This is a genomic window from Streptomyces sp. NPDC053560, from assembly GCF_044544605.1.
In the GTDB taxonomy this organism is placed as follows: Bacteria; Actinomycetota; Actinomycetes; order Streptomycetales; family Streptomycetaceae; genus Streptomyces.
In genome coordinates this window covers 1-113,679 of record NZ_JBITXI010000003.1, presented here as the reverse complement: position 1 = coordinate 113,679, position 113,679 = coordinate 1, and the positions used below count along the sequence as shown (strand labels likewise).

Here is a 113,679-nt window from a genome sequence, read left to right as displayed (position 1 = left end):
GCCGATCGCCTTGCCGGGCCGGTCCTGCCTCTTTTTTGCGCGCCGGCGGCATGCTGGTGGGCCCGCACGGTGGTGGAGTCGGCACACACGATCGGCCGGTCGGCCTCGCCGGCAGCGTCGGAGTGCTGCTGGACGTGGGCCAGCAGACGATCCCAGGTGCCGTCGGCCGACCAGCGCCGGAATCGCTCGTAGGCCGTTTTCCACGGGCCGTAGCGTTCCGGCAGGTCCCGCCGGGCAGCCCCGGTGGACAGCTTCGACAAGCTCCCGTTCATCACCTGTCGGCGGTCCCGTACCGGCCGCCCCCTCCGCGCGAGCCGGCATCGGCTCGATCACCGCCCACGCCTGATCAGTCAGCTCATGACGACGCACCACAAACCGACCAACTACCAAACGACTTTGCGGACACGACCCAGGACCTCGGCCCGGAGCGACTACACACCGTTGCGAGAACGGAGGAGGTCCGGTCGGTCCGCGACGAGCTGGGCCGCCGCGCGCGTCCTACCGGGCATCGGCTTCTTCACCCACGGCAAGGTCATCACCACCGTTGGCTCGATCCGAGCCATGCGGACTCAACATCCGTTTTCCACAAACCTCCTGACGTACCGTAGGCTCTCTCGTCCCCCGAACGTTCCACGGGAGAACACCATGACGGGTCCCGACCAGGCACCGGCCACGGCCTCGGCCTCGGCCCCGGCCCCGGCCCCGGCCGTAGGCCGGCGGCCGTCCGGCTCGCCGCTCCGGTTCGCCGTGCTCGGCACCGGCTACTGGGCCCGGTCGTGTCATGGCACGGTGCTGGCCGAACGACCTGATGTGGACTTCGTCGGCTTCTGGGGGCGCGACGGCGCCAAGGCCGAGCACGCCGCGGCGGGCGTGGGCCGCGGCCGGGGCTTCACCGATCTGGACGCGCTGCTCGACGCCGTGGACGCGGTCGCGATCGCCCTGCCCCCCGATGTCCAGGCGTCCCTCGCGGTCCGGGCGGCGAGGGCCGGGAAACACCTATTGCTCGACAAGCCCCTCGCCCTGGACGTGCCGGCCGCCGACGACGTCGTCAGAGCCGTCGCGGAGTCGGGAGTCACCAGCCTCAGCTTCATGACCTTCCTGTTCCAGGAGGAGGTGACGGCTTGGCTGGCCCGTATGCAGACCCTCGCTGCCGCACATGGCCCCTGGGAAGGCGTATCCGTGCGCTGTGCCGGCAGCATCGACACGCCGGGGAGCCCGTACGCCGGGTCGGTCTGGCGCCGGGAGCGAGGAGGGCTGTGGGACTGGGGCCCGCATGCCCTCTCCCTGATCCTGTCGCTCTTGCCCCCTGTGGAACGAGTCGCTGCAGTACGAGGAATGCGCGATACGGTACATATGGGCAATGAACATACCGGTGGACCCGTCAGTTCAATGACCCTGACTGTCACCGCACCCGCGAAGGCCCAGGAGTCGGTCATCACCGTCTGGGGCCCGGCGGGCCGCGAGTCCCTGAAACTGCCGACCGGCACGTTGCGGGAAGCCTGCCACCGAGCGGTGGACCAGTTTCAGGAGGCAGTGGCCGGCCGCGACGGACGAGCTCATCCGCTCGACGCGGCCTACGCCCGCAACATCGTCGCCGTTCTCGATGCGGCAGAGCGTCAGCTCGCTCTGCCAGCTGAGCAACGGGCAACGGCACCCGCCCTGTAGTCCCTCATCAGCACTCCACAAGAAGGTCTCGTGAACCGGTCGCTCACGTGCCCCCTGCCACCGGCATGCGCTCAACGACACGTGCAGCTTGCGCGGCGATCACTGCTGCGCGGGTCGCCCACCTCGTCCGACCCCCTCATATCCACAGGTCGGAAACGCATTCAGACGAGCTGAGCGGCAGAAAGAAGGTGTCAATGACCGACGAGCAGGCGGCGGCCGGCGATTCGCACGAGACCCGGCACGAACCGACAGAGATCACCTACTCGGAGCAGTTCTACCCGGCGCGGCCCCGGTCCCTGCGGCCGCGCGCGCGGCTGCGGCAGCAGCAACAGCCGCAGCCTCCCGAACGCCGGCAGGACCCGGTCGGTACCAACCCCGAATACGTGGCCTGGCTGCGCCGGCACTCCATGCTGCAGGACGCCAGGGACCTGTCGGTACAGCTCACCGGCCAGGGCATCATGTGGCAGAACCCCTTCGCGCGGCCCAATCCCAAGGCGGCCGTCGATGCCGCCCCGGTGTGGTTCACGGCGTACCCCATCTCCTTCATCACCCGCCCCGGCGACAGCTTCCTGGGCACCCTGGCCGACCCCGAGCTGTGGCGTGCCTTCTCCGACCTCGGTGTGCGGGCCGTCCACACCGGGCCGGTGAAGCGCGCCGGCGGCATCTCGGGATGGGACGCCACGCCCACCGTCGACGGGCACTTCGACCGCATCAGCACCGCCATCGACGAGGCGTTCGGCACGGAGGACGACTTCCGGCGGATGTGCGAGGTGGCGGCCGAACAGGGCGGCACGGTCATCGACGACATCGTGCCGGGGCACACCGGCAAGGGCCCGGACTTCCGGCTGGCCGAGATGAATGTCGACGACTACCCGGGCATCTACCACATGGTCCAGATCGAGCCCGAGGACTGGTACCTGCTGCCCGAAGTGCCGCCGGAACGCGACTCGGTCAACCTCGACGTCGAGGCCGAGGAGGCGCTGGAGAAGGCGGGCTACATCATCGGCCGCCTCCAGCGGGTCATCTTCCACGACCCCGGTGTGAAGGACACCAACTGGAGCGCCACGCGCGCGGTCCTCGGGCCGGACGGCGTCAGCCGGCGCTGGGTCTACCTGCACTACTTCAAGGAGGGGCAGCCCTCCATCAACTGGCTCGACCCCACCTTCGCCGGCATAAGGCTCGTCATCGGGGACGCCCTGCATTCGCTCGGCGACCTCGGCTCCGGCGCACTCCGCCTGGACGCCAATGGCTTCCTGGGCGTGGAGAAGAGCGCCGAGGGCCTGCCGGCCTGGTCGGAAGGGCACCCGCTGTCGGAGGCCGCCAATCAGCTGATCGCCAGCATGGTGCGCAAGCTGGGCGGCTTCACCTTCCAGGAGCTGAACCTGACGATCGACGACATCAAGGTCACCTCCGAGGCCGGCGCGGACCTCTCGTACGACTTCGTCAACCGTCCCGCCTACCACCACGCCCTGGCCACCGGGGACACCGAGTTCCTGCGCCTGACGCTGAACCTCTCCCTGGACAAGGGTGTGGCGGCTGCCGGCCTGGTCCACGCACTGCAGAACCACGACGAACTCACCTACGAGCTGGTGCACTTCACCACGTCGAAGGATGAGCTTTTCGCCTATCACGGTGTTGAGGTGACAGGCGAACAGCTCGCCGAGCACGTGCGCGGCGAGCTGGTGCAGACACTGGTCGGGCCCGACGCTCCGTACAACGCGGTCTTCACCACCAATGGCATCGCCTCCACGACGGTCAGCGTCATCGCGGCTGCCCTCGGGTACACAACGCTCGACCGCTTCGCGCAGGAAGACGTGGAGAGCATCAAGCGCGCACACTTGCTGCTGGCGATGTTCAATGCCCTGCAACCCGGTGTCTTCGCGCTCTCCGGCTGGGACCTGTGCGGCCTGCTCACCCTGGACCGGGAGGCTGTCGGGCCCCTGCTCGCGACCGGCGACACCCGCTGGATCCACCGGGGCGCCTACGACCTGATGGGCTACCGGCCCGAAGCAACCACATCCGGTTCGGGCATGCCCAAGGCTCACAGCCTCTACGGCAGCCTCCCTGAGCAACTCGCCGACCCCGACTCCTTCGCCGCACGCCTCAAACACCTGCTGCGGGTGCGGGAGGAGACGGGCGTTGCCACCGCCGATCAGATCGAGATCCCGTCGGTGGTGAACCCCGCCCTGCTCATCATGGTGCACCGGCTGGACGACGCCGGGAGGATCCAGGCGACCGTACTCAACTTCGGGCCCGAACCGGCCTCCGGCTCCGTGGCCTCGGAGTACTTCGAGCCGGGCTGGACGGCCCATGACGCCCTGACGGGCAGGGACGTCAACGTGGTCAACGACCTGCGGTCGGTCGACGTCCAAGTCGGCGGTCACGACGGACTCTGTCTCGTCTTCCTGCCGCCGGTGCCATGAAGGCGTAACCGCGGTAACAGTGCCGGGGGGGGGGGGGGGCCGGGGGGGGGGGCGCCCCCCCCGGGGGGGGGGGGGGGGGCCGGGGGGGGGGGGCGGGGGGGGGGGGGGGGGGGGCGCGGGGGGGGGCCCCCGCGCGTGGGCGGCCGCCCCCCGCCCCGTTTACTCATCACCGCCCCCGGGCTCAATCCCACCCTACCCCGCCCAAACGGGGGGGGGGGCCCCCCCCCGGGGGGCCCCCCACCCCGGCTACTTGTAGGGGTGAAGCCGTACGCCACCTCTGCATCGGTGTCACGCCGGCAGGGCTGGACTGCTCAGGCCGCTGCGTGACACCTGTGTGGTGACCGAGAGAGACCCGCAGTGGATCTATTGTTGATCTCATGAGCCGTTGGAATGAGCTGACCGGGGAGACGTCCGGAAACGACTACGCCGCACGGTTCGCGGCGCTGGCCCGGAGCGGGAAGGACGTGCACGGTGAGGCGCGGTTCTGCGCGGCTCTCGTGCCTGCTGGAGCGCGGGTACTGGACGCCGGATGCGGTACCGGCCGGGTCATGATCCGACTGGCGGAGCTCGGCTACGACTGTGTCGGTGTGGATCTCGATGCGTCGATGCTCGCAGTAGCGCGGGAACAGGCGCCGGGCCTGCCCTGGTTCCAAGCCGACCTGGCCGAGTTCGAGCCGGATCGGCTCGGTATCGCAGCCGACTTCGACCTCGTCGTCGCGGCAGGCAACATCTTTCCGTTGCTCGCTCCCGGCACCGAGGCCACGGTGGTCAAGCGCCTGACCGCGACCCTGCGGCCGGGCGGTCTGATGATCGCCGGCTTCGGCCTGGACGCGGCCCACCTGCCCGTGCCGCCCAGCATCACGCTGTCGGAGTACGACGACTGCTGCGCCGCAGCCGGCCTGACCCTCGTTGACCGCTTCGCCACCTGGGACGCCGACCCGTACGAGGGCGGCGGTTACGCCGTCAGCGTCCACCGCCGGTGAGAGCCGTCAGCGTCCACCGCCGGTGAGAACTGTCCGGCGTGCGCGGCCCTGAGCGACTGCAAGGCGGCCGGTCTTCGCCGTCACGGGAATCGGGCTGGCCAACCTCTTCCCCATTGCCGTGGAGCGCGCCGGTGCCGTCGCCGGCCCCAGCGGCGTCGCCATCGCCTCCACCTTCGGCTACGGCGGCATGCTCCTCGGCCCTCCGGTGATCGGCTTCACAGCCGACTGGCTCTCCCTGCCAACTGCTCTCGCCAGCGTCGCCGCCCCGGCCGCCGTCGCCGCCGCAATCGGGTTCGCCACCAGACGCTCGGTCGGGTGACCGGCGGGAAGCGGGGCGGAGGCCGCTGAATGCCCCGCTTCGCCCTGCGCAGCGATGTATTCGGCATACGCGGCAGTGTCAGTACAAGGACGCGGCGAGGTGGCTCAAGCCGGGGGAGCGGGAGCGGTCGTGCTCCGGAATCGAGCCCGGTAGACGGTGGGGGAGACACCGAGGGCCTGCTGGAACACTCGGCGCATGGTTTCCGATGAACCGAAGCCCGCCTGCTGCGCGACCTCCTCCACCGAGGTGGTGCCGGAGGACAGCAGGGCCTGGGCGGCCTCCACGCGGACGTCGTCGACGTACTGCCCAAGTGTCATGCCCGTCTCCCGGCGGAAGAGGCGGGACAGATGCCGACTGCTGATGTCGAGCTCCGCGGCGAGCGCGTCGATGCCGCGTGGAAGCGAGGGATCCGCGGTGACCTCGTCCATCGCCCGGCGTACCAGCGGATGCTTCGGCTGCTGTGGCGTCATCCGGATACTGAACTGGGACTGGCCGCCCGGCCGGGCCATGAAGACCACCAACTGGCGCGCCGCCTCCCGTGCGACGTCCGCTCCGTAATCCTCCTCCACCAGGGCGAGGGCCAGGTCGATCCCCGCGGTGACACCGGCGGAGGTGACGACATGGCCGTCGCGTAGGAACACCGGGTCCGCCGCCACTCGTACGCGCGGAAAGGCGGCCGCCAGCTGCGGGACCAGCTCCCAGTGGGTGGTGGCGCGCCGTCCGTCCAGGAGCCCGGCCTGAGCCAGCAGAAGCGCGCCGGCACAGACCGACGCCACTCGCCGTGCCCGCGCGGCGAGGGTGCCGACCAGGGACATCAGTGCGTCGTCGCCGGCGGCGCGCTGCCAGTCTCTGCGTCCGGGCACCAGCACCGTGTGTACGTTGCGGGGAAGCTGCTCAGTACGCGTGGTCACACCGATCCGCAGCCCGCAGGAGGTGGGTACGTCGAGCCCGGCGGGGGAGACCACGTGCACGTCGTAGCGGGCGCCGTAGCGATTGGCGGTGGCGAGGACCTCCAGTGGTCCGCTGACATCGAGCAGCTGGACCTGGTCGAAGGCCACGATGACGACGACCCGGGCCGTGCCCGGTGCGACGGGCGCTACTCCGCCCACGGGGAGTCCAGGATGGTGCGTACGAAGTCGCCGCGCTGGAAGCCGGGTACGTAGTGCTGGAGCACATCGGCTTTGACGTTGCCGAAGGTCGTCTCGGGCTTGTGGCGGATGCCGTCGGTGAAAGCGCCGAGGACGCGCTTTTTGAAGTCGGGGCGAGGGTGCAGCGCCACGATCCTCTCGCGCTCCTTGGTGGGGATGTCCACGTAGCCGATGCCCAGGACGTCGTACTCCACACCGGCCGTCACCAGGGCGACCTCCGGCTCCATGAACTCGGGGATGCCGGGTGTGGTGTGCAGGGCGATGGCCGTCCACACCCGGCGCACGCTGTCCTCCGGTACGCCGTGTGCCTGCAGGAAGCGGCGTGCCTCGTCGGCACCGTCGACCTCGAAGCGGCGTCCGCTGGTGTGAAACCGCTCGTTCAGCCCCAGGTCGTGGAACATCGCGCCGATGTACAGCAGCTCGGGGTCGAAGCTGAGGTCGCGGTTGCGGCCCTGCAGGCTGCCGAAGAAGTACACCCGTCGTGAGTGGTGGTAGATCAGTTCGCTGGTGCTCTCGCGGACCAGTTCGGTCGCTTCCCGTGCCAGCTTGGTGTCCGGCACGCGCACCTCGGCGTTGTTGTTTGCGTCAGCGCTCGTCGTCATGACCACTCACCCGTATTCCTCATCGATCAGTTCGCCGGTGCCCGCGTCTGCTCGGGCCTGTCGGCCTTCCGACAGAGACAAGTCTTCTCGACACGGCGGTCCGGCCGCCATGTCCGCAGGGCCATATATCCCACAGATACGGACATGCAACCGCCGAGAGGGAGCATGGAGCATTGCGCCGGACGCGCGCTTCCGCTGCTGAATCGCTATTGGGTTGCGTCGGCGGAGCGCGAGGTGTCCAGCGCCGCTCCGGCTTGTCGGTCGACGAGGGCCGGGAAGGCGCTCAGGTCGCCGATGACTTCCTCAGCACGGTCCCGTTGCTGATAAATGCTGTAGTACCGAGCTCCGATGGCGTCGGGGTCGGCCTCGCCACAGCGGGGACCGTCGAGGAGACGCCGGTGGTCAGCAGCAAGGTGCCATGGTCTCGGACACGCATCTCCGGCAGTACACGCTGCACGGCGGCCACGGCCCCCAGTACGTGTAGCTCGAATTGTGCAGTGCCCGAGGCGCCCGAGGTCTGGGCGGCCTGGGTGATCGGCCGCCCGGTCGGGCCGGGGCTGAATTCCAGGACGCCGATCGGCCCCAGCTCCTTCTTCGCCGCAGTGAGACCGCACTTTGCGCTTCGGTGAGCTGCACCGAGCCGTCACCGGTATCTCGCAGCGGATGCTCACACTGACACTGCGGCAGCTCGAACGTGACGGTCTGCTGACCCCAATGGAAAACCGCCCGCCGAACCGGCACCACCCTGTACGACAGCGCGAAGGCGGTCGCCCGGCAGACGTTGCGGCGCCCGGACCGTAGACGGTGCGGGCGCCGTGAGCGACGGGGCGGAAGTCCCCCATCGCGGCGGATCGGGGACTTCGGTCATTTACGAGGCTGGCCGATGGGGATCGGAGCGTGCCCGTCACGCCCCGGGGCAGGTGTTGCGTCTACGCGGCCGGGGTGAGTTCGGCGCGGCCGAACAACAACGCGTAGCCGGAGGGGAGTTGGTGGAGGATGCGGGTTATGAGGTCAGGGCCGGCATGCGCTGCGACGGCCGCGAAGACGGAACCGGTGTCCCACCGGGTGGTGGCCAGGGAGGCGCCGGAGCGGGCGGCGAGGTCCTTGACGAAGGCCCATCCGGTCAGCGGCTGCGTGTCGGGGATCTGCGCGGTCAGAACGCGTGCGGCCTCCAGGGGCAGCCGGGCGGCCAGGTCGACGCGCTCGTCGCCGGTCAGCTGACGTCCCAGCCCCGCCAGAACCAGACGGACGGATTCCTCGGCCCTCTCGCGGGTGGGGTAGGCGCCTTCGTAGCGGACCTTCTCCAGCATCTGCTCGTACGCCGTCCCGTACGGCTGCTGGTGCTCAAGCGGTACGCGCACGTCGGTGATCACTGCGGTGCATGCCTTTCGTGGAGCCGGGTGGGATGGTGTCGGTGTGTGGCACCGAAGGTATGGGTCAGGTGGGCTGGGGGCGGCCGAAGAGCAGGTCGTAGCCGTCGGGGAGCTGGAGCAGGAGCTGCCCCAGCAGGTCGTCGCCGGCTGTGTCGGCGACGGTGGACAGTACGGCGCTGACGTCCCAGGTCGCGGTCTGCTCGGTGGCGCCCTCGATCCAGGCTGCGGTCGCCCGCACGAACCGCTCCGGCGACAGCGGTTCGGCGCTCTGGAGCGGGTTGAGGAGGATCAGGGCGAAGTCCTCCGGCAGGCGTGCCGCGAGCTGGGCGCGGACCTCGCCGACCAGGTGCGCGCCGAGCAGGGCGAGCACCACACGGGCCGCGCGCTCGGCTTCCTCGGCAGTGCCGTACTCACCGTGTTCCTTCACATGGGCGAGGAACGCCTCGCGTCGCAGAGTCATCTCGGCCATCACCCCTTGTTCTTCGGTCTGCCCACGGGGGTGCGGAGGGCGGGATGAGGGGGAGATCGGGTGCCCGTCCTCCGCACCCCTCCGGCCGGTGTCAGCCGGAGATCTCCTTGTGTCCGGATCCGACGCCGATGGAGATCTTGCGGGGCTTGGCGCGCTCGGCGATCGGGATGCGCAGGGTGAGCACGCCCGCGTCGTAGTCGGCCTTGATGTGCTCGGTGTCGAGGGTGTCGGCGAGCACGATCTGGCGGGAGAAGACGCCCAGTGGCCGCTCGGACAGCTCCATCTGCACGTCTTCGGCCTTCGCCACCGGCCGCCGCTCGGCCTTGACCGTGAGCATGTTCCGCTCGACGTCGATGTCGATTGCGTCCGCGGAGACGCCGGGAAGGTCGAAGGCCACCACGTACTCGTCGCCCTCGCGGTAGGCGTCCATCGGCATCGCCGACGGCTTCGACCAGGTGCCCGGGCCCATCAGCTGCTGCGCCAGCCGGTCCAGCTCACGGAAGGGGTCAGTGCGCATCAACATCGTGAAAACACCTCCAGCAGGGTCAGGCAGTTGCTGCCAATGCGCCTCACTGGCACTGTTGTAGCATGTCATCCAATGGATGACAAACATGATGTCGTCTACCTGATGACGACCCGAGGGAGGTGCCCGTGACCCCGGCCAACCAGCCGTCCTCACCCGACACCGACGCCCACAGCCCGGCGTCGTTCCTTGCCGCCGCGGCGGCCCTGAACGCCATCGACGACGCCCTGCGCGAAGCGCAGCACGAGCACCCCAATGCCCCCCACGCACCCGCGCCCGGCCCGGAACAGGCCCTGGCCTCCTTGTCGCTGCTGCGGCAGGTACGCGAGCGGCTCGCCGGATGGGAGACCGGCTTGATCGAAACAGCCCGCGACGCGGGCGCCAGCTGGGCCGACCTCGCCCACCCCCTCGGCGTCGCCAGCCGCCAGGCCGCCGAGCGCCGCTACCTGCGCGGCCGGCCCGGCCCGGCCGGGACCACCGGCGAGCAGCGTGTCCAGGCCACCCGTCAGGCCCGGGCCGCCGACCGCACCACCGCCGCTTGGGCCCGCCGCAACGCGGCCGACCTGCGACGCCTCGCCGGCCAGATCACCGCACTCACCGGCCTTCCCCCCGCCGCCCGCGGCCCGATCAGCGAGCTCCACACGGCCCTCGCCCACGACGACCCCGCCGACCTCATCGCCCCCCTGACCGCTGCCCGCCCGCACCTGGCAGCCGCCCACCCCGACCTCACCGCCCGGCTCGACACCCTCACACCTCCCTGACCCCGCCAGGCGCACCGCAACGGCAACCCGGTCATCGTCCACCACCGGGCAAACGAGGGGAGACCTGGAGACCGACGCGGCCGGTCTGCGGGCCCACCTGGCATGCTCCCTCACCAAGCAGTGCCTGGACGGGGGCGCAGTTGGTGGCCAAGGTGTCGAGGCACCGGTTCCTGCCAGGCTGCGGACCGGTCCTGGCTTTTCAGGCGGCTTGACCGCAGCCGGCCGCGGCCGGGTCCTGAGGTCACAGGCGACCTGTTCGAGTGCCGGGCTGACCCGCTGCGTCGGCCCTCCGGGCAACCGCGGTCAGCGACCCGCCCAGGATGATCTTCCAGACGCGGGTTGCCACTTGCAGGTTGAGCCGGATGTCCACATCCGCCAGGTCGCGGTCGCTGATCTCACGAATGCGCTGCAGCCGGTAACGCAGGGTGCTGCGGTGGACCGTCAGCGCGGCCGCCGCATCGTCGTAGTTGCCTCCGCAGTCGAAGTAGCGCGAAAGCGTTTCCACCAACTCCGTATCGTGCCTGGCGTCGTAGTCGATCAGCTGGCCGAGCCACTCGCGCACGAAACCCTCGAGCTCCCGGAGATCGTTTCCGGGCCCCAGGATCCGGTACAGCCCAAGGTCGTCGAAGAACGTCGTCCCGCTGCACTGGCGGGAGTTCTGCCGCACCTCCAAGGCCCGCAGTGCCTCCTGATAGCAGCGGGGAATGCCGTCCGGGGAGTCGCAGCGGGTGCTCACCCCGATCGCTCCGTCGGGCGTCCCCAGCTCGTGGGACAGCGCCGCGTGCACGGCGTAGTCGGGCCTTGCTTGGGTCAGCAGGACCACCCGGCCGCCGCGACGGGTGATCAGCGGACGGGCCACCGTGGTGGCCGTCGCTTGCTCGACGGCACGGGTGAAGGAGTAGTCCTCGGCGTTGCCCAGCCAGTGCACCACGACGACGTAGTGAGTACGTCGGAGGTCGTGGCCCACGGCATCGGCTCGGGCGTAGGCGCTCGTCTCGTCAGTACCTTCCAACAGGTCGTCGATCAGCTGGCGGCGCAGCCGCAGTTCGACCTCGGCGAGTTCGCGCAGATGCATGAGCTCGTGGGCGAGCGACTGCTGGGCGTGCTCCAAGGCGAACATGGTGTGCTCGTCGGCCGTCGCCTCGGGGTCCTTGAGGGCGAGTACGCCGAGGAGTTCGCCGCGCGGCCGGACCAGGGCGATCAGCCGGTCCTTGACCCGGACCGGGCCCGCCTCGCGCGTGACCTGCCGCAGTATCTCTTCCTGGTGGATCGAGGACCGCACCGGATAGGGGTCGGGCCGGTCGGGACCTGCCCAGGACCTCAGGTTGCCGAACCGGTCCTCGATGAGCGCCGACAGCCCGGTGAGCTCGTACAGCGCTTGGGTGATGGCGTCCTCGCCGCCGCCCCGGGCAGTGACACGGGCGAGGGCCTCGTGCACGGTGTTCTGCCGGTGCAGCTTGGCGCGCAGTGTGTCCAAATTCCCTAGCGCTGTGGTCCGTTCGGTGCGGAGTCGGCTCAGTTCGACGGCGTTGTCGTGCTGCTCGGGGCGGGAGGCCGCCAGTGACATGGCCGCCGATGTGAACCCCATGAGGGTCGAGAGCAGGAAGTGTCCCTGCTCATCGGGCTCGGAGTGGGAGGAGACCACGATGTAGCCCAGCAGACCGCCGGCCCCGCGCAGGCCGAACGCCCAGTTCCAGGACCGCGCTGGAAGGGATACCGGGCCGTCGGCCTTGTCCAACTCCTTCATCCGCGCATCGTCGGCGGTCGGCGCTCCCCTGTCGTGGCCGGGAACGCGAGAAAAATCGTCGCCCGTCGCGAGGTATCCGGCCTCGGCGCGATAGGGACCAAGGGCACTGATGTGCCGCATGGCCAGCCGCACGATCCCACTTTGCTCCGAGCAGGTGAACAGGGTGCGGGACAGTTCCAGCAGCCCGTACGGGTCCAGCGCCGCGAGCGGACGGGGGGCGTGCCGTCCGGTGCCCGCAGTGTTGCTCGGGTGGCGGGTCACTCTCTGGTCGGAGACGTCAGCGGACAGTTTCCGCGACGGACGGGAGGCCATAGATCACTCCGTTCTCCTCCGGCCATCGGAGGCGATCGAGCAAGCCGGGGGATCCACGCCTGGGTGAGCCCTGAGTACCCAGCCTAGGCGAGGTCATCCGATGTGTCCGAATTTGAACCTGTTCTCGTGGGCCGACCGACTGCGTGGATTTCTGACCTGCCGGGTGCAGGTGGAGCGCACTGCTCACTGCCAGCCTGGGGTTGTCAGGGGGCCTCGGCCGCACCGGTGTCCGTGGCAGGAAGGGCTGGCTCATGAACGAGAAGGTCCGCAGGACCATTGCCTCGTACACGACCTACCAGGAGGCGGAACGCGCTGTCGACCACCTTTCCGATCAGGGGTTTCCCGTCGAGAGGGTGGGCATTATCGGGCAGGACGTGCGCCTGGTCGAGCAGGTGACCGGCCGTATGGGTTATGCCGAGGCCGTGCTGCACGGCGCGGCGAGCGGCGCCCTGCCCGGCGCGCTGATCGGGTGGATCTTCGGGCTGCTGAACTGGCTGAACCCGGTCGTGTCGGGACTGCTCCTCGCCTTGTACGGGCTGGTTTTCGGAGCACTCGTCGGCGCTCTGCTCGGCCTGCTGGTGCACGCGGCCCAGCATGGCCGCCGGGACTTCGCCTCGGTGAGCTTCATGCAGCCCAGCCGGTACGACGTCGTGGCCGACGACGCGGTCGCCGAAGAAGCGGTGCAGCTTCTGGCCGAGCTGCCCGGCGGGACCGGCACCGGCACAAGCAGCGGGGCTGGGAAGAGCAGCCGCCCGCAGAGCGGCCCCGCCATCACCTGAGCGCGTGCGGAAGACCGGGCGCCACTCCGAGGACGAGCGGGGGCCGCCCGTCGCGAAAAGGAGTTCCTCATGGCCAAGGCAGTAGGCATCGACCTGGGCACCACGAACTCGGTGATCGCCGTGTGGGAGGGCGGCGAGCCGACGGTCGTACCCAACAACGAGGGCAACCGTACGACACCGTCTGTGGTGGCCTTCACCGACACGGGTGAGCGCCTGGTGGGCCAGCTGGCCCGCCGACAGTCCATTCTCAACCCCAAGGGCACCATCTACTCGGCCAAGCGGTTCATCGGCCGGCACTTCGACGAGATCTCCGAAGAGGCCAAGGCCGTCGCGTACGACGTGGTCGAGGGGGAGGGCGGGGAGGCCCGCTTCAAGGTGGGCGACAAGTTCTACGCGCCCGAGGAGATCAGCGCGCAGGTGCTGCGCAAGCTCGCCGACGACGCCTCCAAGCAGCTGGGAGAGCGGGTCACGGAGGCGGTCATCACGGTGCCCGCCTACTTCAACGACGCCCAGCGCACCGCCACCAAGGATGCCGGACGGATCGCGGGCCTGGAAGTGCTGCGGATCATCAACGAGCCGACCGCGGCCGCCCTCGCCTACGGCATGGACAAGAAGGAGCACGAGACGGTGCTCGTCTTCGATCTGGGCGGCGGCACCTTCGACGTCAGCATCCTCGACGTCGGCGACGGTGTGGTGGAGGTACGGTCCACGGCGGGCGACAGCCATCTGGGCGGCGACGACTTCGACCGCCGGCTGGTCGACCATCTCGCCGACGGCTTTCAGAAGGACAACGGCATCGACCTGCGCCAGGACCCACAGGCGCTGCAACGACTGTTCGAGGCGGCTGAGAAGGCCAAGACCGAGCTCAGCTCGGTGACCCAGACGCAGCTCAGCCTGCCGTTCATCACGGCCGACGCCTCCGGGCCCAAGCATCTGACCACGACGATCATGCGGTCCACGTTCGAGCAGATCACCGGCGACCTGGTGGAGCGCTGCCTCGGCCCGGTGCGGCAGGCCATGGACGACGCCAAGGTCAGCGACAACGACATCGACGAGGTCATCCTCGTCGGCGGCTCCACCCGCATCCCCGCCGTCCAGGCCCTGGTGCGAAGGCTGACCGGCGGCAAGGAACCCAACATGAGCGTCAACCCCGACGAGGTCGTGGCCATGGGCGCCGCGATCCAGGCCGGGGTCCTCAAGGGCGAGGTCAAGGATGTCCTGCTGCTCGATGTCACCCCGCTGTCGCTGGGCGTGGAGACACGCGGCGGCGTGATGACGAAGATCATCGAGCGGAACACCACCATCCCGGTGCGCCGCTCCGAGACCTTCTCCACCGCCGAGGACAACCAGCCCGCCGTCGACGTCGTCGTCCTGCAGGGCGAGCGGGAGAGGGCCGCGGACAACCGGGTCCTGGGACGCTTCCAGCTCACCGACATCCGCCCCGCGCCGCGCGGTGAGCCACAGATCGAAGTCATCTTCGACATAGACGCCAACGGCATCCTCAACGTCACCGCGCGGGACAAGGACACCGGCAAGGAGCAGGGCATCACGATCAGCGAGAGCTCGAACCTCGACCGCAGCGAGGTCGAGCGGATGGTCCAGGAGGCCGAACGCAACCAGGGCGAGGACCAGGCCCTGCGCGAGGCGGTCGACGCCCGCAACGAACTGGACGCCATCGCCTACCAGGTCGAGAAGCGCCTCGGCGAACTCGGCGACGCCGCGCCCGCACACGAGAAGGCCCGCGCCGAGATGCTGATGACCGAGGCCCGCGAGGCCGTCAAGAACGAGGCCGGGACGGACAAGGTCCGGCCGCTGACGTCCGAACTCCAGCAGATCTTCGCGGGACTCGCGGCTCACCGGGCGGAAGCGGGGTCGGGCGGTGCGGCGGGCACCGGCTCGCCGGAAGAATCCGGTCCCGGCGGAGCCGCGCCAGGCGGCGGCGAGGGTGACGACGATGTGATCGACGCCGACTTCGACAAGGGCTGAGGTGCGTGCCATGCCCACCCCACCGCAGGGCCGAGAGCCCGACCCGCCGCCGGAAGGCGCCGTACGGCCGCCGCGCGAGGAACTCACGCAGCCTGGATCGCCGACGGAGGAGGCCGAGCCGGGACCCGATGCAGCAACCGGCACCGCCGCACCTGACGACGGCTACGAGGCCGCGCTGCGAGAGGCCGAGGACCGCTGGCGCCGCGCCCTGGCCGACCTCGACAACCTGCGCAAACGCCACGCCAAGGAGCTGGAGCGGGAGGCCGCGGTCGAACGCGCCCGTACGGCTGCGGCCTTCCTGCCCGTCATCGACAACCTGGAACTTGCCCTGAGCCACGCGGCCGCCGACCCCGGTGCGATTGTCGAAGGTGTTCAGGCCGTGCATGACCAGGCCGTGAACGTCCTGGAGCGGCTGGGCTACTCGCGCCACGCGGAGAGGGGTGTGTCGTTCGACCCGGCCCGGCACGAAGTTGTCGGCGTGGTCCAGGATCCCGACGCCGAGCCGAACACCGTGGTCCAGGTGCTGCGACCCGGTTACGGCGAGGCCGAGCGGCAGCTGCGGCCTGCCGCCGTGACCGTCGCCAAGCGGGAGTGACCGGCCATGGCACGCGACTTCTACGAGGTGCTCGGCGTTCCGCGCACCGCCGACCGGGACGAGATCCAGCGGGCCTACCGCACCCTGGCCCGCAGGTACCACCCCGACGTCAACAAGGACCCCGAGGCGGAGGAGCGGTTCAAGGAGGTCAATGAGGCCTTCAGCGTCCTGTCCGATCCGGAGCAGCGAGCCAAGTACGACCGCTTCGGCGAGGACTTCCGGAAGATCCCGGACGACTGGGAGGAGCGCGTTGCCGCCGGCGCCGGGGCCGGCGGCGGGGCCGGCACCGGCTTCCGATGGAACACCGGCGGCGGCCCCCGGGTGCGGTACTCCACGGCAGGCTTCGACGGCGAGGAGGTCGACGTCGAGGACCTGTTCGGCTCGCTGTTCGGCGGCGCCGGGCGGATGCGCGTGCCCGGTGCCGACCAGGAGGCCGAACTGCCGCTCACCGTCGAGGAGGCCTATCGGGGCGGTCGCCGTACGGTCACCCTCGCCGGGCCGGCCGGGCAGCGGCGTTACCAGGTCGACGTGCCGCCCGGCACCACCGATGGGCAGCGCATCCGGCTGGCCGGAGAGGGCGGGCGGGGGAGCGGTGACGGCGCTCCCGCCGGGGACCTGTTCCTGAGAGTGCGGATCCAGCCGCACCGTGAGTTCCGCCTCGACGGCAGGGACGTCCACGTGAGGCTTCCGGTCACTCCGTGGGAGGCGGCGCTGGGTGCGACCGTGCCGGTGCCCACGCCGAGCGGTGCCACGGCGAAGGTGACCGTGCCCGCCGGGTCCTCCAGCGGACGGCGTCTGCGGCTGCGCGGTGAGGGCATGCCAAGCCCGAACGGCGCGAACGGAGACCTGTACGCGGAGTTGAGGATCATGGTGCCGCACCGGTTGAGCGACCGGGAGCGCGAGCTGCTGGAGGAACTTGCCGCCGTCTCCACGTTCGATCCCAGGAGGACCTGATGACCGACCGACCGGCCGAGGCCCGCCCGTCACACGCACGCACGACCGAGGTGGGCGTGCAGTACGCGATCGTGCCCGTCTCCAGGCTCTCCCTGGAGACCGTGGCCCGCCGCTCAGGTCTCCATCCCGACCTGATCCGTCGGTTCGTCGCCCTCGGGCTGGTGGACGCCGGCCATGACGCCTCCGGGCGGCTGGTGTTCGCCTCCACGGCCCCAGCCGCCCTGGCCCGTGTCCAGCGGCTGCGCACCGGGCTGTGCTTGAACTACGCATCCATCGGTCTGGTGCTCGACCTGCTCGATCGCATCAGCTTGCTCGAAGCCGCGCTGCGGCGTGCAGGCATGAGGAGTGATCTACCACCATGGACATGAACAAGCTGACCCAGAAGTCCCAGGAAGCCCTGCAGGAGGCCCAGAGCGCCGCCGGCAGCATGGGGCACACCGAGGTCGACGGCGAACATCTGCTGCTCGCCCTCCTCGACCAGGAGGAGGGCCTGATCCCGCGGCTGCTGCAGCAGGCGGGCGCCGAGCCCGAGGAGTTGCGCGCGGCCGTACGCGGGGACCTCTCCCGTCGGCCCAAGGTGACCGGCCCGGGCGCGGCGCCGGGCCAGGTCTTCGTCACCCAGCGCCTGGCGCGGCTGCTGGACTCGGCCGAGCGGGAGGCCAAACGCCTCAAGGACGAGTACGTGTCCGTGGAGCACCTGCTGCTGGCGCTGGCCGAGGAAGGCTCGGCGACCGCCGCCGGGCGGCTGCTGAAGGAGCACGCCGTGACCCGGGACTCCTTCCTCGGCGCGCTCACTCAGGTCCGCGGCAACCAGCGCGTCACCTCCGCCAACCCCGAAGTGGCGTACGAGGCTCTGGAGAAGTACGGCCGCGATCTCGTCGCCGAGGCCAAGGCCGGGCGGCTCGACCCGGTCATCGGCCGGGACGCCGAGATCCGCCGCGTCACCCAGATCCTCAGCCGCAAGTCCAAGAACAACCCCGTCCTCATCGGCGACCCCGGCGTCGGCAAGACCGCCATCGTCGAGGGTCTCGCCCAGCGCGTCGTCCGCGGCGACGTGCCCGAAGGACTCCGCGACAAAATCGTGTTCGCCCTCGACATGGGCTCGCTGGTCGCCGGCGCCAAGTACCGCGGCGAGTTCGAAGAACGCCTCAAGGCCGTGCTGTCCGAGGTCAAGGCCGCCGAAGGACGCATCCTGCTCTTCGTCGACGAGTTGCACACGGTCGTCGGCGCGGGCGCCGCCGAGGGCGCCATGGACGCGGGCAACATGCTCAAGCCCATGCTGGCGCGCGGCGAACTGCACATGATCGGCGCGACCACCCTGGACGAGTACCGGCAGCACATCGAGAAGGACGCCGCCCTCGAACGCCGCTTCCAGCAGGTCCTGGTCGACGAGCCGAGCGTGGAGGACACCATCTCCATCCTGCGCGGACTGCGTGAACGCCTGGAGGTCTTCCACGGTGTGAAGATCCAGGACACCTCGCTGGTCGCGGCGGCGACGCTCTCCCACCGCTACATCACCGACCGGTTCCTGCCCGACAAGGCCATCGACCTCGTCGACGAGGCCTGTGCCCGACTGCGTACCGAGATCGACTCCATGCCCGCCGAACTCGACGAGATCACCCGCCGGGTGACCCGCCTGGAGATCGAGGAAGCGGCCCTGTCCAAGGAGACCGACCCCGCCAGCAAAGCCCGCCTGGAGGAGCTGCGCAAGGAACTGGCCGACCTGCGCGGCGAGGCCGACGCCAAACGCGCCCAGTGGGAGGCCGAACGGCAGGCGATCCGCCGCGTGCAGGAGCTGCGCCAGGAGCTGGAGCAGGTCCGCCACGAGGCGGAGGAGGCCGAACGTGCCTACGATCTCAACCGCGCCGCCGAACTCCGCTACGGCCGCCTCCGGGACCTGGAGCGCCGACTCGCCGCGGAGGAGGAGCAACTGGCCTCCAAACAAGGGCAGAACCGGCTGCTGCGCGAGGTCGTCACCGAGGAGGAGATCGCCGAGATCGTCGCCGCCTGGACCGGCATCCCCGTCGCCCGCCTCCAGGAGGGCGAACGCGAGAAACTGCTGCGCCTCGACGAGATCCTGCGCGAGCGCGTCATCGGCCAGGACGAGGCCGTCAAGCTCGTCGCCGACGCCATCATCCGCGCCCGCTCCGGCATCCGCGACCCTCGCCGCCCCATCGGCTCGTTCATCTTCCTCGGCCCCACCGGCGTAGGGAAGACCGAACTGGCCAAGACCCTCGCCCGGGCCCTGTTCGACTCCGAGGAGAACATGGTCCGCCTCGACATGAGTGAGTACCAGGAGCGGCACACCGTCAGCCGGCTCATGGGAGCCCCGCCCGGATACGTCGGCTACGAGGAAGGCGGCCAGCTCACCGAGGCCGTACGCCGTAAGCCGTACTCGGTCGTGCTGTTCGACGAGATCGAGAAGGCGCACACCGATGTCTTCAACACCCTGCTGCAGATCCTCGACGACGGCCGCATCACCGATGCCCAGGGCCGCACCGTCGACTTCCGCAACACGGTGATCATCATGACGTCCAACATCGGCTCCGAGCACCTCCTCGACGGCGTCACCGCCGAGGGCGAGATCAAGCCCGACGCACGCGCCCTGGTGATGGGCGAGCTGCGCGGGCACTTCCGTCCGGAGTTCCTCAACCGCGTCGACGACATCGTGCTGTTCAAGCCGCTCGGTGAGCGGCAGATCGAGCGGATCGTGGAGCTTCAGTTCGACGAACTGCGGCGCCGCCTCGCCGAACGCCGCATCACCGTCGAACTCTCCGACGAGGCACGTGTGTTGATAGCCAGCCAGGGCTACGACCCTGTGTACGGGGCTCGGCCGCTGCGGCGTTACATCTCCCACGAGGTCGAAACACTCGTCGGGCGCGCCCTGCTGCGCGGTGACGTTCAGGACGGCGCGAAGGTCCGCGTCGACGCCCAGCACGGAGAACTGGTGGTCACCTACGACCAGCCCGAGGATGTGAGGGAGGCGAGCACGGCATGAGCGCGGTGCAAGCCACCAACGTCACCTGTCCGCACTGCGGGCGCACCAACCGGGTGCCCGTGGCCGCCGAGGGCCACCCCAGGTGCGGCAACTGCAAGCAGCCTCTGCCATGGATTACCGACGCGGGCGACGACGACTTCACCGAGGTCGTCGAGCAGGCCACCCTGCCCGTCGTCGTCGACCTGTGGGCCACCTGGTGCGGCCCCTGCCGCATGGTGAGTCCCGCCCTGGAGAAGGTCGCCGCCGATCTCGCGGGAAAGATCAAGCTGGTCAAGATCGATATCGACAAGCACCCGCGCCTGGCGCGGCGGTTCGAGGTCCAGGCGGTACCGACGCTCTTGGTCCTCGACAAAGGACAGACCATCGCCCGGCAGTCGGGTGCCGCACCTGCCCCCGCCCTGCGGCAGTGGGTGGAGCAGTCGATCGCCGGCGGCGAACCGGCCGGGAAAGGATGACGGCCATGACCGTACGAACCGACCCCCACCTCGCCCTCGTACGCCCTGTCACCCCGCGCACCCAGGGGTGCGAGGAGTGCCTGGCCACAGGTTCCCCCTGGGTCCACCTCAGGCTCTGTCTGACCTGCGGCCACGTCGGCTGCTGCGATTCCTCGCCGAACCGGCACGCCCGCCGGCACGCCGCCGCCGACGGCCATCCGATCGTGGCATCGCTGGAGCCCGGTGAGGACTGGCGGTGGTGCTTCGTCCACGAGGCGATCGTGTGATGCCCGGCGACGGGACGCGGCCGGGCGCAGCGCCCTTGCCGGACGAGGCGGAGGAGGCCGTCCCCCTCGAGACGCCCGACATCTACGGCGCCTATCCCCGCCTGTCGGACGACCAGATGGCCTACCTGGCGCAGCATGGCCGACGGCGCCCGGTCGAGGCAGGTGACGTGCTGATCCGGGAGGGGGATCGGTGCGAGACGTTCTACGTCGTCCTCAGTGGCTCGGTCGCCATCATCGAGGGCTACGACACGCCCGATGAACGCCTGCTGCGTGTGCACGGCCCTGGCCGCTTCATCGGCGAACTCGGCCTCCTGAACGGACAGGTGGCCTTTTACACCGCCCTGGTCAGGGACCCCGGTGAGGTTCTCGCCCTGTCCATGAACCAGCTGCGTGACCTGGTGACCCGGGACTCCACGCTCGGTGATGTGGTGCTGCGCGCCTGTCTGGGCCGCCGGGCTCTGCTCGTAGGGCAGGGCGCCGGTTTCCGCATCATCGGCTCGCGCTATTCGCCCGACACCCGGCGGCTGCGCGAGTTCGCCGCCCGCAACCGGCTGCCCTACCGTTGGATCGATCTGGAGACGGACGAGGAGGCCGAGGCACTGCTGCGGCGCTTCGCGGTCGGTCCGGAGCAGACACCGCTGGTGATCTGGCGGGACACGACCCTGCTGCGGAATCCGAGCAACGCCGAACTGGCCAGGTTCATCGGACTGCCGCCGCTGGAATCGGGCAACGGCCGCGGCGATCTCCTCATTGTCGGCTCCGGTCCGGCCGGTCTCGCCGCCGCCGTGAACGCGGCCTCGGAGGGTCTCGGCACGACCGTGGTCGAGGTGCTGGCCACCGGCGGCCAGGCCGGGACGTCATCCCGCATCGAGAATCTGCTCGGCTTCCCTTCCGGCATCTCCGGCGCCGAACTCACCGAGCGCGCCGTGCTCCAGGCGGAAAAATTCGGCGCCCGGATCAGCGTCCCTGCGGAGGCGGCCCGACTCGAACGCCGAGACGGCCACTATGCCGTTGGGTTCGCCGACGGCAGTGAGATCACCGCCCGTACCGTCGTCCTGGCCACCGGCGCACGCTACCGCCGCCTCCATGTGCCCGGCATCGAGCCGTTGGAGGGCATGAGCGTCCACTACTCGGCGACCCTCTACGAGGCCGAGCAGTGCCGTAGCGATCCGGTGGCCGTGGTCGGCGGCGGCAATTCCGCGGGCCAGGCCGTGCTCTTCCTGGCCGGGTACGCGCCGCAGGTGTATCTGCTCGTCCGGGGGCCGAGCCTTGAGGCGCACATGTCCCGCTACCTGATCGATCAGATCGAGCGCCACCCGCGGGTGCGCGTGCTGCTGCACACCGAGGTGACCGAGGCACTCGGCGACAAGACGCTGGAGGCGGTTACGGTGGTCGACCACCGCACGGGCGAGCACCGCCGGCTCGCGGTGCGTGCCCTGTTCGTCTTCACCGGCGCAGAACCTCACACCGATTGGCTGTCCGGCGCGCTCGCCCTCGACACGCGCGGCTACGTGCTCACCGGTGCGGAGGCGCAGGCCTGCTCCGTTCCCGAACTGTGGCAGAGCCAGGGCCGTGACTGTCTGACGCTGGAGACCAGCCTGCCGGGTGTCTTCGCGGCCGGCGACGTCCGCAGCGGCTCGGTGAAGCGCGTGGCCTCCGCGGTCGGCGAAGGCGCGATGAGCATCCACTTCGCGCACCGCTACCTGGGCCACACGGCCGCGCCCGGCGGCACCGACAGCTCCCCGCGCACCCGCCCGAAGGAGTCCGCTTGGCTCGCCTGACGCTTAGCGGGCGACGAGATGAGAGTAGGAGAAGGACGAGGAGGCGAGGGGAATGTCCACGCCCGTCCGGCGCCACCGCGGTGGCGCAATGCAGCACAGACCTTGGAAAGAAGCCCCCGCATGACCGACATCAACGTCGCGCTGCACGTACAGGTCGAGGCCCTGCCCGGCAAGGAGGAAGAGGTAGCCGCCTTCCTGCGCTCGGGCCTGGCCATCGTGCAGGAGGAGCCCGGCACCGTCGCCTGGTTCGCCGTGCGCCTGAGCCCGTCCACCTTCGCCATCTTCGACGCCTTCCCCCACGACGACGCACGACGGGCCCACCTCGCCGGCCGCCTGGGCAGCGCCCTGACGGAACGAGCCGGCGAACTGTTCGCCCACCCCCCTTCCGTCGAGCAACTCGACGTCCTCGCCCACAAACTCCCCTGAAGACCACGCGGACCGGTCCACGCCCGGCGCGTCGGACCGGTCCCGGGACCCGGGCGTGCAGCAAGTCAGCGCGGCGATCGACATCCCCTTTGCAGAAACGGCCGCGGGCCCGCACCAGGGGCCCTGCCACGTCAGCCCCAGGTTCTGGCATGCGGCGGCGTCAAGGGGAAAGCCGGCACCCGTGGTGGACGAACCGGCCACCAAGAGCGGCACCTGCGCCTCGTCGTCGACGAGTACGCGCAGGTCGGACAGGTGACGGGAGGGTCGGCACGCACAGGCCACACCGCACACGGGGGCACCATGTACCGCCCACCGTGCTGCACGGTCACCGCCCGTACGGCCAAAGGCCCGACGCGATCAGCGAAGACGCTCGCGCCGAACCTCAGAGACCTTCCGGCTCCTGTGCTCCCGACCCCACCGCACCGTCACCGGGTGAGGCAGGCGCAGGTGGTCGAGTGCCCGGCCGACCGTCTGGGTGACCACTTCGTCGAGCGAGGTGGGGCGGGTGTAAAAGGCGGGCACCGGCGGCATGATGGTCGCGCCCGCCTCCGTCGCCTGCGTCATCAGCCGCAGGTGCCCGGCATGCAGGGGAGTCTCGCGCAACAGCAGGACGAGCGGGCGGCGTTCCTTCAAGGTGACGTCGGCGGCGCGCACCAGCAGATTGTCGTCGTAGCCGTTGGCTATGCCGGACAGCGTCTTCACGCTGCACGGCGCCACCAGCATCCCGTCCACCGGGAACGAGCCGCTCGAAATCGCCGCGCCCAGGTCATGCTCGGCATGCAGGTGGTCGGCGCGCGCCCGCACGTCGGCCACGGTCAGGTCGGTCTCCTGGGTCAGCGTCGCCCTGGCCGCCTTGGTGAGGACCAGATGGGTCTCCACACCCAATTGGGAGAGCAGCTCCAAGGCGCGGACCGCATACATCGCTCCGGACGCTCCGGAGACCCCCACGATCACCCGTGGTGGGAAACCGTCCCCGTCCATGATCAGCCCTCCAGTTCGGCGAGGTAGGGGTGCAAGGAAGAGGACGTGGAGCGGATGCGGGCGAACTTCTCGCGGGCCCCGGCCGGTACGGTCGCGTCCATCCCGAGCTTCGCCGTCGTCCCGCCGTGTGCCGAGGGATCCAGGCTGCTGCCGGTGGTGCGCTCCACCACGAACAGGTCGCGGTCGGCCTGCATCCGGGTCGCGATCGCCCACTCGACCTGCTCGTCGTCGAACACGTCCACGTCGTCGTCGACGATCACCGCGAGCTTCACCGTCGTCACCGCCGCGAACGTCGCCATCGCGGCATGCCGCGCCGTGCCCCCGCCACGGGAGCGCAGGGAGATCACCGCGTGCATCCGGCACGACCCGCCCTCGGTGAGCCGCACGGCCGCCACGTCGATCCCCGCGGCCCGCAGCGCCCGCAACAGGCGCGCCTCGCGCGGCAGCCCGCCCAGCCAGAAGTGCTCCCGACCGCCGGAGAGAATCGTCTGCAGAAAAGCGCTCTCCCGTGACCAGCGCGAGGACAGCTCCAGCACCGGGGCGGGCCCGCCCGGACCGTAGGTGCGCGGGTACTCCCCGAACGGCCCTTCGTCCGCGCGCCGGCCCGCGCGGAAAGTGCCGACGAGTACCATCTCCGCGCGGGCGGGCACCGGTACCTCCAACCCCTCCACGTAGGTGACGTTCAGCCGCTCGGGATGCAGGGCGCTCGCGACCTCCAGGTCGTCGAGGTCGGCCGCCGCGGGCGACTGCGAGGCCAGCGTCAGCAGCGGATCGACGCCCACGCAGAGCGCGACGGGCAGGTCTTCCCCCGCCGCCTCGTGCTCGGCGAAGATCGACCGGAGCCTGCCCGGCAGCATGAGGGCGCGCGCCTCGCGGTCCCCGGTGACCTGTAGCCGGTTGATCGACAGGTTCGCCTTGCCGGTGCGCGGATCGCGCGCCACGATCAGCGCCGAGGTGAAGTACCGGCCTGCGTCGCGTTCGTGCTGCACCGGCAGCGGAAGGTCCCCGAGCAGGTCGCCCTGCGTATCGTGCCGGGCGGTCACCGGCGCTTCAGCCGACGCGATCACCGAATACGGGCGCGGGGTGCGTACGGCGTCGGCGAGCCGGTCGACCACCTCCTCCTCCGGGCAGCCCAGCGCCAGGGCGAAGTGCCCGCGTGAGGGCATCGTGTTGCCGACGAGCGGGTACCTCGCGCCGCGCACCGCGTCGAAGGCCACCGCGTAGCGGCCGTCGGCATGCTCCAGTACGGCGGCCACGTCCTGGTCCGCGTCGATCTCACTGCTCACCCTGCGCAGCTCGCCACGTTCCTCCAGCAGCGCCAGCCAGCCCCGCAGATCGGGCTGTTTCGGCCAGGTCGTGGCCATCACTCCTCCTCGGGCAGTGCGAAGTGGACGTGCTTGAGCTCGGTGAACTGTTCCAGTCCTTCGACACCGCGGGTCCGGCCGAGGCCGGAGGAACCGTAGCCGCCGCTGGGCATCTCCGGGTACGAGCGGTTGTAGCCGCCCACCCAGACCGTCCCCACCCGCAGCGACCGCGCGACGCGCCAGGCGCGTGAGCCTTCGCCGCTCCACACCGAGGCGGCGAGCCCGTACGAAGTGGCGTTCGCCGCTTCGATCGCGCCGTCCTCGTCGTCGAAGGGTTCGAGGGTGATCAGGGGGCCGAAGATGTCCTCCTGTACGAGAGGCGAGTCCACCGCGACGCCGGCCACCGCGGCGGGGGTCACGAAGTGTCCCGGCAGCCCGTCGGGGCTGATGCGCTCCCCTCCGGTCAGCAGGGTCGCGGTGGACCGTGCGAGATCCACATAACCGGTGAAGCGGTCGAGCGCGCCAGCGGAGATGAGCGGGCCCATGTCCGTTTCTTCGGCGGCGGGATCGCCGAGCCGGAGCGAGCGCAGGACGTCGACCACCCGGTCACGCGCGCGCTCGAAGACCGGGCGCTGTACCAGGAGCCGGGTGCACGCCATGCACATCTGCCCGCTGGTGATCACCGAGGCCCGGGCCGCGGTCTCGGCCGCCTTCTCGACGTCGGCGTCGGCGAACACCACCATGCTCGCCTTGCCGCCCAGTTCCAGCAGGGTGCGGGTCATGTCCGGGGCCGCCGCGCTGCGGATCGCGGCCCCGATCGCGGTGGAGCCGGTGAAGGCAACGGCCCGGACCAGCGGATGGGTGACCAGGGCGTCCCCGACGAGGCCGTCGCCCACCACGAGCTGCACGACGTCGTCGCCGATTCCTGCCGTGCGGCCCAGTTCCAGCGCCCGCCAGGTGACCAGCGTGGTCTGCGGGGCGGGCTTCACCAGTGCGGTCACGCCCGCGGCGAGCGCCGGGGCCAGGTCGCGGAACAGCAGCAGCAGCGGCCAGTTCCACGGCACGATGAACGCGGTCACGCCGACCGGTTCGCGCACCAGGTGGGCTTCGGACCCGTCGGGCAGCGTGCCGGCCCGACCACCGATCGAACGGGCGAGCCCGGCGTTGTAGCGGAGTGCTTCGACCGCCCCGGCCACTTCGAGGCGGGCCTCCCGGATCGGCTTGCCGCTCTCCGTCACCAGCGCCTGGACGAGCTCCTCGGTGTGCTCGCCGAGCACGTCCGCCCACCGCCACAGCAGCGCCTGGCGCCGGCGGGTGTCCACGGGCCAGTTCCCGCGCTGGGCCGCCGCGGCGGCCGCGGCGGCCTCGGCGAGCCGGTCGGGTGTGGTCGCGGGGGTCTCCTGCAGTGGCCGCAGGGTGGTCGGATCGGCCGGACGGGCGTCCTGCGGGACGCCCCAGGTGCGGCGTTCTGCCGTGGCCGTCATACGAACACTCCGCCGCCGTCGACGACCACCGTCTGCCCGCTGACGAAACCGCTGGCGGGGCTCGCCAGCCACAGCACCGCGCCGACCAGGTCGTCCGGTGTCATCTCGCGTGGCAGGCACCGGGTCTGCTGCATTCTGCCGAGGTAGTCGGGATCGTTGATGGCGCGGGAGGCGGCGTCGTCGACGAGCCCCGGCGAGACGGCGTTGACGCCGATGCCGTACTGCCCGAGCTCCCTGGCCGCGGCCCTGGTCAGTCCCTCCACGGCCGCCTTGGAGGCGACGTAGTGGGCGAAGCCGGCCGCGCCGGTGCGCGTGACCACCGAGGCGATGTTGACGATCCGTCCGCCACCGCGCTCCCGCAGGGCGGGGACGGCGGCCCGGATGACCTGCCAGGTGCCGCGTACGTTGACCCGCAGCACGGTGTCCCAGTCCTGTGCGGTCAACTCCGTAAGGGGGCGCTTGGGGCCGAGTGTCCGGTAGACGGCGGCGTTGTTCACCACCGCGTCCAGGCCCCCGAACCGGTCGGTCGCCTGCCCCACGACCGTGTTCACGTCGTTGTCGTCGGTGATGTCGCACGGCGTGAAGACCGCGGTGCCCGGCCCTTGTGCGGTGGCCTGCTCGGCGAGCCGCTTGCCGTCCTCGGCACACTGGGGCAGGTCCGCGGCGATCACGTTGGCCCCCGCCGCGGTGAGCGCGCGCGTGTAGGCGGTACCGATGTCGCCCGTCGCGCCGGTCAGCAGTACGACACGATCCTGCAGAGTCGCTGAAGTCATGGAGGTTCCTGATCCTTGAGTAAGTCGTGCCCGTCGCCCGGTCAGGGACGGTTCACACCTCTGGACACGAGAGCGAGGTCCGTCACGCGGCGGTGGCGAGCGCCTCATGCCAGTCGGCACCGCGGGCGAGCAGGCGGCGGCAGTCCAGGAGCCGCCGTGCGGAGTTGATCGCGAGAGCGCCTTCGAAGCGGTCGCCGTCGCGATACAGGGCGAGCAGGCTCTCCTGGTCCTCCCCTTCGTGCACGATGCGGACGTCGCCACTGCTGCGTCCGGTCATCTGGATGCGCGTCCCGTACTGGTCGGACCAGACGTAGGGCACGGGCGTGTACTTCACCGGGGAGCCGGGGTCGAGCAGGTTACGGGCCACGACCGCGGCCTGTTCCCTGGCATTGGTCCAGTGCTCCAGCCGGACATGCCGGCCGTAGCCGGGGTGGAACCAGCGGGCGACGTCGCCCGCGGCGTACACGTCCGGCGCCGAGGCCCGGCAGTACGCGTCGCACAGCACGCCGTCGTCCAGGCGGATTCCGGAATCGGCCAGCCAGCCGACGGCGGGTGTCGCGCCGATGCCCACCACGACCAGGTCGGCGCCGATGGTGCTGCCGTCTTCCAGCCGCACCCGCTCGACGGCGGTGTCCCCGTCAAAGCCGGCCACGGCGCGTCCGCACAGGACGCGGACGCCGTTGCGGACGTGCAGCCGCGTGCACGCCTCGCCCATCCGCTCGCCGAGTCCCCGGGACAGCGGTACCGGGGACGCCTCAACAAGGGTGACCGACAGATCGCGCCGGCGTGCCTCCGCGGCCACCTCGGCGCCCACGAAGCCGCCGCCGACGATCACCACGCGCGGCCGCTTCGCGAGCGCGTCACGGAGGGCGAGCGCATCCCCGAGCGTGCGCAGGGTGTGTATGCTCTCCAGCCCGCGCAGACCGGGCAGAGAGCGGGGCCTCGCACCCGTCGCGACGACCAGCGCGTCGTACGGCAGAGATGATCCCCCGGACAGCTCGACCGTCTTCGCCACGGGGTCGAGGGCGCGGGCCCGCTCGCCGAGGAGGAACTCCACCTCCAGAGCGGCCAGTGCCTCGTCACTGCGCAACGCGGTCCGCTCCGGCGCCCAGTCCCCGCTCAGCAGTTGCTTGGACAGCGGCGGGCGGTCGTAGGGCAGTGCCTGCTCGTCACCGATGAGGGTGAGGGAGCCGTCGTAGCCGTTTCGGCGCAGCGCTTCCGCGGTGCACAGGCCGGCCAGCGACGCACCGACGACCAGGACGCGCTTCACGACGCCGGGTCGACGTCGATGGCGGCGACCGGGCATGCGCCGGCGGCTTCGCGCGCCCGTGCCTCGCCGGGCTCGGCCTTGGATATCACCCGCGCGACCCCGTCCTCGCCCAGTTGGAACAGCTCCGGGGCGGCCAGTTCGCAGTCGCCGTACCCGCAGCACTTGTCGGTGTCCACCGTGATCTTCATGGCGTGGCTTCCCTTCGTCGGCGCGTCACCCATCGCTACGTCACCTGTCATCACGTCACCCACTCCTTTTGGCACCTGTCACCAGGTCACCGGGAGCCGTCGGACGCCAAGGTGCCGGCCGCCGCCTTCCAGTGGAGCGGTGCGCTCGACTTCGCCGTTGATCCGGAAGCCCGGGATCCTCTCGAGCAGCGTTTGGACCGCGATGCGGATCTCGGCCTTCGCCAGCGGCATCCCCGGGCAGCTGTGGATGCCGGCGCCAAAGGCGAGGTGCTTGTTGGGCTTGCGGTCGATGACCACCTCGTCCGGGTTCTCGAAGACCCTCGCGTCGCGGTTGGCCGAGGCGAACAGCAGGATCACGCGGTCGCCCGCGGACATCTGCTGTCCGGCCACGCACGCGTCTGCGGTCAGTTGCCGGGGGAACCAGTGCAGTGGGGTCTCGTAGCGCAGGATCTCGTCGATCGCCGTGGGAATGAGCTTCGGTTCGTCGATGAGCCGCTGCTGGGCCTGGGGGTGCTCGGCGAGGTGGAGCAGCACGTTGCTCAGCCCGAGTGCCGTCGAATCGTGCCCGGCGTAGGTCAGGATGAACATCATGTTGGCGAGCGTCCCGTCGTTCACGCCGAGCTCGTCGTTGATGGTCAGCAGCTGCGAGATGAAGTCGTTGCCCGGTTCCTTGCGGCGCTGCTCGAAGAGCCGGACCCAGTAGGCGCACACCCGGTCGATGACCTTCCGGCCCTGTTCGTCGGAGGCGTGCTCCAGGAAGTCCAGGGAGTACTCGCGGATCTCGTCCGCCTGTCGCGGGCCGAGGTCGTAGAGCTGCGTGATCACGTCGAGCGGCAGCGGCAGGGCCAGGCCCTCGACCAGCTCGGCCTCGCCGGAGCCGTGGAATGCCGCGATGAGCCGGTCCACCGTGGCCTGGATCTGCGGCTCCATCCGCCGGGCCGCGGCCGCGCTGGTGAGCGGGGCGATCAGCTTGCGGAACTTCTCGTGCTCCGGCGGGTCGTAGTCGATGGGTGGGAAACGATTGTCCGACACGGCGGGGACGTAGACGCCGCCGGTGGAGGAGTAGGTGCCGTGGTCCATGGCGGCCGCGCGCACGTCCTCGTAGCGGGAGAGCGTCCAGTAGCCGCCGTGCTTCTCACCGCGGGCGACGGGGCACTGCGCGCGCAGGCCCTCATACAGTTCATACGCGCGTTCGGGCGAGAGGTCGCGCGCGTGGGGGTCGTAGGCCGGGCCATGCGGGTCGGTCTGCTCTGTCATGGCGCACTCCTGTGGTCAGGCCTTCGCGGGCTCGGTCATCGGGTGCGGGAGCTGCTCGCTTTCCATGGCTCCGCGGGTCTCCGGGCTGATCGCGTTGGCGATGAGGAACGCGACCACGACAACGATCAGGCAGATCATGAGCCGGCCGGGCACATCGGCAAGGCCGGGGCTGGCCAGGTTCACGAAGGTCGGCATCAATCCGCCGATCATGAACCCGGTGTTCCAGCAGACGGCCGTGCCGCGCGAGCGCAGCGCCGTGGGGTAGCGCTCGTTGAGGAACACCAGAACCGGTGCGTACGCCGCGTTGGCGAAGAACGCCAGCGCCGTCGCGTACACCGTGATCAGCCCGGTCTTCGCCGGCTCGGTGCTGGTCAGGAGCCAGACGAGCAGCGGGAGGGCGATGAGGTTGAAGCCACCCATCAGCAGCATCGAGCGGCGGCGGCCGATGCGCTCGCTCAGTTCACCGGCGGCGATGGTCGCGACGACCACGCCGAGGCTGGAGACGAGCAGGATCACGCCCTGGGAGCTCTTGTGCACGCCGGTGATCTGGTCGAGCAAGGTCGGCAGGTATCCGGAGGTCAGGTAGTACTGCGATCCGGCGCCGGCGACGAGCAGGATGTTCAGGGCGAACAGCCCGCCCCGGCCGTCGCGCACGAGGTCGCTCATCCGCGGCTTGGGCTGCGGCGCCCCCTCCTTCTGCGCCTGCTGCTGAGCCTTCCACAGCGGTGATTCCTCGACGCCGCGCAGCACGAAGTAGGAGAGGATCGCGGCGGCCAGGCCGGCGAAGAACATGACGCGCCAGCCCCAGACGTCGAACTGCTCGCCGGGGAAGATCTGGCTGACGACGATGAACAACCCGCTTGCTATCGCGGCGCCGAGTCCCGCTCCGCCGCCGCCGATCAGGCCGGACATCAAACCGCGCCAACGCGGGCCGACGCTCTCGGTGCCCAGGGTGTGGGTCGCGGCGACCACGCCCCCGACGAAGATTCCCTGAAAAAACCGGAGGATGAGGAACACGACAGGCGCCCACACCCCGGCGGTGGCGTAGGTGGGCACCGCGCCCATGGCCGCGGTGCACAGGCCCACGCCGGCGAGGACGATCACCATCGTCTTCTTGCGGCCGTGGCGGTCGGCGATCCCGCCGAAGATCGCCGCCCCGGCGGGACGCAGCAGCACGCTGACGGCGAACGAGGCATACACGGCAGCCAGGCTCAGCGTCGGGCTGGAGGCGGGGAAGAGGAGCTCGCCGACGGTGCCGGCGACGAAGAGAAGGATGAACAGATCGAAGAGATCGAACGCCCAGCCGGCGACAGAGGCAAAGGCGGCGTAGAACGTGGCTCTGCGAGAAGGTCCCGTGATGCGGGGTGCGGACATTGCCCATCTCCTTGTGCGGCTCAGTACTGGTATTAAGGGGCGCCTTCGCGCGATGAGCGATGCGCAACTGCCTAGTCATGCGGTAGTCAGCGCCTATACGGGCAGCTGGCGCCTTGCCTTCAGGCTTCGTCACCGCTGTCGCGGTCACCCTCGAACGCAGCGACGAGAAGATCGAGGAACGCACTCGCGGCGGGGGTGAGAGGGCTGCCCTTGCGCCAGATCACACCCAGCTCCCGCCGGGCCACGGGATCATCGAGGGGTATCGCCGTGGCGTAGCCGGCGGAGGCGAGACGCGGCACCACGGACACCCCCACCCCGCTGCGCACCATTCCGCACAGGACGGAGAGCTGGCCGGTCTCGACGGTCACCCGGGGACTGAAGCCCGCCTGGAGGCAGACCATGTCCATCAGCTCGCGCAGCCCGTACCCGCGGTGCATGCCGACGTAGTCGTCCCCCGCCAGCTGGGCCAGGTCGAGGGCGGGCCGGTCTGCGAGGCGGTGCTCGGGGGGCAGCATCGCGACCATCGGCTCGCGTACCAGGATGCGCCCCGTGACACCGGGCCGTGCCAGGGGCGCGCGGCTTATCGCCAGGTCCAGCATCCCGGTGTGCACCATGCGTTCGAACTCGCCGGACACGTTGTGCTCGGTGAGCAGCACTTCGATGCGGGGGTGCGCGGCCCGGTATTCGGCCAGCAGGTCGGGGAGCAGCGTGGCGCCGACACTGGGCAGTACGCCGATCGTGACGCGGCCGCGGTCCAGGGAGCGTATCGCGGCCGCCTGCGTACGGGCCTGTTCGAGATGGAAAAGCGCGGGCTCGACGTGCTCCAGGAAGGCCTCACCGGCTGCCGTCAGTTCAACGCGTCGGCCGAGTCGGTGGAACAGCGCGACGCCCAGTTCCTTCTCCAGCTTGCGTACCTGGACCGACAGCGAGGGCTGGGCGAGGAAGAGCTCTTCGGCCGCGCGGGTGAAGCTGCCCGCTTTGGCGATGGTGAGTACGTAACGAAGCTGGTGCAACTCCATGTTCAGCGCCTGACGGTTATCGGTTGTGGTGGGCGGCCTCGACCGGCCGGGAGGCTTGAGGCCGTGCCGGCGCCGCCGTCGGTGCTGCCCCGGGCGCATGGATGTCGGCCGTGAGGCCACTGAGCGGGAGGCCGGTGCCGCCCCAGCGCCGCTGGATGACCTCCGCGACTATGGACACGGCCGTCTCCTCCGGTGTCCGGGCACCGAGGTCGAGGCCGATGGGAGAGGCGAGGCGGGCGATGTCGGCGTCGGTGACGCCCTGCGCCCGCAGTCGCGCGGTGCGGTCGCTGTGGGTGCGGCGGCTGCCCATGACGCCGATGTACGCCGCCGGGGTGCGCAGCGCGGCCGTCAGCACGGGGACGTCGAACTTGGGGTCGTGGGTGAGCACGCAGATGACGGTGCGTTCGTTGACGTCGGTGCGGGAGAGATGGTCGTGAGGCCAGGCGCACACCACCTCGTGCGCCTCCGGGAAACGTGCGGCCGTGGTGAACACGGGCCGTGCGTCGCACACGGTCACGCGGTACCCCAGACGTGCGGCCGTGCCGCTGAGCGCGGCGGCGAAGGCGTTCGCCCCGTAGATGAGCATGCTCGGTGGCGGAGCGAAGGACTGGATGAACACCGCGACCTGGTCCATACGGCGTTCCCCGTACGGGCCGTAGTGCTCGGTGGCGGTGATGCCTTGTGCCAGCAGCCCGCGTGCGTCGTCGCGCACCGCGGCGTCGAGCCGGTCCTCGCCCAGGGAGCCCAGCGTCCGGTCCTGCCAGACGGTCAGCTGGGCCCCCAGGGGAGCCCGTCCGCCGGTGACGGTGGCGACGGCGACCGGTTGCTCCCGCTCGATCGAGGTGAGCACCTGAGGGAGCGACGAAGCGGGAACAACCGGCCGGATCAGGATGTCGATGACGCCGCCGCAGGTCAGGCCGACGGAGAAGGCGTCCTCGTCACTGACGCCGTACCTCTCGCGTCGTGGCAACCCCGTCTGCAGCACCTCGGTGGCCGCCTCGTACACCGCGCCCTCGACGCAGCCGCCCGAGACGCTGCCCACCGCCTCTCCTGACGCGCTGACGGCCATGACCGCGCCCGGGTCGCGCGGGGCGCTGCCCCGGGCGCCGACCACCGTGGCCAGGGCGAAGGCGCTGCCCTCGGCCATCCATCCGCGGAGCTGCGGCATCACCTCACGCATGGCGGTTCATCCCCGGCGCTTTCCGACACGTACGAGCTGCTTGAGACGATCGAGCAGCGGCGCGAGGACCAGGCTCATGGCGCTGGGGGCCTTCACCGGGCCGGACGGCGCCTGGCCGGAGGCTGCCGCTTCGGCGACGGCGTCGGCGAACTGCTCGAACATGCGGCGGCTGACGTCACCGGCAAGGGCGCGGCCGAACTGAGCGATGCGGCCGGTGAGGTAGACCTTGGCGTCGGCGTGCATCGCGGTGCCGGTCTGCGTGGGCTCCGTGCGGAGCGTGATGTCCGCCTGGGTCTGCGCTCCGCCGGTGTCCTGTCCCTGGGCGAGCACCCGCAGCAGGCCGGCGGCGCGGTCATGCTCGACGATGTGCGCGAGGCCGTGGAACGCCAGCTTGATCGGTCCCACCGACACCCGGGCGCGGCCCGCGTAGCGGTTGTCGCCGAGGTCGTCGGTGAGCTCGGCACCGGGCAGGCAGCGGGCCAGCAGGTGGATGTCGTCCAGGACGCGCCAGATCTTCTCCTCGGACACCTCGATCCCGGTCGTGATCTCGACCGCGATGGTGGGGTCACCGCTGGGCAGCACGATGTCCTTGGTCAGGGACGCGGCCGTGCCGGCGTTGTCCTCCTGGCCCTCGGAGGCGTTGCCGCCCTGCCCGGAGCGGCCGACGAGCGCCCGGCGCCCGCAGTTGCCCGGGGCGGGAATTCCCTCGGGGTGCGCACGGTGGGCCTCTCCCACCGCGGTGAGGATGTTCCGGTATCCGGTGCACCGGCAGATGACGCCCGAAAGCTCCTCCGGCAGCTCCTCCTCCGTGACCTCCGGCTTGTTCGCCAGCAGGTCGTAGGAGCTCATCAGGAAGCCCGGGGTACAGAATCCGCACTGCAACGCGTGGTTGCGTCCGAACGCCTCCTGCAGTGGATGCAGGTCGTCGGGCCGCCCCAGTCCTTCGACGGTGACGATGTCCGCCCCGTCGAGCTGTACGGCGAACAGCAGGCAGGCCCGGGCCGCCTCGCCGTTGACCAGCACGGTGCACATGCCGCAGACGCCGTGCTCGCAGCCCACATGCGTGCCGGTGAGACCCAGATGGTCGCGCAGCGCGTCGGAGAGGGTGACCCGCGCGGGCAGCTGGAGAACGGTAGGTGTCCCGTTGACGGTCATGCGCACTTCGATCGTGTCGTCCGCCCCCGCTTTCACCGGCCGGGGCGGGGCGGGGGGCGCCGCCTCGGTACGTGCTGCTGCTTCGTTGATGGTCATGCGCTTACCTCGCCGGAGTTCTTACGGGCCCGCTCGTATGCCTTGCACAGTTCCCTGGCGGCCAGGGTGCGGAGCAGTCGGCGCCGGTAGTCCCTGGACGCGTGGGCGTCACCGTCGGTGTCGACCATCTCCTCGACGACGGCGGAGAGCTGCTTCCCGAGCTGGTCCGCCGGCGCGTCGCCCATGCCCGTGACCGCCGCGGTGAGCTGCTCGGAGACGTCGCGGGTGACCGCCTTGTCGGACACGCCGAACGCGGTCATCGTCGCCTCCGGGCGGCCACCGCGCAGGCGCACCCGCGTGGCGACGCCCGCAAGGGCGAAGTCGCCGTGCCGGCGTGCGATCTCGGCGAATCCGAAGCCCTCGTCCGCGACGGCGACCGGCAGCCGCACAGCGGTGAGGATCTCCTCGGGGCCCAGCGCGGTGGTCATCGCCCCGCCGTAGAACTCCCGGGCGAGAACCTGCCGGGGGCCGTTGGGCCCGGTCAGTGTCAATTCGGCGTCGAGACAGCAGGCCACGGCCGGGAGCTCGGCCGCCGGGTCGGCGTGGGCGAGGCTGCCGCAGACGGTGCCCCGGCTGCGCAGCTCCCGGTGCCCTACCCAGGGCAGGGCCAGGCGCAGCAGCGGGACGCTTTTGCTGAGCGGGTCCCGCTCGACGCGGCGCTGCCGTACGGTGGCGCCGATGTGCAGGTGCTGCTCGGAGCGGGTCAGCTCGTCGAGTTCCTCAATGGAGTTGATGTCGACCAGGGTGTCGGGGCGGGCGAGTCGCATGGCCAGCACAGGGGCCAGCGACTGCCCACCCGCGATGACCTTGCCGCCCCCGCTGGTTTCCGCCAGTTCGGCGATCGCGTCGGCCAGACTCGACGGACGAACGTAGGCGAACGGTGCGGCTTTCATGGTTCAGCTCACCGGCCCTGGAACTTCGGGGCGCGCTTTTCGAGGAACGCGGTGACGCCCTCGGCGAAGTCGTGGCTGGAGCGCAGCATGGAGTACGCCTTGCGTTCCAGCTCGATGCCGGAGTACAGCGGCGCGTCGACGCCCTTGTCGAGGACTTCCTTGGCGGTGCGGGCGGCCAGTGGCGAGAAGCCGAGCAGTGCGCTGACGATCCGCTCGACCTCGGCATCGAGCGCCGCACGGTCCTGGACGACGTTCGCGACCAGGCCCCAGTCGCCGGCCTGCTGGGCGTTGATGCGGGACGCTGTCATGACGTGGTACTTGGCGCGGGAGAGGCCGATGAGCCGGGCGAGGCGCTGGGTGCCGCCGGATCCGGGGATCATTCCCAGCCGCATCTCCGGCAGCGCGAACTCGCTGCGCTCGGTGGCGATGCGGATGTCGGTGGAGAGGGCGAGTTCGAGGCCGACGCCGAAGCAGTAGCCGTCGACGGCCGTGATGACCGGCTTGGGGCTGCGGGCCGGCGCGGTGATGTTCTGGCCGAGGTCGGTGAAGTCGACCGGCTCCACCTCCATGAAGCCGGGGATGTCACCGCCCGAGGAGAAGTGCTCGCCGGCGGCCTGGATGACCACCACCTGGATGTCCTTGTCGGCGTCGATCTCGGCGAAGCGGTCGGCCATCACCTGGCGGGTCTCCATGGTGATGATGTTGAACTTGCCGTGGTCGAGGGTCAGGTAGGCGACGCGTCCCTCATGGCCGCGGTCCAGCCTGATTTCGCCTCCGGTGAGTGCCATGGTCACAGGGTCCTTTCGCTGTCGCTGCCGTTGAGCAGCTCGTTGAGCACGTTGCCGTGCAGCGGGAGGGTGGTGATGTCCACGCCGGCCGGGGCGAGGGCGTCGGCGACCGCATTGGCGATCGCGACGGGCAGGCTCATGCTGCTGCCTTCACCGCAGCCCTTCGCGCCGAGGCGCGTGAGCGGCGAGGGAGTCTCCAGGTGGTCGCTGTTGAGCTCGTACTGCGTCTCCGCAGTGGTGGGACAGAGGTAGTCCATGAACGTCGCGGTGGGCTGCCCGGCGTCGGTGTAGCGCATTTCCTCGAACATCGCGCCGCCGATGGCGTGCGCGAGCGCGCCGTGAACCTGGCCTTCGAGCAGCTGATGGTTGAGGATCGTGCCCGGGTCGTGGACCGTCACCACCTGGTCGAGCTCGAGCTGCCGGGTCGCGGCGTCGATGCGCACGCCGACCAGTTCGGCGACGAACCCGTAGCACAGGCTGGAGTTGATCTGGTCGGTCCTGCTGGCTGCCTTCGACTGCGGGGGAGTGAAGGCGGCCTCCTCGTACAGGCGCGCGGGAGTGCCCTCGGGCAGCGCACCGGGGTCCCAGTGGACCAGTCCGGCCGCGTGCCGGAAGGGGACCGCCCGCTCGGGTTCGGCACGGAGCCGGACCTGGCCCTGGCCGAGTTCGACGTCGGCAGGGTCGGCACCGAGCAGAGTGGCGCCGGCGACCTTGATCGTCTCGGCCAGCTTCTCACTGGCCTCGACCAGAGCACTGGTCAGCAGCGGCGCGAACCGGGAGGAGTAGCTTCCGGAGGTCACCGTCCACGGTGTGGTGGCGGTGTCCATCTCGACCACCGGCCGCACCTGTTCCCGCGGCAGTCCGAGCTGTTCGGCGACGACGTCCTGGGCGACGGTGGCATGGCCTTGCCCCTGCGGCACAGTGCCCAGCAGCACCGACACGATGCCGTTGAGGTCGACGCTGATGCGCACGTGCTCGGTGGAGCCGGACTTGCCGCGCCCCGCCTTTCGTTGCTCGGCCGGGGTGGCCAGGCCCACGTAGCCGATGTTGGTGGCCGACGGGTCGACGATCGTGGCGATGCCGATGCCGAAGTACTCGCCGCGCTCGCGCGCCTCCCGCTGCTTTTCCCGCAGCGCCTGGTAGTCGGCGTTCTTCAGCAGCATGTCCATCACGCGCTGGTAATCGCCGGAGTCGTAGATGCCGCCGGTGGGGGTGGCGTACGGGAAGTCCTCGCGCTGTACGAAGTTGCGCTGTCGCAGCTCGGCCGGGTCGAGCCCGCATACTCCGGCGATCTTGTCCATGAGCCGTTCCAGGCCGAAGTAGAGCTGCTGGCCGCCGAATCCGCGGTTGAGGCCGGTCGGTGTCTTGTTGGTGACCACGGCGCGGGAGCGGATCTGCACGGCGTCGATCTTGTATGCGCCGGTGATGTTGCCGAAGCAGCGATACAGCGTGCTGGGCTCCGGCGGGCGCAGATAGGCGCCGACGTTGTCCACCAGGTCCGCGCGCAGCCCCTGCACCGAGCCCTCGGCGGAGACCGCGGCCTCGAACCACATGACGCGGTCGGAACCGGCGGAGCTGGCGAGCAAGTGCTCGATACGGTCCTCGGTCCAGCGCACTGGCCGGCCGGCGTACTTGCTGGCCAGCGCCATCAGCGCCACGTAGGGGTAGATGCCGGCCTTGATCCCGAAGCTGCCGCCGTTGTCGGCCGGGATCATCAGCCGAACCCGCGAGGCGGGCACGCCGAGTGCCCCCGCCAGTACCGGCACCATGGAGAACGGACCGTGGAAGTTCGCCCAGGCCTGGACGGCGGGCCCGTCGACCTCGTCCTGCCACTCGGCGATGACCGAGTAGCACTCCATCGGGGTCGAGGAGTACCGCGGGAAGCTGTACTTGCCCTTCACGATGTGGTCGGCGGCGGCGAAGACGGCGTCCACGTCACCGAAGGCGAAGGTCCGGTCGGTCGCTACATTGCTGTCGGCTCCGTCGTGCAGCCGCGGGGCCTCGGGCAGGAGGGTCTTCTCGACGTCGACCACCGGCGGCAACGGTTCGTAATCGATCTCGACGAGCTCGGCGGCATCCTCCGCGAGATACCGGTCTGCGGCCACCACGACCGCCACCGGCTCACCGACGAACCGGACCTTGTCGGTGCCCGTCGGGTAATACGGCATGGGCGTCTTGAGCGAGAGCGGGAAGGGCTTCAGCGCGGCGAGGACCTCCTCGGGTCCGATCACGGCGGCGACACCGGGGTGCCGTCGCGCCCGCTCAAGATCGACACCGCGGATGCGGGCGTGCGGATGCGGGCTGCGCACCACCGCGGCGGTGAGCGTGCCGGGCAGGGGGTCGATGTCGTCGAGGAAGCGGCCACGGCCCGTGAGCAGCGCAGGGTCCTCGATCCGTGCGGTCGGCCGGGCCGGCCGTTCGAAGGTCGTTGTCATGTGCGTCACCTGTCTGCCGCTGCGGCGCTGTCGGCCAGCGCGTGGTAGTCACCGGAATCCAGCCCACGGCGGAGGATCTTGCCCGCTCCCGACTTGGGGAGCTCGGCCACGGCGATGAGTCGTTTGGGGCGCTTGAGGGAGGGCAGTCCGGAGCGCTCGCGTACGTAGGAGTCAAGTACCGCCAACGCCTGGTGGGGGGCCATGTCTTCGACGGGAACGAAGAACGCGGTGGCGGCCTGTCCCCACCGGTCGTCGGACAGCCCGACCACGACGACCTCACTGACTGCCGGACAGCGGATCAGCCTGTCCTCGATCTCGTCCGGATAGATGTTCTCGCCACCGGAATTGATCATGTCGTCGACGCGACCGGCGACCCACAGGTCCCCGTCCTCGTCGGCGGTGGCGAGGTCTCCGGGGAAGTACCAGCCGTCGCGGATCGACTTGGCGTCTGCGTCGGGGCGGTGCCAGTAGCCGGCGAATGCCTCCGGACTCTGCAGGGAGATGGCGATCTGCCCCTGCTCGCCGGGGCCGACCAGCGCGTCGGGGCCGGCGTCCGGGACCGGTTCGACCAGGCGGACCCGGGAGAAGACACCGGCCCGGCCCGCGCACCCGGGCTTGGCGATGACGTCGGGCCCCACGGTGAAGGTGTAGATCTCGGTGCTGCCGAAGTGGTTGACGAAGGACTTCGGCTGAAGTGTCTCCGTCAGTTGCTCCACCAGCGCCGGGGTCATCGACGAGCCTGCGTAGGCCAGTTTGCGCACGGACGTGGCTTCCGCGAGGCGGCCGGTGCGCACCAGCGACCAGTAGATCGTCGGTACGAGGTAGAGGCAGCTGATGTGCTCTTCGGTGATGAGCGCGAGTGTCTCGTCCGCGTCGAAGCGCACCTGCGGAGTCCATGTGCCCGCACCGACGAGGGTGGCGATGAGCGTGCGCAGCCCCATGGTGTGGAACAGCGGCATCACGCCGAGCGTCACGTCGAAGGGTGACTGTCCGCTCTGCAGTAGATGGGCGACCGCGGCGTGGTGCTCGGCTCGGTGCGTCCGCGGCACGCCCTTGGGTCTGCCGGTGGTGCCCGAGGTGTAGAGCATGACGCTGGTGTCCTGCTCGGACACCCGGACGTCGAGCGGGCCGTCCGGCAGACCGGCCGCGAGGCGCTCGATCGTCGCATCGGCCGGGTCACCGGAGAGGATCCACGGCAGGGAGTCCATGCCGCTCAGTGCCTCTTCGGCGACGGCGGCGGTCGACGCGTCGCTGATCACCAGCGCGGGCTCGGCATCGGAGAGGCAGTACTGGAGCTCGGAGGCGCTGAAGCGGAAGGACAGCGGCACCGAGACGGCACCCAGCTTCTGGATGGCCAGGTGCAGGCTGGCCAGCGGCTCGCCACCGGCCATCGAGAGCACCACCCGCCCGCCGGGGCGGACGCCGAGCTCGGCCAGGGCCCGCGCCAGCCGGTTGGTGTGGGCGTCCCATTCCCGGTACGTCATCGGGGCCCTGCCGCCGACCGCCCGGCGCTGCGGGTAGCGCTCGGCCGTCCAGCGCATGACCGTGCCCAGATCCATGGTCTTCCCTCTCCCCCGAGGCGCGATTGAGCGATGCACGCAACCGCACGCCCGGACCGTTCTATTCGAACCGTATGTTTCAGACCGTGCGGCTTGAACCTACGGTACGCTTCAGACCATGTCAACGGTCCGGCTCTCAACAACCTCGTTCGTAGTCCTGGGGATGATCGCGACGCGTGGCCCTTCCACGTCGTACGACCTCAAGCGCGCGATCGGCCGGTCCGTGGGCTACTTCTGGAACTTCCCGCACGCGCAGCTGTATTCAGAGCCCAAGCGGCTCCAGAAGGCCGGTCTCCTTGAGCTGCACCAGGAGGACACCGGGCGGCGGCGCAAGACGTACACCATCACCGCAGAGGGCCAGGCCGCGCTGGGCGAGTGGCTGGCCGAGCCGGTCAAGGAGCACTTCGAACTCCGTGACATCGCGGAGATCAAGCTGTTCTTCAGCGAACTGGCGGAACCGCAGGACGTGGCACGGCTCGCCCAGGACCAGATCGAGCAGCACGAAACCCGGATCGCCGAGTACGAAGAGATGCAACACCGCTACGGCCACATCGAAGAGGTCGCCAGCCGCATGATCACCCTGGAACTCGGGCTCGGTATCGAATACGCCGCCCTGGAGTTCTGGCGCAAGGTCCGGGCACGCGCAGAAAGCGGCGACTTCCCGAAGTCCGGCCCGATGCAGCAGTGAGTTTCCAGGTCCGCCAACGCGGCAAACCGCATACCAGGGGAGCCGCGAGGCGGGCGCTCGTCACGTGCTCGGCCCCCCGGGGAGGCCGTGGGGACGGTGGCAGCGGAGCTGCTCGCCGAGGAGGCCACCGAAGCGGCTCGGAAGGACGCGGGACCTGGACGTACCGCCTGCACCTGCCGGCGGGGGCCAGCGTGTCACCCGGCGTCGACGTTGCCTCGCAGGCATCCTGGTGGCACTTGGGATCGGATGCGGCGAAGGCGAAGGGCCCAGCGTGCGGGTGTCGTTTGAGGGCGTGACGGCCGTGGCCCTCCTGGCGTAACCGGATACGCCGACGGAGATCGCGCAGCGCATGGCCCAGGTGCTCCCGGCAGAGGGTGAGGCTCTGCAACGCCTCGACGGTCGTAACTGTGGGTATCGGGGTACTCGTCTGCTACGCGGGTCTGATCGTCATCAACTTGGTGCGGGCGCTGTTCATCCTCAATGGCCGAGTGTTCGCCTCCATGACACGAGCCCCGCTGCACGCCACGGAATACTGGACGTTGTCTGGTTCGTGGCTTCGGTCGCCACCGTGGGTGGAGCGCTGGGATCAGGCTTGGAGAGCGACGAGGCGATCCGGGCAGCGGCCTACTCCAAGCGGGAACAAGAACGTCGCCACATGCTCGAAAACGACCATGCCTAGGTCCCGTGGAGAGTGGTCGAGGGCGTCACGCCATAGCGTTGACGGTAGTCGGCGGCGAACCTGCTTCGGTGTGTGAAGCCCCAGCGGTAGGCGACATCGGTGACGGTCACCTGACCGGGTTCGTTACGACGCAGCTCCTCGTGAGCACGGGCCATCCTAGTCCGGCGCAGGTAGGCCATGGGCGGCATGCCCACGTGCCGGCGGAACCCCTGTTGCAGTCGCCGTATGCTGACCTCGGCGATCTCGGCAAGCAGCGTCACGGTGAACGGATGCTCCGGGTGCGCTTCCATGGCGTCGATGGCGCGCTTGACCGGGGCAGGACGGCAAGGTGGAGCCGGCCGCGCCAGTTCTTCGCGATAAGGGTGATCAGTCGCCAGCAGCAGTCCGATCACCACCGCCTCGTGCAGGCGGTCGGCGACCAGCTCCTGATGGATGAGCCCCTGCGACGTCTGCGCATCTTCCGCGGCCATCCGGACCAGCTGTGCCCAGCTGCGCCCGGGACCGTAAGAGACATCCATGGCGGGTGCAAGCCGAAGGGGTAACCGGATCGGGGCGTCGAGCAGCCGCTCCAACTGCATTTCCAGTTCGGAGCGTTCGACCTTGACCGCGAGAAGTCGGCAATCACCGCTCCACCGGTCCAGCACCGTATCGTGGCCGGGCTGGAAGACCGCGGCCCGGTGCACTGTGGCCAGTAGTGGATCGAGGCGTCCCTGATGCCACGTCATGGACCCGGTGAGCGGCACGTCGATGTGGTAGGCCCCCAGCTCACCGAAGCGCATGCACAGATCTGCCCCGAATTGCAGAGTGCCGAGCGTCACACGGTGGAGCCTGCTGATCGCGAAGTGCCCGGTGAGAACGGCTGATGGCTGGAGCAGGTCGACGACGTTGGAGTAGAAGTTCCGCCCGATGACCTGCCGGGCCTCGTCCAGGTCGTCGGTGCAAAGCCGGACCGGCTGGCCGAATTCGGCTCGGGGGGCCGGAACCTGATACATATCCTCCGTCGCTCCTTTTACGGGACAGCGCTCGTTCGCTCATGCCCGGGGGGCCGGGGGCGGTGCTTCTCTTCCTTCAGAACCAGGCCCGGTGCCAGTGCGTTACGGCTTGGTCGGCCCTGGTGGCGCAGGAGGAGGGTCTCGGCGGTGGTCCGACGATGCTCCTCTTTGACCACCAAGTGTGCGAGCCGGACGATTGCCGCGTCCTCCATGTCCGGCCGTCCTCCGGCAGCGGGCCCGGCCCGGCGACGACGCGGCGGTCCGGGCGGCACCAACGAAGCCACGCGGCCCCCAGCCCAGCAGGCACAAGATCATCTGACATCCGTGGCAGTCTGCCGCTCCACCACCCCGACAGTCGAGCCCCGCAGCGAACTCATACCGCACCGATTCAGTTGGTTGCGTTTACAGGACCACTGTAAGTGTTGACCGGACCATGTCCTCAGGCAACAGGGCTTAGGTTTCTGCCTGGGCCGCTGCCCCTGCGCAGGGCTGCCGACGGGATGCCGCTCGGTGAGTCTGCGGACGGCGGTCCGGGTGCCCAGACCCCGCACCCGGACCGCTGCGCGCTCAGCCGGTCGCAGGCAAAGCAGGTTTGAACCGCACGGCTCGCAGTCCGGTCGGAGACGGGCCCCGCTTGCGTCCCCGACAGCCAAAGGCCCCACCGCCGTGCCGCAGGCCCATCTCTTGGTGGTGAAGAAGACAACGGGCGCCACCTCCGCCGGCTCATCGTTCCGCGATCCCGCGGACGACCTCGCCGACGTTGTTCTACACACCGATCAAGCCGCATGTCCCAATGAGCGGTTCCGACCGTCACGGGTTCCGGGCGGCCAAGCCGTTCGCGCCATCGACCGGCTACAAGCTCACTGCCATACCCAGGGTCCTCGGGCCCACCGATCCTACGAATGACCGGTGCGAGCCGACACGTTGGAGCATCACCGCGCCGATCGCATGCGCGGTGGCTGGAATCGTACTGACGGGTCGTACCGTCCGGTCGTCACGCTGGACGTGGAGACGCCCACCTTTCAGGTGCGCGTCGGACTCGTGCTGGCCGTGCTGCTGTTCACGGATGCCGCCGAGGCCAGAGGGTACGAACGACTGGGCACATCGGTGGGCGAGGGCCGATTGCTGGGCCTGGCCCTGCCGGGTTCCATTGCCCTCACGGCTCTCTTCGGTGCCTTGCTCTTTCCCGGCACGAACCGGTGGCTCCTGACTGTGGCCGCTCTCGTCGTGACACCCATGGACCTTGCCCCGGTCCTCTCCCGGCTGGACCAAAAGTGCACAGCCCGCCGGTCATCAGGAAGCCGACCGGCGGAGCGGAATGGTCACGTGGGCTGGATCTGCAACGTTGCGGCACCTGGAATGCCGGGCTGTGTATCGGTCCCGGCACCGCGGCCGACGGCACGGGCTAACGGGAGCGGAGGGGCAGATGGTTGCACGCCAGGCGTATGCCGACGCTCGACGGCTACTGTGTGGGAAAACTGCTTTTTCTGCTGGTCGGTCGCAGCCGCGTCCGTGCGTATCACTTCCGCCACAGCGTGCGGCGTCGGGCCCGGTTTTCTTCCCAGTAGACGTGTGCGGATCCGAAGACGGCTATCAGGGTGGCGATGACCGCACCCGCGAAGATGCCGACCGTCATGATGACATTCAGGTACTGCACGTTCCGTGCAAGGACCGCCAGCACGACCCAGACGAGGCCGGCTCCGAGCCATATGCGCCAGATGAGCTTGAGTGTGTCGCTACCAGCTTGTTTGGTGTCGCGGTAGCGGTCGTTGCTGGGCATCTTCCCCCCTCATGTCAGGCGGGAGGCACTTGGCCAACTGTGTCCGCAGCGCCAGGCTACTCCGCCTTCTGGGCTGAATCCGTGTTCGTGGAGGAGCAATCCGACGCCGATGGTGATCCCGGGCCCGTTCCATCTCTTTCCACCTCTGAGGTTCGCCTTCGGGTGGAGGTCAGCCGGTCGGGACCAGAACGACCGGGCAGTGGGCGTGGTGGAGGGCCGCGTGGGTGACCGGGCCCAGTTGCAGGCCGAAGGGGCGGGGTCGGCGGTGGGCCGCCAGGATGACGACATCGGCATCCCGACTGCTCTCGACGAGCGCCTGTGCCGGGCTCTGGCAGACGGTCAGTGCGGATGCCCGCACGTCGGGATACTCCTGTGCCAGCCTGGCGATGGCATATTGGGGCACCGCTTCTGCGGCCTTGCGCAGCCCTGCGACATCGTCCCAGCTCAGTTGCGAGGGCCGGGTCCGGTCGGCGTGCGGGGCCGGGAACTGCCAGGCGTGCAGGACCCGCAGTTCGGCTTCGCGGCGGGCTGCTTCGTCGAAGGCGAAACGCAGGGCTTTCACGTTCGGGTCCGCGTCCGTGTCCGATGCCAGGCCGAGGACGGCTGTGCCGTGGATGCGGTCCACGCCACCGCGCACCACCATCAGCGGGCTGGTGCAGTGAGCCGCGACGCGCAGGCTGACCGACCCGAGCAGCAGTCCAGCGAATCCGCCGTGCCCACGGGTACCGACGACGGTCAGTGAGGCGGTGCGGCCGCAGCGCAGGAGTGCGTCGGCGGCGGATTCCGTCGTCAGCGAGGGGATCATAAGGGTGTTCGGCGCCCGGGACCGGGCTCGTTCCACGGCGCCGTCCATCATCCGGCGGGCGCTGCTGTAGAGCAGCTTGCCCTCGTCGTCCTGGACCCCGTAGTCGGGCAGTGGGCGCTTGGGCCAGGGCCAGCCGGCCAGGATCTCCAGGGCCGCGTCACGGCGCCGGGCCTCATCGGCCGCGCAGTCCAGAGCCCGCTCGGCGTGGGCCGAGCCGTCGAATCCGATGACTACCCGGCCGTGTGGTGCTTGCGGCGGATGGGACATAGGGAACCTCCTCGGATCGGGTCTACGCGTCACGGGTCGCCCGGTCGCCCGGTCGCCCGGTCGCCCGGCCTGCCTGCGCCGCGCCGAAGCGGAATCATGCGCGCGGGACGAGTTCCGCCAGGCTGCGGGTCACATGGGCCGCTCCGTGCCTGTACAGCTCGACGGCGTTGTTCGTGTGTCCCTCCCGGTCCACTCCGAGGGTGAGCGTGAAGCCGCCGCTGCGGGCCGCGGTGATCCATGCGGGCGCCGCGACGACGACGGCGCTGTGCTCGGGCGCCGTCCGCAGTTGCCGGGCGGCTTCGATCAGCAGGGCCGGGTCAGGGGCGGCCGGCACTTGGAGCGCCGCGCGGTCGCGGCCGTCGACGATGGCGTCGAACCTGCTGGTCAGGCCTGCTCCCTCCAGCAGCCGGCGGCCGTGCCGGGAGGCCGAGACCGCGGCGACGGGGAGGGCACGGGCGTGCATCGCGGCCACGAGGTCGAGGCTGTCAGGCCATACGGGTACGCCGTGCCGGCGCACCTGCTCGTCGAAGTATCGGTCCTCGTCGGCCACCAGCGCCCGCAGCACGCCGGGAGAATCGGGATGCCCGGGGTCGTAGATGCCTCGGGAGGTGAGGAAGGCCTGAAGGCCGTCGAGCCGTGCCCGGCCCTGGAAGAAGCGGCGGAAGTCGGTCTCCGGATCGAACGGCCGGACGGAGAGGCGGTGTACGTGTCCGTTGTCTCGGAGGAAGGCGTCCAGGGTGCGTTTCCAGGCTCCGGCGTGCAGTCGTGCGGTGTCGGTCACGAGTCCGTCGATGCCGAGGAGCAGGGCCCGGCACTGAAGCAGCCGGGAGCGGGCGGGGGCGGGGGAGACGCGGGAGGGGGAGACGTGGGTGTCGGCGTACGTGCTGCGCTCTCGCTGGTATGTGCTCATCGATCACACCTCCTGAGCGCTGTCGTCGGAGCGAGCGCTTTCGTCGGAGCCGGGTACCCCGCGAGCGGTGGCGTCGCGGTGCCGGACGATCTCCGCCTCCACGGCGTCCGTCAGGGGTTCGACGGTGTCGGCCACTGCCTGGGTGAGGCCGGTGCCGATGGAGTGGTCCGCGCCTTCGACGGCCAGGACGAGAAGGCGTCCGGGCAGCCTGCCCAACGCCTCGGAGAGTTGCAGAGCTTCACCCAGTCCCAGGCCGTGGGAGCTGGTGGGCGGTGGGGGCAGGTGCGAGGTCGTGAGGCTGATGCGGTGCACGCGGCCCGGATGGCCGGGTTCGGCATGGGCGGCGTCAATGACCACGGCCAGCTCCATGCCGTCCCAGAGGGCGATGAGCCGGCCCGGGTCCCCTTCGCATTCCGCGAGCCGGACCGACGGCGGCAGTGGGCGGCCGAGCGCTCGTTCGCGCAGGCGCTGGACCACGGCGGGGCCGATGCCGTCGTCGTGCCGGAAGGCGTTGCCGACACCGATCACTGTGATGCGGAATGGCTGGACCATGGCGGGCCTCCGGTTGTCAGTGGGAGCGCTGCCCGGAGTGTTCGTCCGGATCAGATCCGTCGCAGCCACTCCTCGGTGATGCCGTGCAGGGCTTGTTCGCTCGGCCGGAGACGGGAGTCGTCCTCCTGGTAGCCGAGATGGTCGATGACCTCGACGACGCCGTCGATGCGGGAGGTGAGGCGGAGGGCGAGAGGGATCTCACTGCGGCGTTGGAGGGTGCCCGTGAGGGTGACCGTTCCGCCGTGCACACTGACGTCGATGGTGCGGGGCTCAAGCCACAGGGTGCGGACCAGGACCTCGTCGACGACCTCTTTGCGGATGTCGTCGTCGGAGCGCAGGAACACGCCCAGGAGGTCGCCACGGGTGACGATGCCCATCAGCCGGCCCTCGGCGTCGATGACGGGCAGCCGGTTGCAGTGGTGCCGGGCCATGACCCGGGCGGCTTCGACGAGGGACTGACGTGGGCCGACGGTGATGGCGGGCTTGGTCATCAGATCGGCGACCGTGGTCGCGCGGCTCTTGGCCCGCACAGCACGTGCACCGTCGAGCGTCAGGTGGGGGAACCGGCGCGGCCGTTCGTCGTCCTGGACGGTCTGCCGGGCCATCAGGTCGGTCTCGGACACTACCCCCAGCACCTTGCCGTCACCGTCGACGACGGGGGCGCCACTGATGCGGTGCTGGGCGAGCAGGCGCGCGATGTCTTTGAACACCATGGCTGGCTCGGCAGTGACGACGTCACGGTTCATGACGTCGCTGACGGATCGGTGATGCATTGTTCCGCTCCTTCCTGCTGTTGCGTGAGCGGTGGCAGGTGATGCCGGGGCCCTGGTCAGCGGGCCCGTAGGCGGCGCAGGTACGGGGCCTCGGCCGTGCGGGGTGCCAGCCGGATGCGCACGTCCAGGGCGGTCACGGCCCCGGGGCGGGCGAGTACCGGATTGACGTCCGCCTCGGCGAGTTGCGGCAGGTCGCAGGCCATGCGGGAGAGGCGGTGCAGGAGCTGTTCGAGGCCTTCGAGGTCGACCGGGCCGTCACCGTGCTGTCCGAAGAGCAGTGGAGAGCAGCGGGGGGCGGTGATCAGGGCGTGCACGTCCTGGTCGGTGAGCGGTGCCAGCCTGGCGGCGTGATCAGCGAGAACTTCGGTTGCTGTGCCGCCGAGGCCGAAGAGGATGAGTGGTCCGAAGACGTCGTCGTGCGTCACTCCGGCGACGAGTTCGACGCCTCGCTCGGCCATGGGCTGTACCACCGCCCCCGTCATCAGTTCGCCGAACCTGTCGGTGAAGTCCCGGTAGGCCGCGCGCACCGCCGCCGGGCTCCTCAGGTCCAGGCGTACGGCACCGACCACGCTCTTGTGCACGATGCCGGGCCAGTGGGCCTTGAGGGCGGTCGGCAGGCCCAGGCGTTCGGCGGCCGCCGCGGCGGCGTCCGGACTGTTTGCCCAGGCCCAGGGCTGCTGGGGTATCCCGTACGCATCCAGCAAGGCACCACACAGCCGGGGATCGGCCCAGCCGCCCTCGGGCGTGTGCTGGAGGAAGTCGTCCACGAGGAGGGCGGCGGTCGGAGCGTCGATGCGGTCGAGGGCGGGTATCGAGCCCAGTGGTTCCGCGCGCCATCGGGCGTATTCCACCGCATGGCCCAGCGCCCGGGCCGCGGCGGCCGGCTCGGCGTAGGCGGGAACGGACCGACCTTCCGACGCCGGCAGCAGACGTACCGGCTCCGCCTGGTCCAGGAGAGCGGCGAGGAGCGGCCGGCTCCGGCTGCCCGCCGGGTGGATGAGTGCCTCGACCGGATTGTCACCGCTGGCCGCGGCGAGTGCGGTGGGCACCAGTACGGCCAGTACGGCGTCGACCGCACCATGTTGGGCCAGCCGGTCCAGGCACTGGGCGAACGCGATCGAGGTGACGGCGGGTGTGGTGTCCACCGGGTTGGCCACGCGCGCTCCCGCGGGCAGCGTGGCAGCGAGTTCTGCTGCGAGGGTGGCGGGCAGTTCGGGAACGGTCAAGCCGGCTTCGGCGCAGGCGTCGGCGGCCAGGACCGCGGCGCCGCCCGCGTTGCTGACGATCGCGACACGGGGGCCGGCCGGGAGTGGCTGGGTGTGCAGGAGGGCTGAGGTCTCCACGAGTTCGCCCAGTCCTGTGGTGGGGATGATGCCGGCCTGGCGGAACAGGGCACGGCGGGTCATGGTCGGGGTGGCCAGTGCGGCGGTGTGGGAGGCGGCGGCGCGCCGGCCGGCCTCGGAGCGGCCCGCGTCGACGGTGAGGACCGGCATGCGCCGGGCCAGTCGGCGTGCGGTACGGGAGAAGGCGCGCGGGTTGCCGAAGGACTCCAGGTGCAGCACCGCGAGGTCGGTCCGGCCGTCACACTCCCACCACTGCAGCAGGTCGTTGCCGCTGACGTCGTACTTGTCGCCGAGCGAGACGAAGCTGGAGACGCCGATGCCCAGCCGGGAGAGCGCGCCGAGCAGTGCGATGCCCACCCCGCCGGACTGGACGGCGACCCCGGCCGTGCCGGGACGCGGTGCGGCGGCGGCGAACGTCGCGTCCAGCCGCACCGCCGGGTCGGTGTTGGCCAGACCCAGACAGTTGGGGCCGACCAGCCGCATACCATGCCGCCGGCAGGCCGCCAGCAATTCGGTCGCTTCCCTGTTTCGCAGTCCGGCACCGACGACCACCAGCGCTCGCACCCCGCGCGCACCGCACTGTTCCGCCACGTCCGGCAGCGTATGAGCGGGTACCGCGAGCACCGCCAGCTCGGGCGTTTCCGGCAGCATGGCGACGGTCGGGAAGGCCGGCACGCCGGCGATGGATGCGGCATGCGGATTAACCGCGTACAGCACGCCGTTGAAACCGTTGCGGCGAAGGTTGGTGAGAACGGCGCGGCCCACCGAGGTTTCCTTGCGGCCGGCCCCGATGACGGCGACCGACCTCGGCCGCAGCAGGGGGCGCAGGCTGGCCACATCGGCGGTACGCCCTCGGGCGTCGACCGCCATGAGGTACTGCTCGTCCTCCTGCAGTTCGATGGTGCTGTACACCTCGCCCTGCTCGAAGCGCCGGGTCGTGCGCAGCCCCAGATCCGCGACGACCTTGAGCATCAGGTGGTTGTCGGCCAGGGACTCCGCCGTGAACGCGGTGACACCTGCGGCGCGAGCGGTGTGCGCCAGGTGCTCCAGGAGAAGGGTGCCGACGCCGTGCCCGTGCCAGTCGTCGGCTACCGTCAGGCCGATCTCAGCGAGCTGTGGCCGGTCGGGGGAGTCGATGCGGTGGTACTCGGCGACGCCGATGACCTTGTCACCGACGAGAGCGAGCAGTGCCTGATCGGTGGGGCTGCTGAGTGTGCAGACGCGCTCGGCGGCGTGCTCCGCGCTGCGCCTGCTCGCGGCGAAGAAGCGTCGGCGCAGATTGTCCGCTGACATGCGCCGGTACATCTCCAGAACGCGCTCGCGGTCGTCCGGGCGGACGGCCCTGATGGTCGCGGTAGTACCGTCCGTCAGAAGCGCGTGCACCGCATCCGGTCCCTCGGCATGCGTGGCCATTGCTGCCCCTTCGCCGAAACGGGCTGAATTCCTGAGGCCATCGTCCGGCCGGGGCCGGCCCGGGGTTGAGGGGCCGGGCGGGACCGCTACGGGGCTGAACGGCCCTCCTCCGGCCGGGCCGTCGGCCCCGGGCCGGACAAGGCGGTGTCGCGGCTCAGCCGCATGCGCGCATCATCACCGGCGGGCAGGGGCTCACCCAATTCGCCCGCCACGGCATCCCCCATCGCCCGCAGCACGTCGAGGGTGCGCTGCGCCTCTTGTTCGTCGACGGTGGTGATGGCGAAACCGACATGCACGATGACGTACGCACCGACGGACGCACCGGGGGTGTATTCCAGACACACCTCACGGCGCACACCTCCGAAGTCCACCGTCGCCATCCGCAGCCCGGCATCGTCGTGGACCGACAGGATGCGGCCGGGTATGCCCAGGCACATGGCTGCTCACGTTCCCCTCTGGAGGAGCCGGGCGGCGGCGATGGCTGCCTGCCCGTAACTGATTCCGCCGTCCCCGGGCGGTACGGCGCTGCCGACGTAGACCTCCACGTCCAGTGCCTGTAGCAGCCGGCGTACGTCGGTGACCAGGCGGCGGTTGGCGAAGCAGCCGCCCCCCAGGCACACCGTCCGCGGCGCGCCCGCGCCGATCGCCTTCTCGACGAGGGCAGCGGTCACCTCGGCGATCGTGGTGTGAAAGGCGGCGGCGAGCCGGGCGGGGCCCCGTGACTCCGAAGACGGGAACAGCGCCGCCAGGGTCGGGGCCGGATCGTAGACCCACAGACCGTCCACGCGCACCAGCCGCCAGGGCAGCGCGGGTGCGCGCAGCCGGCCTGCCGCGCTTTCCAGGGCGACTGCTGCCTGTCCCTCGTACGACACCTCGCCGCACACACCGAGGAGCGCCGCGGCAGCGTCGAAGAGACGGCCCGCGCTGGAGGCCCTGGGGGAGTTGATGCCGCGGCGCACCATGGTGCGCAGTGCGGTGTGTGCACGGGCATCGAACCGGTCGGTGAAGGACGCAGTCGCCTCCGGCGGGGGCATGGGTGCACCGAGAGGCTCGGCGCCGTAGAGGTAGCCCAGGGCCATGCGGTCGGGGTGGCGTACCGCCGCCTCCCCGCCGGGCAGCGGAGCGGTGGCGAAGCGGCCGATCCGGCGGAAGCGCGTGTAGTCGGCGAGCAGCACTTCGCCGCCCCACAAGGTGCCGTCGTCGCCGAGGCCGAGCCCGTCGTAGGCCACGCCGAGGAAGGGGCCGCGCAGGCGGTGCTCTGCCGCGCAGGCGGCGATGTGCGCATGGTGGTGCTGTACGGCGATACGGTCCTGCGCCGGGAATCGCAGCGCCCACTGCGTGGACAGGTACCGCGGGTGGAGGTCGTGGGCCACCGACTGCGGAGTGATGCCGGTGAGCCGACCGAGATGCGTATAGGCACCCTCGAACGCTTCCAAGGTATCGGTGTCGTGCAGATCTCCCGTGTGTGGTCCGAGCACGGCCTGCCGGCCGTCCGCCAGGGTGAAGGTGTGCTTGGACTGGGCCCCCACGGCGACCAGGGGAGTCGTTGCGGGCCGCGGCAGGGGGAGCGGAGCCGGTGCCAGGCCGCGGGCCCGGCGCAGCGTCATGCGGGTGCCGCCCACCACTTGGACGACCGAGTCGTCGTACCGCGAGCGGATGCCGCGGTCGTGGGTCAGGAAGCCGTCAGCGATCCCGGCCAGCCGCTCACGGGCGTCGACATCGTCGATCGCGAGGGGTTCTCCGGAGACATTGCCGCTGGTGACGACGAGCGGACGGGCCAGGTCGCGCAGGAGGAGGTGATGCAGGCCGCTGGTGGGCAGGAAGATGCCGATGTACCCGGTGCCCGGATGGACCGCCGCGGACGGTACGGAACTGCCGGTGCGGGCGGGGAGCAGCACCACCGGCCGGTCCGGTGAGGTCAGTTCCCGGGCGGCGGTCCTGCTGACATGGGCAAGCCGCCGAGCTGCGTCCGGGTCGGGGACCATGACCGCGAGCGGCTTGTGCGGGCGGTGTTTGCGCCGGCGCAGTTCATCGACCGTATCGGGCCGGGTCGCGTCGCACACTAGCTGGTAACCGCCGAGGCCTTTCAGCGCGAGGATGCCGCCTACCGCCACCAGCCCCTCAGCGGCTTGGAGAGCGGACTCGTCCCGCAGTGAATCGCAGATGAGCCGGGGACCGCAGCGCGGGCAGGCGAGGGGCTCGGCATGGTGACGCCGGTCCGACGGATCGTCGTACTCCCTCGTGCACGCCGCGCAGAGGCCGAAGCCGCCCATGGTCGTATGAGTCCGGTCGTACGGCAGCGCCTCGATGACGGTGGCACGCGGGCCGCAGTCCGTGCAGTTGATGAAGGGATGGCGCAGGCGCCGGTTGCCGGGGTCGAAGAGTTCCCCGATACAGGCGTCGCAGGTCGCGGTGTCCGGTGGAATCTCGCGGATGCCGCTCTGTGGTGGCCCGGCAGCACTGGGGCCGATGGTGAAGCCCTCGCCGGGCGGCGTGTCGTCCGGCGCACGGTCGATCTCGACGCTGCCGACCGCTGCCGACGGAGGAGCCTGCGTACGTAGCGCTGTGACGAGCCGGGACAAGGACAGCGGTGGCCCGGCAGCGACGATCACCACGTGTCCGTTGACGTTGCGTACCGTGCCGTCCAGTCCCAGACGGGTCGCGGTGCGGTGGACGAAGGGGCGGAAACCCACTCCTTGCACCCTTCCGCGCACGACGATCCGCACCTCGTGCCGATCTGGCGCATCGCGGGCCGGCGCAGTGGCCCGGACCGGGAAACCGTCCCCGCCGTTCGTCGTCCGGGTTCTCGGCTCTGGCTCATCCATGGTGCAGACATCCCTCCGCTGCGGCTGTCGTCAGCTTGAAGCCCGGCCGACGTGACGCGCCCGGGGCCGAAAGGCCCTGAACCAGTGCCGGACCGGCCCCTGTCCGGGGCCGGTCGGCAGACGTGATGCTGTCCGCAGATTCCGCAGATTCCGAGACGGGCCGCCTGTGCCGCGGTGACGAGAAGGGCAGCATCATGGAACATCCGCTCGTCGTGGGAGTCGATGGTTCGAACGCCAGCCTGGATGCGGTGGACTGGGGAGCGGACGCGGCCGCGCGGTACGGGATTCCCCTGCGCATCGTGTACGCCTCGCGCTGGGAAAGGTACGAGGGGCACCTCCCTGACTGGTCGACCGAGCGCCCCTCCGAGCGCGTCATGGAAGAGACGATTGTCGGCGTCGCGGCCGAACGGGCCTCTCGCCGCGTGCCGGAACTGGACGTCACCACCTATCTCGCTCCGGACGAACCGGTGGAGGCTCTGCTGGCCGAAGGGCAACGTGCCAAAGCAGTGGTGGTCGGGCATCGTGGCCGCGGACGGCTGACATCGTTGCTGCTCGGTTCGGTGGGGCTGGGCGTGGCGGCTCGCGCTCACTGCCCCGTGATCGTGGTGCGCGGTCGTACGGGAAACATCCGCGGCGAGGCATGCAAAGTGGCCTTGGGTGTCAGTGAGCGCGCGGCGGGCACCACGGCAGCGACGTTCGCCCTCGAAGAGGCCGCCCTCCGCCACTGCACCGTCGAAGCCGTCCACGCGTGGCGCTGCGCCGGCACCGAAGTACCCGAACAATGTGGCGCACACGGCGAATACCGAGCCGAACACGAGCGCCGCGCAGCGGAGTTGATGGACGGAGTGCTGAACAAGCCGGTTGCCGCGTTCCCGCAGGTGACCGTGGAGTACCGGACGGTCGAGGGAGCTCCGGGCACCGTGCTGGTGGCGGCGTCGCACGCCGCCGACCTGCTCGTGGTCGGCGCGCACCGACGGCAGGGACATGCCGGGCTGCAGCTCGGCCTGGTCAACCACACGGTGCTGCACCACGCACAGTGTCCGGTCGCCGTCGTCCCGGAACCCTGAGCGTCCACGGATTGCTTCATCAAGCGCTGAACCGGCAGGTACCGGGGGAGGAGGAACTGCCGCCGTTGCTCTCTGGCCACGGGATACTCGGCGAGCTGATCCACCACCCGAAGCCGTTGCGGCTGACGGATCTCACCGCTCATCCCAGCAGCTACGGATTCCCTGAGCACCACCCGCCGATGCGGACGTTTCTCGGCGTGCGGATACGGGTCGTGATGAGGTCTTCGGCAATCTCTACCTCACGGAGAAGCGCGGCGAGGCGCAGTTCGACGCCGAGGATCAGGCCATGCTCTCGATGTTGGCGGCCGCCGCGGGCGTGGCCATGGACAATGCGCGGCCGTACCACGAGAGTCGGCGGCGGGAGCAGTGGCTCGAAGCGCTGGGCGGGATCACCAGCACCCTGCTGTCCGGCGCGGGGACCGGTGAGGTGCTCGGCCTGATCGCACGGTGCAGTGGCGAACTGGCCGACGCCGACTCGGTGGCAGTCTTGCTTCCGGACCCTGCCACGGGTGAGCTGATCGCAGCAGTCGCACAAGGGGAGGGCGCGGAGCAGCTCGTGGGGTCGGCGGTGCCGCGTGACGGTCGCTCGCCGGCCTGGCTGCCCGGACCGGTGAATCCGAGGTCACTACCGACCTCTCCACTGATCCACGGGGGGTACGCGGCGCAGCCCACACGTTGGCCGCCGGCCCGGCCGTCGCCGTTCCGCCGCGGAGCGACGCCCCGACCCGCGGTTCCCTCAGGCTCTGCCGCGTACAGGACCGGCAGCCGCTCTCGGCCAGCGACGTACGGCTGATCTCCGGGTTCGCCGAGCAAGCAGCTCTCGCCTTGGAGCTGGACCGTGGACGCCGGGAGTCGGAATTGCGCATGGAGGGGCCGGTCGACACCGACGTGCCGTCGGCGACAGCGGAACATCTGCTCGCCGTACTCACCGAGGCGCTGAGCAACATCGCCCCGCATGCCCACGCCCGGCGCGTGGACGTGACCTTGACCGTTGCGGACGAGACCGTCCTCAGTGTCACGGACGACGGGGCGGGCCTTGGCTCCGGAGCGTCGGGCCGGGGAGGCCTCGCCGACATCCGGTCCCGGGCCGAACAGCTCGGCGGCACACTGCATTTGAGACGCCGGACCAGGGCGGTACTCGCCCGGTTCGGCGTGTTCCGTTGTCAGGGTAGGTCACGGCGCATCCGGGCCGGATGATGCCGATGCGTTCGAGGACCGGCGCCGCCCCGCCCGTATGCCCCGAAGCCGGTGGCCCTGCCGCCCTCCTCCGGCGGCTCTCCCCGCTCCCGTACCCTCTCGGCGATGACCGCGGCCTGTATCCGCCTGCCCACCTTCAGCTTGTTGAGGATGGCGGAGATCCGGTTCTTCACGGTCTTCTCGGCGAGGTAGAGACGTTCGGCGATCTGCCGGTTGGTGAGGCCCTCGCCGATCAGATCGAGAATCTCCCGTTCGCGCGGGGAAAGCTGGGAGAGTTCCGGCGGGTCGGTGGTGCCACGGCCGGCAGGGCTGCGGACACGCGCCAGCACGCGGGCGGTTGCACCGGGATCCAGCATCGACTTGCCTGCCGCGAGGGTACGTATGGCTGTCACCAGGTCCGATCCTCGGATCTGCTTGAGCACGTAGCCCGCGGCTCCGGCCATGATGGCGTCGAAGAGCGCTTCGTCGTCATCGAACGACGTCAGCATCAGACAGGCGAGCTCAGGGAGGGCGGCGCGCAGCTCGCGGCAGACGCTGATGCCTTCCTGATCCGCATCCTCCGCCATGGAGCCCAGCCGGACATCGAGTACCGCAACATCGGGCCGCAGGGCAGGGGCCCGGGCGAGTGCCTCACGGGCGTCGGCCGCTTCGCCGACGACGGTCAGGTCCGGCTCCGAGCTGAGCAGGTCCTGTAATCCGCGGCGGACGAGTTCGTGGTCATCCAGCAGGAAGACCCGGATGGAAGGGGCGTCGGGCGACGCCGGACTGGCGTTCATACTGCCGGGTTCCGTCCTTCTCCTCAGCAAGACGTGGTCTGGCCGCATCGACCAGCGGCTCGGTGTCCGTCCGGGGACCCGCATGCGCCGGGTCAGCTGCCCCGCAGAGCCCTGAGGCGGCGCTGGTACTCCTCCTCGTCGATCTCGCCCCGTGCGAGACGCTCTGCCAGGACCTGTTGCGGTGTCTGATGGGCCGGCGGTATGCCCGGGTCACGGTGGCTGCGAACGAGGGAGCGGACGAGAAACGCCATCCCGACGAGCAGCAGGCTCCAGAAGATCAGCTGCGCGATTGCCATCGCGATGAATCCCCATCCGGTCATGCCGGTGCCGTATCCGTACATCACGTCACTCACCTCCTGGGGAGTCGACCCAAGCGTGCGCCGACGGGGGAAGGGGAGCCATGGGCCGGTCAGCCCTGCCCGCTGCCGGTCGGCCCTGCCGGATCGCGACCGTCAGCAGATGCGGGGCAGCTGTTCCCCCAGCGGCATGTCGATGACGCGGCGAGCGCCGACCAGCGTGCGCAGCACGACACGGCCGGGATGGTCCGGGACGACCGCACCGATCCGGGTGGCCTCGCGGCCTTCGGGCAGTGCTCGCAGTGCGGCCAGTGCCGGGTCTGCCGCGCACGCAGCGACGTACGCCACGAAGCAGCCTTCATTGGCCACTTGCAGGGGATCGAGCCCGAGCAGGTCGCAGGCGGCCGCGACCGGCGCGGGTACCGGCAGGCGGGCCTCGTCGATCTCTGTTCCGACCCGGGAGTCGCGCGCGATCTCGTTGAGTGCGGCGGCCAGTCCTCCGCGAGTGGGGTCGCGCAGTGCGTGCACGTGTCCGGCGAGCGGGGCGAGGGCTCGTACCAGGCGGTGCAGCGGACGGGAGTCGGAGGCGATGTCTGTCTCGAAGCCCAGGCCCTCTCGGGTGGAGAGCACGGCGGTGCCGTGCAGGCCGATGGGGCCGGAGAGCAGGATCGCGTCGCCGGGCCGGGCGCCGGCGGCGGTGGGGCGCATGAAGGGGAGACGGCGGCCGATTCCCGTAGTGGTGAGAAACATCCGGTCCACGGCGCCCCGCTCGACGACCTTGGTGTCTCCGGTGACGACGGGTACGTCCGCGCCGCTCGCCGCCTTGCCGACGGACTCCAGCACCGTGCGGAGATCGCTGAGGGGAAGCCCCTCCTCCAGGACCAGGGACAGGGTCAGGGACACCGGCATGCCGCCCCGCATGGCCAGGTCGTTCACGGTCCCGTGGACGGCCAGGGAGCCGATGTCACCGCCGGGGAAGAACAACGGGCTGACCACGAAGCTGTCGGTGCTGACGACGAGTTCGGGGTGGCCGGGGAGGAGAGCGGCGTCCTCCAGCGGGCCGTCCGGCGCGCCGAGCGCGGGCAGTACGACGGAGCCGAGCAGCTCGGCGCTGAGGCGTCCACCGGCACCGTGGCCGAGCAGCACCCGATCGTCCTCATGGCGCGGCGCAGGGCAGTCGAGGTTCATGACGCGCTCCTCGGAGTAGGTGCTCGTCCGGCGGCGTGGAAAGCGGCGCAGGTGCCCTCGGCGGAGACCATGGGGGCCCCGAGCGGCGTGCGCGGGGTGCAGCGCGTTCCGTACGCCGCGCAGTCCGTGGGCAGCCGGGCACCGGTGAGGACGGCGCCGGCGATGCAGTCGGGATGTTCGGTGGCGTGCAGGCGGCCCACGTCGAAGCGGCGGGCCGCGTCGAACTCCGCGTACTCCTCGGTGAGTTCCAGGCCGCTGCGGGGCAGTGGCCCGATGCCGCGCCAGTTGCGGTCGGTGATGCGGAAGACCTGGCTGATGACCGAGCGTGCGTCCGGGTTTCCCTGGCGGCGTACGGCCCGCGCGTACTGGTTCTCCACCTCCGCCAGCCCGGATTCGAGCTGCCGGACCGCCGTGAGGATGCCCTCCAGCAGATCCAGCGGCTCGAATCCGGTGACGATGATCGGTACGCGGTAGCGGACGCAGATCGGCTCGTACTCCCGCCATCCCATCACCGCGCAGACGTGTCCGGCGGCGAGGAACGCCTGCACTTCACAGTCGGGATCCTCCAGCAGCGTGGTCATCGCCGGTGGCACCAGCACGTGGCTGACCAGGACGGAGAAGTTGCGCAGCCCGAGCCGTGCCGCCTGGAGTACGGCCATGGCGTTGGCCGGTGCGGTGGTCTCGAAGCCGACGGCGAGGAAGACCACCTCACGGTCCGGATGCGCGGAGGCCAGGCGTACCGCTTCCATGGGGGAGTAGACGACGCGGACGTCCGCACCCCGTGCGCGCAAGGACAGCAGGTCGGTGCGGCTGCCGGGCACGCGCAGCATGTCACCGAAGCTGGTGAACGTGACACCTGGCCGGGCGGCGATGGCCATCGCCCGGTCCAGGGTCTCCAGCGGCGTTACGCAGACCGGGCAGCCGGGCCCGTGAATCATGTGAATCCCGGCCGGCAGCAGTTCGTCGATGCCTTGGCGGACGAGTGTGTGGGTCTGACCGCCGCACACTTCCATGATCCGCCAAGGCCGGGTGGCGACCGCCGACAGCTCGTCCAGCAGCCGGCGGGCGAGGCCGGGGTCGCGGTATTCGTCGAGGTACTTCACCGACTGCCTCCCACCGGGCCGCGGGTGTCAGGACGGTGAGTGGTGGCGGGTACCGGTCAGCTGCATGTCGGCGTCGACCACGCCTTCGATGCTGCGGATGAGCCGGGCTGCTACGGGTACCAGGGAGCAGTCCCTGATCTCACCGCGGACGGTGACTACGCCCTCGCGCACGTCGACGGTGACCTCTTGGCCGTGGGTGAGGAACAGCGGGCCGATGATCTCCCGGTGGACCTCCTCGGCGATGTCCGCGTCCTCCCGGAGGAAGACCTTCAGCAGGTCGCTGCGGCTGACCACGCCTTCCAGACGCCCTTCGGAGTCGATGACCGGCAGCCGCTTGACCTTGTAGACGGCCATGGTGCGGGCGGCCTGCGCGATCGTTGCGTCGGGGTGCACGGTGATGGCCGGTGCGGTCATGAGCTCACCGGCCGTCATACCGCCGGACTTGACCAGGGCCTCCAGCTCCCGGGCCTGTTCGATCCGGGAGGGGGTGTGGTCGCGGAACTGCTCCTTGGGCAGCAGGTCGGCTTCGGAGACCACGCCGATGACCCGGCTCTCGCCCTCCAGGACGGGCATCGCACTGATCTTCCACTGCTCCATCGTCTTGACGATCTCCTTGAACGGCGCGTCACGGCCCACCGCAATGACGGTGCGGGTCATCACGTCGTCGACGGTGTGCGGAGACTGCGGTACGGGAGGGGTGCCGGGCATGACGTACTCCTCAGGAACGGTCGACGGTCAGGTCGAGGAAGTGGGCCGAGCAGGAGATGCACGGGTCGTGGTTGCGAATGCCCCGCTCGCACAGGGCGGTGAGTTCGGCGTCGGCCACCGGACCGTCCTCGTGGTCGAGCCGGTGCTGGACGAGGCGCCGCAGGTCCTCCTCGATGGCCCCCTGGTTCTGCGCGGTGGGCGGGATCAGAAGGGCGTCGGTCACGGTGCCGTCCGCATCCAGGGCGTAACGGTGGTAGAGCAGGCCGCGCGGGGCCTCGGTCGCGCCATGGCCGGTGTCAGCACGGGGGGACACCTCCATGTGCGGGCGCGGCGGTGGCCGGTACGCATCGATGATGCGCAGCGCCTCGTCGATCGCGTACAGGGCCTCCACCGCCCGCACGACGATGCTGCGGAACGGGTTCCGGCACACCGTGCCGCGCAGAGGGTCGCCGAGCCCGGCCTCGCGCGCTGCCTGTCGGGCGACGGGGGAGAGCCACCGCCCGCTGAGGGCGTAGCGGGCGAGCGATCCGGTGAGGTAGCGCTCGCCGTCGAGCGTCGCCTGCAAGGCGGTGGAGTACGGCACCTGCTGCTCGGTGACCTCCTCGGTGAAGGCGTGCACCGGAAACTGCCGGAGGGGGAGCGGCCGGTCGGTGTCCCCGGACAGGCCGTGCGTGTGCGGTGCGGCCATGACCGCCGGAACACCGGATTCGATGGCGTAGCGTCCCGGTTCGATCAGAGCGAGCAACGCGTGGTCGGCGGCCGCGTCGGGGAAGTCGAAGCCGGCCACCCAGCGGACCGTCTCCCAGGCGTCGTCCCGGGCCCGGGCGAGCTGCTCGCGCAACGGGCGCAGTTCGCCGCGCGTCGGGACGCGGTGGAAGCCGCCGAGCCGCACGTTGACCGGGTGGATGGCGCGCCCGCCGAGCAGTTCGAGTATCGCGTTGCCCGCCTGCTTGATACGCAGGCCACGCTCCACGTCGGTGCGTAGGGTGCGCGCCATGTCGACGGCGCTCGCGTACCCCAGGAAGTCCGGTGCGTGGAGGAGGTGGATGTGCAGGATCTGGCTCTCGATCCACTCGCCGCAGTACAGTAGCCGCCGCAGCGCGGCCAACTGCCCGGTCACCACCACACCGCAGGCGTCTTCGATGGCACGACAAGCACTGAGTTGGTAGGCCACCGGGCAGATGCCGCAGACCCGCGACGTGATGTCGGGCGGTTCGCTGTACGCGCGACCGCGCAGGAAGGCCTCGAAGAATCGCGGCGGTTCGTAGATCTGCAACTCCGTCCGGGTCACCCGGCCGTCATGCAGCCGCAGATGCAGCGCACCCTCACCCTCCACCCGGCTGAGCGCCCCGACCCGCAGCACCCGAGAGCCCCGGTGCGTCATGACGACTGCTCCTCTTCCGATCGGACCTCAAGCTCGGCGAAGGCGGTGGCGTTGTATGTGCGCAGCGCCCGATGGATGGTCGGCTCGTCCAAGCCGTCCCGCCGCAGCAACGGAATCAGCGCGGGCAGGTTCGGGGCGGCCGAGGGGCCGAAACAGCCGTAGCATCCACGGCCGTATGCGGGGCAGATCGCCCCGCAGCCGGCGTGAGTGACAGGGCCCAGGCAGGGCGTGCCGTGGGCCACGGTGACGCACACGGTCCCACGGCGCTTGCAGGCGAAGCAGACGCTGTGGTCAGGGACGTCCGGCTTCCGGCCCAGCAGGAACGCGGTGATGACCTCCATCAGCTGACCCCGGTCGATGGGACAGCCCCGTAGCTCGAAGTCGACGGGTACGTGCGCGGACACGGGAGTGGAGGTGGCGAGTGTGGCGATGTATTCGGGGCGGGCATACACGGTCGCCCGGTATTCGGCGACGTCCGCGAAGTTCCGCAGGGCCTGGATGCCACCGGCGGTCGCGCAGGCGCCGATGGTCACCAGATGATGCGCCGCAGCCCTGATCTCGTGAACGCGCCGCTCGTCCTCGGCCGTCGTGACCGAGCCCTCCACGAGTGCCAGGTCGTACGGCCCGGAGGCCACGGCGCTGGACGCCTCCAGGAAGTGCCGGATCTCGATGCGTCCGGCCAGTTCCAGTAGCTCGTCCTCGCAGTCCAGCAGGGTGAGCTGACAGCCGTCGCAGGAGGCCAGCTTGAAGACGGCGAGGGTGGGGCGGGTCGCATCTGCTGCTGCGGGCACGGTGCTCACCTCACAGTTCCGGAACGGTCAGCAGTGGCTCGGCGCGGTGCCAGCCGATGACCGGACCGTCCCGGCACAGCAGCACGGGGCCGAGCTGGCAGTGCCCGCACTCGGCCGACCCGCAGCGCATGTTGCGTTCGAGCGAGACACGGATGCGCTGCGCCGCAACGCCTCGCGCGACCAGCTGGCGAGCCGTCGCCCGGATCATCGGCTCGGGCCCGCAGACGTATGCGACCGTCTCGCCCGGCCGGAAGACGGCCCGGTCCAGCAGCCGGGTGACCACACCCACCGAGCCCCGCCAGCCCGGCACCGGACGGTCCACCGTGACCGCCACGTCCGCCGCCGCGCTCCACACTTTCGTTTGCAGCTCATACAGCAGGTCTGCGGGAGTCCGGGCCCCGATCAGGACACTCAACCGGCCGAAGTGCTGCCGCGCACCCAATACGTCGAGGATGACGGGCCTGAGAGGGGCGAGGCCGATGCCTCCCGCGATGACCAGCACGTCCCTCCCCGCAGCCATGGTGAGGTCCCAGCCGGTGCCGAAGGGACCGCGCACGCCCACCGTGTCCCCGGGCGCCGACGAGTACAGGGCATCGGAAACAGCACCGACCGTGCGTACCGTGTGGACGAGCGCATCTTCACCCACCGGCAGCCCCGCAACGGACACCGGTATCTCCCCGATGCCGAAGGCGCAGAGCATGGCGAACTGCCCCGGCACGAAAGGAGGCAGCGGCTTTCCGACCGGCGCCAGCTTGAGCGTCGCGGTGTCCGAGGTCTCCGGGCAGCGCCGGACGACCCGGTACGGCACCGGAACGGCCGGTGCACCGGCGAGGCGAGCGGTGTCCGCTTGCGGGGCGAGGGGCATCACACACCGCTCCCGCAGGGCCCGTACAGATCCATCAGACGCGTACGCGCACACTGCAGCCGGTGCCCGATCACCTCGGCACAGGCCAGCGCCAGATCACGTCCCAGTACCGGGTCCTCATGACACAGCCCGCGTACCGCCTCCGCGTCGAACTCCCAGGCCCGTACGAGACTGAGTGCCACCGCACCAAGATGCCAGCTGCGGGGCGGAAAGAGCCACGCCCAGCCGAGCAGGTCCCCCTGCCCCAAGGTCTCGATGACCGCCGGCCGTCGGCCCGGTACATGCAGGTCGAGCTGGACCGCGCCGCTGCGCAGGATCCAGAACCGCTCGGCCGGCCGGCCCTCCTCGAAGATCCGCGTACCCGCAGGGAAGGACACTTCGCGCCCCAACGCCATCAACTTCCGGCCTTGCTCCGCCGAGAGCGCCGCGAACCGCCCTGTCATGGGTTTCATCGCTGCCCGCCGCCTTCCTGCCGCGCGCGCCTGTCAGGCGCGGCCGCCTCCGCGCTGCCCGTGGTCTTCGGCTGTCCGGCCTCCTCGGCCAGCGCCGTGGCCTCCTCGGTGATGTCGATGCCGACCGGGCACCACACGATGCAACGCCCGCAGCCCACACATCCCGACTCACCGAACTGGTCGTGCCACGTGCCGAGCTTGTGCGTGAGCCATTGCCGATATCGGCTGCGCCCGCTCGCCCGGACCGGCCCACCGTGCAACCGGCTGAAGTCCAGGTCGAAACAGGAGTCCCAGCGCTGCCACCGCTCGGCGTGATCGCCCGTCAGATCCGTGACGTCCTCAGTGGTGGTGCAGAAGCACGTGGGACACACCATGGTGCAGTTACCGCAGGTCAGGCACCGGCTTGCCACGTCGTCCCAGCGCTCGGCCGCCAGCGAACCGGCCATCAGCGCATGCAGATCGACCGGCGGCATGGACCGGCCCATACGCTCCGCCGCGTCCGCCACCACACGTCGCGCGGCAGACTCCATCACCGGGGCCGCGGGCTCCACAGGCAGCCGGGTCAGGATCTCCGCCCCTGTGCCGCTGCCTGCCCGTACGAGGAAACGGTGCCCGCCCTCGTCCAGCAGCTCGGTCATCGCGAGGTCGTAGCCGCGGTCCTTCGCATCCACCGCGGGACCGCTGCCCATGGACGTGCAGAAGCAGGTGGCTCCCGGCTCGGTGCACTCCACGGCGATGACGAACGCCCGTTCCAGGCGGCGCCGGTAGGCGGTGTCGGCGCCCGGCCCGCCCCCGAGCACCCGCCCCTGAACGGCGATCGCCCGCAGATCGCAGGGGCGTACCCCGAGAAAGGCGTAGGCAGGAACGGCGTCGGACTCCTGATCGTCCTCTCCCCGTACGGTCCACTCACCGCCCGGGCTCCGGTCGGCGGTCCAGCGACGCACCCGCTGCGGATGCAGATACGCCTTCCAGGACTGCGGCCCCGCGCTGTGCGCGAACACCATCGCGTCCTCGCGGCGCACCAGCCGGTACCGTCCGGCCTCCAGCTCGACACCCCAGCCATGGGGCAACTGTGCCGCGTCATCGATCTCGGCAAGCACGATCGCACCGTCCCGGACCGTCGGCCCGATAACCTGCCGGCCGTCCCGCCCAAGTTCCCTGACCAGGGCAGGCAGCCCGTCGTCGCGCAGTACCCAGGCATCCCGCCGTACGTCGTTCACCGAGACCTCCCGCACGTGCTCCGGCCGTCACGCTCAGCGTCGTACGCAGACCGGCCCGCCGACATGGGCCGAAGAGCCCCCGTCGAGGACCGGACAGCCCACCGGCCGTGCCCGCCGACCGTGACCGTCCGGTCAGGGGAGGTGACGGACCGGACGACCGCTGTGGTGCAGGTGCCCGTTCGGCCCTTTGACGCTGCGGTCCGCTCGCGCAAGAGTGCGAGGACGCGGGGTGCGACCGGCAGGCGGGCGGCTCGTGGTCCGGCGTGCAGTCAGCCCTGTGGCGCCTGCTTTCCGCCACTGTGCTGTCGGTTCGTGCTCGGTGCGGTACCAGCCGTACGCGGAGGGTGAGAATGCGGTGAGCAGGCAGATCGTGGCGGGCGTGGACGGTTCATCGCCGAGTCTGCGCGCGGTGGCGGCCGCGGCGTACGAGGCCCGGTTGCACGGCCGGTGCCTGCGCGTGGTGCACGCGTATCAGTGGCCGGCTGCTCATGTGCCGCGTGCTCCGGAACGGCTGGGGCTGCCCGAGGGCGGGTTGCGCGACGTGGTCGACCGCATGCTGACAGATGCGATGGCGCACGCGCGAACGGTGGCGCCGGAGGTGCAGGTCGGGTCCGCGGTCGTCACCGGTGATCCCTTGACGGTGCTGGAACACGAGTCGGGCACCGCGGCGCTGGTGGTGGTCGGCCACCGGGGTCTCGGTGGCCTCGCCGGGCCGCTGCTGGGTTCGGTGGGGATGCATCTGGCTTCCCACAGCAGGTGTCCGGTCATGGTCGTCCGGGGCAGGCGGGAGCGCATGGGCGGTGTCCTGCTGGGCGTGGACGGGTCTCCGGGCAGCGCTGCCGCCGTGCGATTCGCCTTCGCCGAAGCGTCACTGCGAGAGGTACCGCTCGTAGCCGTTCATACCTGGAACACGTGGACGTCACGCGTCTACGACGGGCCCGCGGATCCACCCGGCGTGACGTACGACGTCGACCGGCTCCGTGATGAGGAGGAACGACTGCTGACCGAGGCATTGGCCGGGTGGACGGAGACGTACCCGGACGTCGTGGTGGAACGGCGCGTGATGGAGACACACACGCGCCACGCTCTGATCGAAGCGAGCAGTGAGGCGCAACTGGTAGTGGTCGGCGCCCGGGGCCTCGGCGGGCTCAGCGGGCTGCTGCTCGGGTCGGTCGGCAGGGCACTTCTGTGCCACGCGCGCTGCCCGGTGGTGGTCGTGCGAGGCGCCGGGGCGCCGAGCTGAGACCGGCGGCTGCCCGCGGTCATTCCTCCCGGGGCAGGTGCCCGGCTCCCACCCCCTCGATGTCCATCGCCGCATCATGGATCAGCAAGCGGCCCATGGCCGCCAGCGCACGCCCCACCGCCAGTTCGTCGCCTATCTCGGGCACCGGAACATCGTGCGGGTTCCGGTGCGCATGACCTCGCGTTTCGAGGACGTTGTCGCCGGTGTCCAGCACGAGCCAGGCGGTGGTCTTCGGGCCATTCTCGTAGAGGTACAGGCGCAGCTTCCACTCCTTGACGGCCAGCTGCCTGCCGTCGGCGGTTGCGGACATGGTGTCGTCCTCCCTCTCCCGCGTACGGTGACCCGGGCCGTGAGCACCGGCCGGCACCACCGCTCCGGTCTCCACGATGGCGCCCCTGGCAGCGTGGTACATCGGGCCGAACGGCCTCGGCGGAGGGGACAAGTACCCGACTATCCTGGCTCCAGAGCGAGCGGGTTCGCGCGTGCCGGGCCCGTCGTCCCTGAGGGGAGACGTACGATGCCCGTGTTACCGCTGGACAAGAAGACCGTGACGGCTCTCGTCCGTGATGCGACCGCCGCTCCGTCCATGCACAACGCTCAACCGTGGCGTTTCCGATACCTCACCGAACGCCACACCATGCAGCTGTTCGCAGATCTCGAACGGTCCATGCCCGGCAGCGACTCCGTGCACCGGGGGCTGCATCTCGGCTGCGGGGCAGCGCTGTTCAACCTGCGGGTCGCCGCCGAGCACGCCGGCCTGGAACCGCATGTGCATCTGCTGCCCGATGCAGCGGAGCCGCGGCTGCTGGCCGAGGTACGCCTGACCGAGCGCGCACCCACCGACACGGCCGTCGTCGCTCTGTACCCCGCACTTCGCAGGCGGCACACGAGTCGTTATCCGTTCGCGGACAAGGGCCTCCCCGAGGCGGTGCGAGCAGCTCTGAGCGAGGCTGCCCGGCTGGAGGACGCGCGGCTGGACTTTCCCACCCCCTGGCACGCGCAGTCACTGCTGGAACTCGTGAGTGACGCCGAGGGACGTGACACCTTGGACCCCCGAAACGCCGAGGATCTGCATCGCTGGACCCGCATCGGAGTTGCCGAGGCCGACACCGCCTCGGATGGCGTCCCGGAATACGCCTTCGGGCCGCGCAAGTGGTACGGCGCCGCCCCGGTACGTGACTTCGCCGGCCGCCGACCGGTCGCCGGCCGTGCCACAGTGACGTTCGAAAACACGCCCCATCTCGCCCTGCTCAGTACCGCACAGGACGGCCCCGAGGACTGGCTCCGCGCAGGACAGGCCCTGGAACGCGTCCTTCTGCTCGCCACTGCGCACGACCTGGCCACCTCCCTCACCTCCCATGCTCTGGAGTGGCCCGACCTGCGGTGGCTGGCCCGCGATCCCCGGTCGGCGACCGGGTTCGTACAGATGGTCCTGCGCCTCGGCTACGGCCCTCAGGGAACCGCCACGCCTCGCCGCCCGGTGCGGGAGGTACTCGTCATCCGGTGACGTGCGGCAAGGCGGGCCGGGACAGGGAGCGCCGTCGTCGACCGGATCGGACATCACCCCACGAGCGCGGCCACGACCCACGGCCTCACGCCCGTTGCCGCGCCGTGTACCGGCCGTCACGTTCGCCTGCGCCCCCACCGCGGACCGACCTCGGCCCATTCGCGTTCCCACTGCTGGGCGCGGTGGTGGTACAGCCGTAGGTGAATTCCGTACACGACGCTCCATACGAGGCTGCACCAACCGATCGCCGCCACGGTTCCCGCCAGTGCCGCTTCGATGACACTCATGACCGGGCCGGGAGGCCGTGCGGTGAGCCGGCCGCGCTCGTCGACCCAGACAGTGATCTTCGTGCCGGCCGGACGGCCCGGCTCGACCCGCGTCGAGCCCGTATGGGAGGAGCCGTTCCGGTCCTGCCAGCGGACCGTGACGCTCACCTTGGTGTCACCGGTCCGGTACGCGGTGCCGGAGGACCGGGCGGGTGCGTCATCGACCAGTACGGCGGCGGTCGGGGTGCGGCCCTGGCGCTGCTCGCGAAGGTTCTCGCCGGCTGCCTGCCCCGTCATGATCGCGGCAGTGAGGCCGCCGGCCAGGAGGAGCAGGATGGCCACGAGGATGATCCTCGCCTCAAGGACATCGGAAGGCCGCTTGAGCGGATTGCTCCGCCAACGCCACAGTAGTTTCGTGCGCCTCATGGTTCGGCCTCCCTGGGAACGCGAGCCGGCGCGCTCGCTAAGGCTGGTGTGCCGCTTCCGCCGTCAGCCAGGCGACGGCGCGGCTGATGTCCGAACGCGACACGATCCCGACGAGGCTGCCGGTCGTGGGCGAAACGACCAGGGCGCGGTGCCCCGCACCGCTCTCCAGAAGCGGTATGAGCTTCACGACCGGAGTGTCGGGAAGGGCGGTGGCGACATCGGCCAACGGGCTCATGATGTCCCCGAGCGTGGTGGTGGCGCGGCGGACCGCCGGAGTGTGGTCGATCTGTGTGACGGAGACCAGGCCGACCGGAGTCCCGTCCATGCCTGCCGAGGACATGACGGGAAAGGCCGTATGACGGTAATAGCCGGTTGGCAGGTGCGCGAGGAAGTCCTCGACAGTGGCCGTGGCGGGGACGGTGGCGGGGTGCGGTGTCATCACCTGCCGCACCGGGACGCCGGACAGTGTGCTGCGGAGCTGTGCCTGCTGGCCTTCCGCGGTCGCCGTCACGATCATGAACCATCCGATGAGCGCCAGCCAGAGCCCCGAGAGGTCACCGCGGAGCAGAACCGATGCGAATCCGAGCAGCACCAGGAGCCAGCCGACGAAGCGTCCGGCTGCGGTGGCGCCGAGAGCGGCCTTCAACCGGTCGCCGCTGCGCCACCACAGGAACGCCCGCAGCAGCCGGCCACCGTCCAGCGGGGCAGCGGGGAGAGAGTTGAAGACCGCCAACAGGATGTTGACGGCGGCGAGCCAGCCGACGGCCTCGGTGAGGAGCTGTGGGGCGGGCAGGCGGTCCAGCCACAGGAACAGGCCGACGAACAGGGCGCCCAGTACGGCACTGGTCAGCGGCCCCACCCCGGCGATGCGCAACTCGGCGCGTGGGGAGGCGGCTTCGTCGCGCAGACGCGCCACTCCGCCGAGCATCCACAAGGTGATGTCTTCGACCCTCACGTGATGGCGACGCGCCACGACGGCGTGGGCCACTTCGTGTGTCAGCAGCGAAGCGAGAAAGACCATGGCGGTTCCGAGGGCCACGCCCCAGTAGGCCGCGGCCGAGTAGCCGGGGTGGCTGCCGGGAAGGCGCCCTTGGGCGAGGGCGAGCGTCACCAGAGCCAGGATGACCAGGACACTCCAGTGGACGCCGACCCGTACGCCGGCTATCCGGCCCAGGGCGAGTGTTCCCTTCACGGACCCTCCTTCAGATGCTCAGCGGCCTGACGCGCTGGGGCGGAGTCGTCTAGGTGGCAGGGGCTTCATGTTCGGCGCCGCCGCAGGTACGGCAGGTCGCACGGCGGGCGGAACGCTTCCCCCAGGAAGGGCCGGTGCCCACGTCGTGATGCACTTCCTCGGTGGTGAGAACCATGTGCTCGGCACAGACTCCCGTGCCGCAATGACAGCAGATCGCGACCGCTGGGACGCTCTTCCGCTCTTGTGTGCAGTCGAAGCAGTTCATGAAGAGGACCTCGATGCTCGCACTCTCACTTCGTCCTATGGCCAGTGTGCAGCGCGGAGGCGCACGTTACGTGGGGCCGGATGGCCTCATGCGCGCGGCAACCGGCTCTGGCCATGGGGGAGATCCGTATCCGGAGAAGGCAACAGGTGGGTGTCTGCCTCACTTGACCTCATTCGACGTCTATACGCCGCCCGCTGACGCGCAGCGGTTTGATCGACACCCAGAGGGGACGGTCTCCGCCTGCCCACGGCAACGAGGGAGCCCGCGCGGCCAGTTCCTCGCCGGCCTGTCCCGTAACGAGCCGCGCGGGCCCGACCATCAGTACGCTCCAGCCCCGGCTCATGGCCTCGTCGATGTGATCCACCTGGAACGCCGCCAGCTTCCCGGCCGCTGACGCTGTGACGGTACCTGGCGCCGCGCGGTAGACAATGGCGTCGTCGACCAGCGCATAGTTCACGGGCAATACCTGGGGCCCTTCGTCGGTCGACAGAGCCAGGCGCCCCACTCCGTGCGAAGACACCAGGCGCAGGCATTCCTCGCGCCCGAGTTCGCGAAGCCGGGGATGCCGCGCCGCGTGACCCGCCCCCGGCGCCCGCTCCGTACCGGCGCCTCGTAACGTATCGGGCGTGGCCTCCAGGGCAGCAGCAAGGCTCAGTACGGTGGCGGAGGACGGGTCGGCCGGATGCTGTTCCAGGTAGGCGAGGTAGTTGTGGGCCATCCCCGCCCGCTCGGCCAGTTCGGCCCGGCTCAGGCCCAGGCGCCGCCGTTCGTGCGCCACGCGGCGTCCGAAGTCACTCCCGGGAGGTGACGGACCGGGATCCGCGCCAGGAGCAACAGGAGGAGAGGATTCGGGCCTTTCCTCCGGCGGCTGCAGAGGCACTATGCGGGCGTCGGGGCCCGGGAAGACGAGTGTTACCTGGCCGGTGTCCGACCAGCGCACGTCGTAGGGAGGGGAACCGTCCGCATGATGCAGTCCGACGATCTCTCCGTCCCGCCGCCGGTGTCCGGTGATGAGGCTCTCCACCACCAGTTCGTCACCGAGTTGGGCTCGCATGTGTGCCAATCTCCTCCCCGGCTGTTCCCTTACCGCGTCCTCGTCAGGACAACGAGGGCACCAGCACGACCTTCAGTGCGTCCGTTTCACCCGCCCGCGCGAAGGTGTCGTACGCCTCCGCCATCTGTCCGAGGGAGAAGGTGTGCGTGACCATGGGCGCGGTCGGCAGCCGCCCTTCGTCGAGCATGCGCAGCAGTGCGGGCGTGGTGCGGGTGTCGACCAGTCCCGTCGTCAGCGTGATGTTCCTCCTCCACAGGTCCTCCAGGTGCAGTGTCGCCGACTTGCCGTGCACGCCGACGTTGGCCACATGACCGCCCGGACGCACCATGCGCACGCACATCTCGAAGCTCTCGGGCACGCCGGCCGCCTCGATGACGACATCCGATCCCAGGCCGTCGGTGACGTCGCTGACGAGTTGCTCGGGTCCTTCGTCCGCCAGTACTTCCGCGTCTGCGCCGAACGCGTGGGCTGCTGCCAGCCGTGCCGGGGAGAGATCCACGGCGACGACGCGCGCTGGTGAAAACAGCCGGGCAGTGGCAACGGCGGCCAGTCCGACAGGCCCGGCGCCGACCACCACCACGGTGTCCCCCGGCCGTACGGCGCCGTTCAGCACTCCCACCTCGTATGCGGTGGGGAAGAGGTCAGCCAGCAGCACGGCGTCCTGGTCGCGCACGGTGCTCGGCAGCAGATGAACGGAGAGGTCCGCGAAGGGCACGCGCACGTACTCGGCCTGGGTGCCGTGGACGGTGTGCCCCAGGATCCAGCCGCCCCCTCCGCGGCACTGGCCGTAGGTGCCCACCCGGCAGTAGCTGCACCGGCCACACGCCGAAATGCACGACACCAGCACCCGGTCCCCGGCCCGCACGCCGTGTACCTCGCTGCCGGCCTCGACCACCTCGCCGACGGCCTCGTGGCCGAGAACCGTTCCCGGCCGCACTTCCGGTACGCCTCCTTTGAGGATGTGGAGGTCGGTACCGCAGATGGTGGCGGCCGAGACCCGGACAATCACATCGGCGGCGTCCTGAATCACGGGCTCCTTCACGTCCTCCCAGGACGACTGGTCCGGTGCGTGAAAGACGTACGCCTTCATGAGGGCCCCTTCACTCTTTTCACCCTGTGCACTGCGCTCCGGTACGAACCTCGGCGCCGGAACCGGCCGTGACTCCAGCTTTCGCGCGTACTGACATCCGCACCAGGGCCGAACGGGCCCGGCCGTCGCCGACCGGCAGCGGTCGGTCCGGGGAAAAGGGCCCTCGTGCAGGACCGGGTGGCCCTGCACGCAGATGCCGGGATGCGAGAAGGTGTCGGGTGCGGCCGGAGAACCCCTGTGGGGTCCGGGTCGGAGAAAGGACGACATGGAGAGAGACCGTCCCGTGGTGGTGGGGGTCGACGGTTCGGCATGGAGCCTGCAGGCCGTCCGCTGGGCCGCCGACGCGGCCGTGCGGTACGGGGTGCAGTTGCGCACCGTGCATGCCTTGCGGGAGGCGCAGCGGCACGCCGGGTTCGCTCCTGCTCGTCCCGCGATCGGACAGCCCCCGGGGAGCCTTGTCGTCGTCGCAAGCGAGTATGCCTCCCGGCGCACCCCGGGGCTGAGGGTCACGACACACCTGCTTCCGCGTGACCCCAAGGTGGCCCTTTGTGCTGAGAGCCGGAAGGCGAGCATGGTGGTCGTCGGGCACCGCGGCCGCGGACGGTTGACATCGTTCCTGCTCGGTTCGGTGGGGCTGGACCTGGCCGCCCGTGCGCGTTGCCCGGTGGTCGTCGTACGGGGGCGCCGGGCGAACATCGAGGGAAGCAACCGCCGAGTGTGTCTGGGAATCGGCAAGCGGCCGTCCGGCTTTGGAGCGGCAGCGTTCGCCTGCGAGGAGGCAGCGTTCCGCGGTGGTCAAGTCGAAGCCGTGCACGCTTGGCTGTGCACCAGTGTGGAAGGACGCGAGCGGCACGGGCTGCTGTGCGAGTGCCGGGCAGCTCATGAACGGCGGGCGAAGAAGCTCTTTGACGAGGTGCTGAACGAACGGCTCAGGACGCACGCGCGGTTGGAGATCCACCACCGGACGGTGGAGGGGGCACCGGGAACCGTCCTGACAGCCGCGTCGATGACCGCCGACCTGCTGGTGGTGGGCGCCCGTCGCCCGAAGAAGGGCTTCGGCCCCCACCTCGGCTCGGTGGGGCACGCGGTACTGCACCACGCGCTGTGCCCAGTCGTGGTCGTTCCCGAAGGCTGGTCACGGTGAGCGGGCGGGCGGCACACCGAGCGGCTGGAGACTGCCGATGCCGGGCCCGGGGCTCATACATTGAATTCCGTGGGCCGAAGGCAGCAGGGAGGCGGTCGACGTGAACGGTGCGGAGGAGTTCAGGGCCGGGCGTGAGCGCGCCCGCGCGGAGCTTGCTTCTCGCCTTCATGGCATGCGAGCCGTGGTGTTCGACACGGATGGTGTACTCGTCGATTCGGCCCGGTTGCACGCCGCCGCCTGGAAGGAGGCCTTCGACGCGTGTCTGCGTGCCCACCCGCCCGATGACCCGGCACAGCGCCGCCCCTTTGATGCGCGGGAGGACTACCGGCGGTACGTGGACGGCAAGTCACGGCTGGACGGGGCGCTCGCCTTTCTCGACTCCCGCGGCCTGTGGCTGCCTGAAGGCGAGGCGGGCGAGGAGCCCGGTATGGAGTCTGTGCGTGCCGTGGCGGCGGAGAAGGAGCGGCGTTTCATCGCGAGGCTGCGGGCCTCGGGGGCGAGGACCTGGCCGGGCACCGCGCGACTGCTGCGTGCTTTGCATTCGGCGGGCATTCCCTGTGCTGCGGTGTCGGCCTCCCGGCACGCCCGGGAGCTGCTGACGGAGGCCGGCCTGATGTCGCTGTTCCGCACGGTGGTGGACGGGCAGGACGCCGCCCGGCTCGGCCTGCGGGGCAAGCCCGATCCGGCGCTGTTCCTCGAAGCGGTCCGGCGGCTGGAGGTCGCCGCCGCCGCGGCGGCCGTGGTGGAGGACGCGCTGGCCGGTGTGGCGGCCGGACGGCGCGGCGGCTTCGGACTGGTGGTGGGCGTGGACCGGACGGCGACGGCGGAGAGCGCCCGCGACCTGCGCGAGCACGGGGCCGATGTCGTGGTCGGTGACCTGGCCGAGCTGCTGGCCGCGGCTCCTGGAAGCCCGGAGGGCTGAGGCGATGGCGGGCTGGACGTGGGAGTACGAAGGATACGACCCACAGGAGGAGCGGCTGCGCGAAGCGCTGTGCACGCTCGGCAACGGTTACTTCGCCACGCGGGGCGCCGCCCCCGAAACTTCCGCCGGACCGGTCCACTACCCGGGAACGTACGCCGCGGGCTGCTACAACCGGCTGCTGTCGGACGTGGCCGGCCGGCAGGTGGAGAACGAGGACCTGGTCAACCTGCCGAACTGGCTGCCCCTGCGCTTCCGTGTCCGCGGCGACGCGCACGCCCTACCGTGGTTCACGCCGGACGACGGCTCCCTGTTGGCGCACCGGCAGGTCCTTGACCTGCGTGGCGGCACTCTTACCAGGCATCTGAGAGTACGTGTCGACGGCGGGCCCGGGAGGGAGCTGCGCGTGGTCCAGAAGCGCCTGGTCCACATGGGGGATCCTCATGTCGCCGCGCTGCGCACGGAGTTCACCGCGATCGGCTGGTCCGGTGCGCTGGAGATCGAATCCGCGCTCGACGGGGATGTGACCAACGCCGGTGTGAACCGTTACCGCGATCTCGCCGGAAGCCATCTCACCCGCCTGCACACCGGCATGATCGACCCCAGTACCTGCTGGCTGCGCTGTCGCACCGTGACCTCGGACGTGCGCATCGCCCTGGCCGCCCGGACCCGGGTGACGGTCGGCGGGCCCGCAGCATCACACCCGCTGCGGGAGCCCAGCCGCGCAGGTCAGTGGCTGACGGTGGACGTGACCGACGGTATGCCGCTGGTGGTGGAGAAGACCGTGGCTCTGTACACCTCCCGTGACCCGGCCATCAGCGACCCCTCGCTGGCCGCGCTCGACAATGTGCAGCGAGCCGCGGACTTCCCCGGCCTGCTGGCGACGCACCACGCCGCCTGGCAGCGGCTGTGGCGGCGGGCCGAGCTGCAGGTGCCGGGCCAGGCCGGTGACATCCTGCGGCTGCACACCTTCCATCTGCTGCAGACACTGTCGCCGCACACCGCGGAGCTGGACGTCGGTGTGCCGGCCCGGGGGCTGCACGGCGAGGCGTACCGGGGACACGTCTTCTGGGACGAGCTGTTCGTCCTGCCCTACCTCAACCTCCACTTTCCCGAGGTCTCCCGTGCCCTGCTGGACTACCGCTACCGGCGGCTGCCGCAGGCCTGCCGGGCAGCGGTTGCGGCCGGGCGGGCCGGTGCGATGTACCCCTGGCAGAGCGGCAGCGACGGCCGGGAGGAAACACAGGTGCTGCATCTCAATCCGCGCTCCGGCCGCTGGCTCCCGGACCACTCCCGGCTCCAGCACCATGTGGGGTCGGCCGTGGCGTACAACGTCTGGCGGTACTGCGAGGCCGCCGGTGACACGGCGTACCTGCACACCAGGGGAGCGGAGATGGTGTTGCAGGTCGCCCGCTTCTGGTCGAGTGCCGCTACGTACGACCCGGCGCTGGACCGTTACCGCATCCGGGGTGTGGTCGGTCCTGATGAGTACCACGACGGGTATCCGGGCGCGGCCTACCCGGGTCTGAACGACAACGCGTACACGAATGTCACCGCGGCGTGGGTGCTTGCCCGTGGGGTCGAACTGACCCAGCTCCTCCCGACTCCCCGACGACGGGAGCTGCTGGAGCAACTGGAAATCGACGCCGGCGAACTCGACCGCTGGCGGGAGATTTCCCGCCGGCTCCATGTGCCCTTCCACGCCGATGTGGTGAGTCAGTTCGAGGGGTACGGCGACCTGGCCGAAATCGACTGGGCGGCGTATCGCGCGCGCTACGGCGACATCCGGCGGCTGGACCGCATCCTGGAGGACGAGAACGACACACCCAACCGCTACCAGATCTCCAAGCAGGCGGACGTCCTGATGCTGGGGTACCTGTTCTCCCCTGCGGAGCTGACGGCGCTCTTCCAGCAACTCGGTCACATCATGAACGAAGACCTGTGGCGGTCCACCGTCGACTACTACCTCCGGCGGACCGCCCACGGCTCGACACTGAGCAGCCTCGTGCACGGCTGGGTCCTGACCCGGGCCGGACGGCAGGACGCCTGGGAGCACTGCCTGGAGACGCTGAAGGGCGACGTGGCCGACACGCAGGGCGGCACCACCGCCGAAGGCATCCACCTTGGCGCGATGGCCGGCACGCTGGATCTCGTGCAGCGGGGACTGACCGGCCTGGAGACGCGTGAGGACGCCCTGCGGTTCGACCCCGCCCCGCTCCCGGAACTCTCGGACTTCGGTTACCGGCTGCGGTACCGGGGCCACTGGGACATCGGGGTGAGAGTGGGCGGCGGAAGGCTGCTCGTCACCGTACCGGTCTCGGAGCAACGCCCGGTACCTGTCGTATGCGCGGGACAATCGATGAAGGTGTCGCCGGGGGAGACGCGGGAGTGCGTCCTGGATGTGCCGTCCGGTGATTGCTCCGCACCGTAGTGAGGTGGTATCGCTGATCCGGTGCCGACGTACGCTCCTCAACGCTTGTGCTTGGACCTCCTGCGTATCCAGCCTGGTGGCGTGTCCGGGGACGCGAGCCGTCGCTGCGGTGAGCGGCCCCGGTCGTGCAACGAGCGGCCATTGGCGCTGCCGCGCCGATTCCGACCGACCCACCTGCTGCATTCGACGCGGCATCACCCACTGTCGGTGCTGCATGGGCGGTTGATCCTCCGGTAACGGCGCAACCTCAACGCCGGCGGCGGGAGTGAGGGACTGCCAGGAGGAGTTGAAGACAGCGTGCCGCGTTCCTTGGCACCCCACACGCGTATCCGAACCGTAAATCCGATACTGGGGCCGTAGGCCTCCACCGCGCATTCACGTAGGAGGCCGACGCAGGCTCCTCTCTGCACATACCGCTTGCCTTCTCCGATCCAAGCTTGACTCGGGACATCACCCGGGTCGGCTACCTCCCCCCCGAGAATCTGACGGCAGGCTCTCAGCCGCGGGCCGGTCGGCCCCGGCCGTGACCGACCGGCCCGCTGTCGCTGTGCGCCGACGGACGGAAGATGGAGAGGGAGACGTACACAGCACACAGCGACGCGTGATCGATGCCCTTCTCGTTGCGGAGGCGATGGCCGTGCCGGATTGCATAGTTGCCGGACTGGACGGCTCGAGGGAAAGCCTGGCTGCCGCGGACTGGGCGGCGAGGGAGGCCCGGCGGCGCGGTTTGCCTCTGCGCCTGGTCCACGCCTGGGAAGGGCTCACGGCCGCCGGCTCCGACCCGGACCTCCCGGAGCTCGCCGTCCCTCGACGCTGGGCCCACCAAATCCTGTGCGAAGCCGCCGATGCGGTGGCCCAGCGCTACCCGGAGGTGTGTGTCACCTGCGAGCAGGTCGGCAGCGTTCCCGCTGAGGCGATGCGCGAGGCGGCCGAGCACGCGGAGGTGCTGGTACTCGGCTCCCGAGGGCTGGGAGGTGTGGCCGGCGTCCTGGTCGGTTCGGTGGCGCTGGCGACCGTTGCGCGTGCCAGGCGACCCGTGGTGCTGGTGCGAGCAGGCGAGGAGGCCGAGGACGAGCGGCTGCCGGCGAGCGGCGGGCAGCAGATCAAGGACACTCCGTACCGAGAGGTACTGCTCGCGCTCGACCCGAACTCCGCGTGCGACGCACCGCTCTCGTTCGCCTTCGATGCCGCGGTACGGCGCCGGGCACCGCTGCGCGTACTGCACGTCTGGAACCCGCCGGTGGGGTACGGCGACCTGCCGGCCACCGCCTACGCGCTCGGTATCGACCCCGAGTTGGAGACACGGGCACGACGGGCGGTGGCGGCAGTACTGCATCCATGGCGGGACAAACTCCCGGAACAGCCGGTGATCGAGACGGTGACGATGGGGCGGGCCGCGAGCAGCGTCCCGGTGGCCGCGCGCCGTGCCGGTCTGGTGGTGGTCGGCCGCCGCATCCGGCACGCGGTCGTCGGCGCGCACATCGGGTCTGTCACCCACGCGGTCATCCACCGTGTGCACTGCCCGGTCGCGGTCGTGCCGCACGAATGAGCAATGCCGCAGAGCGCGCCGTGGCTCGGGCACACCATAACCGCTCGCGGCTCTTCCGCCGGTAGCGGCCCACTCGCTCCCGCTCGCCGTGCGCGGTTGTCCGGAGCCCGGCCGACGGCCGGAATCCCGTCCCCGCCGTCCGTCGGCCGGGCGGCCCCGGTTTCGCCATGGCCGGGGCCATCCCCGTGGCCGTTGCCTCACGCCCACTCGCTGTCCGCTGTCGCGGGCCGCGCGGCAACCAGCGTGCGACGGAACGGCCGATGGGACTGTGGGCCGTCCGGACCACATTTTCGGGACGTACGGCCCTGCCCCCTGTCGTGAAGCCACGGGACACTCGCGGGTACGGGCGAACCCTGGCCGCCAAGGGCGCCTCCTCACTGGAACACCGCCCGTACCTCGTCCTCGGTGGCGCTGTGCGACACGATGAGGACCTCGTCACCGGTGGTCAGTTCGAGGTCCGGTGACGGAGCGGTGGGTCGGCCGTCCCGGATAATCGCGGCGATGACGGTGCCGGCGGGCACCGGGAGGTCGGCGAGGGTGCGTCCGACGGCGCGGGACCGGGCGGAGATGCTGGTCTCTATGACGTTGACCCCGGCCCGGCTGAGGCGCAGGAGCGGGATCGTGTCGATCGCGCTGGTGGCCTCCTCGATGAGGGAGACGAGCGGAGCCGCGGCCGGGACAGCGGTGTCCACTCCCCATTGTTGGTCGAAGAGCCAGGTGTTCTCGGTGTCGTTGACGCGTGCGACGACCCGGTCGACGGCGAACTGCCGTTTGGCGAGGAGGCTGATGACGAGGTTGTCCTCGTCCCCTCCGGTGGTGGCGATCACGAGGTCGGCCGTCAGCGCGCCGGCCCGCTCCAGTACGGCCGGTTCGCAGGCGTCGCCGGCTTCCACCCGGGCGGGAAGCATGTCGCGCAGTTCGGCCGCGCGGTCGTCGTCGCGCTCGATGAGGGTGACATCGTTGTGGCCGGAGCCGAGGACCTGGGCGATCTGGGTGCCGAGCCGGCCGGCTCCGGCGATGAGGACCTTCATGTGCCGAGCTCCTTGTCCAGGAAGCCGCGCAGCCGATTCAGGGCCTCGGCGGCGACCACGAAGGTAACCAGGTCATCGGCGTCCGCCCGGGTGGTGCGGGTGGGAATGAACGACCGTCCGCCGCGCGTCACCTCGGCCACACGTATCTCTCCGTCGACTTCCAGTTCGCCGAGTGGACGGCCGGTGAGGTACTCCGGGAGCTGCGAGCGGAGCAGCAGAGTCTCGCCGTTGCCGAAGCCGACTTCGGGGGCCAGATGGCGGTGGAGGAGCATTTGGTGGAGCTGGTGTACGGTCCAGCGGACGCTGGCGATGGTGGTGATGCCGAGGCCGCGGTAGATGTCAGCACGGCGGGGGTCGTAGATGCGGGCCAGGACGATCGGTACGCGGTAGACCTCCTTGGCGGTCCGGGCGCTGACGATGTTGGTGTTGTCCCCGGAGGTGACGGCCACGAAGGCATCGGCGCGGCCGGTGCCCGCCGCGTCCAGGAGGGTACGGCTGTACGCGTTTCCGTGGAGGACCCGGCCGGTGAAGCCCGGCGGCAGCAGCCGCACCGTCTTGGGATCGCGGTCGATGATCCGTACGTCGTGTCCTTCGTGGACGAGGCGGACGGCGAGTGCGGAGCCGACGCGCCCGCAGCCCGCCACGATGACCCTCACCGGAGCACGCCCTCGTGCGCAGGGTATGCGGGCGACCTGTGGCGCAGCCACGCCTTGCGTGCCTCTTCGGCGAGCAGGAGCAGCAGCCCGAAGGCGAAGAGGACCGCCCAGTCCACGAGCGACAGGGGAGCGGTGTTGAAGACGGCCCGCAGGGGCGGGGCGTAGCTGATGGCGGCCATCAGCCCGAGGCCGAAGCAACCCGCCGCGAGAAGACGGGGGTTGCTGAGCAGCCCCGCTCGGAACACGCTCTGGCGGTCGGTGCGTATGGCGAAGGCGTTGAAGAACTGGCCGACCACGATCGACGCCTGTGTCATGGTGATCGCCTCCTGGTAGGCAGGGGTGTCCGCGGTGAATTCCGCGTACGGAATCCCCGAGGCGTGGATGTGCCAGAAGAACACCGTGCACGCACCGAGGGACTGGACGGCACCGAGGAAGAGGAAGCGCCGCACGAGAGCGGCGGAGAAGAGCCGTTCGCGCCGGGATCGTGGTGGCTGTGTCATGGTGTCGGGCTCGGGCGGCTCGGCACCGAGCGCCAAGGCGGGCAGCACATCGGAACCCAGATCGATCGCGAGGACCTGGAGAGCGGTGAGCGGGACGAGCGGGAAGCCGGCGAAGGTCGCGGCGAGTATGGGGGTGAGTTCGGCGATGTTGTGGCTGAAGAGGTAGGCGAGGAACTTCCGGATGTTGCGGTAGACCGACCTGCCCAGTTCGACGGCTGCGGTGATGGCGGCGAAGGAGTCGTCGAGCAGCACCATCGCGGCGGCTTCGCGGGCCACGTCGGTGCCACCGGCGCCCATGGCCACACCGATGTCCGCGTGCTTCAGCGCGGGGGCGTCGTTGGCACCGTCCCCGGTGACCGCGACGACTTCCCCGCCTGCTTGCAGTGCCGCGACGACACGCATCTTGTGTTCGGGGCTGGCGCGGCAGAGCAGCAGTTCCGAGGAGTCGACGAGGAGCGTGCCGAGCGCCGCGGTGTCCATGCGGTCCAAGGACGGTCCCGTCAGCACCACTGGCTCCGGGTCGCTCACGATGCCGACGCGACGGGCGATCGCCTCTGCCGTCAGTGGGTGGTCACCGGTCACCATGATGATGCGGATACCGGCGCTCCGGCAGGTGCGTACCGCGTGGGAGACCTCTTCGCGGGGCGGGTCGAGCATGCCGATCAGCCCGAGGAAGGTCAGTTTCGATTCGGCCTCCTCCTGGGTGCGCGGCATCGTGGCCGTCCGGCACCGGGCAGCGGCCAGGACCCGCAATCCCTGGGCGGCCAGGGCATCGGCGGCCGTGGTGACGGCCTGTCCCAACTGGCTGGTCAACGGCTGGTCGCCGCCCTTCCAGTCGATGTGGGTGCAGTGGCGCAGCAGCTCCTGCGGTGCGCCTTTGGCGTGCACGAGGTATCCGCCGTCGATGTCCTGGTGGACGGTGCTCATCAGCTTGCGCACCGGGTCGAAGGGGAACTCCGTGAGCCGCGGGGTGCTCGCCGCGGACGTGGCCATGTCGATCTCCGCCTTCGCCGCGGCCACGAGGATGGCGCCTTCCGTGGTGTCCCCGAGCACACGTGGACCGTCGTCGTCCGAGGCCGGCAGCAGCCGGGCGTTGGAGCACAGGGCGGCCACGCGCAGCAGTTCCCGAACCGGTTCCGGTTCGTCCACCGACCCGACAGGCGCGTACCCCACCCCGGTGACCGGATGCACCGACCCGTTCGCCCAGAGCCGGGTCACCGTCATCTCCGCCTGCGTCAGAGTTCCGGTCTTGTCCGTACAGATCACGGTCGTGGACCCGAGAGCCTCCACGGCGAGCAGCTGCTTGATGAGGACCTGGCGGCGCGCCATGCGCCGTACGCCGATGGCCAGGGAGACCGAGAGCGTCGCGGGCAGGCCCTCGGGCACCATGGCGACCATCACCCCGAGGGCGAAGACGAACGTGGGCACCAGAGGCGCTCCGGTCTGCCAGCGGACGAGGAGCAGGGCGGCACCGATGGTCAGGGCGAGCCCCGCCACCCGCCGGGCCATCGCGGCCACCTCGCGCTGCAGCGGAGTCCTCTGCTGCGGGACCTCGTCCGCGAGCCGGAAGATCCTGCCGAACTCGGTGGCTGCTCCGGTGGCATAGACCAGGGCCTTGCCGGATCCGGCGAGCACGGTGGTACCCATGAAGACGCCGTTCCGTGCCCGCAGCGCCGTGTCCTCATGGGTCGCGTCGGCCACTCGGCCGACGGCGGTGCTCTCACCGGTCAGCGGGGCGTTGTCCACCAGGACGCCGTGCGCCTCGACCAGCCGGCAGTCCGCCGACACCGCGTCCCCCGCTTCGAGCACGACGAGGTCACCGGGCACCAGGCTGCCGGTCGGCACGTCCTGGCGTTGCCCGTCCCGCAGTACCCGGCAGGTGTGCGGCACCATGGCCTGTAACGCCTGCGCGGTACGTTCGGCGGAGTACTCCTGTACGAAGCCGATCACCGCGTTGAGCACCACCACGCCGAGGATCGCGGCGGCGAGCTGTAGGTTCCCGGCTTCGCGCGGCTCCTGCACCGCGTAGGCCAGGAAGGTCAGGCCCGACGCGACGAGCAGTACCAGTGCGAACAGATCGGTGAACTGGGCCAGGAAGCGTCGCCAGATGCGCCGTCTACGGGGACGGGGAAGCTCGTTGCTGCCGAACTTTAGCTGTCTCTCCTGCACTTGTGACGAGGACAGTCCGCGGGGTGAAGCGCCGAGCGCGGAGAAGACTTCCTGCGGGTGCAGAGTCTGGACCGGTGTCGGCACCGCCGTCTCCGTACCGCCGCCCGGCTCATGCCCACCGTGCGGTGGCGCCTCCTGCCCGGCGCCCCTCACCGACCTTCTCCGGGCGTCCGCGCGGCAGCGGCGGACCAGCGCCGTCGTACCGCGTCCTCGTGCTCCCCCTGTTCCAAAGCCAGTTCGGTACGGGCCAGTGCTGCCTCCAGCCGGGGAATCCAGTGGCGTCGCAGGGCCCGGACACGCTGCCGGGTGGCGCGTACCTCGGCGCCGACGGTCTCGGCCGCGGCCCGTGCGACAGCGTGCTCGGCGGCGGCGCGCACAGCTGTCGCGTAGGCGGCCCGCGCGTGGATGAGCGCGGTGTTGCCGGGAACGGAGGAGCTGTCCTGGAGCGGAGGCACCACGCATACGGCGGAAGCGGGGTGGCGTACTCCCATGGTCGAGGTCCAGGTGATCCGGAGCTCGGCGGGGGCTTCCGGGACGGCTGCCGAGAGCGCCTCCTGTCCGCCGAGGAGGAGCCCGCGCAGCAGCCAGGTCTCGGCCTGCCCGATCCGCTGCCGCCACACTTCTCCGGTCTCCTGCTCAACGCGCAGCAGTTCCTCGTGCCGGGCCCGCAGGATGCTCAGCTTCCGGTCGAGGAGGCCGGCACCGCGCACGGCGACGTCCAGGCTGTGGCGCAGCCTCAGCCTGCCCGCGCGCCCAGGAGGTGTCCTCAGCGCGGCCATCGGTCACTCCTCCCGGGGCACACCATGTGTGTCCATCAACGCCTCCGGCAGCATTGCCAGCTGACTCCGCGACAGCGTCCGCAGCACCTCCCAGGCCCGGTCGAACGTAGCGTCCAGCGTGCGTGCCTCGTCCTGGCGCTGATGGACGAAGCGCCGCAGGAACGCCTCGTCGAAGGCGAGGTGGCGCCGGTCGGCCGGACTGAGTGCGGCGTGCCCCACCAGATCGGCGAGCTCGCGGACCTGGCGCGCCCGGGCCAGGGCGGCGAGCAGCTGCGCCGCGACGTCGAGATGGTCCTCGCGGGTACGGCCCGGTCCCGCGCCCCTGCGCATCAGCCGGGAGAGCGACGACAGAGCGTCCACCGGCGGATACACCCCCCGGGAGTGCGTCTCGTGGGAGAGCACGACCTGTCCCTCCGTGATGTAGCCGGTCAGGTCCGGCACGGGGTGGGTGATGTCGCCGGCCGGCATGGTCAGCAGCGGCAGCACGGTCACGGAGCCGGGCAGTCCCTCGATCCGCCCGCAGCGCTCGTACAACGAGGCCAGATCGCTGTAGAGATAGCCGGGGTAGGCGCGGCGGGCGGGAATCTCTCCGCGCGCCGCGGACACTTCGCGCAGCGCCTCGGCATAGCTCGTCATGTCGGTCATCACCACGAGGACATGCCGCCCACCGGAGAAGGCGAGGTGCTCGGCGACGGTCAGTGCGATCCGGGGCGTGAGAATGCGTTCGATCACCGGGTCGTCGGCGGCGTTGAGCAGCAGTACCAGTTCGCCACTGGCGGCGCGTTCCTCCAGCGCGTCGCGTACGAAGTCGGTGTCGGCGTGGGTGAGGCCCATGGCGGCGAAGACGACGCAGAAGGGTTCGCCGCCGGCAGTGGACTGGGCGGCGATCTGGGCCGCCAGCTCCAGGTGCGGCAGTCCGGCGACGGAGAAGACCGGCAGTTTCTGGCCGCGGACGAGCGTCGTGAGCGCGTCGACGGCACTCACTCCTGTCAGCACGGGGTCGGCGGGCGGCTCGCGGCGCAGCGGATTGATCGGGTCGCCCGTGACTGCTGAGGTGGTGGCGCCGAACACCGGAGGGCCTCCGTCCAGCGGTTCTCCGCGGCCGTTGCAGGTCCGTCCCAGCCAGCCGTCTCCCACGGGTATGCGCAGGGGGGCACCGGTGAAGGCGGCCCTGACGTCCTCAAGTGCCATGCCGGAAGTGCCCTCCAGCACCTGTACGACGGCGGTGCCGCGGTCCACGTCGAGGACGACTCCGTGGCGTTGCCCGCCGGTGCCGGTCCTGAGGACCACGTACTCGTCCCATCCCACCCCTTGGACGCTGTCGAGCACGACGAGCGGGCCGCGCAGCTCCCTGACCGCGCTGTACTCGACGCGGGGCCAGCCGGTCACGACGTCTCCCGGAGCCGGGCCAGCATCTCGTCGCGCAGCCGCGCCACCGTCGGGACGTCCTGCGGCCCGGCGGCTTCGCGGGCACGGAGCAGCGGTCCGAAATCGATGTCCTCCACGGTGGCCGCGGGCACCCCGTTCGCCACCAGTTCCCGGCAGCGGCCGACGACGGCCAGCACGGCGTCCGCCAGCGCCGCGGCCTTGCCGGTGCTGCAGTGGGCGTCGTGCGCGGACAGGGCGCTCTGCTGCAGGACGCCTTCACGTACCAGCCGCCCGCCGAGCACGCTGATCCGCTCCTGGCCGGGCAGGGCGGTGATGCCGACCAGGTCGACGAGATCGGCGAGCCGGTCGGCCTCGGCCAGCAGTCCGGTGATTGCGGCGGTACGAGCGGTCCACGCGGCAGCGTCCTCCGCCGTCTGCCGCGCACCGAGCGCACCGGCATCACGGGAGAAGGACCCGGCCCAGGACACAGCGGGATAGTGACGTGCGTAGGCGAGTTCGCGGTCCAGCGTCCACAGGCAGCGCACGAAGCGCTGGGTGTGGGCCGTCACCGGCTCGGTCATGTCGCCTCCGGGCGGCGAGACCGCGCCGATCATCGTGATCGACCCATGCCGCCCGCCGAGCGTGGTGACGGCTCCCGCGCGTTCGTAGAACGCGGCGATCGCCGAGGCGAGGCCCGCCGGATAGCCTTCCTCGGCGGGCAGCGCGCCGGTGCGGGACGCGAACTCCCGGAGCGCTTCGGCCCAGCGTGAGGTGGAGTCGGCGATCAGGACCACGTCCAGACCCATGTCGCGGAAGTACTCCGCGACCGTGGCGCCGGTGTGGATGCCGGCTTCCCGGGCCATCATCGGCATGTTGGAGGTGTTGGCGACGGTCACCGTGCGCCGGCTGAGCGGTTCGCCGGTACGCGGGTCGGTGAGCGAGGCGAACTCCTCCAGCACGTCCGCCATTTCGTTGCCGCGCTCGCCGCAGCCGACGTAGACGATGACGTCGGCGTCGCACCACTTCGCCAGCTGCTGCAGCAGGACCGTCTTGCCGGTGCCGAAACCACCGGGAACGGCCACCGTGCTGCCGAGCCCGACGGGGAAGAGCAGGTCGATCACCCGCTGTCCGGTGTGCAACGGTGCGTCGAGGACGAGGCGCTCACGCACCGGACGCGGAGTGCGGACCGGCCAGCTCGCAGCCATCCGTACTTCGGTGCCCGCCACCACGGCGAGGGAATCGTCCTCGCGGTACCGGCCCGCAGGGGCGATGCGTTCCACCCGGCCGCTGACGCCCGGAGGTACCAGGACGCGCAGCGGCACCGGTCCCGTGTCCTCCAGCTCACCGAGGCTTTCCCCTTGGCCGACCTGCGCTCCGGCCTGGATCCCCGGTACGAACCGCCAGGTGGCCGCCGTCCGCCCGAGTGGCCCTCCCCCCTCGACCGGTCCGGGGAGGAGCCGTGCCCCCGCGCCGGACAGTGGACGCAGCAACCCGTCGAAGATCCCTCCGAGGAGTCCCGGGCCCAGTCGAGCGGAGAGCGGGCGCCCTAGCGGCCGTACCACCTGTCCGGGGGACAAGCCCCCGGTGTACTCGTACGCCTGAGCGGTGAAGCTGCCGCTGCCGATGGCCACCACCTCACCGGGGAGCTGCCCGTCCCCGAGCGCGACCAGGTCGTTCATGGCGATGCCGCCCCCGTACTCGGCCTCGACCAGAGGGCCCGACACGCGCAGCAGCCGGCCGGCGGCTCGTCCGTCGTCCGTCACGGCGTCCATAGGCTCTCCACCTCCGCGCTGTTCCGCTCCACGAGGTGCCGGGCCAGGGCATCGAGCGTACAGTCGACGCGGCGTCCGCTCGCCTCTCCGATCACACCACCGCCGGGGTCCTCCGTGATGCGGATGCCCAGACCCAGCACACTGCGGGCATGTACTCCCAACCGCCACTGGACCATCGGGTGCTCGCGACGGTGCCGGAGTTCCCGTACGCCGCTGACCACTTGGCGGCACAGTTCCTCCCACGCCTCCCGGCGAGCGGCGAGTACGGCGCAGCGAAGGGAGCGGCGGGTGCGCAGCCGCTCGGCCGACCGTACGGCCGCCGCATCCGCCTCGCCCTGCCGGCGGGCCTCCTCAAGAAGCGCGGCCGCCTCGTCCCTCGCGTCGGCGAGCAGCCTCCCCGCCTCCCGGCCCGCTTCCGCCAGCACCGCTTCGGCGTCCGCGCGCGCCGCGCGGAGAAGCTCGGCCCGCACGGGTGCCAGCGCGTCCTCGGCCTGCTCCGGTGTGGGCTGCCTCATGACGGCATCACCACGCGGAACGGGACCTCTGCGACGGGCAGCAGGCCATCCAGAGCAGCGGCGGCTGCCGGTGTGAGCAGCACCAATTCCACTTCCCCGGGCAGACTCCGCCAAGCCGCGTGCACCGCGTCCGCGGTCTCCGCGGTGAGAACTCGGACACCCGCCAGAGCCATTCCTTGGACGCGTGTCTCCTCACCGATGGCAGCGATACGGGACACGGTCACGCCTTCCCTAGGAGGATGACGGCCACCACCAAGCCGTAGATGGCGATGCCTTCGGCCAGGCCGACGATGACCATGGCCCGGCCGAAGAGATCGGGCCGCTCACTCATCACGGCCAAGGCCGCCGCCCCGGTGTAGGCAACGGCGATGGCGGCACCGATCGACGCACCCGCCACCGCGATGGCGGCCCCGATCAGCGCGGCCGCACCGGAACCGCCCTGCTGGGCGGCTGCGGCCACCGGGCCCGAAGACGCATGAGCGGGTGTGCCGTCGCCGGTCAACGCCACGAGGAACAGCGCCAGGGCGCCCACGAGAAGCGCGGCATCCGCACCGAGCAGCACGCGCACGCCGACTCGGCAGTGCCTGCGGGAGAGCCGGCGGGCAGCGGCCCACACCACCAGCAGTACAGGGAGGGCGAGGAGCCATGTGGTCACGTTGTCACCTCCGAACGGTGAGCGCGGACGTGCTCCCGGAAGGCGGGTTGTCGTACTCCCGGGTGGGGATGTGCCACGGTTCGAAGGGCCGTCCCTGCACGTCGAAGACACGGGAGAAGAGCTCGTAGAACGTCAGACGCAGCGCTTGGACACCGGCCACCAGCCCTTCCAGTGCGAAGGCGAGGGCGTTGCCGACGGTGAAGAGGACGACCGCGGCGGCCGTGGCGAGGACGCCGCGGCCGCCCAGGGCCGTCGTGCCCTGCCAGACGACGGCGCCGAGCGCGGCGTGGGTGAGTCCGAAGGCGGCAATACGCGTGAAGGAGACGGTGTTCGAAAATATTCGCACGACGATATCGAAGAGCTGCACAGCCGTCTGGACGACGCCGCCGGTGCCTCCGTCCGTAGCGGTGAAGAGTCCGGTGCCGGCCAGCAGAAGTCCGGTGAGCCCCGCAGCGGCACCGACCGCAACAAGGACAACGCTGCCGAGCATCACTCCCGCGGCGCACAGCAGCAGCCCTAGGTACGAAGCAGCCCCCGCGATGCCGGAGACCGCGTAGAGCGCGCGTCCCGGGCCGCTCTCCCGCCAGCGGTTCACCGTTCCCACGCCGTAGGCCACCGTCAGCAGCAGAGCCCCGAAGGCGACCGCGGAGGCGAGCAGCGTCATCGCGTCCTCCAAGGGGGACAACCAGAGGACCGGCAGCACCCCCGTGGGCCCAAAAAATTCGCCGTACGCCACACCGGCCAGCGTGCTCGCGAGCCCGGCACCGGCCACGAACGGCCACAGGGAGCGCAGTGGTGCCACCCTCCGCGGCCGGCCGAGGCGCAGCAACAGCGCCGCGAGCAGCAACAGCGTGCCGTGCCCGGCATCGCCGAACATGAGGCCGAACATGACGACGTAGGCGATCCCCGTGGGGACGGCGGGGTCCACGTCGTCGTAGGGGACCGTCCCGTAGGTGCGGACCAGGGGCGCGAAGGACCGGTGTACCGCACCGCCCGCGCGGAGCAGTGTCGGTGCCTCCACGTCCGTCGGCCTGCGCAACGGCACCACGGCACCGCCCACGCCCGCCAGGCACGCGGACAGTCCGGGAACGTCCGCCGCCGGACACCAGCCGACCAGCGCCACGACTGGACCGCGTTCGACCATCTCCGCACGGCGCTCCTCCAGCTCGGCCTCGCCCGCCAACAGGTCGAAGCGGCCGGCGTGCTCCAGCACATCGAGGTCGAGCGCGGTCGCGGTAAGAGCCGGACCGGCGGTGTCGGAGCGGAGCCGGCGTAACCGGCGCCCGGCGGGGCCGAGGACACCGTGGCCGGTGCCCTCCGGCCGGTCGGGTTCGACACAACCGGCGTCGGCCAGGCGCACGAGGACGCCACGCACCTGGGAACGGGGCGCCACTACGGCCACCCGCCACATGCGGGCCGGCGCCGGAAACTCAGCCCATGAGCGCATCGAAAACCTCTCGCCCCGCGCCCCCTCGCGCAGCTGACTCCAGGGCGGCCCGGATCCGCCACGCGTCGACGGACAGCACCAGCGCGGCCCCCACCACCGGCCCGATGTCCAACCCGGCACCGTGCAGCAACTCCGCACCGTGCTGCTCGGCACGCACCTGTCGGCCTGCCTCGGCCCGCCACAGGTCGGCCACCTCCTCGACGCCGTCCACGGCCCATCGCGCCGTGGCGGGGAGGTGGGAGCGGAACTCTCGGTACGAAGCCGCGTGTACGGAATGGTGGCCGAGCACACGTGCCGCGTGCCGCACCGCCGTGCCCTCCAGGGGGCGGCCGGCGACGAACACCTCACGGGCCACCAGCAGCGCCGCTTCGCCCGCCGCTTCCCGTACGGCCTGGGGGAGGTTCGCCGCCGTACGTGCGGCCAGCGAGAGCCGCATTTCCAGGCCGATGGCCGCGGGGGTGTCGGCTCCCGGGTCGCCCCACACGGTGGTCGCCAGCACGGCCCGCAGGGCAGTGGGGGAGGAGGCCCGTGACAGCCGGGGCCAGGCGGTCGCGAGCGCGCCGAGCCGGTAAGGCCGTTCCGGTGGTGCCCCGGCGAGCTCCCTGAGGTGTTGCTCCGCGTTGGCGATCTCGTACTGCGCGCACAACAGCCGCAGCGCGCTCGCGCCGGCCCGGGGCTGCCAACCCGCCAGGACGCGCAACTGCCACAACGAGGCGGCAGAGACACCACGTTGCGCCTCCGCCAACGTGCTGCCGACCTCGACACCACGCCGGTACGGTGTGTCGCCGAGTTCCCGCAGGGCGTCACCCAGCGATGGTGCGGAGGCCAGCTCTTGGGCGCCGGTGAGCCCCACCCGGCCCGCCGCCATGACACGTGCTCGTGTCGCTCCCGCTGCCCACCCGGCGCCCACGTCCGCACCTACCCGGTTCCGTCACGGCGCTGGGACGTGTGATCTCCGAACGAGGCGAGTTCGTCCGCTGCCTGGGCCACGATGCGCGCCACGAGAGCGGGTGTCCGTTCCTGTGCGCGCTGCCGCAGCTCCTCCACCGCGAGCTTCCCCTCGGCCTCGCACCGGGCGATCTCGGCAGCGGTCTCCGCGTTCATTCGCTCGGCGGTGTGCGCACGTACGGCATGAGCTTCCTCCCGTGCGCGCGACACGATCTCCGCTGCCCGGTGCGCAGCGTCCGCGCGGCGGCGTGCGGCCTCCCGGGAAGCCTGCTCACGTAAGCTCGCCGCTTCCGTCTCGACCCGCTGCATGAGGGCGAGTGACGGTTCGGCTTCGGCGGCGATCCGGTCGGAGCGGTCGGCCGGGACGCCTACGACACCGGCTGCGCCCGGGGCCCCGGCAGGGCGGAAGCGGGCCAGGAAGTCGCGGAAGCCTGCCATGGCCGTCACTCCTCACGCGGTGCGGCACCCCTCCCGGTCAAGTTAGGAGCGGTGCCTTGACGGAGATAGGGCCGAAAAGGCCACACCTGGGAGCCGGTTGGGCGCAATGGTGTCGGTCACTTGTCAGAAGCGAGGGAGAAGTAGCTCTCCTCTTCCTGGAGGAAGTGCAGGCAGAGGACGGTGTGCAGACCGTAGAGAGAAGCACGGAGGTCGTCGAGCTGCCCGGGCCGGAGCGAGCCGGTTTCCTCGGCCAGCCGCAGATGGGTGGCGATACGGCGCGCGAGGCGATCGATCTCGGTGTGGGCTCTGCTCATTGCTGTGGTGGCCTCGGGCCCGCCGAGGGCCGGGGCGAGCGCAGGGTAGAGCTGGTGTTCCTCGGCGTATTCGTGTGGCAGCAGGCGCTCGCTCATCAGGCGGTGGGCCACCCGGACAGCGCCCAGCGCATCAGGCGAGGCGCCGCGGCCCAGCTGGTCCGCGGCGTCCCGTACGGTGTCCAGGACGCCGCGCAGGGCATCGTGCTCGGCGGCGAAACGCTGGATGAGCTGCTCGGTGGTGGGATCGATGAGCGGCCGGGCGGCCGAATCCGGGCGCAGCGCGCGCAGGGCGTTCAGGATGACGGCCACGTCGATGCCTTCCTGGAGGAGGGCGCCGGCCGTGGGGGGAATGAGGCCGAACGCGGCCACGGCCATGGCCGTCACGGACATCGCCATGCCGCCGAGTGCGCTCTGCACGGCGATTCGCCGCGACCGCACGGCGATCATGACGGCATCCGCCAGCCGGTCCACCCGGTCGGTCGTCAGCACGACGTCGGCTGCCTCGCACGAGGCACCGGACCCGCGGGCGCCCATGGCCACACCGATGTCGGCGGCGGCCAGTGCCGGAGCGTCGTTCACGCCGTCCCCCACCATGACCGTGACCGCCCGGTCGCACTCGGCACGGACCGTGGCGACCTTGTCCGCGGGCGTCTGCTCCGCGCGCACGTCGTCCAGACCGAGAACGGCCGCCACCTCCCCGGCGGACTCGGCCCGGTCACCGGTGAGCATCACCAGTCGCTCGATGCCTGCCGCGCGCAGCCTCCGCAGCGTCCGGGCGGCGTCGTGGCGCAGCGGATCGCGGAGCAGGACGGCGCCGGCGAGGGCACCGTCGAGGGTCAGCCAGGAGAGAGTGGCGCCATCGAGGGCCGCGCGGTCGGCCACGGTAGCGGCCCACGCGGGCAGCGGGACGGTGTCGGGAAGGCGTCCCACCGAGGCCGGTCGGCCGTCGACGAGGCCGGTGGCCCCGACTCCCGGCTCCTCCGTCACCGCCTCGGGTACGGACAGCTTCAGCCCGCGGTGCTCGGCCTGTTCAGTCAACGCGCGGGCCAGTACATGAGAGGAGAAGCGGTCCAAGGACGCGGCCAGCCGGAGGACCTCGACCGCCTGTCCTCCCGGTGCGGCCGCCACCTCGACGACCCGCGGGCGCCCCGCCGTCAGCGTCCCGGTCTTGTCCAGCAGTACCGTCCTCGCCAGCCCGAGGTTCTCCAGGCCGGCGCCCTCGCGCACGATGACGCCACGGCGGGCCGCTTGCGACAGCCCGGAGACGACCGCTACCGGTGCCGCCAGCAGCAGGGGGCACGGCGTGGCGACCACCAGGACCGCAACGGCCCGCACCATCGAGCCACTGACCAGCCAGGCCGCTCCGGCCACACCGACGGACAACGGCAGGAACCAGGCCGCGTAGCGGTCGGCGAGCCGGACCACAGGGGCGGACTCGGCCCCTGCTTCCCTGGCCAGCCGGACGATGCCCGCGTACGTACTGTCCTGTTCGGTCGCCGTGGCCCGCATGTCGAACGCGCCGCCGGCGTTCACCACACCGCTCCGGACGGGATCGCCCGGAGGCCGCTCCACCTGGCGGGATTCCCCGGTGAGCACTGCTTCGTCCAGGACTGCCGTACCGTTCACGACCCGGCCGTCCACCGGGACCGCGTCACCGGGGCCGACGACCAGCAGATCTCCCACGGCGACCTCGGCCACCGGGATGGAGCGGACGTCGGATCCCGTCCGGCGGCGAGCCGAGCGCGGGGCCCGTTCCAGCAACGACCGGAGATCACGTGCGGCCCGTCGTGCCGCGGCCCTGTCCAGCCACCGGCCCGTGGCAAGCATCAACGCGATCAGCGCCCCGGCCAGGTACTCGCGCACGGCAAGCGTGCCCACCAGCGCCAGTACGGCGATGAGGTCCACCCCCGCGCGGCCTTGCCGAAGGGCCTTCAGCATCCACACCGACGCCGGAACCACGGCGACCACCGCGGCCAGTGCCCAGCACAGCTGAGCTGTGGCCGGTGCACCCAGTAACTGCGCCAGGCCGCCGGCGGCCAGGGTCAGCACGGTGGCGACGAAGAGAACTGGTTCGGACCCGTGCCGCGTCACGTCGGCCCCCTCGCAGCAGATGGTCCCGGAAGCCGGAACCCGGCGGCGCTCCCGGAACACGGAACACCGGGGAGCACCCACTTCTCGTGGGTCCTGATTGCCTGGTGCGCGGTTTCCCTCCGCTTCACCCGCCCGGCGACCTCCCCGGTGCCCACTTCCACCCCACCACGGAAGCCACTCCGCCGTAAGGGGCCTGATGGCCCTGTGCCCGCCGGTCGGCCCCGTTCCCGTATGCGCAGGTGAGAGTGGGCATCCGGAGCCGGGCCGACCGGGACCGTTCGGCTCCCTGAAGAGGCCGCCCGGCCCATGGTGCTCGGGGCCGCGGTCTGGCTGACTGGGCCTCGGGGATTCTGAGTAGGGAGGATGCAATGACGCTCGAATGGCGACCGCAGGTGCTGCCTGACGTGTTCGACTGGGCCGAGTCGAGCCTCGCCGGATTCCCGATGTGGCGGGGACTGGCCGGAACGCACGGCATCCGGATCGAGGAAGAACTCACCGACGACGCGTACCGTCTCCGGGCAGAGCTCCCGGGGCTGGACCCCGGCAAGAACGTGGAAATCCACATCGCGCAAGGGGTGCTGAGTCTGCGTGCCGAGCGTAGTGAAGAGACCGAGCACGGGCACCACAGCGAGTTCCGCTACGGCTCGTTCGCGCGGTCCGTACGGCTGCCCGCCGGTGCACGTGAGGACGAGGCGAAGGCCGAGTACAAGAACGGCATCCTCACCGTGACGGTCCCGCTCAGCGGCGCCAAGAAGCCGGCGGGCAGGACCGTGCCGGTCGAGGCCGTCACCTCGTGAGGCACTCCGGTGCACGGGCAGGAGGCCCGCCGATGCACCGCCCGTGCACCGGGCTCGTACTCAGTAGGCCAGTACTCAGCAGGCCACCCGCCGGACCGGCGTCGCACCGTGCGCACACGACGGACGCCAGGAGGACGACATGGGCGGACATGAGGAACGGGAACACGGCGCCGCTTCGGCGGAAGCCCGTCGGGCTCTGCCGAAGAGTCCCCCGCATCCGGTACATACCCGTCGGCAGGACCTCATGGTGCGGTACCTGTCGGCGCTCGCCAGCGACTCGTCACGGCGCTCAGCCGCGACAGAGGTCCCGGGTCCACCGGTTCGCGCGTCCGGCGAGGCCCCGCTTCCCGGCAGGACCGCGGAGACCGCAGCAGACCTACGGGTCCGGGACATCATGAGTCCCTGCACCACCGGCGTCACTTGCGGGACACCGTTCCTGAACATCGCGCGCACCCTCGCGGCAGCCGCGCTCGGGGCCGTCCCGGTCCTCGACGATGCCGGACGTGTCATCGGGGTGGTCTCCGAGTCCGACTTGCTCGCCCACGCGGCATCCCTGGCCGCGCCCCGCGGACCGGGCATGTTCGGCCGGTTGTTCCGCCACCGGGACCAACGGCGTCTCGCGGAGACCGCGGCAACTTTGATGACCGCACCCGCGGTCGAGGTCCACGTCACCACACCGCTGATCGAAGCCGCCCGCGCGGCCGCGCGGTCCCGAGTCAGGCAGCTGTTCGTCACGGACCACAAGGGGCGGCTGGCGGGCGTGGTGAGCCGTGGCGACCTGTTGCGCGCTTTGGTCCGGGACGACGCCGACGTCCTGGTGCGGATCAGGGAGTGTCTTGAGGCGAGGTTCTGCCCCGGCCACCCGGATGCGGTCCATGTGGAAGTGGTGAACGGCACGGTCACACTGACCGGGAAGCTGGACGTGGCGTTGATACCGCAACTGACCGGGGCGGTGTCCGCGATGGACGGAGTCACCGAGGTGGTAGACCATCTCCGGTCGGCCTGATCCCACGAGTCGGTGCACCGAGCCGGCCGGTGTACCGGATCGCCTGCACAACGAGCGACGTCCGGAAGCGCTGCCCAGCCTCCTTCACTCCTTACGTGTGACTTCCTCATGCTCACGTGTGAGGAACCACGGCGACAGGACAGTTCGCGTGGTGCAGTGCGGCATGGGCGACCGGCCCCAGCTTCCAGGCCAGTGGCGATCGCTGCATCCTGCGCCCGACGACCAGCAACCGCGCGCGAGAAGCGGCGCTCAGCAGAACATGCCCTGCCGTCCCCGTGGCGACCTGGGCTGTCGCCGCCACAGCGGGGAACTTCTCCTGCCAGGGAGCCAACAGGACGGCCAGCAGCCTGCGTTCATGGCCGACCAGGCGCTCGTGCTCGTGTGTCCGCACGCCGGCGTTGTCGTCCTGCCGGCCCGGTACCACCCTGTAGCGCACATGTTCTGGAAGAGTGCACACTCGGACGGCACGTACGGGAGCACCACTGGCCTCTGCGGCCGTGAAGGCGAACTCCAGGAGGGAGCCGGTGGCACCGTCGTCGGCGCAGGTGCCGATGCCCACGACAATCTCGGACGGCCCCGTCCCGGCTCCGGACGCTCGGTCATGGCCGGCACGCACCATAACCACCGGACACTCGGCAGTGCCCAGCACATGCAGGCCGGTGGAGCCGAGCAGGGCCCCGGCGAGGGCACCGCGTCCGTGCGAGCCGATGACTACCAGGGAGGCACTCTTGGCATGGCCCACCAGCGCCTTTCCCGCGAGTTCGGCCGTCAATTCGAGCGACATCGAGAGAGCCGGGAACTGCTCGGACAGTTCGGTCCGCGCAGCCTCCAGAACCTCGCGTCCGTAGCGCCGTTTGTTACCGGCTTCTTGAGCGATCGGCACATTGAGCGGCTGGGAGAGCCATGAGTGGAGGAGCAGCAACGGCCGGCCGCGGTGCAGCGCTTCACGCGCTGCCCAGCGAGCGGCGGCGAAGCTCTGCGGTGAACCGTCCAGTCCGACAACGATACGGCCGGTCATGGCACACCTCCGGGAGACACCGGGGTGAACGGCGGACGGCGTTCACCCTTCTGTTTTCACTGTGCCGATGACGTGCGAGGGAGCACAGGGCCGGGTGGTCCCGGGCCGAGGCCGCACGGCCCCTCGGCGCCGCGGCACGGGCCCATCGAGCCTGGCAGCGTGGACAGGAGGGCAGTGTCATGGCCGGAACCGAGCCGATCAAAGCTCCGGTGGAGGAAACGGGGCCGTACGCCGTGAACGATGTGCATCATCGCGAGAGCGGCGAGGTCGCGGCACTGCTCGGCGTCGATCCGGAACTCGGTCTCAGCGCTGCGGAAGCCCACCGCAGGCTGGCGGCACACGGACCGAACGAGCTGGCCGAGCGGGCCCGCCGCCCGGAGTGGCGGAAGCTGCTGGACCAGTTCCGCAACTGGCTCATCGGCATCCTGTTCGGCGCGGCGGTGCTGGCCGGAGTGATCGGCGAGGTCAAGGACGCCGCGGTGATCGCGTCGGTGCTGTTGATCAATGCGTTCATCGGCTACTGGCAGGAGCACCGCGCCGAGCAGAGCCTGGACGCGCTGCGGCGCATGCTGACCTCCACCGCCAGGGTCCGCCGCGACGGGGCCGAACGCAGGGTCCCCGCCGCCTCACTGGTGCCCGGTGACATTGTGCTGCTCGAAGCCGGCGACCGCGTGCCCGCTGATGGCCGAGTGTCGGTCGCACGGTCGGCCGAGGCCGGCGAAGCGGCCCTGACGGGCGAATCCCAACCGGTCGTCAAGACGGAGCAGCCGGTGGCAGGGGTCACTGCCCCACTGGCCGAACGCACCAGTGCACTGTTCATGAACACCGTGCTGACGCGCGGCCGTGCCGAGATGATCGTCACCGGCACCGGCATGCACACCGAGATAGGTGCGATCGCTGAAGCGTTGCGCACCGGGGCGGAGCCGCGTAGCCCGCTGGAGGACCAGCTGGACAGCCTGGGGCGGAGGCTGGCCCTGGTGAGCGGCGCTGCCGTAGCCCTCTATGCGGTCGTCGCCCTCGTACGCGGCGCGGCACTGCCGGACATCGCGCTGCGTGCCGTCGCGCTGGCCGTCGCAGCGATCCCCGAGGGGCTGCCCGCCGTCTTGGCGCTGACCCTGGCACTGGGGGTCTACCGGATGGCGCGGCGCGGCGCGATCGTGAAGAAGCTTGCCGCGGTGGAGGCACTGGGCTCGGCAACGGTGGTGTGCAGCGACAAGACGGGCACCCTGACGCTCAACCGGATGACCGCCCGCTGCCTGTGGTTCGCGGGACGCCTCCACCAGGTGCCGGGGGAGGGGAGCCGGACCGACCATGCGGCGTGGGGTGGGACGGATGAGCGAGTACCGGGCCTGCTGCACGAAGCGGTCCGCCCCTTCGTCCTGTGCAACGACGCCCGTCTGACCGACGACGGCATCGTCGGGGACCCGACCGAAGGCGCCCTGCTGGTGCTGGCGGCCCGGCTCGGACTCGACACCGATCGGCTCCGGGCGCAGGCGCCCCGTACCGGTGAGGTGCCGTTCGATCCAGCCGCGAAGTACATGGCCACGTACCATCAGGAGGACGGCGGCCGGACGCGCGTGCACATCAAAGGCGCGATGGACGTGCTGCTCCCACGGTGTGACACCGTCCTGGCCGAGGCGGGGCCGGCACCGTTGGACAGTGGGCGGCGAACCGAGATCGAGTCGGTATTGTCGGAACTCGGCAGTACCGGCCTGCGGGTCATGGGAGCGGCCACAGCGGTGGTGCGGAGTCCTCCGGCCGATGTGCTCGGGAGCGGGGCGCTGACCTTGGTGTCGTTCGCCGGCATCACCGACCCGCCGCGGCCGCAGGCACGGGGCGCCGTGGACCTGTGTCGGTCCGCCGGTGTGGCCGTCAAAATGATCACGGGGGACCACGCCGGCACCGCGAACGCCATCGCCCGGGAAGTGGGTATCCGGGGTGACGTCGTGACCGGCGCGGAACTGGACCGGCTGTCCGCGGAAGAACTCGCCGCCCGCGTCGACCGTATCGGTGTCTTCGCCCGCGTCGCCCCCGACCACAAGGTCTCGATCGTCCAGGCGCTGTCGGCCGCGGGTCACATCGTCGCCATGACCGGGGACGGAGTGAACGACGCCGCGGCCCTGCGCGCCGCGCACATCGGCGTGGCGATGGGGCGCAGTGGTACCGATGTGGCCAAGGAAGCGGCCGACATGGTGCTGGCCGACGACGACTTCTCCACCATCGTGCGGGCCGTGCGCGAAGGGCGCGCGATCTACGACAACATCGTGAAGTTCGTCCGCTTCCAGCTGTCCACGAATGTCGGCGCCATCCTGACCTTGATGGCCGCTTCGGCGATCGGGCTGCCCGCTCCGCTGACCGCCGTCCAGCTCCTGTGGATCAACATCATCATGGACGGTCCGCCCGCTATGGCCCTGGGCGTCGATCCCGCAGGCAGCGATGTGATGCGCCGTGCTCCCCGGCCGCCGGATGAGCGGATACTGGACTTTGGCAGGCTCACCGCGATCGTGCGGGCCGGTGTGGTGATGTCCGTGGGCACCATCGTGGTGCTGGCCGCGGCTCTCCGGTACATCCCGGAGGAGGCCGCCCTGACCATGGCGTTCACCACCTTCGTGCTGTACCAGGTCGCCAACGTCTTCAACGCGAGGTCGGAACGTACCTCCGTCTTCGGGCGCCACCAACTGCGGAACCGGACCTTGTGGCTGTGCCTGGCGGCGGTCGTCGTCATCCAGGTGGCCGCCGTGGAAGCGCCGTGGTTGCGGACCGTCTTCGACACCGTCCCGCTGACCGCCGGACAGTGGGCTCTCTGCGCGGCCGCCGCGAGCGCGGTGCTCCTGGTGGAAGAGGTGGTGCGGACAGGCGGCGCGTGGCTCACGAAACGACGGGGCTCAGCGAGCCCGGTGTGAGGCCTCCGGGACCTTCCCCGTACCTCGCCCGGCCGTCAGGCAGCACGGTAAGGGAAGGCCGGTTCGCGTGCCACGTCCACCACCTCCCGGAGGTCGTCCAGCCCTTGCGCTGTCAGTCCTCCCTGCGTCGCGAGCCAGAAGAGGTCCTCGAAGGTGACGACGCCCACCAGCCGGCCCTCGTACACGACGGGGACCCGGCGTATGCCGTGGCGTCGCATGGCGTGGTGGACGGTCGTGATGTCGTCGGCAGGGGTGACACTGACGGGATCCCTGGTCATCACCGATTCGATGCGTTCCTGAGCCGAGAGTCCCGGCGCCAGGACCCGGAGCACCAGATCCCGGTCGGTCACCACGCCCAGGAGCCGGTTGTCGTCGTCCACGACGAACACGGCGCCGACCGACGCGTACTGCATCTGCCTCGCCACGTCCTGGACCGAGGCCATCACCGGAACGGCGACGGCCGGTGAGGACATCGCGTACCGGATCTCCATGGCTCCTCCTCCTGCCTGGCCGGCGGTGGCGGTGAGGCGGTTGCCGACGTGGTGACCGCCGGCCATGAGCCACCACGCCGACCCACCCTCAGCATTTCTCCGCCGAGCCGTCGCCGACAGGTGCCGGATGCCCCGGCCGGGGGACCGGCCGGCCCGGCCGGAGGCCCCGTTCGACGGGACTCCCACGCAGTGCGGCGGACGGCGGTCATCGAGCCGTCGTCCGCCGCATGTCGCCTGACCGGGTCGTCCGCGTCACCTCGCCGCAGCGATCACCTCGACGAAGTGACCCACCTGGGCCTCGCTGACATGGCGGGCGAGGTCGGCTTCGCTGATGACGCCGACCGGCCGGTCGTTCTCCACAACGGGCAGCCTGCGGATGAGGTTGTCCTCCATGGTCTGGAGCACGTGCCGCACGTCGGCGTCGGGTGCGACAGAGACCGGGCTGCCCTGTGCGAGCTCACCGGCCGTCATGCTCTGCGGGTCATGTCCCTGCGCCAGACACTTGACCACGATGTCCCGGTCCGTGATGATGCCGCGCATCCGCTGGTCGGCATCACAGACCAGCATCGAGCCGATGTCGTGCCGCGTCATCCGCTTGGCCACGTTCACCAGTGTTTCCTGCTCACCGACGCACTCGGCACCCTGGTGCATGATGTCCCGTGCCGTGGTCATGGCACCCTCCTCCTGCTCTGCCGACAGGCGGGCCGGGTGTGCCCGCCCGTAGTGCCGTGAGCACAGCCTCGCACCGCCCGAGGGGAAGCGGACAGTGCCGAACGGCCCTACGGGCACGCACCACCCGTACCAGGACGGCCGTATGGACCGCGGCAGGGGACGACCGGCCCCTACGCGACCCCGAAGAGACCCGCCATGCTTGTGCCGAGGTAACGAGTAATCCCGTACGAGCGACCGGGACTGCGGAAGCGAGAACGCGCATGGCGGGGCAGACGATCCCCAAGGCCACCCGGCCTCGGGTCAGGCCGAACCTCACCGACTACGACGCCACCTGCGCGCACTTCAGCTGGCGTACGGTACGTGAGCAGTTGGCGGGGCTGCCCGACGGCGGCCTCAACATGGCCTACGAGGCGGTGGACCGGCATGTCACCGAGGGCTGGGGCAAGCACACAGCCCTCCGCTGTGTGCGCCGGGACGGAACGACGCACACCACCAGCTACGCCGAACTCGCTCTCGCCAGCAACCGGTTCGCGGCAGCCCTGCGCTCGCTGGGCGTAACCCGTGGCGACCGGGTCTTCACGCTGCTCGGCCGCTGCCCGGAGCTGTTCACCACCGTCCTCGGTACGCTCAAGTGCGCCGCTGTGCTCTGTCCACTGTTCTCCGCGTTCGGCCCGGACCCGGTACAGCAGCGCATGCGCCTCGGCAACGCCCGTGTACTCGTCACGACCGAGCAGCTGTACCTGCGCAAGGTTGCTCCGGCCCGTGCGTCACTTCCCGAGCTGGAACACGTACTGATCGTCGGCCCACGAGAGCACGAACTGCCCGGGACCCGCCGCTTCGACGAGGTAGTCGCGGCGGCACCGGAGAACTTCACCGTGCCGCACACCGCACCGGACGACATGGCGCTGCTGCACTTCACCAGCGGCACCACCGGCACACCCAAAGGTGCGATACACGTCCACGAAGCGGTGGTGGCCCACCACGTCACGGCGGCCTACGCACTCGACCTGCACCGCGACGACGTGTTCTGGTGCACCGCCGACCCCGGCTGGGTCACCGGCATGTCGTACGGCGTCATCGCCCCGCTCACCCACGGCGTGACCGTCGTCGTGGACGAGGGCGATTTTGACGCACGCCGCTGGTATCGGATCCTCGCCGACGAACGCGTCACCGTCTGGTACACCGCACCCACCGCGCTGCGCATGCTGATGCGCGCCACACCGCGCGAGGGCCCGTACGACCTGCCCCGTTCCTACGACCTCTCCGCCCTCCGCTTCATCGCCTCCGTCGGTGAACCGCTCAACCCCGAGGCTGTGCGGTGGGGGAGCGATGTACTGGGTCTGCCGGTGCACGACAACTGGTGGCAGACCGAGACCGGTTGCATCGTCATCGCCAACCTCATCGGCGGCGACATCAGGCCGGGATCGATGGGCCGGCCGTTGCCCGGCATGCACGCCACCGTCCTGGCGCGTGGTCCCGACGGGCGCGCTCTGCGCCGCGCGGGGCACGTCCGGGAGGTGGATCGGCCCGACGTGGCCGGTGAACTCGCCCTTCGGCCCGGCTGGCCGTCGATGTTCCGGGGCTACTTGCACGATGAGGGGCGGTACGCCGGGAGCTTCGCGGACGGCTGGTACCTCACTGGCGATGTGGTCCGCCGGGACGCCGACGGCTACTACTGGTTCGTCGGACGGGCCGATGACGTCATCAAGTCCGCCGGGCACCTCATCAGCCCGTTCGAGGTGGAGAGTGCGTTGCTGGAGCATCCGGCGGTCGCCGAGGCGGGTGTGATCGGACGTCCCGACGACACCGCGGGCGCGGTCGTGAAGGCATTTGTGTCGCTTCGGGCGGGACGGGAACCGGGGAAGGAGCTGGAGCGCGAGCTGATCGCCTTCACCCGGCGCAAGCTCGGCCCCGCGGTGGCACCCCGCGAGATCGCGTTCGACCAGAACCTGCCGAAGACCCGCAGTGGAAAGGTCGTACGGCGGGTACTGCGGGCCCGTGAACTCGGCCTGCCAGAAGGTGACGTGTCCACACTGGAAGGGCCGCCATGAGTACCGCGCGCAAGAAGAGCCCGAAAGACGAGGCCACGCACCGTGGCGTCGGGAGTTCCCGGCCGGAGCGGCCCCGGCCTCGGGCCGGCGCCAGGGACGACGGAGGGGACGCGGACAAACACCGGCACGAGCTGCTTGCCGCGATGCTGCTGATCCGCCGCTTCGAAGAGCGTTGCGTCGAGCTCTACAGCGCCTCTGCGATCCGCGGCTTCGTCCACCTCTACATCGGCGAGGAAGCCGTCGCCGTCGGTGTGATGCAGGCGCTGGAACCGGCGGACGCCGTGGTGTCCACATACCGTGAGCACGGACACGCCCTGGCGCGCGGAGTTCCAGCCGAGGCCGTGCTGGCGGAGATGTATGGCAAGGTCAGTGGCTGTAGCCGGGGCCGCGGCGGCTCCATGCACCTCTTCGACGCCGAACGCCGCTTCTATGGAGGCAACGCCATCGTCGGCGGCGGGCTTCCGGTGGCCGCGGGGCTCTCGCTCGCCGAGAAGATGCGCGACACCACGAACGTCGTCTGCTGCTTCTTCGGTGACGGCGCCTTCGCCGAGGGGGAGTTTCACGAGACCGCCAATCTCGCGGCGCTGTGGAACTTGCCACTGCTGCTCGCCTGCGAGAACAACCTCTACGCCATGGGCACACCGCTGACGGCCGAACACGCACAGATCGACCTGGCGATGCGCGCGTCCTCGTACGGCATGCCGGCCTGGGCCGTGGACGGCATGGACGTACTGGCCGTCGAGCAGGCCGCCCGCCGTGCGGTGGACGGCATCCGGGCGGGACACGGCCCGCACTTCCTGGAGCTGCGCACGTACCGCTTCCGCGCCCACTCCATGTACGACCCCGACCGCTACCGCGACAAGGCAGAGATCGAACGGTGGCGCGCCCGCGACCCCCTCACCGTGCTCGGCACGCTGATGCGGACGCAGGGCGAACTGGACGATGAGGCGTACGCGGAAATGGAGCGGGGCGCTGCCGAAGCAGTCGGGCGGGCGGAGGCGTTCGCCGAGGAAGCCCTGCTCGAACCGGCGGCCGATCTCCAGCGGTTCGTCCATTCCGAGAGCCAGGTGGCACGTCATGGGGACGACAACGGGTACCAACAGCACGCGGAGCACGGGGACGACCTACCGGGAGGCGTTGCGCGACGCGATTCGTGAGGCGCTGACGGCCGACGACCGTGTCTTCCTCATGGGCGAGGACGTCGGCAAGTACGGCGGTGCCTTCGGTGTCAGCCTGGGGCTCCTGGAGGAATTCGGTCCCGAGCGGATCCGCGACACACCACTCTCGGAGGCGGCCTTCGTCGGGGCCGGCATCGGGGCGGCCATCGCCGGCCTCCGGCCGGTCGTCGAGGTGATGACGGTCAACTTCAGCCTTCTCGCACTCGACCAGATCCTCAACAACGCCGCCACCCTGCTCCACATGTCCGGCGGCCAGGTGTCGGTACCGATCGTCCTCCGCATGACCACGGGCGCCGGACGACAGCTCGCCGCCCAGCACTCCCACAGCCTGGAGGGCTGGTACGCGCACATACCCGGCATCCGCGTACTGGCACCCGCCACGCCGGCGGATGCACGGGACATGCTCGCGCCCGCCCTCGCCGACCCGGACCCGGTAGTCATCTTCGAACACGGCTCCCTCTACAACACCAGCAGTGACCTGTCCGCGACCCACGACCGTCGAGCGGACATCTCCTCGGCGGCCGTACGACGACAGGGCAACGACGTCAGCCTCATCACCTACGGCGGATCGCTGCCGAAGGCACTGGCCGCCGCGGACCGGCTGGCGGCGGACCGGGTGTCCGCCGAGGTCATCGATCTCAGGTCGTTGCGCCCACTGGACGACGCCACGATCATGGCGTCCGTCCACCACACCAACCACGTCGTCGTCATCGACGAGGGGTGGCGGACCGGAAGCCTGGCCGCCGAGATCTCCGCCCGCATCTGCGAGCAGGCCTTCTACGAGCTCGATGCCCCGGTCGAGCGGGTCTGCAGTGCCGAAGTGCCGATTCCCTACGCGCGCCACATGGAGGAAGCGGCCCTGCCGAGCACAGGCAGCATCGTGCGGGCGGCACTGAGGACGGTGGGCCGCAATGGGTGAGTTCCGCATGCCCGCGCTGGGTGCCGACATGGAACAGGGCACCCTGACCGAATGGCTCGTGCACCCGGGGGACCACGTCAGCAAGGGCGACCCGGTGGCCGTGATCGAAACCGCGAAGTCCGACATCGAGGTGGAATGCTTCGAGAGCGGCGTGGTCACCGCACTCCTCGCCGATCCGGGAACGGTGCTGCCGGTCGGTGCGCCCCTCGCCCGGATCACCAGCGAGGTGGAAGCCGGGGCGGTTCGGTCAGTGGCCGACGAGCGTGCGGCCTCCCGGTCCGGCGAGTCCACTGCCTCGCCCGAGCCTCCTGTTGCGGCGGACACGGTGAAGCCCGTCATACCGCCCGGCGACACGGTGACGTCCCCTCTCGTACGCCACCTCGCCCAGGACAAGCACGTCGACCTCGCCACAGTCCGCGGCACCGGCCGTGGCGGACGCGTCACCCGCCACGACGTGGAACGGGCCGCGGCGCCCCCGGTACGGATCCGTGCCACCCCCATGGCCCGCCGTCTCGCCTCCGAGGCGGGTATCGACCTGGCCGCCGTGACCGGTACGGGAGACGCGGGCGCGGTACGCGTCGACGACGTACGAGGCTGGGCCGCTGCCCACCCGGCACCGGACGGGCGGAGAGTGGCCGCCGGCCACGTGCCGAAGGCGGTCACCGCAGCGCCGCACCGGGCGACGAGTGGACCTGCGACCGGCGGACCCGGAGGACGGGGCCAGCGCCGGGAAGCGATGCGCTCGGCCATCGCCGCCCTCATGGCCCGCTCACAACGCGAGATCCCGCACTACTACCTCTCCCGGACCGTCGACCTCACCCGCGCCATGACCTGGATGAACGCGTACAACCGTGACCGGCCCGTCTCCCAGCGGCTGCTTCCCGCATGCCTGCTGCTCAAGGCCGCGGCACGGGCCGCACGCGAAGTGCCCGAGACGAACGGACACTGGACGGACGGCCGCTTCCACCCCGCCGGAACGGTGCGTCTCGGTGTCGCGATCGCCCTGCGCGGTGGCGGTCTGGTCGCCCCCGTTCTCCGTGACGCGGACGAGGACACACTCCCGCAGCTCATGGCCCGCCTGAAGGACCTTGCGAATCGAGTCCGCGCAGGGCGCCTCAAGAGCTCCGAAATGGGCGAACCCACCATCACGGTGACCAGCATCGGTGACCGCGGAGCGGACACGGTCTACGGCGTGATCTATCCACCGCAGGTGGCCCTCGTCGGATTCGGCACGGTCCAGGAGCGGCCGTGCGCGGTGGACGGACTCCTGGGAATCCGGCCGACGGTCGTCGCCACGCTCGCGGGGGACCATCGGGCGAGCGACGGGGCCACCGGAGCCCGCTACCTCGCGGCGGTCGAGCGGCTGCTCCAGCAACCGGAGGAACTATGAAACCACTGACGCACGAGGAAGCCCTCACGATCATGCGACAGGAGATCTTCCGCATCGCACCCGATGCCGATATGGATTCCCTGCCCACGGACGCACGGTTCCGAGAGGTCCTCGAACTGGATTCGCTCGATTTCCTCAACCTCGTCGAAGTACTCACCGAACGCACCGGTGTCCGCATCGACGAAGAAGACTACGAATCCTTGCTGACGCTCTCCGGCAGCGCCGATTTCCTGGTCGCCCGGACCGCCGGCCATGCGGCCGCTCAGTAGGCCGCTGTACCCGCCACCGTCCGGCGGTTCAGCGGATGCCGATGTCAACCTCAGGAGGCAGACGCGGCGAGTTGTGCACCGTGCACCGCTTCACCTTCACCACCGCACTCAGTTCCTCCCGTCGTGCTGAGCTCAAGCCCGCAGGCGTGATGACGAGGATCTCCATGCGGGCGACGCGCGGCGGGCGGTCTTCGGCCATCTCGAATCTTGTGTCGACAAGAAGCGCCTCGCGCGACAGACGGTGACGCTGCAGGAAGCGGCCGGCGTAGTACGCGACGCACGCCGCAAGATATGCGACGAACAACTCCACCGGAGTGGGCCCGAAATCCTCCCCGCCGGTCTCGGACGGCTGATCGACGGCGGCCGTGTGACCTCGCACCGCGCCGGTGCAGAACTCCCCACCGGCATACGAGACACTGATCCGCCCCGGTTGGTTCACGCGGCCGTATCGCCGCGGGAGCAGGCCATGAGCAAGCCATCGACCGCCAGCAGGATGACGGATGAGCCGCACCGGCGGCTCGGGGTGCCGGATGCCGTGATGATCGGCCTCTGGTCGATGATCGGCGCGGGCATCTTTGCCGCCCTCGCCCCGGCCGCAGGAGCGGCGCCTCGCTCGCTGTCCTCTACTCGGCGACCGCCTGCCATTCGATCATGCCGCGCGCGGTCTCGTTCCCGGAGGAATCCTTACGGCCAACGTCACTGTGGTTCCTGTGGCGCTGGCGGAGATCGAGAACAGGTCGGTGAGGCGAGTGACAAGCCCGGTGCTACATCCCCACCGACCTTTTTCGCACTCGTCCTCCTGAGAGGCGCCGTCCTCTGCATCACATGCAAGACCTGACGCATCGATCTGACACTCCAGGAAACCATGGCTCTGCCGCAGGAGTAACGTGCCACCGCTGTCGTGTTCGATGACGCTGGTGACAACAGCGTCCACGGCTACGAGATATTCTCCTCGCACCACTTCCGTCACCCCTGCTTCTGTGGCGAGATGCTCGATGAGCGACCGCAGGCGAGACAGGTCACCGAGGGCAAAGGACGTTGTCAGCAGAAGGCGGCCAGGGGCATCACCGGAGGCAGCCGACGTCATTCAGCGCTCACCTCTCTCAGAACCAGGTGCGACAGGTTCTCGGCGCCGACACAGCGGAGAAGATGCGCCTGCTCGGGCCGGCAGAGAATGCGGACAGGTCCGGAGGAGGATGCGCTGCGTGTCAGCTGTACCAAGTCCTCGGCGCACGCCGCGCTGAGGAACACCAGCCGCGACATGTCGACGCTCACCTGCCGTGCCCGGGTGCTGCTGGCCAATGTCTCGCGCAGAGCGGCGTGGAACTGCTCTCGCGTGGCCATATCCGCCTCGCCCACCAGCCGCAGCCCATGAGGGGATGCCTCGGCGTACAAGGCGCCCGTACGCGAGAGAAGGCTGGTTGGGTGTGCGTGATGCATGGCCTCAAGAACGTCGGGGGCGAACCACCGCACGTCATAGGCGCAGATTTCCGTGTACGGGCGATCGGCGAAGAGGTGGTCGGCGTGGGTTTCGCGGTGCATCATCACGGCGACGTCCGCGTTCAGGTCGGGCACCCAGTGCATGTCGATGTACGTGCGCAGACCGCGGTACCCCTCGGCGAGTGCCTGATCGGTCTCCTCCTCGATGCGTTGCCACTGGCGCGCCGCGGTGAACTGCTCATGGGGGTGGATGAGTGCCCGCATGCTACTGACGGCCAGTTGCCCACATCTGCGTGCGTCGGCCACCAAGGGGCCTGGGACGTCGATGCGCGCCCACACTTCCCTTTCCGCCAACTGGGGACGGGCGAAGATCACGACCTTTTCCTGCCGAGCCAGTCCCGTCCATGCGAAAGTAGTGACGATGTCACGGGCCGCGTGATCGCAGCCATAGCTGACGAAAGCGTGGTCGCCAGCTCTGAGCTGTTGCACCGGCAGCATGCCTGGATGCCCACCATCAGACATCATCGCCTGCCTATCTGCTGAGCGTGCCTCGATCCGTGCGATGCACGTTAACCGAAGCTGCGAGGCAAGCACCTGGCTCTCCCGTGAGTTACAGGATGAGAACCCGACGTATCCAATAGGGGCGCATGCATGCACTGATCTGCCCACTTGCTGTCCGGCCTCTTTCCCTTGCCTGAAGCGGCGCGAGGAGGTAGCAGCCAGGCTCGGCCGCCGGCACTGCGGCGGTGCGCATCCCCGTGCCGCCGCGCTACGAGAGCATCGCAACTGGGCCAGAGCCGACAGCCGCCACAGGGTACGCAGCAGCTGACAGCCCGCCTGTCGTGCCTTCACGGTGCCTGTACAACCGAGGCCCACGACCCCGGAGGGGCGTGTCCCGCTCGTGGAGTGGCTTCCGTGGGTCGCTGAGCAACGCTTCGGTGTCTCCCGGGGCACCGGTCGGGAGACACCGAGGAAGGCGCGTTGCTACCACGCTCGGATGCAGCGGCTCCATGATGCTCCGCCGAGGGTGCCTGTCCATCCGGCGGGCAGGCGCAGGCGTAGTTCGCCGTTGTGTCGTCGTAGCACGTCACGGGTGGCGATCAGTAACGCAATGCCGACGAGACTGACCACCGCTGACCACCGCTGACCACCTGGTCTCCTGGGCGAAGTTCGCCCCGCGGACCATACAGTCCGGCGGGAAGAACACGGCAGGGCCCACCGGCAAGGACAACCCGTGGATCAAGGGCGCGGTGGGCGAGGCCGCGCTGTCTGCCCCCGGTCCGCCGCCCGCTGTCCAAACGCAGGCCGACGAACGCACCAGCATGCTCTCGGCCTGGGGGATTTTCCGTTCAGGCACTCGGGCGGGCAATAATCCGTACTGGCTCGGATGGCCCTGAGCTTCGGATTCAACCAACCACCAGAAGTCCCTCCTGAACGAGGATGCCGACGCGGACGCTGGTGGTTGGTGCGGCCGCGCGGGGCGTTGCCGAGTGAGTGGCCGTGGGGATGGCCGTTGGGCGGATGGAGAACCTCAGCAGCGTCTGAAACGACCTCCGCGCGGCCGCGGGAGCCAGGATCGCGCGCCTCGAAGCCTTGGGGAATCCCTCATACGAGGTAGACGATCCCGCGGTTCGTGTGCAGGTCGCGCTTTTCGCGGATCGGCCGAAAATGCCGCGCCTGATATCGGGCAGGCGGGGCTTTGCAGGAGTCTGCACTATGTTTCGCCAGGCCCCTACGCGCCGTGCACCGGGGCAGCGTAGCCCAGTCTGCTGGCCCGGCCCCAGCCGCTCGACGGCGACGTCCCGCACATGGCGCATGCCGCTCTCTTGGTGTCCGCCTGCCCTGCCCCGGGGGAATCAGCACGAGCGTGGCCGGGGAAAGCGGGGTGAGAGCTGACGTGTCCCCTGGCTCGCCCCCAATGCCGTCGGGCTTCGTCGTGAGCCGCACGGCGTGCTCTCCCCGAGAATGGAGGTCTACCTTCGTCGACCGTGCGTCCTGCGCCTGTTCCGGGGCTTAGGAGGCGGCGTGACCGAGTGGGGAATCTGCGGGGCACGGACCAGACTGCGGCGAACCCGGGAGAGGGGCTTCTCGGGGGCTGTGTCTGGGGAAGCGAATAGCTAGGAAGGCGGCGGGTCGCGGGAAGTGGTGTCGTCCGGCGGCTGCGAGTGGGAGGCTTGAGGGGCCGGTACCGGCAGGACATCTCTGCCTCTTCTCCTGAAGGCGGAACATGTCTCCCACCGGGCGGCCGCCGCCCAAAGAGCGACGGCCGCGGGCGCGAGGCGTAGGCGCCCCGCCGTTACCTCGCGCGGTACGTCCCGCGCGGTACGGGTGGATGCACCCTGTCTCGAACAACCGCGAGGACGGTGGCTGGAGCTGTATCGGACGGCGATGCGGCTCCAGCGTCCTTGAATGGTGGTTCGGCTCGGGGGCAGGGAGCCTTCAAGCGCGGCGCACGCGCCGGCGCTGTCACGGCCTGCTGGCCGTCTATTGCGATTTAAGAGTAGAACGCCTGCCGGGTGCGCGGAACCCTCTCTGGCCGGGACGTCCTCTTGCCCCTCGGCTTACCGGCCTTTCCTCGCACATGCCTGTTCCCGATCCATTTCTCCGGCTGACCAAGGCCGATCGCTTCGGGCGCAAGCCGCTGCTGCTGATGCTCGGGATTGACTTCGCCGTGCTGAGCGTGCCGCTGTTGGGCTGAGGAGAGCGCCTACAAGCGGCTGGTCGACATTCTCGGGGTGGCCCGCCGCTCCGGCGGCGTCCCCTGGGATGCCGTACGTGATGACACCGAGCCCTTTGGCCGGCGGCCCATCGGAGACCAGCACGGGCCTATTGGCGGGTCGTCAATGACGGCTGGACGGTGAAGCATTGAGCTACCTGGCCGCAGCGCACGCCTCTGAGAGGGAGGAACGCCACTTTCCGCTTCGTGACGTACACCCGTGCATCCAACCAAACCGACCTGGAACGAGAGGGCAGATGTGGGCGTCGAACTCTCCTGAAGGTGGGAACGGCCGGGGAGGGGCGGGCGATGTCGGGTCGCCCGCCCCCGCGCTGTAGGGCCGCTCGGCTCAGACCGTCACGGCTTGCGGTTCGGGAGTAGCCAGTACTGCCCCACCGGCGTCCATAGCCCGCGGCATGCGCGCTGCTGGCCGCCGTCGGCTTTGTCCGAGGGCACGACTCCCGTCCGGGATCCGACAGTCCGACTGCCTCGTAAGCCGACCAGGGTGGCCGTGGCAGGCTCTCCGTGCGGGCGATTATTGCCCGCCGAAGAGGGCCCGCTCGAAGGCCGACATCTTCACGTCGGCGATGGTCACCGGCGTACCTCCTGCGTGTACGTCGGGTGCTGGTTGTCTTACAGGTGCAGCGGGGCATTCTGCGTTCCCGAGGCTGCCCGTACGGCGGCGGTTAGGAGCGGCGCGTTCCCGTTCCTGACGGCCAGAGCTTTGTCGGGGCCCCACCGGCCCCAGCCGGGGATGTCCAAGCCTTCGAGCTGTGGGCGTGAGCCCTGACCGCACCGGGCCCGAGCCCGGACCGGAGTTCACCGCGGGGCGCCTCCCTTATCGACACCGTTCGCCGGTGGTGGCCGGGTGATGCGCCGGCGGCGAAGGCGGGAGGCGTTGGTGACCACCGACAGTGAGGAGAGTGCCATCGCGGCGGCGGCGAGGATCGGGCTGAGGTGAATCCCCCACAGCGGGTAGAGGGCACCGGCGGCGACGGGTACGCCGATGGCGTTGTAGGCGAGCGCGAAGAACAGGTTCTGGCGGATGTTGCGCATGGTGGCGCGCGACAGCCGGACGGCGGTGACCACGCCGGTCAGGGAGCCGGAGATGAGGGTGATGTCGGCGGCTTCGATGGCGACGTCGGTTCCGGTGCCGATGGCGAGGCCGACATCGGCGGCGGCCAGTGCCGGGGCGTCGTTGATGCCGTCGCCGACCATGCCCACCGTGCGGCCTTCGCGCTGCAGGCGGCGGATCTCGTCCGCCTTGTGCTGTGGCAGCACCTCGGCCAGCACGCGTTCCACGCCCACCTGCCGGGCGATTGCTTCGGCGGTGCGGGCGGTGTCGCCGGTGATGATGACGACCTCCAGGCCGAGCCGGCGCAGCGCGGCGATGGCGGCGGCGGAGTCCTCCTTGACGGTGTCGGCCACGGCCAGCACTCCGGCCGGTGTGCCGTCGACGGCGGCGAACACGGGGGTCTTGCCCTGGGCCGACAGGCCGGTGGCGACGGGGAGGAGGCCACCAGGGTCGATCCCGGCGCCGTCGAGCAGGCGGGCGGTGCCGACCAGGACGGTACGGCCGTCAGCCGTGGCCTTGACACCTTTGCCGGCGACCGAGTCGAACCCGTCGACCTCGGGCAGGGCCAGGCCCCGCTGCCGTGCACCGGCGACGATCGCCGTCGCGAGGGGGTGCTCGCTCATCTCCTCGACCGCGGCGATCAGCGCCAGCAACTCGTCCTTCTCGAAGCCGTCGGCGGGGTACACATCGGTGAGCGCGGGGGTGCCGGCGGTGACGGTGCCGGTCTTGTCCAGCACCACGGTGTCGAGCTTGTGAGCGGTCTCCAGCGCCTCGGCGGAGCGGATGAGGATGCCGGCGCGGGCGCCCTTCCCGGTGCCGACCATCACGGACAACGGTGTGGCGAGTCCGAGTGCACACGGACAGGCGATGATCAGCACTGCGACGGCGGAGACCAGCGCGAGGGTCAGGGCCGGCGGTGGACCGAGGGTGTACCAGAGCGCGAAAGCAGCGACGGCAATGGCGATCACGGCGGGCACAAAGTAGCCGGACACGGCGTCGGCGAGCCGCTGGATGGGAGCCTTGGACGCCTGTGCCTGCCGCACGAGGCGGATGATCTGGGCCAGCATCGTGTCCGCGCCGACCTTGCTCGCGCGCACGCGCAGCGCACCGCTGCCGTTGACGGTCGCGCCGACGACGGTGTCCCCGGTGCGCTTGGTGACCGGCATCGGCTCACCGGTGACCATCGACTCGTCCACTGCCGAGGACCCGGAAAGCACGGCGGCGTCGACCGGCACCTTCTCACCGGGCCGGATCACCAGTTCGTCGCCGACCACGACGTCCTCGACCGGTACCTCCGCCTGGGTACCGTCACGGACCACCCGGGCGGTGCGGGCCTGCAGCCCCAGCAGGGCGCGGATCGCCTCGCCGGTGCCGGCCTTGGCACGGGCCTCCAGCAGCCGGCCCAGCAGGATCAGGGTGAGGATCACCCCGACCGCCTCGAAGTAGACCTCGCGCACCTCGCTCGGCAGCAGCCCGGGGGCGAGGGTGACCAGCAGGCTGTATCCGTACGCGGCCGTTGTGCCCAGCGTGATCAGGGAATTCATGTCGGCGCTGCGGTTCCGTAGGGCCAGCCAGCCGGTCGAGTGGATCGGCCAACCGGTGTAGAACATCACCGGAGTGATCAGCGCCAACTGCAGCCAGTGATTCAGCAGCCAGCCGGGCACCCAGTCGGCACCGAGCAACTCGTGCGTCATTACGGCGAAGAGCACCGGCAGCGTCAGCACCGCACCGGTGGCGACGCGGCGGCCCAGGTCCCGGATCTCGGCGCGGCGCTCGGCGGCTTCCGCGGCCTCCGCCTGGGCCCCGTTCTCACCGCCCGAGGGCTGGTCCGGCGTACGGGCCCCCGCGAGGGCCCGGCCCCCTCCACCGCCGGCAGCGGTCCCGGCGGCGTCCGGTACGGGTACCGGTTCCGGCGCTCGCGCTGTCGGTTCCGGTTCGACCAGCAGCGTGCCGTGAATCATGTTCATCCCGCAAGCGAAGCCGTAGGAACCCGCCGTATCGGGGTTCAGGCGCACGGTGGTGCGCTCGTACGCGGGCAGCCCTGCGCTCACCCGCAGATCGGGGAAGACCACCCGGGAGGTGCACTCCCCGGACTCCTGCCGGTCGAATTCCAGCTCCACCGGCATGCCCTGCCGGACACGGATGACATCGGGGCGGTAACCGCCCCGCACGGTCACTGCCACGCGCTGCACCCCACCCTCCACCAGGGCTGTGTGGGCAGAGCGCGGTCCGAAGAAGAACCATGCCAGGACGGCGATCGCGCCGACAGCAGCGGCAACGACGACAAGATCGGAGACACTCACGGCGACCGCCCCCCCCAGCGTGGCTGTCCATCCTCGCTCGCCGGTACCCCTACCTGGCAGGGGCCGAACGGTCTGGAACTCGGGGCCGTTCAGGCCTGGGCGCGCGCTTGCGCGCAGGGAAATAGTGAGTGGAAAGAGCCCCGTCCACCGGCAGCGGGCCGGAACGAGGCGCTCGTGCCCCCGAGGAGGTGGCACACCATGATGTTCTGGTACGACCACAACGTCGGCGGGTGGGGCTGGTTCGCGATGTCGGCCGGAATGCTTCTCTTCTGGGCAGTGATCATCACAGTCGCCGTCCTGGCCATCCGCGCTCTCAGCCGGCCGCACGAGCACACGCACGTCACCGCTGCTCCTTCGCCCGAACAGCTGCTCGCCGAGCGGTTCGCCCGTGGCGAGATCGATGAAGAGCAGTACCAACGGAGTCTGGCCACGTTGCGTTCCGGGGGCTCCAGCGGCCCCTTCATCAAAACCTGACCACCGAACGGGCACGAGGCCCGCATGTCCCCGAGCCGGCCGCCCTTGCGCCGAGGAGGCCCACGATGCAGAACAAGGGGTCCTACGGCTTGTACGTGATCGCACTCGCCATCTTCTTGGTCGGAGCCCTCGCCCTCGGCGTGCCCGCCAGCACGCTCGCGGTGCTGGCCATTGTCGTGGTCTGCCCGCTGATGATGCTGGTCATGATGTGGGGCATGCACGGCCACCAGGGTCAGGGCGGCGGTTCCCGCAGCGCCGACCGAGACCGGAGCGACCCGCTGCGCGAACCCGACCAGCATCACCGGCGCCCCGGATCCAGCCATCCGTAACGACCGCACGGTCCAGGGCATCTGTAACGACCGCAGGCAAGCGTCCGGCTGCCCTCCGGTGAGCGATCAGTGAGCGAACTTCATCGCCACTGCGCATCGCCCGGGCACCGCCGGGCCGCGGCTCGTTCGAGGAGGACGTGATGGCCGACGCCGCATACGGGCTGTGGCCTCTGGTGGTGTTCAACACCCTGCTGTTCGTGGTGTTCGCCGCCAGCTTCTTCCACCCGAAGACCAGGCGGGACTGGCGGGCCATGAGCGCCTGCACCGCACGTACACCCGCCTTCTGGCCCAGGCGGCTCCGCGCAGCGCCCACGCACCGGCGCCCGGACATTCCCGGAGCGCACAGCTCCTACCCGCCGGCCGGTCACAGGTGACCATGCGCGGAAGCTCCTAAGGGCTGTCCCGTAAATGATCTATGAGTGGCCTCGGGGGTGGTGGGCTGCTGTCCGGCTGGTGGTCTACCCGGCGAAAGCGAGGTTGTGCA

At 70.3% G+C, this 113,679-nt stretch carries 98 protein-coding genes and 5 pseudogenes (1 of these 103 only partly in view); 38 read left to right on the top strand and 65 right to left on the bottom strand.

Translation table 11 applies throughout. The features are described from left to right. Positions 1-390 (bottom strand): annotated as a pseudogene (locus ACIGQF_RS07295) (IS5 family transposase) (its annotated part extends 51 nt beyond the left edge of the window); the annotation flags it as partial. 255 nt (positions 391-645) lie between these two features. Between ACIGQF_RS07295 and ACIGQF_RS07290 the strand changes: the two are divergent. The 4 genes and pseudogenes from ACIGQF_RS07290 to ACIGQF_RS07275 all read left to right on the top strand — a co-directional run. Further along, the gene (locus tag ACIGQF_RS07290; protein ID WP_399706672.1) at positions 646-1,665 is read left to right on the top strand and encodes a Gfo/Idh/MocA family protein; all 1,020 of its coding nucleotides are present in this window, start codon (positions 646-648) and stop codon (positions 1,663-1,665) included. 194 nt (positions 1,666-1,859) lie between these two features. Next, on the top strand, positions 1,860-4,088 hold the full coding sequence (gene treS / locus ACIGQF_RS07285) for a maltose alpha-D-glucosyltransferase (protein ID WP_399706669.1): 2,229 nt from the start codon (positions 1,860-1,862) through the stop codon (positions 4,086-4,088). A gap of 377 nt (positions 4,089-4,465) precedes the next feature. Next, on the top strand, positions 4,466-5,071 hold the full coding sequence (locus ACIGQF_RS07280; protein ID WP_399706666.1) for a class I SAM-dependent methyltransferase: 606 nt from the start codon (positions 4,466-4,468) through the stop codon (positions 5,069-5,071). A 73-nt stretch (positions 5,072-5,144) separates the two neighbouring features. Next, a pseudogene (locus ACIGQF_RS07275) lies at positions 5,145-5,390 on the top strand (MFS transporter); the annotation flags it as partial. A gap of 104 nt (positions 5,391-5,494) precedes the next feature. On the opposite strand, the gene ACIGQF_RS07270 reads toward ACIGQF_RS07275, so the two are convergent. Further along, positions 5,495-6,499: a GlxA family transcriptional regulator gene (locus ACIGQF_RS07270; RefSeq protein ID WP_399706663.1), complete on the bottom strand. Its 1,005-nt coding sequence runs from the start codon at positions 6,497-6,499 to the stop codon at positions 5,495-5,497. Next, the gene (locus ACIGQF_RS07265) at positions 6,487-7,140 is read right to left on the bottom strand and encodes an HD domain-containing protein (protein WP_399706660.1); all 654 of its coding nucleotides are present in this window, start codon (positions 7,138-7,140) and stop codon (positions 6,487-6,489) included. Before ACIGQF_RS07265 ends, ACIGQF_RS07270 begins: the two co-directional genes overlap by 13 nt. Before the next feature lie 609 nt (positions 7,141-7,749). Here ACIGQF_RS07265 and ACIGQF_RS07260 point away from each other — a divergent pair. After that, positions 7,750-7,848, top strand: a pseudogene (locus ACIGQF_RS07260) (winged helix-turn-helix transcriptional regulator); the annotation flags it as partial. 221 nt (positions 7,849-8,069) lie between these two features. Here ACIGQF_RS07260 and ACIGQF_RS07255 read toward each other — a convergent pair. The 3 genes from ACIGQF_RS07255 to ACIGQF_RS07245 form a co-directional block, all read right to left on the bottom strand. Continuing rightward, positions 8,070-8,513 (bottom strand): DUF2267 domain-containing protein, encoded by a 444-nt coding sequence (locus tag ACIGQF_RS07255; protein ID WP_399706657.1) that lies wholly within the window; start codon positions 8,511-8,513, stop codon positions 8,070-8,072. Between the two features lie 64 nt (positions 8,514-8,577). Further along, the gene (locus ACIGQF_RS07250) at positions 8,578-8,973 is read right to left on the bottom strand and encodes a DUF2267 domain-containing protein (RefSeq protein ID WP_399707609.1); all 396 of its coding nucleotides are present in this window, start codon (positions 8,971-8,973) and stop codon (positions 8,578-8,580) included. A 100-nt stretch (positions 8,974-9,073) separates the two neighbouring features. Next, positions 9,074-9,505 carry an Hsp20/alpha crystallin family protein gene (locus ACIGQF_RS07245; protein WP_399706654.1) on the bottom strand — a complete coding sequence of 144 codons (432 nt, stop codon included), beginning with the start codon at positions 9,503-9,505 and terminating at the stop codon, positions 9,074-9,076. A gap of 128 nt (positions 9,506-9,633) precedes the next feature. Between ACIGQF_RS07245 and ACIGQF_RS07240 the strand changes: the two genes are divergently transcribed. Then, positions 9,634-10,266 carry a type III effector protein gene (locus tag ACIGQF_RS07240; RefSeq protein WP_399706652.1) on the top strand — a complete coding sequence of 211 codons (633 nt, stop codon included), beginning with the start codon at positions 9,634-9,636 and terminating at the stop codon, positions 10,264-10,266. A 241-nt stretch (positions 10,267-10,507) separates the two neighbouring features. Here ACIGQF_RS07240 and ACIGQF_RS07235 read toward each other — a convergent pair whose 3' ends face one another. Beyond that, the gene (locus ACIGQF_RS07235) at positions 10,508-12,325 is read right to left on the bottom strand and encodes a PucR family transcriptional regulator (RefSeq protein WP_399706649.1); all 1,818 of its coding nucleotides are present in this window, start codon (positions 12,323-12,325) and stop codon (positions 10,508-10,510) included. Between the two features lie 251 nt (positions 12,326-12,576). On the opposite strand from ACIGQF_RS07235, the gene ACIGQF_RS07230 reads away from it, so the two are divergent. The 10 genes from ACIGQF_RS07230 to ACIGQF_RS07185 all read left to right on the top strand — a co-directional run bounded on the left by ACIGQF_RS07230 (position 12,577) and on the right by ACIGQF_RS07185 (position 22,565). Further along, the gene (locus tag ACIGQF_RS07230) at positions 12,577-13,104 is read left to right on the top strand and encodes a general stress protein (RefSeq protein WP_399706647.1); all 528 of its coding nucleotides are present in this window, start codon (positions 12,577-12,579) and stop codon (positions 13,102-13,104) included. 69 nt (positions 13,105-13,173) lie between these two features. Continuing rightward, positions 13,174-15,090 carry a molecular chaperone DnaK gene (dnaK, locus tag ACIGQF_RS07225; RefSeq protein ID WP_399706643.1) on the top strand — a complete coding sequence of 639 codons (1,917 nt, stop codon included), beginning with the start codon at positions 13,174-13,176 and terminating at the stop codon, positions 15,088-15,090. A gap of 10 nt (positions 15,091-15,100) precedes the next feature. Next, the gene (gene grpE / locus ACIGQF_RS07220; protein ID WP_399706640.1) at positions 15,101-15,685 is read left to right on the top strand and encodes a nucleotide exchange factor GrpE; all 585 of its coding nucleotides are present in this window, start codon (positions 15,101-15,103) and stop codon (positions 15,683-15,685) included. 6 nt (positions 15,686-15,691) lie between these two features. After that, positions 15,692-16,639, top strand: a complete 948-nt coding sequence (locus ACIGQF_RS07215; protein ID WP_399706638.1) for a DnaJ C-terminal domain-containing protein — start codon at positions 15,692-15,694, stop codon at positions 16,637-16,639. Further along, a complete protein-coding gene (locus ACIGQF_RS07210) occupies positions 16,639-17,007 on the top strand; it encodes a chaperone modulator CbpM (RefSeq protein WP_399706636.1) in 369 nt (122 codons plus the stop codon). The genes ACIGQF_RS07215 and ACIGQF_RS07210 overlap by 1 nt, the downstream gene beginning before the upstream one ends. Beyond that, entirely contained in the window at positions 16,998-19,637 is a 2,640-nt protein-coding gene (gene clpB / locus ACIGQF_RS07205; protein ID WP_399706633.1) for an ATP-dependent chaperone ClpB, read from the top strand. The genes ACIGQF_RS07210 and clpB overlap by 10 nt, the downstream gene beginning before the upstream one ends. Then, a complete protein-coding gene (trxA, locus tag ACIGQF_RS07200) occupies positions 19,634-20,092 on the top strand; it encodes a thioredoxin (RefSeq protein WP_399706630.1) in 459 nt (152 codons plus the stop codon). Before clpB ends, trxA begins: the two co-directional genes overlap by 4 nt. Positions 20,093-20,097: 5 nt before the next feature. Further along, a complete protein-coding gene (locus tag ACIGQF_RS07195) occupies positions 20,098-20,358 on the top strand; it encodes a UBP-type zinc finger domain-containing protein (protein WP_399706627.1) in 261 nt (86 codons plus the stop codon). Beyond that, complete coding sequence (locus ACIGQF_RS07190) at positions 20,358-22,139, top strand: FAD-dependent oxidoreductase (RefSeq protein WP_399706624.1); 1,782 nt, start codon at positions 20,358-20,360, stop codon at positions 22,137-22,139. Before ACIGQF_RS07195 ends, ACIGQF_RS07190 begins: the two co-directional genes overlap by 1 nt. Positions 22,140-22,259: 120 nt before the next feature. Continuing rightward, the gene (locus ACIGQF_RS07185) at positions 22,260-22,565 is read left to right on the top strand and encodes a putative quinol monooxygenase (RefSeq protein WP_399706622.1); all 306 of its coding nucleotides are present in this window, start codon (positions 22,260-22,262) and stop codon (positions 22,563-22,565) included. 357 nt (positions 22,566-22,922) lie between these two features. Here ACIGQF_RS07185 and ACIGQF_RS07180 read toward each other — a convergent pair whose 3' ends face one another. From ACIGQF_RS07180 to ACIGQF_RS07110, 15 genes are all read right to left on the bottom strand, one after another. Beyond that, positions 22,923-23,546, bottom strand: a complete 624-nt coding sequence (locus ACIGQF_RS07180) for a UbiX family flavin prenyltransferase (protein WP_399706620.1) — start codon at positions 23,544-23,546, stop codon at positions 22,923-22,925. Positions 23,547-23,548: 2 nt separating this feature from the next. Then, positions 23,549-24,910: a UbiD family decarboxylase gene (locus ACIGQF_RS07175; protein WP_399706617.1), complete on the bottom strand. Its 1,362-nt coding sequence runs from the start codon at positions 24,908-24,910 to the stop codon at positions 23,549-23,551. After that, positions 24,910-26,334, bottom strand: coding sequence for an aldehyde dehydrogenase family protein (locus ACIGQF_RS07170; RefSeq protein ID WP_399706614.1), 1,425 nt, complete (start codon positions 26,332-26,334; stop codon positions 24,910-24,912). Before ACIGQF_RS07170 ends, ACIGQF_RS07175 begins: the two co-directional genes overlap by 1 nt. Then, a complete protein-coding gene (locus ACIGQF_RS07165; protein ID WP_399706610.1) occupies positions 26,331-27,107 on the bottom strand; it encodes an SDR family NAD(P)-dependent oxidoreductase in 777 nt (258 codons plus the stop codon). Before ACIGQF_RS07165 ends, ACIGQF_RS07170 begins: the two co-directional genes overlap by 4 nt. A gap of 82 nt (positions 27,108-27,189) precedes the next feature. Then, positions 27,190-28,377 (bottom strand): NAD(P)/FAD-dependent oxidoreductase, encoded by a 1,188-nt coding sequence (locus tag ACIGQF_RS07160; RefSeq protein ID WP_399706607.1) that lies wholly within the window; start codon positions 28,375-28,377, stop codon positions 27,190-27,192. Beyond that, complete coding sequence (locus ACIGQF_RS07155; RefSeq protein ID WP_399706606.1) at positions 28,374-28,616, bottom strand: ferredoxin; 243 nt, start codon at positions 28,614-28,616, stop codon at positions 28,374-28,376. The genes ACIGQF_RS07160 and ACIGQF_RS07155 overlap by 4 nt, the downstream gene beginning before the upstream one ends. A 27-nt stretch (positions 28,617-28,643) precedes the next feature. Further along, the gene (locus tag ACIGQF_RS07150) at positions 28,644-29,822 is read right to left on the bottom strand and encodes a cytochrome P450 (RefSeq protein WP_399706604.1); all 1,179 of its coding nucleotides are present in this window, start codon (positions 29,820-29,822) and stop codon (positions 28,644-28,646) included. Positions 29,823-29,837: 15 nt separating this feature from the next. Further along, positions 29,838-31,196, bottom strand: coding sequence for an MFS transporter (locus ACIGQF_RS07145; RefSeq protein WP_399706601.1), 1,359 nt, complete (start codon positions 31,194-31,196; stop codon positions 29,838-29,840). Positions 31,197-31,315: 119 nt separating this feature from the next. Next, positions 31,316-32,215 carry a LysR family transcriptional regulator gene (locus ACIGQF_RS07140; protein ID WP_399706599.1) on the bottom strand — a complete coding sequence of 300 codons (900 nt, stop codon included), beginning with the start codon at positions 32,213-32,215 and terminating at the stop codon, positions 31,316-31,318. 16 nt (positions 32,216-32,231) lie between these two features. Further along, entirely contained in the window at positions 32,232-33,395 is a 1,164-nt protein-coding gene (locus tag ACIGQF_RS07135) for an XdhC family protein (RefSeq protein WP_399706597.1), read from the bottom strand. Positions 33,396-33,401: 6 nt separating this feature from the next. Further along, entirely contained in the window at positions 33,402-34,646 is a 1,245-nt protein-coding gene (locus tag ACIGQF_RS07130) for a 2Fe-2S iron-sulfur cluster-binding protein (protein WP_399706596.1), read from the bottom strand. Next, positions 34,643-35,539 carry an FAD binding domain-containing protein gene (locus ACIGQF_RS07125; protein ID WP_399706594.1) on the bottom strand — a complete coding sequence of 299 codons (897 nt, stop codon included), beginning with the start codon at positions 35,537-35,539 and terminating at the stop codon, positions 34,643-34,645. Before ACIGQF_RS07125 ends, ACIGQF_RS07130 begins: the two co-directional genes overlap by 4 nt. An 8-nt stretch (positions 35,540-35,547) precedes the next feature. Next, positions 35,548-36,327: an enoyl-CoA hydratase/isomerase family protein gene (locus ACIGQF_RS07120; RefSeq protein WP_399706592.1), complete on the bottom strand. Its 780-nt coding sequence runs from the start codon at positions 36,325-36,327 to the stop codon at positions 35,548-35,550. A gap of 2 nt (positions 36,328-36,329) precedes the next feature. After that, positions 36,330-38,762, bottom strand: coding sequence for a xanthine dehydrogenase family protein molybdopterin-binding subunit (locus ACIGQF_RS07115; protein WP_399706591.1), 2,433 nt, complete (start codon positions 38,760-38,762; stop codon positions 36,330-36,332). A 5-nt stretch (positions 38,763-38,767) separates the two neighbouring features. Next, positions 38,768-40,321: a class I adenylate-forming enzyme family protein gene (locus ACIGQF_RS07110; protein WP_399706586.1), complete on the bottom strand. Its 1,554-nt coding sequence runs from the start codon at positions 40,319-40,321 to the stop codon at positions 38,768-38,770. Positions 40,322-40,484: 163 nt separating this feature from the next. Here ACIGQF_RS07110 and ACIGQF_RS07105 point away from each other — a divergent pair, with 163 nt between their 5' ends. Together ACIGQF_RS07105 and ACIGQF_RS07100 are read left to right on the top strand one after the other, a co-directional pair. After that, a complete protein-coding gene (locus ACIGQF_RS07105; protein ID WP_399706582.1) occupies positions 40,485-41,009 on the top strand; it encodes a PadR family transcriptional regulator in 525 nt (174 codons plus the stop codon). Between the two features lie 362 nt (positions 41,010-41,371). Then, positions 41,372-41,688 (top strand): annotated as a pseudogene (locus ACIGQF_RS07100) (hypothetical protein); the annotation flags it as partial. Here the strand turns inward: ACIGQF_RS07100 and ACIGQF_RS07095 are convergent. The 9 genes from ACIGQF_RS07095 to hypF all read right to left on the bottom strand — a co-directional run bounded on the left by ACIGQF_RS07095 (position 41,685) and on the right by hypF (position 53,237). Continuing rightward, positions 41,685-42,680 carry an AraC family transcriptional regulator gene (locus ACIGQF_RS07095; protein ID WP_399706579.1) on the bottom strand — a complete coding sequence of 332 codons (996 nt, stop codon included), beginning with the start codon at positions 42,678-42,680 and terminating at the stop codon, positions 41,685-41,687. The pseudogene ACIGQF_RS07100 and the gene ACIGQF_RS07095 overlap by 4 nt on opposite strands. Positions 42,681-44,199: 1,519 nt before the next feature. After that, complete coding sequence (locus ACIGQF_RS07090; RefSeq protein ID WP_399706576.1) at positions 44,200-44,460, bottom strand: hypothetical protein; 261 nt, start codon at positions 44,458-44,460, stop codon at positions 44,200-44,202. A 169-nt stretch (positions 44,461-44,629) separates the two neighbouring features. Continuing rightward, the gene (locus tag ACIGQF_RS07085) at positions 44,630-45,532 is read right to left on the bottom strand and encodes a universal stress protein (RefSeq protein ID WP_399706574.1); all 903 of its coding nucleotides are present in this window, start codon (positions 45,530-45,532) and stop codon (positions 44,630-44,632) included. Between the two features lie 94 nt (positions 45,533-45,626). Then, positions 45,627-46,442, bottom strand: coding sequence for an HAD family hydrolase (locus tag ACIGQF_RS07080; protein ID WP_399706571.1), 816 nt, complete (start codon positions 46,440-46,442; stop codon positions 45,627-45,629). 3 nt (positions 46,443-46,445) lie between these two features. Continuing rightward, complete coding sequence (locus ACIGQF_RS07075) at positions 46,446-46,994, bottom strand: hydrogenase maturation protease (RefSeq protein WP_399706568.1); 549 nt, start codon at positions 46,992-46,994, stop codon at positions 46,446-46,448. 50 nt (positions 46,995-47,044) lie between these two features. Beyond that, entirely contained in the window at positions 47,045-47,767 is a 723-nt protein-coding gene (locus ACIGQF_RS07070) for a CBS domain-containing protein (protein WP_399706565.1), read from the bottom strand. Between the two features lie 56 nt (positions 47,768-47,823). After that, entirely contained in the window at positions 47,824-50,523 is a 2,700-nt protein-coding gene (locus ACIGQF_RS07065; RefSeq protein ID WP_399706562.1) for a GNAT family N-acetyltransferase, read from the bottom strand. 86 nt (positions 50,524-50,609) lie between these two features. After that, on the bottom strand, positions 50,610-50,960 hold the full coding sequence (locus tag ACIGQF_RS07060) for a HypC/HybG/HupF family hydrogenase formation chaperone (RefSeq protein ID WP_399706559.1): 351 nt from the start codon (positions 50,958-50,960) through the stop codon (positions 50,610-50,612). A gap of 6 nt (positions 50,961-50,966) precedes the next feature. Next, a complete protein-coding gene (gene hypF, locus ACIGQF_RS07055) occupies positions 50,967-53,237 on the bottom strand; it encodes a carbamoyltransferase HypF (protein ID WP_399706557.1) in 2,271 nt (756 codons plus the stop codon). A gap of 236 nt (positions 53,238-53,473) precedes the next feature. Between hypF and ACIGQF_RS07050 the strand changes: the two genes are divergently transcribed. Together ACIGQF_RS07050 and ACIGQF_RS07045 are read left to right on the top strand one after the other, a co-directional pair. After that, complete coding sequence (locus ACIGQF_RS07050) at positions 53,474-54,415, top strand: universal stress protein (RefSeq protein WP_399706555.1); 942 nt, start codon at positions 53,474-53,476, stop codon at positions 54,413-54,415. 825 nt (positions 54,416-55,240) lie between these two features. Continuing rightward, complete coding sequence (locus tag ACIGQF_RS07045; RefSeq protein WP_399706553.1) at positions 55,241-55,612, top strand: ATP-binding protein; 372 nt, start codon at positions 55,241-55,243, stop codon at positions 55,610-55,612. On the opposite strand, the gene ACIGQF_RS07040 is transcribed toward ACIGQF_RS07045, so the two are convergent. The 10 genes from ACIGQF_RS07040 to ACIGQF_RS06995 all read right to left on the bottom strand — a co-directional run bounded on the left by ACIGQF_RS07040 (position 55,579) and on the right by ACIGQF_RS06995 (position 64,395). Next, positions 55,579-56,388, bottom strand: coding sequence for a response regulator (locus tag ACIGQF_RS07040; protein WP_399706552.1), 810 nt, complete (start codon positions 56,386-56,388; stop codon positions 55,579-55,581). The genes ACIGQF_RS07045 and ACIGQF_RS07040 overlap by 34 nt on opposite strands. A 92-nt stretch (positions 56,389-56,480) precedes the next feature. Next, on the bottom strand, positions 56,481-56,741 hold the full coding sequence (locus ACIGQF_RS07035) for an SHOCT domain-containing protein (protein ID WP_399706550.1): 261 nt from the start codon (positions 56,739-56,741) through the stop codon (positions 56,481-56,483). A gap of 99 nt (positions 56,742-56,840) precedes the next feature. Next, a complete protein-coding gene (gene hypE, locus ACIGQF_RS07030) occupies positions 56,841-57,872 on the bottom strand; it encodes a hydrogenase expression/formation protein HypE (RefSeq protein WP_399706547.1) in 1,032 nt (343 codons plus the stop codon). After that, entirely contained in the window at positions 57,869-58,975 is a 1,107-nt protein-coding gene (gene hypD / locus ACIGQF_RS07025) for a hydrogenase formation protein HypD (RefSeq protein WP_399706544.1), read from the bottom strand. Before hypD ends, hypE begins: the two co-directional genes overlap by 4 nt. Before the next feature lie 27 nt (positions 58,976-59,002). Beyond that, positions 59,003-59,683: a CBS domain-containing protein gene (locus tag ACIGQF_RS07020; protein ID WP_399706541.1), complete on the bottom strand. Its 681-nt coding sequence runs from the start codon at positions 59,681-59,683 to the stop codon at positions 59,003-59,005. Positions 59,684-59,693: 10 nt separating this feature from the next. Beyond that, positions 59,694-61,067, bottom strand: coding sequence for a Ni/Fe hydrogenase subunit alpha (locus ACIGQF_RS07015; RefSeq protein ID WP_399706539.1), 1,374 nt, complete (start codon positions 61,065-61,067; stop codon positions 59,694-59,696). Further along, complete coding sequence (locus ACIGQF_RS07010) at positions 61,064-61,858, bottom strand: oxidoreductase (RefSeq protein WP_399706537.1); 795 nt, start codon at positions 61,856-61,858, stop codon at positions 61,064-61,066. Before ACIGQF_RS07010 ends, ACIGQF_RS07015 begins: the two co-directional genes overlap by 4 nt. 10 nt (positions 61,859-61,868) lie before the next feature. Continuing rightward, on the bottom strand, positions 61,869-62,723 hold the full coding sequence (locus ACIGQF_RS07005) for an FAD/NAD(P)-binding protein (protein ID WP_399706534.1): 855 nt from the start codon (positions 62,721-62,723) through the stop codon (positions 61,869-61,871). Continuing rightward, the gene (locus tag ACIGQF_RS07000; protein WP_399707607.1) at positions 62,723-63,166 is read right to left on the bottom strand and encodes a cyclic nucleotide-binding domain-containing protein; all 444 of its coding nucleotides are present in this window, start codon (positions 63,164-63,166) and stop codon (positions 62,723-62,725) included. Before ACIGQF_RS07000 ends, ACIGQF_RS07005 begins: the two co-directional genes overlap by 1 nt. 5 nt (positions 63,167-63,171) lie before the next feature. Then, positions 63,172-64,395, bottom strand: coding sequence for a 4Fe-4S dicluster domain-containing protein (locus ACIGQF_RS06995; RefSeq protein ID WP_399706532.1), 1,224 nt, complete (start codon positions 64,393-64,395; stop codon positions 63,172-63,174). Positions 64,396-64,750: 355 nt separating this feature from the next. Between ACIGQF_RS06995 and ACIGQF_RS06990 the strand changes: the two genes are divergently transcribed. Beyond that, on the top strand, positions 64,751-65,638 hold the full coding sequence (locus ACIGQF_RS06990; protein WP_399706529.1) for a universal stress protein: 888 nt from the start codon (positions 64,751-64,753) through the stop codon (positions 65,636-65,638). A gap of 19 nt (positions 65,639-65,657) precedes the next feature. On the opposite strand, the gene ACIGQF_RS06985 is transcribed toward ACIGQF_RS06990, so the two are convergent. Next, positions 65,658-65,948 (bottom strand): dsRBD fold-containing protein, encoded by a 291-nt coding sequence (locus tag ACIGQF_RS06985; protein ID WP_399706526.1) that lies wholly within the window; start codon positions 65,946-65,948, stop codon positions 65,658-65,660. 207 nt (positions 65,949-66,155) lie between these two features. On the opposite strand from ACIGQF_RS06985, the gene ACIGQF_RS06980 reads away from it, so the two are divergent. Continuing rightward, a complete protein-coding gene (locus tag ACIGQF_RS06980; protein WP_399706524.1) occupies positions 66,156-67,145 on the top strand; it encodes an Acg family FMN-binding oxidoreductase in 990 nt (329 codons plus the stop codon). 116 nt (positions 67,146-67,261) lie between these two features. Here ACIGQF_RS06980 and ACIGQF_RS06975 read toward each other — a convergent pair whose 3' ends face one another. From ACIGQF_RS06975 to ACIGQF_RS06955, 5 genes are all read right to left on the bottom strand, one after another. Then, positions 67,262-67,753 (bottom strand): hypothetical protein, encoded by a 492-nt coding sequence (locus tag ACIGQF_RS06975; RefSeq protein ID WP_399706521.1) that lies wholly within the window; start codon positions 67,751-67,753, stop codon positions 67,262-67,264. A 121-nt stretch (positions 67,754-67,874) separates the two neighbouring features. After that, a complete protein-coding gene (locus ACIGQF_RS06970; RefSeq protein ID WP_399706518.1) occupies positions 67,875-69,029 on the bottom strand; it encodes a site-2 protease family protein in 1,155 nt (384 codons plus the stop codon). Positions 69,030-69,078: 49 nt separating this feature from the next. Further along, positions 69,079-69,294, bottom strand: a complete 216-nt coding sequence (locus ACIGQF_RS06965) for a DUF2180 family protein (RefSeq protein ID WP_399706515.1) — start codon at positions 69,292-69,294, stop codon at positions 69,079-69,081. 169 nt (positions 69,295-69,463) lie between these two features. Continuing rightward, positions 69,464-70,348 carry a DUF1918 domain-containing protein gene (locus ACIGQF_RS06960; protein ID WP_399706512.1) on the bottom strand — a complete coding sequence of 295 codons (885 nt, stop codon included), beginning with the start codon at positions 70,346-70,348 and terminating at the stop codon, positions 69,464-69,466. Between the two features lie 43 nt (positions 70,349-70,391). After that, positions 70,392-71,438 carry an alcohol dehydrogenase catalytic domain-containing protein gene (locus ACIGQF_RS06955; protein ID WP_399706508.1) on the bottom strand — a complete coding sequence of 349 codons (1,047 nt, stop codon included), beginning with the start codon at positions 71,436-71,438 and terminating at the stop codon, positions 70,392-70,394. A gap of 265 nt (positions 71,439-71,703) precedes the next feature. Between ACIGQF_RS06955 and ACIGQF_RS06950 the strand changes: the two genes are divergently transcribed. The 4 genes from ACIGQF_RS06950 to ACIGQF_RS06935 all read left to right on the top strand — a co-directional run bounded on the left by ACIGQF_RS06950 (position 71,704) and on the right by ACIGQF_RS06935 (position 77,481). Then, entirely contained in the window at positions 71,704-72,582 is an 879-nt protein-coding gene (locus ACIGQF_RS06950) for a universal stress protein (RefSeq protein ID WP_399706505.1), read from the top strand. 172 nt (positions 72,583-72,754) lie between these two features. After that, on the top strand, positions 72,755-73,504 hold the full coding sequence (locus ACIGQF_RS06945; RefSeq protein ID WP_399706501.1) for an HAD family hydrolase: 750 nt from the start codon (positions 72,755-72,757) through the stop codon (positions 73,502-73,504). Positions 73,505-73,508: 4 nt separating this feature from the next. Next, on the top strand, positions 73,509-75,932 hold the full coding sequence (locus ACIGQF_RS06940) for a glycoside hydrolase family 65 protein (protein ID WP_399706498.1): 2,424 nt from the start codon (positions 73,509-73,511) through the stop codon (positions 75,930-75,932). 631 nt (positions 75,933-76,563) lie between these two features. Further along, entirely contained in the window at positions 76,564-77,481 is a 918-nt protein-coding gene (locus ACIGQF_RS06935; RefSeq protein ID WP_399707606.1) for a universal stress protein, read from the top strand. A 374-nt stretch (positions 77,482-77,855) separates the two neighbouring features. On the opposite strand, the gene ACIGQF_RS06930 is transcribed toward ACIGQF_RS06935, so the two are convergent. The 12 genes from ACIGQF_RS06930 to ACIGQF_RS06875 form a co-directional block, all read right to left on the bottom strand. Then, entirely contained in the window at positions 77,856-78,512 is a 657-nt protein-coding gene (locus ACIGQF_RS06930) for a potassium channel family protein (protein ID WP_399706495.1), read from the bottom strand. After that, positions 78,509-79,168, bottom strand: coding sequence for a potassium channel family protein (locus tag ACIGQF_RS06925; protein ID WP_399706494.1), 660 nt, complete (start codon positions 79,166-79,168; stop codon positions 78,509-78,511). Before ACIGQF_RS06925 ends, ACIGQF_RS06930 begins: the two co-directional genes overlap by 4 nt. Further along, entirely contained in the window at positions 79,165-81,921 is a 2,757-nt protein-coding gene (locus ACIGQF_RS06920; protein WP_399706491.1) for a cation-translocating P-type ATPase, read from the bottom strand. The genes ACIGQF_RS06925 and ACIGQF_RS06920 overlap by 4 nt, the downstream gene beginning before the upstream one ends. Positions 81,922-81,986: 65 nt before the next feature. After that, entirely contained in the window at positions 81,987-82,616 is a 630-nt protein-coding gene (locus ACIGQF_RS06915) for a V-type ATP synthase subunit D (RefSeq protein WP_399706487.1), read from the bottom strand. 3 nt (positions 82,617-82,619) lie between these two features. Then, positions 82,620-84,005 carry a V-type ATP synthase subunit B gene (locus ACIGQF_RS06910; RefSeq protein ID WP_399706485.1) on the bottom strand — a complete coding sequence of 462 codons (1,386 nt, stop codon included), beginning with the start codon at positions 84,003-84,005 and terminating at the stop codon, positions 82,620-82,622. Then, positions 84,002-85,756: a V-type ATP synthase subunit A gene (locus ACIGQF_RS06905; protein ID WP_399706482.1), complete on the bottom strand. Its 1,755-nt coding sequence runs from the start codon at positions 85,754-85,756 to the stop codon at positions 84,002-84,004. Before ACIGQF_RS06905 ends, ACIGQF_RS06910 begins: the two co-directional genes overlap by 4 nt. After that, entirely contained in the window at positions 85,744-86,271 is a 528-nt protein-coding gene (locus tag ACIGQF_RS06900) for a hypothetical protein (RefSeq protein WP_399706480.1), read from the bottom strand. The genes ACIGQF_RS06905 and ACIGQF_RS06900 overlap by 13 nt, the downstream gene beginning before the upstream one ends. Positions 86,272-86,491: 220 nt before the next feature. Next, positions 86,492-86,926 carry an ATP synthase subunit C gene (locus ACIGQF_RS06895; protein WP_399706478.1) on the bottom strand — a complete coding sequence of 145 codons (435 nt, stop codon included), beginning with the start codon at positions 86,924-86,926 and terminating at the stop codon, positions 86,492-86,494. Positions 86,927-86,930: 4 nt separating this feature from the next. Continuing rightward, positions 86,931-88,319, bottom strand: coding sequence for a V-type ATPase 116kDa subunit family protein (locus ACIGQF_RS06890; RefSeq protein ID WP_399706475.1), 1,389 nt, complete (start codon positions 88,317-88,319; stop codon positions 86,931-86,933). A gap of 37 nt (positions 88,320-88,356) precedes the next feature. Next, positions 88,357-89,241 (bottom strand): hypothetical protein, encoded by an 885-nt coding sequence (locus tag ACIGQF_RS06885; RefSeq protein ID WP_399706474.1) that lies wholly within the window; start codon positions 89,239-89,241, stop codon positions 88,357-88,359. Positions 89,242-89,291: 50 nt separating this feature from the next. After that, positions 89,292-89,759: a hypothetical protein gene (locus ACIGQF_RS06880; protein ID WP_399706472.1), complete on the bottom strand. Its 468-nt coding sequence runs from the start codon at positions 89,757-89,759 to the stop codon at positions 89,292-89,294. A 116-nt stretch (positions 89,760-89,875) separates the two neighbouring features. Continuing rightward, on the bottom strand, positions 89,876-92,011 hold the full coding sequence (locus ACIGQF_RS06875) for a heavy metal translocating P-type ATPase (RefSeq protein ID WP_399707604.1): 2,136 nt from the start codon (positions 92,009-92,011) through the stop codon (positions 89,876-89,878). 521 nt (positions 92,012-92,532) lie between these two features. Between ACIGQF_RS06875 and ACIGQF_RS06870 the strand changes: the two genes are divergently transcribed. Next, positions 92,533-92,961: an Hsp20/alpha crystallin family protein gene (locus ACIGQF_RS06870; RefSeq protein WP_399706469.1), complete on the top strand. Its 429-nt coding sequence runs from the start codon at positions 92,533-92,535 to the stop codon at positions 92,959-92,961. A 394-nt stretch (positions 92,962-93,355) separates the two neighbouring features. Further along, a complete protein-coding gene (locus ACIGQF_RS06865; protein ID WP_399706468.1) occupies positions 93,356-93,967 on the top strand; it encodes a CBS domain-containing protein in 612 nt (203 codons plus the stop codon). Between the two features lie 112 nt (positions 93,968-94,079). Here the strand turns inward: ACIGQF_RS06865 and ACIGQF_RS06860 are convergent, their stop codons facing one another. Next, positions 94,080-94,985 (bottom strand): universal stress protein, encoded by a 906-nt coding sequence (locus ACIGQF_RS06860; RefSeq protein ID WP_399706465.1) that lies wholly within the window; start codon positions 94,983-94,985, stop codon positions 94,080-94,082. Positions 94,986-95,164: 179 nt separating this feature from the next. Here ACIGQF_RS06860 and ACIGQF_RS06855 point away from each other — a divergent pair, with 179 nt between their 5' ends. Continuing rightward, positions 95,165-97,888: a cation-translocating P-type ATPase gene (locus ACIGQF_RS06855; RefSeq protein WP_399706462.1), complete on the top strand. Its 2,724-nt coding sequence runs from the start codon at positions 95,165-95,167 to the stop codon at positions 97,886-97,888. A gap of 35 nt (positions 97,889-97,923) precedes the next feature. On the opposite strand, the gene ACIGQF_RS06850 is transcribed toward ACIGQF_RS06855, so the two are convergent. Together ACIGQF_RS06850 and ACIGQF_RS06845 are read right to left on the bottom strand one after the other, a co-directional pair. Continuing rightward, the gene (locus ACIGQF_RS06850) at positions 97,924-98,445 is read right to left on the bottom strand and encodes a cyclic nucleotide-binding/CBS domain-containing protein (RefSeq protein ID WP_399706460.1); all 522 of its coding nucleotides are present in this window, start codon (positions 98,443-98,445) and stop codon (positions 97,924-97,926) included. Positions 98,446-98,631: 186 nt separating this feature from the next. Beyond that, entirely contained in the window at positions 98,632-99,051 is a 420-nt protein-coding gene (locus ACIGQF_RS06845) for a CBS domain-containing protein (protein ID WP_399706457.1), read from the bottom strand. A 260-nt stretch (positions 99,052-99,311) separates the two neighbouring features. On the opposite strand from ACIGQF_RS06845, the gene acsA reads away from it, so the two are divergent. The 5 genes from acsA to ACIGQF_RS06820 are packed head-to-tail and all read left to right on the top strand — an operon-like array spanning position 99,312 to position 104,858. Then, positions 99,312-101,102 (top strand): acetate--CoA ligase, encoded by a 1,791-nt coding sequence (gene acsA, locus ACIGQF_RS06840; protein ID WP_399706456.1) that lies wholly within the window; start codon positions 99,312-99,314, stop codon positions 101,100-101,102. Continuing rightward, entirely contained in the window at positions 101,099-102,259 is a 1,161-nt protein-coding gene (gene pdhA, locus ACIGQF_RS06835; RefSeq protein WP_399706454.1) for a pyruvate dehydrogenase (acetyl-transferring) E1 component subunit alpha, read from the top strand. Before acsA ends, pdhA begins: the two co-directional genes overlap by 4 nt. Beyond that, complete coding sequence (locus ACIGQF_RS06830) at positions 102,180-103,199, top strand: alpha-ketoacid dehydrogenase subunit beta (RefSeq protein WP_399706452.1); 1,020 nt, start codon at positions 102,180-102,182, stop codon at positions 103,197-103,199. Before pdhA ends, ACIGQF_RS06830 begins: the two co-directional genes overlap by 80 nt. Continuing rightward, positions 103,192-104,589, top strand: a complete 1,398-nt coding sequence (locus ACIGQF_RS06825; RefSeq protein WP_399706450.1) for a 2-oxo acid dehydrogenase subunit E2 — start codon at positions 103,192-103,194, stop codon at positions 104,587-104,589. Before ACIGQF_RS06830 ends, ACIGQF_RS06825 begins: the two co-directional genes overlap by 8 nt. Next, complete coding sequence (locus ACIGQF_RS06820) at positions 104,586-104,858, top strand: acyl carrier protein (protein ID WP_399706447.1); 273 nt, start codon at positions 104,586-104,588, stop codon at positions 104,856-104,858. The genes ACIGQF_RS06825 and ACIGQF_RS06820 overlap by 4 nt, the downstream gene beginning before the upstream one ends. A gap of 28 nt (positions 104,859-104,886) precedes the next feature. On the opposite strand, the gene ACIGQF_RS06815 is transcribed toward ACIGQF_RS06820, so the two are convergent. Beyond that, a complete protein-coding gene (locus ACIGQF_RS06815; RefSeq protein WP_399706445.1) occupies positions 104,887-105,297 on the bottom strand; it encodes an OsmC family protein in 411 nt (136 codons plus the stop codon). A 27-nt stretch (positions 105,298-105,324) separates the two neighbouring features. On the opposite strand from ACIGQF_RS06815, the pseudogene ACIGQF_RS06810 reads away from it, so the two are divergent. Then, positions 105,325-105,472 (top strand): annotated as a pseudogene (locus ACIGQF_RS06810) (amino acid permease); the annotation flags it as partial. A gap of 469 nt (positions 105,473-105,941) precedes the next feature. On the opposite strand, the gene ACIGQF_RS06805 reads toward ACIGQF_RS06810, so the two are convergent. Further along, the gene (locus ACIGQF_RS06805; protein WP_399706443.1) at positions 105,942-106,796 is read right to left on the bottom strand and encodes an MEDS domain-containing protein; all 855 of its coding nucleotides are present in this window, start codon (positions 106,794-106,796) and stop codon (positions 105,942-105,944) included. 3,037 nt (positions 106,797-109,833) lie between these two features. Further along, the gene (locus ACIGQF_RS06800; RefSeq protein WP_399706440.1) at positions 109,834-112,392 is read right to left on the bottom strand and encodes a heavy metal translocating P-type ATPase; all 2,559 of its coding nucleotides are present in this window, start codon (positions 112,390-112,392) and stop codon (positions 109,834-109,836) included. Between the two features lie 198 nt (positions 112,393-112,590). On the opposite strand from ACIGQF_RS06800, the gene ACIGQF_RS06795 reads away from it, so the two are divergent. The 3 genes from ACIGQF_RS06795 (at position 112,591) to ACIGQF_RS06785 (ending at position 113,569) form a co-directional block, all read left to right on the top strand. Further along, on the top strand, positions 112,591-112,866 hold the full coding sequence (locus ACIGQF_RS06795; protein WP_399706437.1) for an SHOCT domain-containing protein: 276 nt from the start codon (positions 112,591-112,593) through the stop codon (positions 112,864-112,866). A 65-nt stretch (positions 112,867-112,931) separates the two neighbouring features. Next, positions 112,932-113,195 carry a DUF2933 domain-containing protein gene (locus tag ACIGQF_RS06790; RefSeq protein WP_399706435.1) on the top strand — a complete coding sequence of 88 codons (264 nt, stop codon included), beginning with the start codon at positions 112,932-112,934 and terminating at the stop codon, positions 113,193-113,195. Between the two features lie 140 nt (positions 113,196-113,335). Continuing rightward, positions 113,336-113,569 carry a hypothetical protein gene (locus ACIGQF_RS06785; RefSeq protein WP_399706433.1) on the top strand — a complete coding sequence of 78 codons (234 nt, stop codon included), beginning with the start codon at positions 113,336-113,338 and terminating at the stop codon, positions 113,567-113,569. The last annotated feature ends 110 nt before the right edge of the window (positions 113,570-113,679 follow it).

Coding starts and splice junctions, on each gene's coding strand:
- ACIGQF_RS07290 (WP_399706672.1), top strand. CDS start 646: ATGACGGGTCCCGACCAGGCACCGGCCACGGCCTCGGCCTCGGCCCCG.
- treS (WP_399706669.1), top strand. CDS start 1,860: ATGACCGACGAGCAGGCGGCGGCCGGCGATTCGCACGAGACCCGGCAC.
- ACIGQF_RS07280 (WP_399706666.1), top strand. CDS start 4,466: ATGAGCCGTTGGAATGAGCTGACCGGGGAGACGTCCGGAAACGACTAC.
- ACIGQF_RS07265 (WP_399706660.1), bottom strand. CDS start 7,140: ATGACGACGAGCGCTGACGCAAACAACAACGCCGAGGTGCGCGTGCCG.
- ACIGQF_RS07250 (WP_399707609.1), bottom strand. CDS start 8,973: ATGACTCTGCGACGCGAGGCGTTCCTCGCCCATGTGAAGGAACACGGT.
- ACIGQF_RS07245 (WP_399706654.1), bottom strand. CDS start 9,505: ATGTTGATGCGCACTGACCCCTTCCGTGAGCTGGACCGGCTGGCGCAG.
- ACIGQF_RS07235 (WP_399706649.1), bottom strand. CDS start 12,325: ATGGCCTCCCGTCCGTCGCGGAAACTGTCCGCTGACGTCTCCGACCAG.
- ACIGQF_RS07230 (WP_399706647.1), top strand. CDS start 12,577: ATGAACGAGAAGGTCCGCAGGACCATTGCCTCGTACACGACCTACCAG.
- dnaK (WP_399706643.1), top strand. CDS start 13,174: ATGGCCAAGGCAGTAGGCATCGACCTGGGCACCACGAACTCGGTGATC.
- grpE (WP_399706640.1), top strand. CDS start 15,101: ATGCCCACCCCACCGCAGGGCCGAGAGCCCGACCCGCCGCCGGAAGGC.
- ACIGQF_RS07215 (WP_399706638.1), top strand. CDS start 15,692: ATGGCACGCGACTTCTACGAGGTGCTCGGCGTTCCGCGCACCGCCGAC.
- ACIGQF_RS07210 (WP_399706636.1), top strand. CDS start 16,639: ATGACCGACCGACCGGCCGAGGCCCGCCCGTCACACGCACGCACGACC.
- clpB (WP_399706633.1), top strand. CDS start 16,998: ATGGACATGAACAAGCTGACCCAGAAGTCCCAGGAAGCCCTGCAGGAG.
- trxA (WP_399706630.1), top strand. CDS start 19,634: ATGAGCGCGGTGCAAGCCACCAACGTCACCTGTCCGCACTGCGGGCGC.
- ACIGQF_RS07195 (WP_399706627.1), top strand. CDS start 20,098: ATGACCGTACGAACCGACCCCCACCTCGCCCTCGTACGCCCTGTCACC.
- ACIGQF_RS07190 (WP_399706624.1), top strand. CDS start 20,358: ATGCCCGGCGACGGGACGCGGCCGGGCGCAGCGCCCTTGCCGGACGAG.
- ACIGQF_RS07185 (WP_399706622.1), top strand. CDS start 22,260: ATGACCGACATCAACGTCGCGCTGCACGTACAGGTCGAGGCCCTGCCC.
- ACIGQF_RS07180 (WP_399706620.1), bottom strand. CDS start 23,546: ATGGACGGGGACGGTTTCCCACCACGGGTGATCGTGGGGGTCTCCGGA.
- ACIGQF_RS07175 (WP_399706617.1), bottom strand. CDS start 24,910: ATGGCCACGACCTGGCCGAAACAGCCCGATCTGCGGGGCTGGCTGGCG.
- ACIGQF_RS07170 (WP_399706614.1), bottom strand. CDS start 26,334: ATGACGGCCACGGCAGAACGCCGCACCTGGGGCGTCCCGCAGGACGCC.
- ACIGQF_RS07165 (WP_399706610.1), bottom strand. CDS start 27,107: ATGACTTCAGCGACTCTGCAGGATCGTGTCGTACTGCTGACCGGCGCG.
- ACIGQF_RS07155 (WP_399706606.1), bottom strand. CDS start 28,616: ATGACAGGTGACGTAGCGATGGGTGACGCGCCGACGAAGGGAAGCCAC.
- ACIGQF_RS07150 (WP_399706604.1), bottom strand. CDS start 29,822: ATGACAGAGCAGACCGACCCGCATGGCCCGGCCTACGACCCCCACGCG.
- ACIGQF_RS07145 (WP_399706601.1), bottom strand. CDS start 31,196: ATGTCCGCACCCCGCATCACGGGACCTTCTCGCAGAGCCACGTTCTAC.
- ACIGQF_RS07140 (WP_399706599.1), bottom strand. CDS start 32,215: ATGGAGTTGCACCAGCTTCGTTACGTACTCACCATCGCCAAAGCGGGC.
- ACIGQF_RS07135 (WP_399706597.1), bottom strand. CDS start 33,395: ATGCGTGAGGTGATGCCGCAGCTCCGCGGATGGATGGCCGAGGGCAGC.
- ACIGQF_RS07130 (WP_399706596.1), bottom strand. CDS start 34,646: ATGACCATCAACGAAGCAGCAGCACGTACCGAGGCGGCGCCCCCCGCC.
- ACIGQF_RS07125 (WP_399706594.1), bottom strand. CDS start 35,539: ATGAAAGCCGCACCGTTCGCCTACGTTCGTCCGTCGAGTCTGGCCGAC.
- ACIGQF_RS07120 (WP_399706592.1), bottom strand. CDS start 36,327: ATGGCACTCACCGGAGGCGAAATCAGGCTGGACCGCGGCCATGAGGGA.
- ACIGQF_RS07115 (WP_399706591.1), bottom strand. CDS start 38,762: ATGACAACGACCTTCGAACGGCCGGCCCGGCCGACCGCACGGATCGAG.
- ACIGQF_RS07110 (WP_399706586.1), bottom strand. CDS start 40,321: ATGGATCTGGGCACGGTCATGCGCTGGACGGCCGAGCGCTACCCGCAG.
- ACIGQF_RS07105 (WP_399706582.1), top strand. CDS start 40,485: ATGATCGCGACGCGTGGCCCTTCCACGTCGTACGACCTCAAGCGCGCG.
- ACIGQF_RS07095 (WP_399706579.1), bottom strand. CDS start 42,680: ATGTATCAGGTTCCGGCCCCCCGAGCCGAATTCGGCCAGCCGGTCCGG.
- ACIGQF_RS07090 (WP_399706576.1), bottom strand. CDS start 44,460: ATGCCCAGCAACGACCGCTACCGCGACACCAAACAAGCTGGTAGCGAC.
- ACIGQF_RS07085 (WP_399706574.1), bottom strand. CDS start 45,532: ATGTCCCATCCGCCGCAAGCACCACACGGCCGGGTAGTCATCGGATTC.
- ACIGQF_RS07080 (WP_399706571.1), bottom strand. CDS start 46,442: ATGAGCACATACCAGCGAGAGCGCAGCACGTACGCCGACACCCACGTC.
- ACIGQF_RS07075 (WP_399706568.1), bottom strand. CDS start 46,994: ATGGTCCAGCCATTCCGCATCACAGTGATCGGTGTCGGCAACGCCTTC.
- ACIGQF_RS07070 (WP_399706565.1), bottom strand. CDS start 47,767: ATGCATCACCGATCCGTCAGCGACGTCATGAACCGTGACGTCGTCACT.
- ACIGQF_RS07065 (WP_399706562.1), bottom strand. CDS start 50,523: ATGGCCACGCATGCCGAGGGACCGGATGCGGTGCACGCGCTTCTGACG.
- ACIGQF_RS07060 (WP_399706559.1), bottom strand. CDS start 50,960: ATGTGCCTGGGCATACCCGGCCGCATCCTGTCGGTCCACGACGATGCC.
- ACIGQF_RS07050 (WP_399706555.1), top strand. CDS start 53,474: ATGCTGTCCGCAGATTCCGCAGATTCCGAGACGGGCCGCCTGTGCCGC.
- ACIGQF_RS07040 (WP_399706552.1), bottom strand. CDS start 56,388: ATGAACGCCAGTCCGGCGTCGCCCGACGCCCCTTCCATCCGGGTCTTC.
- hypE (WP_399706547.1), bottom strand. CDS start 57,872: ATGAACCTCGACTGCCCTGCGCCGCGCCATGAGGACGATCGGGTGCTG.
- ACIGQF_RS07020 (WP_399706541.1), bottom strand. CDS start 59,683: ATGCCCGGCACCCCTCCCGTACCGCAGTCTCCGCACACCGTCGACGAC.
- ACIGQF_RS07015 (WP_399706539.1), bottom strand. CDS start 61,067: ATGACGCACCGGGGCTCTCGGGTGCTGCGGGTCGGGGCGCTCAGCCGG.
- ACIGQF_RS07005 (WP_399706534.1), bottom strand. CDS start 62,723: ATGCCCCTCGCCCCGCAAGCGGACACCGCTCGCCTCGCCGGTGCACCG.
- ACIGQF_RS07000 (WP_399707607.1), bottom strand. CDS start 63,166: ATGACAGGGCGGTTCGCGGCGCTCTCGGCGGAGCAAGGCCGGAAGTTG.
- ACIGQF_RS06985 (WP_399706526.1), bottom strand. CDS start 65,948: ATGTCCGCAACCGCCGACGGCAGGCAGCTGGCCGTCAAGGAGTGGAAG.
- ACIGQF_RS06980 (WP_399706524.1), top strand. CDS start 66,156: ATGCCCGTGTTACCGCTGGACAAGAAGACCGTGACGGCTCTCGTCCGT.
- ACIGQF_RS06965 (WP_399706515.1), bottom strand. CDS start 69,294: ATGAACTGCTTCGACTGCACACAAGAGCGGAAGAGCGTCCCAGCGGTC.
- ACIGQF_RS06960 (WP_399706512.1), bottom strand. CDS start 70,348: ATGCGAGCCCAACTCGGTGACGAACTGGTGGTGGAGAGCCTCATCACC.
- ACIGQF_RS06955 (WP_399706508.1), bottom strand. CDS start 71,438: ATGAAGGCGTACGTCTTTCACGCACCGGACCAGTCGTCCTGGGAGGAC.
- ACIGQF_RS06950 (WP_399706505.1), top strand. CDS start 71,704: ATGGAGAGAGACCGTCCCGTGGTGGTGGGGGTCGACGGTTCGGCATGG.
- ACIGQF_RS06945 (WP_399706501.1), top strand. CDS start 72,755: ATGCGAGCCGTGGTGTTCGACACGGATGGTGTACTCGTCGATTCGGCC.
- ACIGQF_RS06940 (WP_399706498.1), top strand. CDS start 73,509: ATGGCGGGCTGGACGTGGGAGTACGAAGGATACGACCCACAGGAGGAG.
- ACIGQF_RS06935 (WP_399707606.1), top strand. CDS start 76,564: ATGGCCGTGCCGGATTGCATAGTTGCCGGACTGGACGGCTCGAGGGAA.
- ACIGQF_RS06930 (WP_399706495.1), bottom strand. CDS start 78,512: ATGAAGGTCCTCATCGCCGGAGCCGGCCGGCTCGGCACCCAGATCGCC.
- ACIGQF_RS06915 (WP_399706487.1), bottom strand. CDS start 82,616: ATGGCCGCGCTGAGGACACCTCCTGGGCGCGCGGGCAGGCTGAGGCTG.
- ACIGQF_RS06905 (WP_399706482.1), bottom strand. CDS start 85,756: ATGGACGCCGTGACGGACGACGGACGAGCCGCCGGCCGGCTGCTGCGC.
- ACIGQF_RS06900 (WP_399706480.1), bottom strand. CDS start 86,271: ATGAGGCAGCCCACACCGGAGCAGGCCGAGGACGCGCTGGCACCCGTG.
- ACIGQF_RS06885 (WP_399706474.1), bottom strand. CDS start 89,241: ATGGCGGCGGGCCGGGTGGGGCTCACCGGCGCCCAAGAGCTGGCCTCC.
- ACIGQF_RS06880 (WP_399706472.1), bottom strand. CDS start 89,759: ATGGCAGGCTTCCGCGACTTCCTGGCCCGCTTCCGCCCTGCCGGGGCC.
- ACIGQF_RS06875 (WP_399707604.1), bottom strand. CDS start 92,011: ATGCTGAAGGCCCTTCGGCAAGGCCGCGCGGGGGTGGACCTCATCGCC.
- ACIGQF_RS06870 (WP_399706469.1), top strand. CDS start 92,533: ATGACGCTCGAATGGCGACCGCAGGTGCTGCCTGACGTGTTCGACTGG.
- ACIGQF_RS06865 (WP_399706468.1), top strand. CDS start 93,356: ATGAGTCCCTGCACCACCGGCGTCACTTGCGGGACACCGTTCCTGAAC.
- ACIGQF_RS06860 (WP_399706465.1), bottom strand. CDS start 94,985: ATGACCGGCCGTATCGTTGTCGGACTGGACGGTTCACCGCAGAGCTTC.
- ACIGQF_RS06855 (WP_399706462.1), top strand. CDS start 95,165: ATGGCCGGAACCGAGCCGATCAAAGCTCCGGTGGAGGAAACGGGGCCG.
- ACIGQF_RS06850 (WP_399706460.1), bottom strand. CDS start 98,445: ATGGCCGGCGGTCACCACGTCGGCAACCGCCTCACCGCCACCGCCGGC.
- ACIGQF_RS06845 (WP_399706457.1), bottom strand. CDS start 99,051: ATGACCACGGCACGGGACATCATGCACCAGGGTGCCGAGTGCGTCGGT.
- acsA (WP_399706456.1), top strand. CDS start 99,312: ATGGCGGGGCAGACGATCCCCAAGGCCACCCGGCCTCGGGTCAGGCCG.
- pdhA (WP_399706454.1), top strand. CDS start 101,099: ATGAGTACCGCGCGCAAGAAGAGCCCGAAAGACGAGGCCACGCACCGT.
- ACIGQF_RS06830 (WP_399706452.1), top strand. CDS start 102,180: ATGGGGACGACAACGGGTACCAACAGCACGCGGAGCACGGGGACGACC.
- ACIGQF_RS06825 (WP_399706450.1), top strand. CDS start 103,192: ATGGGTGAGTTCCGCATGCCCGCGCTGGGTGCCGACATGGAACAGGGC.
- ACIGQF_RS06820 (WP_399706447.1), top strand. CDS start 104,586: ATGAAACCACTGACGCACGAGGAAGCCCTCACGATCATGCGACAGGAG.
- ACIGQF_RS06805 (WP_399706443.1), bottom strand. CDS start 106,796: ATGCTGCCGGTGCAACAGCTCAGAGCTGGCGACCACGCTTTCGTCAGC.
- ACIGQF_RS06795 (WP_399706437.1), top strand. CDS start 112,591: ATGATGTTCTGGTACGACCACAACGTCGGCGGGTGGGGCTGGTTCGCG.
- ACIGQF_RS06790 (WP_399706435.1), top strand. CDS start 112,932: ATGCAGAACAAGGGGTCCTACGGCTTGTACGTGATCGCACTCGCCATC.
- ACIGQF_RS06785 (WP_399706433.1), top strand. CDS start 113,336: ATGGCCGACGCCGCATACGGGCTGTGGCCTCTGGTGGTGTTCAACACC.